The sequence below is a fragment of the Cognatilysobacter xinjiangensis genome (assembly GCF_014651995.1).
In the GTDB taxonomy this organism is placed as follows: Bacteria; Pseudomonadota; Gammaproteobacteria; order Xanthomonadales; family Xanthomonadaceae; genus Cognatilysobacter; species Cognatilysobacter xinjiangensis.
In genome coordinates this window covers 262085-348668 of record NZ_BMXY01000003.1, presented here as the reverse complement: position 1 = coordinate 348668, position 86584 = coordinate 262085, and the positions used below count along the sequence as shown (strand labels likewise).

The following is an 86584-nucleotide window of genomic DNA, read 5'->3' as shown; positions in this document are numbered from 1 at the left end:
GGCGGCGGCCGGCGGCGCCTGCGCCGGGCGCGGCGCGCGCGGGACCGGCGCGGTGGCGGGCGCGGGCCGCGCAGCGGCGGCCGGCACCACCAGCACCGCGCCCGAGGCGTCGCGCTGCGCGGTGAAGCCGCTGCCCTGCAGCAGGCGGGCGAGCCCCTGCTGCGCCGTGTAGCTGCCCTGCAGGCCGGGGCTGCGGCCGCCCTTGAGCTGGTCGGCGCGGTAGACGAGCTGCGTGCCGGACTGGCGCGCGTAGGCGTCGAGCGCGCTGGCGAGGTCGCCGGCCGGCACGTCGAGGCGGATGCCATCGGCCGCCTGCGCGGCCAGCGCGGCGGAACAGGCCAGGGACAGGAGCAGGACGCGCAACGGTCGGAACGGCTTCACGTGGATTCCCCAGTGCGCCGCGGCGACGGCGCTTCCAGCGATCAGGACGAACGAGCCGGGCAAATCCCCCGGCGGTTCAACGCGCGTGCAGCACGATGCCGTCGGCGCGATGCTCGGCGCGCACCGCGAAGGCCTGCTCCAGCAGGCGCGCGAAGCCTTCGACGTTGTCGCAGCGGAAGCTGCCGCCGATGCGCAGCGCGGCCACGGTGTCGTCGCCGATCACCAGCCGGCGCGCGCTGCAGTCGGCGAAGCGCGCTGCGGCCTCGTCGAGCGTGGCGTCTCGGAACACCAGCTGGCCGCTGTGCCAGCCGAGCATCTCCTCGGCCTCGGCGATCGGCACGGTGCGCACCAGCACGCCGTCCTCGCCCACCAGCGCGATGCTGCCCGCGGGCAGCAGCGTCACCGGGCGCACGCCGTCGCGGCCGCGCGCGGGCTCGAGCCGCACGCGCCCTTCGGTGACGACGACCTGCAGGCCGTCGGGATCACGGCGCACCGAGAAGCGCGTGCCCACCGCGACCACGCGGCCGGCGCCGGCGTCGACCACGAACGGGCGCGCGGCGTCCTTGGCGACGTCGAAGATCGCCTCGCCCGCCTGCAGCGCGATGCGGCGCTCGCGGCGCGACAGCCGGACCTCGATGCGGCTGTCGCTGGCGAGCGTGGCGCGCGAGCCGTCGGACAACGGCAGCCGACGCACCAGGCCCGGCGCGCTGTCGTAGCTCGCGGCGTCGATGACGTGGAGGTTCCACCAACTCCAGCCGGCGACGGTCGCGCCGGCCAGCGCCGCGGCGGCCAGCCAGCGGCGCAGCCGGGGACGTCGTGGCGACGCATTGCGCGCGCGCGGCGGCGGGATATCGACCGGTGCGGCATGCGGCGCCGGCGACGAGGCATAGCCGCGCGGCGGCGGGCCCGGCCGCCGCCAGCTCGCGCCCAGCGCCTGCAGGCGGCCGCTCTCGCGCCAGGCGGCGTCGAGGCGCAGGAACGCCACGCGATGGGCGACGTCCTCCGCCAGCCAGGCCTCCAGCGCCTGCGCATCGGCCTCGGCCCATGCACCGCCGCCCTCGCGGCGCGCCAGCCAGTCGGCGGCCTTGCGCTCGATCGCGATCGCGCGCCCCGGCGGCGGCTCAGTCGGCCTGCTGTCGCCCATGCGGCGCCTCCGTTTCCACGGCGGGCGCCGCGTCCACGGCGTCGCCGCCGTGCATATGACCGGCGAGCAGGCGCATGCCCTTGGCGATGTGCTTCTCCACCGTCTTCTCGCTGATGCCCAGTCGCACGGCCACCTCCTTCTGCGACAACTCCTCGACACGCCGCAGCCAGACCACCTCCCGGCACCGGTCCGGCAGGCGGTCGAAGGCGTCGGCGATGCGCGCGAGCATCTGCCGGCCGCCGCTCCAGCGCTCCGGCGAGACCTCATCGATCAGGACGTGCGAAGGCTCGAAATCACCCATCGGCTCGATCGAGACGACGCGGCCGCGGCGCAGGCGATCGGTGATCAGGTGGCGCGCGGTGGCGAACAGGAAGGCCTTGGGCTGCGTGGGCAGCGAGCGCCCCGCGGCCTCGTAGACGCGCGCGTAGACCTCCTGCCGCAGGTCGATCAGCTCGTCGCGATGGCGCCAGCAACGCGCCAGGTAGCGCGCGAGCGCGGCCTCGTGCACGAGGATCTCGCGGATGAACCAGTTGTCGAGTTCGACCGGCATCGGGACACCATAGCCGAGGGCGGCCCGAAGCGGCCGGACGGGGGAAATCGCCCGGCCGTTCGTCCTGTGCAGAACGAATCACGCCTGGAGCACCGCCCCGATGCATCGCCGAGCCGCCTGGCCGATCCTTTTCACCGCGGTGCTCGGGCTGGCGCAGGCCGGCGCCGCGTTCGCCGCCGGCTACCAGCGCCACGTCATCGGCGACCTCTCGCTGCCCACGCCGGAGCGGCCTGCCCCGGGCCTGCTGCTGATGGGCGGCGGCGACCGCAACTTCGACGCGCTGCGCTGGTTCCTCGCCAAGGCCGGCCACGGCCACGTGGTGGTGCTGCGCGCCTCGCAGGCGGGCGAGATCGGCGAGGAGTTCTACCGCGAGGTCGGCGGCGTGGCCTCGGTGGAGACGTTCGTGTTCGACGACCGCGACGCGGCCAGCGATCCGAAAATCCTGCGCGCGCTCAGGCGCGCCGACGGCATCTTCCTCGCCGGTGGCGACCAGTCGCGCTACGTGCGCTTCTGGCGCGGCACGCCCGTGGCCGCCGCGCTCGACGCGCATGTGCGCGCCGGCAAGCCGCTGGGCGGCACCAGCGCCGGGCTCGCGATGCTCGGCGAATACCTCTACGGCGCGATGGACGGCGGCAGCCTCACCAGCCCCGAGGCGCTGTCCGATCCGCTCGGCCCGGCCAACACCATCGAGACCGGCTTCCTGCACATCGACGCGCTCAAGGGCGTGGTCACCGACACGCACTTCCGCGAGCGCGGCCGCCTCGGCCGCCTCGTCGCCTTCGTCGCCAAGGCCGAATCGCTGGCCGGCCGTCCGCTGATCGGGCTCGGCGTCGACGAAGACGCGGCGGTCGCGGTGGAGGCCGACGGCAGCGCGCGCGTCTACGCGACCGCGCCGGGCGCCGGCGCCACGCTGGTGCGCGGCGGCTTCGCCGAGCGGCAGGCCGAGGACGAGCCGATGAAGCTGTCGCGCGTGGAGACGATCGGCATCGATGCGAACTCGCGGCTGCATCTGCCCGAGGGCCGCGTCGAGCGTCCGCCGTTCCAGCGCGGCTATGCGGTGCGCGACGGCGTGCTGGTCGCGCTGGACGCACCGATGCTGGTGCTGCACGGCGGCGCCGGCGTGGAACGCGCCGGCATGACGCCGGCCGACGAGGCCGCCGCGCGCGCCGCGCTCGAAGCCGCGCTGCGCGCCGGCCATGCGCGCCTGAAGGCGGGCGCGCCGGCGATGGACGCGGTGACCGCCGCGGTGACCGTGCTGGAGGACGCGCCGCAGTTCAACGCCGGCCGCGGCGCCGTGTTCACCCACGACGGCCGCAACGAGCTCGACGCCTCGGTGATGGACGGCGCGACCGGCAAGGCCGGCGCGGTCGCGGGCGTGCATCGCGTCCGCAATCCGTTGCAGCTCGCGCGCACGGTGATGGAGCGCTCGAACCACGTGATGATGGTCGGCGACGGCGCCGAGGCGTTCGCGAAGTCGCAGGGCATCGGGCTGGTCGACCCGTCGTGGTTCCGCACCGAGAAGCGCTGGCAGCAACTGCAGCAGGCGCTGAAGGAGGAAGCCAGCGCGCAGGCGGCGAACGTGCCACTGGTGCTGCCGGGCAAGGCCTACTTCGGCACCGTCGGCGCGCTCGCGCTGGACGCCGCCGGCCACCTCGCCGCGGGCACCAGCACCGGCGGCATGACCAACAAGCGCTACGGCCGCGTGGGCGACTCGCCGATCATCGGCGCCGGCACCTGGGCCGATGCGCGCTGCGCCGTATCGGGCACGGGCTGGGGCGAGTTCTACATCCGCGGCGCGTCGGCGCACGAGATCTGCGCGCGCGTGCGCCTGGCCGGCACGCCGCTGCGGCGCGCGGCCGACGCCGTGATCAACCGCGACATCCCGAAGGCCGGCGGCGACGGCGGTGCGATCGCGCTCGGCGCCGATGGCAGCGTCGCCTTCCCGTTCAACACCGAAGGCATGTATCGCGGCTGGATCGGCGCCGACGGCGTGCCGCACGTGGCGATCTACCGCGAAGACGCGCTGGCGATGCCGGTACCGTGACGACGGCTGGCCGCGTCGCAGCGGCCCGGTTGCGCGGATATATCGGCGGTTCGAAGCATCGGCGGTCGGGCGCAAGCCCGATCGCCGATCGCGTTCCGGGCACTTGAACGCAGGCGAGGATCGCGGCGCACGGCGTTACCCGTGGCGTGTCCATCGTCGTCGATGCCGTCGGCGGAACGCATCGTCGCCAGGGTGCCAGCGGCCGTACGCACGGCGATGATGCGCGTTCGGCGAAGATGCGCCGGTTTCCCGCGGATCCGCCTGCATGCTCGAACCGTCCAAGCGCCCCAGGCGCCGCACATGGCTGATCGCGGCCATCGCCGTCGTTCTCGTACTCGTGGTGCTGTTCGGCCTGATGCGCCTGCGCGGCGCTGCGCTGCCCGGCTACGAGGTACAGGCGGGCCCGCTGGTGCAGAACGTGGTGGCGACCGGGCGCATCGCGGCGGAGTCGCGCGTGCAGGTGGGCGCGGAGATCGCCGGGCTGGTGCTGGAACGCCGCGTGCGGGACGGCGACCGCGTCGCGCCGGGCGACATCCTGGTGATGCTGCGTGCACGCGACCTCGAAGCGCGGCGCGACGAGGCGCGCGCGGCACTCGCGGCGCTGCGCGAGGCCGACCGCCCCGATGCCGAGGCGCGGCTGCGCCAGGCCCGCGCGGAACTCGCGCAGGCCGAGCGCGAGGCCGCGCGTCGTCGCGAACTCGGCGCGCGGCAACTGGTCGCGCGCGAGGACGTCGAGCAGGCGCAGCAGGCGGTGGTCGCCGCGCGCGCCGCGGCCGAGCAGGCACGCGTCGCGCTGGAAGCGCTCGCGGGCGGCGCGCGCGAGGCGCAGGCGCGCCAGCAGCTCGCCGCCGCGGACGCCGAACTCGCGCGTGCGGTGATCCGCGCAACCGTGGCCGGGACCGTGCTCACGCGCGACGTCGAGCCCGGCGACACCGTGCGCGCCGGCGACGTGCTGATGGAGATCGCGCGCGACGCGCCCGGCGAGATCCTGTTGCCGCTGGACGAGAAGAACCTCTCGCGCATCGAGGTCGGCCAGAGCGCGACCTGCATCGCCGACGCGTTTCCCGACCGCCCGTTCGCCGCCACCGTGCACCACGTCGCGCCGGGCATCGATCCCTCGCGCGGCACGGTCGACGTGCGCCTGCGCATCGACCCGCGCGCGACCTTCGTGCGCCAGGACATGACGGTCACCGCGACCATCCTCACCGGTCGCCGCGAGCGCGCGCTGGCGGTGCCCAACGATGCGCTGATCGACGCGCGCGACGGCAGCGATCGTGCCACCGTGCTGGTGGTGCGCGACGGCCGCGTCCGCCGCGTCGCAGTGAAGCTGGGCCTGCGCGGGCTGGCCGCGAGCGAGGTGCTCGAGGGCCTGCGCGCGGGCGAGCAGGTCGTCGCCGCCGGCGCGCTCGCGGCCGACGCGCTGCCGAAGGACGGCGCGCGCGTGCGCATCGACGGCCAGCCGCCGCCGACGGCCGCCGAGTCCACACGCGGCGAGCCGCCGGTCAAGCTCGACTGAGCGATGTGGATCGAAGCCACCATCGCGATGCGCTTCCTGCGCCAGGGCCGCGCGCAGACGCTGCTGATCCTGTTCGGCATCGCGGTGGGCGTGTCGGTGATCGTGTTCGTCACCGCGCTGATCTCGGGGCTGCAGAACAACCTCGTGCAACGCACGCTGGGCACGCAGTCGCACGTGCGCGTGGAGGCGCCCAACGAGGCCAACCGCATCGCGCCCGCGCCGCCCGGCACGCTGCAGCTGGTGCTGGAGGACCGCCGCGCGCAGGCACTGCGTCCGATCGACAACTGGCCCGAGGTGCGCGACGTGCTCGACACGCTGCCCGGCATCACCGCGGTCTCGCCGGTGGTGTCCGGCCCCGCGTTCGGCCGCCGCGGCGAGGCGGTGCAGTCGGTCGCGCTGGTCGGCGTCGACCTGCCGCGCTACCTGCGTGTCATCCCGCTGGACGAGAACATGGTCGAAGGCCGGCTGGAGGTCGGCTCGGGCAATGCGGTGGTGGGCCGCCAGCTCGCCGAGGACCTCGGCCTGCGCACCGGCGGCAAGCTGCGCCTCGATGCGGGCGACGGCCGCGAGGCGATCGTCAACGTCGCCGGCATCTTCGAGCTCGGCGTGCGCGAGCTCGACGCGCGCTATGTCTACCTCGACCTCAAGCAGGCGCAGTCGCTGCTCGCGCTGCCCGGTGGCGTGACAGTGATCGACGTGACGGTGGAGGACCTGTTCGCCGCCGACCGCAGCGCCGCGCGCATCCGCGGGCTCACGGGGCTCAAGGCCGAGAGCTGGCAGGAAACCAATGCGCAGCTGGTCAACGCGCTGACCTCGCAGAGCATGTCCACGCGCATGATCAGCTTCTTCGTCGCGATGTCGGTCGCGCTCGGCATCGCCAGCGTGCTCGCCGTCAGCGTGGCGCAGCGCACGCGCGAGATCGGCATCCTGCGGGCGATGGGCACGCGGCGCCGGCAGATGCTGCGCGTGTTCCTGATCCAGGGCGCCGTGCTGGGCCTGGCCGGCTCGCTCATCGGCGCGCTCGCGGGATTGGCGCTGGTCGGGGCGTTCAACCGCTTCGGGCCGGGGCTCTTCTACATTCCGCTGCCGCCCACGCTGGTGCCGGCCGCGATGGCACTGGCGACCATCGCTGGCGTGATCGCGGCGGCGGTGCCGGCTTCGCGCGCGTCCCGGCTCGATCCGGTGGAGGCGATCCGCCATGCGTGATCGCCGCGAGGTGCTGCGGCTGGAAGGCCTGCGCAAGTCCTACAACATCGGCCAGCCCAACGAGGTCGAGGTGCTGCACGGCGTCGACCTGTGCGTGGACAGCGCGGATTTCGCCGCGCTGGTGGGTCCGTCAGGTTCGGGCAAGAGCACGCTGCTGAACCAGATCGGCCTGCTCGATTCGCCCACCGACGGCGAGCTCTACCTGCTCGGCAAGCCCACCCGCGAGATGGACGACGAGGCGCGCACCGCGCTGCGCGGGCGGAACATCGGCTTCGTGTTCCAGTTCCACCACCTGATCGGCGCATTCACCGCGCTCGAGAACGTGCTGATGCCGGTGATGGTGGCGCGCGGCAAGCCCGATCGCGAGACGCTCGACCGCGCGCGCGGGCTGCTCGCCGACGTCGGTTTGGAGAAGTACGCCGACCGCAAGCCCGACCAGCTCTCCGGTGGCCAGCAGCAGCGCGTGGCCATCGCGCGCGCGCTGATCACACGCCCGGCGCTGCTGCTCGCCGACGAGCCGACCGGCAACCTCGACACGAAGACCGCTGCCGACGTATTCGAGCTGCTGCGCCGCTTCAACGCGCAGTTCGGCTGCGCGGTGCTGGTGGTGACGCACGACCCGCGCCTGGCAGACACCTGCGATCGCACGATCACGCTGGTGGACGGCCGCATCGACGGCGACGAGCGCCACGACGCCGCACGCGCGGACGCGTCGTAGGACGGCGATCGCGCGCGACATCAAGCTTCCGCGGCGCCCGCCGATAACGTCCGACAGGGCGCGGGGTACGCGCCCGGCCCGGTGCTAGGCTCGGGCGGCACGGCGCGTCGGGGGGACGGCATGCGGACGATCGGCAAGGGGCTGGGCCTGGCGACGCTGCTCGCCTGCGGCGCGGCGCAGGGCGCGCAACTGGCGGTGGACCTGGCCGATCGCCAGGGCCGTCCGGTCGCCGACGCGGTGGTCAGCCTGGTGCGGGCCGACGGCGCGGGTTCGGCGCCGGCGGCAGGCGCGCCGCACGTCGTCGACCAGAAGAACCTCGCGTTCCGGCCCTACGTCGAAGTGCTGCGGCCCGGCGAGTCGGTGGTGTTCCGCAACAGCGACGCCACCCGCCACCACGTCTATTCGTTCTCGCGCGCGAAGTCGTTCGAGTACGTCGTCGCGCCGCGGCAGGAATCCGCGCCGATGACCCTGCCGCGCGCCGGCGTGGTCGCCGTGGGCTGCAACATCCACGACGGCATGATCAGCTACCTCTACGTCACCGACGCGCCGTGGTCGGCGCGCAGCGACGCGCGCGGGCACGTCGTGCTCGACGGCCTGCCGGCGGGCACCTACGAGGTGCGCGTCTGGCATCCGCGCCTGCCGCCGACGAAGCAGGAGATCGCGCAACCCGGCGTGGTGCTCGGCGCCGACGACCATCGTCGCCTCCCATTCGCACTGGCGCTGCTGCCGGACCCGCGCCGCGCGGTCGACCGCGAGCGCACGGGCTACTGAGCCGATGAGTTTCCGCGTCCGCCTGGTCACGTTCGTCGTCGCGCTGCTGGTCGCCGTGCAGGCGCTGACCGGCGTGCTGGTCTACGGCGTCACCCGGCATGCGCTGATCGGCGAGGGCCAGCGCCAGCTCGGCGTGGCCGCCGGCGCGTTCGCGCGCCAGCTCGACGACCTGTCCGAACGCGTCGCCGCGAGCGTGCAGGTGCTCTCGCTGGACTTCGCGCTGCGCTCGGCGATCGCGCAGCAGGATCGCGCCACCGTGCTCTCGGCGCTGTCCAACCACGGCCGCCGCGTGGGCGCCACGCAAATGCTGCTGGTGGGGCTCGACGGTCGCGTCGAGGCCGATACCGCCGGGCGGCTCGCCCCGGGCGCGGCGTTTCCGTACGCCGACCTCGTCGAGCACGCGCTGCAGCGCCCGGCGTCGGCCGTGGTGGCCTCGCACGATCGCGCGCACTGGATGGTGGTGGTGCCGGTGTTCGCGCCGGACCTCGTCGGTTTCATCGCCGCTGCGATCCCGGTCGACGACCGCCTGCTCGCGCGCTTGCAGGCGCAGTCGGCGCTGCCCAAGGACGTCGAGCTCGCCACCGTCGACGCCGGCCGCTGGCGCGGCATCGCGCACGGCGCCGGCAGCGGGCTGCTGGTGCGCGAGCTCGGCCCCGCGAGTTCGACGCTGCCGATGCGCGCCGAGGTGGTCGAGGCCGACGACGGCCGCGAATATGTGATGCAGGCGGTGCCGCTGGCGCGCTCGCGGCACAGCGCACCGGTGGTGGCGCTGCTGGGCTACTCGGTCGACGCGGCGCTGGCGCCGTACCGCGCGGTGGGCCTGACCTGGGCCGCGCTGCTCGGGCTCGGCCTGCTCGCGGGCGTCGCCGGCGCCTGGCTGATCGCACGCAGCGTGTCGCGTCCGGTCGAGCGGCTCGCGGCATCCGCGCGTCGCATCGAGGCCGGTGACTACGCGCCGATCGGCGCGCGCGTGCAGGGCGACGAACTCGGCGCGCTGGCCGCGGCCTTCGATTCGATGGCCGCGGCGATCCGCGAGCGCGAGGCGCGCATCCTGCACCAAGCCGCGCATGATCCCGTTACCGGCCTGCCCAACCGCAGCGCCGCCGAAAGCGCGATCCAGCGTGCGCTCGACGCGGCGCCGAACGGCGAGGCCGCGCTGCTGATGGTCGGGCTCGAGCGCGTGCCCGATATCGTCAAGACGCTGGGGCACGGTGTCGGCGATCGGCTGATGCACGACGTCGGCCGGCGCCTCGCGCTCGTCGCCGGCGCCGACGTCGCGCGCGCCACCGACAGCCGTTTCGCGGTGTTCCTGCCCGTGGCCGCGCGTGCCGATGCGGTCGCGCTGGCGACGCGGCTGGTCGATGCGCTCGCCGAGCCCTATCGCGAGGCGGACGTGAGCCTCGACCTCGCGCCCGCGGTCGGCATCGCGCTGGCGCCGCTGCACGGCCGCGACGCCGCGGGCCTGCTGCGCCGCGCCGACGTCGCGCTGCTCGCGGCCGCGGGCAGCGAGGGCGCGATCGCCGTCTATGACGAGGCCACGGATCCGCACCGCCCCGAGCGCCTCTCGCTGATGGGCGACCTGCTGCGCGCGCTGGAGCAGGACGAAGGCCTCGCGCTGCACTACCAGCCCAAGCTCGACCTGGCGACGGGGCGCATCGACAGCGTCGAGGCGCTGGTGCGCTGGCGCCATCCGCGCCTGGGCCTGCTGCCGCCGGACGCGTTCGTCGGGCTGGCCGAGCAGACCGGCCACATCCGCCGGCTCACGCGATGGGTGCTCGCGACCGGCATCGCGCAGGCCAGTCGCTGGCATGCGGCCGGGCGTGACATGCGCGTGTCGATCAACGTCTCCGCGCGCGACGTGGAAGACGCCGAGCTGCCGCGCCGCGTCGCCGCGCTGCTCGCCGCGCACGGCCTGCCCGCGGCCAGCCTGGTGCTGGAGATCACCGAGAGCGCGCTGATGCGCGATCCCGATGCCGCGCTGCCGGTGCTCGAGCGCCTCGCCGCGCAGGGCATCGCGCTGTCGATCGACGACTTCGGCGTCGGCCAGTCGTCCTTCGCCTACCTGCGCCGGCTGCCGGTGCGCGAGCTGAAGATCGACCGCGCCTTCGTCGCGCCGCTCGCGCAGTCGCCCGAGGACCGCGTGATCGTGCGCTCGATCGTCGAACTCGCGCATGCACTGGGCTGTCGCGTCACCGCCGAGGGCGTGGAGGAGCGCGCGGCGCTGGACTACCTCGCCACCGTCGGCTGCGACCACGCGCAGGGCTACCTCGTCGCGCGGCCGATGGAGGCCGTCGCGCTCGACGCGTTCGAGCCGGACCTCGAATTCGCGGTGGGCGCATGAGTCGCGCACCGCTGCTCGCGTTCGCCTTCGCATCGGTGACGCTGCCGGCGGCCGCGCAGTCCGTGCAGCTGCACGGCTTCGTCGAGACGCGCGCGATCGCCTTCGATGGCGACGATGACCGCTGGCTCGACGGCGGCCACGGCAAGGCGCGCACCGATGCACGCCACGACGGCCTCACCGCCTGCGGCGTGCTCGCCGCGCAGTGGCAGGCGACGCCGGAACTGTTCGTCTCCGCCGAGGCGCAGTACGTGCCCGAGGCGCGTCGGCCGCTCGACCTGATCGACGCGTCCGTGCGGTGGCGGCCGGTGTCGACCACGCCGTGGCGAACGTCGCTGCGCGCCGGCATGTTCTTTCCGCCGGTATCGCTGGAGAACGACGCGGTCGGCTGGACCAGCCCGTGGACGCTCACGCCGTCGGCGATCAACACCTGGGTCGGCGAGGAGCTGCGCACGCTCGGGCTCGAAGGCCGCGTCGAGCATCGCGGCGAGCGCGGCACCTTCGGCGCGGGCCTCGCGCTGTTCGTCCAGAACGACCCGGCCGGCGAGCTGCTGGCCACCCGCGGCTGGGCGATGCACGACATCGTCGCCGGGCTCGACGGCAGCCTGCGCCAGCCCGACGACATCGCCGCGAGCGTGGAGGGAACGCCGCCGGTGCGCTTCCGCCCGTTCATCGAGATGGACCATCGTCCCGGCGTGTACGCGACGGTCGACTGGCGCACGCCGGCGCAGTCGCGCGTGGTGCTCACCGCCTACGACAACCGGGCCGACGCCACGCGCGAGATCGACTACGCAGGCCGCGAGCTCTACGCCTGGCGCACGCGCTTCTGGAGCGCAGCGGGCGAGCATCGCGTCGGCGACATCGTGCTGCTCGCGCAGTTGATGCGCGGCAGCACGCTGGTCGAGCCCATGCCGGGCCTGCAGTTCGACACGCGCTTCGCCGCCGGCTACCTGCTCGCCGGCTGGGAGCACGGCGCATGGCGGCCGGCGCTGCGCGTCGACCTGTTCCAGTCGAAACAGACGCCCGGCGGCGGTGCGTTCGCGCGCGACGAGCACGGACGCGCGTTCACCGCCGCGCTCAACTGGCGCCCGAACGACCGCCTGCGCGTCACCGCCGAAGCCCTGCACATCGACAGCACGCGCCCGCAACGACGCGCGCAGGGCCTGGCGCCACGGCAGCGCGAAACCCAGCTGCAGGCCAGCGTGCGCTGGTTTTTCTGACGTGCATGCAATGCTGCGGGACGGCCCTGCATACGCCGGCGCACGGGGCCCTCGCTAGACTGTCGCGTCCCCGCCGCAGCCCCGTTCCATGTCACCGACCGACCTGATCCACGCCTATTACGACGCCTTCAACCGCGGCGACCGCGACGCCATGCTCGCGCTGCTCGCCGACGACGTCGCGCACGACCGCAACCAGGGCGGCCGCCACGTCGGCCGCGCGACGTTCGCGGAGTTCCTCGCGCGCATGGACCGCTGCTACAGCGAGCAGCTGCGCGACATCGTGGTGATGGTCGACGCCAGCGGCACGCGCGCAGCCGCCGAGTATGTCGTGCACGGCACCTACAAGGCCGACGACGACGGCCTGCCCGCCGCGACCGGGCAGACCTACGTGCTGCCCGGCGGCGCTTTCTTCGACATCCGCGGCGGCCGCATCGCGCGCGTCACCAACTACTACGACCTCGCCGACTGGATCGCCCAGGTCGAGCGCGCGTGAGCGGGCTGCGCGTCGAGACGGTGCGCGGCGCGGCCATCGGCGAGCGCCTGGCCGACGTCGCGCGCCTGCGCATCGCCGTCTTCCGCGACTGGCCATACCTCTACGACGGCGATGCCGGCTACGAGGCGCGCTACCTCGCCACCTACACGCGCAGCCCCGACAGCCTCTTCGTGCTCGCGTTCGACGGCGACCGCATCGTCGGCGCGTCCACCGGGCTGCCGCTGATGGACGAGGAACCGGCATTCCGCGCACCGTTCGAAGCGCAGAACATCGACGCGGCGCACGTCTTCTACTGCGGCGAATCGGTGCTGCTGCCCGGGTACCGCGGGCGCGGCCTCGGCCATGCGTTCTTCGATGCGCGCGAAGCGCATGCCCGCACGCTCGGCGGCTTCACGCATACCGCGTTCGCCGCTGTGCATCGGGATGCAGCCGATCCGCGCCGCCCCGCCGGCCATCGCGACAACGACGCGTTCTGGCAGCGCCGCGGTTACGTGCGCCAGCCCGCCATGACCATGCGGCTGGCGTGGAAGGAGATCGGCGAAGCGCAGGACAGCGAGAAGCCGCTGACCTTCTGGCTGCGCCCATTGGAGGCCACGCGATGAAGGTCGCCGTCGCGAAATACGTGATCGGCCGGCCGGCCGACTTCTACGCCTTCGCGGCGCGCCAGCGCGCGCTGCTCGGCGAGGCCGCACGCGCCGGTGCGCGCATCGCGGTGCTGCCCGAGTACCTCGCATTGGAACTCGCGTCGACGTTCGACGATGCCGTGCAGGCCGACCTGCTGGCCTCGCTCGCCGCCATCCAGATCCATCGCGAGGCCTGGCTCGCGCTGTTCGCGGGGCTGTCGCGCGAGTTCGATCTCGTCGTGCAGGCCGGCACGTTCCTGGTCGACGTCGGCGGGCGCTATCGCAACCGCGCGTACTGGTTCGCGCCGGACGGCCGCCACGGCTTCCAGGACAAGCTGCAGCTCACCGCGTTCGAGAAGCACACCGGCCTGATCGACGGCGGCGACGCGCTGCGCGTGCTCGATGTCGACGGCGTGCGCGCCGGCATCGCGGTCTGCTACGACAGCGAGTTCCCGCTGCCGGTGCGCGCGCAGTGCGAGGCTGGCGCGCGTCTGCTGCTGGTGCCCAGCTGCACCGATACCGAGGCCGGCGCGCGTCGCGTCGAGGTCGGCTGCCTGGCGCGCGCGCTGGAGAACCGCGCGTTCGTCGCGCAGTCGGTCACCGCGGGCGAGGCGCCGTGGAGCCCGGCGCTCGACGTCAATACCGGCGAGGCCACGCTGTACGCGCCGATGGACCGCGGCCTGCCGGCCGACGGCATCGTGGCGCGCACGCGCGGCAACGCGGCGTGGGCGATCGGCGAACTCGATTTCGATGCGCTGGAGGCGAGCCGCGTCGATGCGCAGGTGGCGAACGATCGCGACTGGCCGCGGCAGTCGTCGCCGGCGCTCACGCGCGCACGGCTGGACGACGGCCTCGGCGGCTGAGGCCGCGCCTCAGCGCAGTTCGGTCGATACGTCGAAGCGCTCGATGCGCGCGCCCAGCCAGCGCACCAGCAGCGCGACCTCCGCGGCCAGCACCGCGGTGGCGCCGACCGCGGCGACGACGATCGCGAGCGGCCACTCGGCGACGAGGCGCACGGCGAACAGCAGCGCGCCGGCGACAATCGACGCGGGCACCAGCGACACCGCGAGCGCGAGCAGGTAGACGCCGCCGAAGATCAGGCGCTGGCCCATCACGTCGATGCCGCCGCCACGCCCGCCGCTGGACCAGCCCGGGAACAGCAGCAGGCCGGCGAACGGTACGCAGAGCATCAGCGCACACACCAGCGGCGCGAGCAGGACCACGGCGACGCCCGCCGAGGCGACGAGCCCCGGCGTCAGCCAGCCGCCGCCCGGCGCGCGCCACAGCAGGCAGGCCGCGGCGAACAGCAGCAGCCACTGCGCGGCCACCAGCATCGCGATCGGCGTCAGCAACTGCCCCAGCGCGATCTGCCAGCCGCGCAGCGGCATCGCGCGCAGCACGTCGAGATGGTCGAGCGTCTGCCGCAGGCCGCCCTGCACCAGCATCGGCCCGACGAACGCGCTCCACGCCGCGATGCCCAGGAACAGGTAACCGAACGGCTGCAGCAGCGTTGCGCCGAACGGGCTTCCGGCCAGCCAGGTGCTCGCGACGAACACCAGCACCGCGGCGATCAGCGCATTGCGCGGGCGCCAGAACGGACCGGCGGCAATCAGGCCCTTCCACAGGAACGCGGTGGCGGCAGGGCCCTGGGGCGACAGCTCGAAGGCCGCGCGACGAGCACGCTTGGGCGCGCCGCGCAGGCGCATGCGGCCCTCGCGCATGGCGCCCAGCGTTTCGGCGCGCTTGCGCGCCAGCGCGATCGAGGCCTCCTCGAACGAGACCTGCGCGCGCACCACCCAGGCGTAATGCGCCACCAGCAGCGCCAGCGCGGCCGGCAGCGCGCGCAGGAACGCGGCGGTGTCGACGGCGAACAGCGGCGCGAGCAGCCAGCGCAGCGGCGCCAGCACGGCCGCCGCGGGGCCGCCGCCCAGCGTGTCGGCGACGTAGCGCGCCAGCGCCCGCCCGTCGGCCATTGCCGGCGGCGGCGCATGCGCACGCGCCCAGGCGATGCAGGCGACAGCCAGTGCGGCGACGATGGCGACGACGACGGCGCGCCTTGCCAGCGGCGGCAGGCCGAGGTCGAGCAGGCGCTCGCGCATGAACGAGGCGCCCAGGAAATGCAGGCGCAGCGTGGCGATGATCAGCCACAGCGCGGTCGCGTACTGCAGCGGCCCGATGCCGACCGCATGCCCGCGTCGCAGCAGCAGCGACAGCAGGAACACCGACACGAACAGCACCAGCTGCGCGCGCAGCACGCTGATGTGGATCAGCCCGGTGCGCGAGATCGGGGCGGGAAACAGGAACGCGGTTTCGGCTTCGGAAAAACGCAGTGCGGCGCGATCGCTCGGAAACAGCCAGGCGTAGAGCAGCACCAGCAGCAGCGCGAGCGCGGCCAGCGGCAGGATGACGCCCGTCAGCTCGGCCGGCATGGCCATGAAGCGCGCACCGGTGCGCGGCGCGGCCAGCATGTGCCGGAACACGAACCAGTACATGTAGGCAGCGCCGGCGATCGCACCGACGAGGTACTTGGGCTGGCGCAGGCGCTTGAGGCGCTGGCGCAGCATGCCGGTCAGCGAGGTCGCCTCCAGGTACAGCAGCGCGCGGACGGTGTTCATGCGCGCGGCGCGTCGACCGCGTCCTCGGTCGCAAGGAAGAACACGTCCTCCAGCGTCGCGCCGTCGCCGGCGAAGCGCGCGCGGATCTCCTCCACCGCGCCCACCGCCATCGCACGGCCGTCCTTGAGGATCAGCAGCGTGGTGCAGACCTCCTCGACCAGGCCGAGCAGGTGCGAGCTCAGGATGATCGCCGCGCCCTGCGCGGCGAGGCCGCGCATCACGTCCTTCATGCGGCGCATGCCGCGCGGGTCGAGGCCGGTGAGCGGTTCGTCGAAGATCACCGCCTTCGGGCCGTGCAGCAGGCCGCAGGCGATGGCGAGCTTCTGCTTCATGCCGCGCGAGAGCTCGGCCGGCAGCAGCTGGCGCTTGTCGGCCATTTCGAGGTCGGCCAGCAGCGACTCGCCGCGCGCCTTCCAGTCGGCCACGCCGTAGAGCCGCGCGACGAACGCGAGGTGCTGCTCGACGGTGAGGTAGTCGAACAGCCGCGGCTCGTCGGGGATGAAGGCCATCGTGCGCTTGGCGCCGACGGGATCCTTGGCGAGGTCGATGCCGCCCAGGCGCACCGTGCCCTGCGTGGCCGGGATGATCCCGGCGACGCAGCGCAGCGTGCTGGTCTTGCCGGCGCCGTTGGGGCCGACCAGGCCCATCACCTCGCCCGGCCGCACGCTGACGGAGAGCGCGTCGACGGCGGTGAAATCGCCGTAGCGCTTGGTCAGGCCTTCGACTTCGATCATGTCCCGCACTCCCCTGTGGTGGACCCATTGTGGCGCGCCGCAACGGCCCGTTGCAGCAGCGCGCGTGCGGTTGCGGACGCCGGCGTTACCCTGCCCGTCCGTCCCCGCAGGAGCCGCCGCGATGATCGAGCGCGTCATTCCCGCCCGCCGCAAGGACCTCGGCGGCTTCGAGGTCGGCCGCGTGCTGCCGGCGCCGCTGGCGCGCATGGTCGGGCCCTTCATCTTCTTCGACCACATGGGCCCGGCCGACTTCGCGCCCGGCCTGCCGCGCAGCGTGGACGTGCGCCCGCATCCGCACATCGGCCTGTCGACGGTCACCTACCTGCTCAGCGGCGAGATCATGCATCGCGACAGCGTCGGCTCCGAGCAGCCGATCCGCCCGGGCGAGGTCAACTGGATGACCGCCGGCCGCGGCATCACCCATTCCGAGCGCTTCGAGAAGGGCCGCCGCGAGGGCGACCGCCTCGACGGCCTGCAGACCTGGCTCGCGCTGCCCGAGGCCGACGAGGAGACCGACCCGGGCTTCGTGCATTTCGACGCCGCGGAGCTGCCCGCCTTCGACGAGGCCGGCGTGCGCGGGCGGCTGATCGCCGGCCGCGCGCTTGGGCTGGCCGCGCCGGTGCCGGTGCATTCGCCGCTGGCCTATCTGCACCTGGAACTCGATGCCGGCGCGCGTTTCACGGTCCCGGCCGAGTACGCCGAGCGCGGCGTCTACGTCGCCCGCGGCGACGTCGAGATCGACGGCCAGCCGGTGCCGGACACCCACATGGCGCTGCTCGGCCGCGGCCGCCCCGGCGTGCTGGCCGCCCCGCGCGGGCCGGCCACGGTGATGCTGCTGGCCGGCGAGCCGGTGGGCCCGCGCTTCATCGAGTGGAACTTCGTGTCCTCGCGCAAGGAGCGCATCGAGCAGGCCAAGGCCGACTGGCGCGCCGGCCGGATGAAGCTGCCCGACCTCGACCACGACGAGTTCATTCCGCTGCCGCCCGATCCGGTGCCGCCGCCGAACCCGATGTCCTGATCCGCCGCGCGCGTCGCGTTCCGCGGCCCCGCACAGCGCCGTCAGGCGGATGCGGGTGATAAACTGCCGTGCCCGGTGGCGCTGCGACGCAAGGTCCGTCCCACCGTCCCGACCCCAAATTCCCTCCGCGCGCGAGAGCGCGCACAAGGTGGATCGTGCGCAATTACGACCTGGTGTTCCTCAAGAAATTCTCGATGGTGATCGGCTTCCTGTCGGTGGTCACCATCGCGCTCATCCTCGCCGCGCTCTACCTCAACGGCGTGCTGCCGGCCGAGCGCGACCCGGCGATGAACCGCATCACCGAGCAGCGCATCGCGCCGCAGGGCGCGGTCTACGCGGGCCAGACCGGCGCTGCCCAGCAGGCCGCCGCCGCTGCGGCCGCCGCGGCCGCGGCCGCCTCGCAGGTCGCCTATGGCGGCACCACCGACGGCTCGGTGATCTTCGGCCAGCTCTGCGCGGGCTGCCACGGCTCGGGCGCCGGCGGCGCACCGACGCTGGACCGCGCCCACTGGGCCGCGCGCCTGCCCAAGGGCACCGATACGCTGCACAAGCACGCGATCGAGGGCTTCACCGGCACGGCGGGCGTGATGCCGGCCAAGGGCGGCAACCCGGCGCTCACCGACGAGCAGGTCATCGCCACCGTCGACTGGATGCTGGCCAACCTGAAGTAACTCCCCGCACCGCTCCGCACGACGCCGCCTCCGGGCGGCGTCGTCGTTTCCACGCCCCGCTCCGTATCCTGCCGCGCATGCCCAGCCCCGCCTTCCCCGAACTGCCGCCCGGCGGCGTCGCCCCGCTGATGCTCGACGGCCCGGCCGGCCCGATCCAGGCCGTGGTCGACACGCCCGAGCCCGGCGTCGCGGCGCGCGAGGTCGTCGCCATCGTCTGCCATCCGCTCTCCACCGAGGGCGGCAGCCTGACCAACAAGGTGGTGACGATGGCCGCGCGCGCGCTGCGCGAGCTCGGCGCCACCACCGTGCGCTTCAACTTCCGCAGCGTCGGCAAGAGCGCGGGCGACTTTGACAACGGCATCGGCGAGTCCGAGGACCTGCGTGCGGTGGTCGACTGGGTGCGCCGCGAGAAGCCCGGCCACGCGCTCTGGCTGGGCGGCTTCAGCTTCGGCAGTTTCGTCTCGCTGCGCATGGCCGCCGCGCTGCAGCCGGACCTGCTGTTCTCGATCGCCCCGCCGGCCGGCCGCGCCTGGGACTTTGACAACATGGGGCTCTACACCGGCCCCTGGTTCGTGATCCAGGGCGATGCCGACGAGATCGTGGCCGCGCAGGACGTGCACGACTGGCTCGACGGCCTCGACCGCCTGCGCGCGCCCGCCACCCGCATCCGCATGCCCGGTGCCAGCCACTTCTTCCACGGCCGGCTGATGGACCTGCGCCAGGCGGTGAAGGACGGCGTGCGCGCCGAGCTGCCCAACGCCGGCCTGGACCCGGCCGCGTGACGACACCCTCGCAGCACTACGACGAGGGCGTCGCGCGCGGCGACTGGCAGGCGGATCCGGCGCAGCGCCCCGCGCTCGCCGAACTCGACCGCCTGCATGCCGCGCTGGTCGACCCGCCGAAACAGGGCTTCCTCGACCGCCTGGCCGGCAAGCGCGCGCCCGCGCCGAAGGGCCTGTACCTCTGGGGCGGCGTCGGCCGCGGCAAGACCTTCCTGATCGACCTGTTATTCGACGGCCTGCCGTTCGCCGAAAAGCGCCGCACGCACTTCCACCGCTTCATGCGCGAAGTGCACGACGCGCTGCGCGCGCATGCCGGCGCGAGCGATCCGCTGGCGATCATCGCCAAGGAGTGGCGGCGGACCCTGCGCGTGCTGGTGCTCGACGAGTTCTTCGTCAACGACATCGGCGACGCCATGCTGCTCGGCCGCCTGCTCGAGCGCCTGTTCGCCGAGGGCGTCGCGCTGGTTACCACCTCGAACACCGAGCCGAAGAATCTCTATCGCGACGGCCTGCAGCGTGAGCGCTTCCTGCCGGCGATCGCGATGCTGGAGGCGAACACGGTGGTGCTGTATCTCGACAGCGCGACCGACTACCGCCTGCGCGCGCTGACGAAGTCACCGGTATATCGCGCGCCGCTGGATACGCAGTCCGACGACTGGCTCGCGCAGCGCTGGGCCGAACTCACCGGCCATGCGCCGAAGGAACACGGCCCGCTGCGCATCGAGGGCCGCGACATCCCCGTGCGCGCGCGCTGCGAGGGCCATGCGTGGTTCGATTTTTCCGCGCTCTGCGAAGGCCCGCGCGCGGCCAGCGACTACATCGAGATCGCCACCGAGCACCACACGATCTTCGTCGGCGGGATCCCGCGGCTGGACGACGGCCGCGCCGACCCCGCGCGCCGCTTCGTGCATCTCATCGACGAGGTCTACGACCGCCAGGTCAACCTGGTCTGCACCGCCGACGCGGCGCCGACGGGGCTGTACCGCGGCGAGAAACTCGCCGGCGCGTTCGAGCGCACGGCCTCGCGCCTGATCGAGATGCAGTCGGCCGAGTACCTCGCGCGCGAGCATCGCGGCTGAGCGCCGCGACGCTCGCGCTCAATGCACCGTGCGGCGGCGCGTGCCGCTCACGATCTCGGCGTCGACCCAGCCCAGCGCGGCATCGTCGTCGTCCCAGCCGTCGGCGTAGTGGTAGCGGCGGAACTCGTAGAGATCGTTGGCTTCCACGCGCATGCGGCGCGGCTCGCGGGTTTCGCTGGCGGTGGTGGTGGAAGAGCGGGTGTCGGTGATCGTCTGCATCGGTCCATCCCCATGTCCTGGTGGCGTCTCGACGCTAGGAATCCGCTTTTCAAGCATTCGTGAAAATGCCGGCCGCGGTTCGCGCGCAGGCAGCGGCCGTTCATGGAGCGCCCGTCACGCAGCGGCCGTTAGCCTTCGCGCGTGATCCGATTCCTTCCCCTCTGCCTGCTCGCCGGCACCGCCGCCGCGCAGGCCCAGGACGCGTCCCGCGCTGCGGTCGAACTCGACCGCGTGCAGGTGATCGCCACCCGCGCGCCGCGCGCCGTCGAAGCCACGCCCGCGGCGGTATCGGTGCTGCAGGGCGACGCGCTCGACACCGCCGGCCACGGCGCGACCCTGTCGGAAACGCTCGCCGGTGTGCCGGGCGTGCTGGCGCGGCCGCGGCAGAACTGGGCGCAGGACGAGCAGATCTCGATCCGTGGCTTCGGCACGCGCGCGAGCTTCGGCATCCGCAGCGTGCGGCTCTACGTCGATGGCATCCCCGCGACGATGCCCGACGGGCAGGGCCAGGTTTCGCACTTCCCGCTGGGCGAGGCGCAACGCATCGAGATCCTGCGCGGGCCGTTCGCCGCGCTGTACGGCAACGGCGCGGGCGGCGTGGTGCAGCTCTGGACGGAAGACGGTGGCGACCCCGAGCGCGTCGGCCTGCGCGCGTCGGCCGGCGATTTCGGCAGCCGGCGCATCGGCGCGAACCTGCGCGGCGCGGCGGGCGACGTCGATTACGCGGTCGCTGCCTCGCGCTTTTCCACCGACGGCTGGCGCGCGCATTCGCGCGCCACGCGCACCGGCGTCAACGCCAAGCTGGCGATGCCGCTGGCGGGCGGGCGGCTGACGCTGGTCGGCAACGGATTCGATTCGCCCGACGTCGAGGACCCGCAGGGCCTCACGCGCGAGCAGGCGCTGGCCGATCCGCGCCAGGCCAGCGCCGGCGCGCTGCGTTTCGACACGCGCAAGACCGCGCGCCAGCTGCAGCTCGGCGCGATCTTCGACCGTGACTTCGGCGACGACGCGCTGCGCGTGCTCGCCTACGGCGGCCGCCGTCGCGTCGAGCAGGTGCTGTCCACGCCGCCCGAGGCGCAGCGCAGCCCGTTGAGTGCGGGCGGCTGGGTCGACCTCGAATCGCCGTTCGCCGGCATCGACGCGCGCTGGACCTGGCATCGCGAACTCGGTGCGCGTCCGCTCGAGGTCGTGCTCGGCCTCGACGTCGAGCGCCAGCGCCAGTCGCGAGCAGGTTATGAGAACTTCGTCGGCGACGTCGCCGGCGTTCGCGGCGCACTGCGGCTGCGGCAGGAAGACCGCGTCGAATCGGTCGATCCCTACCTGCAGGCGACATGGGACTTCGCGTCCGCGTGGAGCCTCAGCGGCGGCCTGCGTGCCACGCGCGTGACCTTCGAATCGGACGACCGCTTCGTCACCGCGGCCAATCCCGACGACAGCGGGCGCACGCGCTATTCGGCGCTGTCGCCGGTGCTGGGCGTTACCTGGCGGCCGAACGCGATGCTGTCGCTCTATGCCTCGGCCGGGCGCGGCGTGGAGACGCCGACCTCGAACGAACTCGCGTATCGCAGCGATGGCGGCAGCGGCCCGAATTACCTGCTGCGGCCGATGCGCCTGCGCAATGCGGAAGTCGGCGCGCGCGTGGCGCGCGGCGGCCTGCGCGGCGAGCTCGCGCTGTTCCAGGCCGACGCGCGCGACGAGCTGGTGGTGAACACCAGCGTCGGCGGACGCACCTCGTTCCGCAACGCCGGGCCGACGCGGCGACGCGGCGTCGAGGGCGCACTGCGGCTGCCGCTGGGTGAGCGCTGGCGGCTGGATCTCAGCGGCACCTGGCTCGACGCCGAGTTCCGCGCGCCGTTCGCGTCCTGCACGGGTACGGGCTGCACGTCGCCCGCGATCGTCGAGGCGGGCACGACGCTGCCCGGCATCCCGCGCACGCAGGCGTATGCGGCGCTGCGCCGCGGTGGGGCGACAGGCTGGCAGGCGCAGGTCGACGCACTGCACGTCGGTGGTGTGAGCGCGACGACGGCCGGCGACGTACGCACCGACGGCTACGTGCTGCTGGGCGCGAGCGTCGCCTGGGCTTTCGACGGTGCGCACGCGCGCGGCCGTGTGTTCGCCGGCGTGGCGAACCTCGCCGACCGCCGCTACATCGGCTCGGTAATCGTCAACGACGGCAACGGGCGCTATTTCGAGCCGGGCGCAGGACGCACGTTCACGCTCGGTGTCGAGGCGCACTGGGGCGACTGAGCCTCACGCCTGCGGAACACCGCGCGTCGAACCGGCGGGTACGATGCTCGTCCCCCATTGCACGAGTCCCGCGCCGATGAAATCCCGTGCCGCCGTCGCCTTCGCTCCCGGTGAACCGCTGAAGATCGTCGAGATCGACGTCGCGCCGCCGCGCGCGGGCGAGGTGCTGGTGCACATCACGCATACCGGCGTCTGCCATACCGACGCGTTCACGCTGTCCGGCGACGACCCGGAAGGCCTGTTCCCGGTGGTGCTGGGCCACGAAGGCGCGGGCATCGTGGTCGAGGTCGGCGAGGGCGTGACCAGCGTGAAGCCGGGCGACCACGTGATTCCGCTGTACACCGCCGAATGCGGCGAATGCCTGTTCTGCAAGTCGAACAAGACCAACCTGTGCGTGGCGGTGCGCGCCACGCAGGGCCGCGGCGTGATGCCGGACGGCACCTCGCGCTTCTCCTACGAGGGCCAGCCGCTCTACCACTACATGGGCTGCAGCACCTTCAGCGAGTACACCGTCGTCGCCGAGGTTTCCTTGGCCAAGGTGAACCCGGATGCAAACCCCGAGCACGTCTGCCTGCTCGGCTGCGGCGTCACCACCGGTATCGGCGCGGTGCACAACACGGCGAAGGTGCAGGAAGGCGATTCGGTCGCGGTATTCGGCCTCGGCGGCATCGGCCTCGCGGTCATCCAGGGTGCGCGCCAGGCGAAGGCGGGCCGCATCATCGCGATCGATACCAACCCGTCGAAATTCGAGATGGCGAAGCAGTTCGGCGCCACCGACTTCGTCAATCCGAGGGACTTCGACAGGCCAATCCAGCAGGTGATCGTCGAGATGACCGGCTGGGGCGTCGACCATTCGTTCGAATGCATCGGCAACGTCAACGTCATGCGCGCGGCACTCGAATGCGCGCACCGCGGCTGGGGCCAGAGCGTGATCATCGGTGTCGCCGGCGCGGGGCAGGAGATCAGCACGCGGCCGTTCCAGCTGGTCACCGGTCGCACGTGGAAGGGCACCGCGTTCGGCGGCGTGAAGGGCCGCAGCCAGCTGCCGGGCATGGTCGAGGACGCGATGCGCGGCGACATCGAACTCGCGCCGTTCGTGACCCACACCATGCCGCTCGACGACATCAACCGCGCGTTCGACCTGATGCACGCGGGCGAGTCGATCCGCAGCGTGGTGCACTTCTGATGCAGCGCATCGAGCGCCATGCGTCCTTCGGCGGCTGGCAGGACGTCTACGAGATCGAATCGGCTACGCTCGGTGTCAAGACGCGCGTCGGCGTCTACCTGCCGCCGCAGGCGATCGAAAGGCCCTGCCCCGTCGTGTACTGGCTGTCGGGCCTGACCTGCAGCGAGCAGAACTTCATCACCAAGGCCGGCGCGCAGCAGCACGCGGCCAGGCACGGACTGATCCTCGTCGCGCCCGACACCTCGCCGCGTGGCGAGGGCGTGCCCGATGCGGACGGCTACGACCTCGGCGTGGGCGCGGGCTTCTACCTCGATGCCACGCAGGTACCGTGGAATTCGCACTACCGCATGCACGACTACGTGGTGCACGAGTTGCCGGCGTGGGTGGAGGCGAACTTCCCCGCCAGCGACGCGCGTGGCATCGCTGGTCACTCGATGGGCGGCCACGGCGCGCTGGTGCTGGCGCTGCGCAATCCGGGCCGGTACCGCAGCGTGTCGGCGTTCTCGCCGATCGTCGCGCCCACGCAGGTGCCATGGGGCGAGAAGGCGTTCTCCGCCTACCTCGGCGACGACCGCGACGCCTGGCGCGAGTGGGACGCCTGCGCGCTGATCGCGGATGCGCGCGAGCGCCTGCCGCTGCTGGTCGACCAGGGCCTGGCCGACGAATTCCTCGAGAACCAGCTGCGCCCCGAGTTGCTGCGCGAGGCCTGCGAAGCGGCCGGCCATCCGCTGGAGCTGCGCCTGCAGCCCGACTACGACCACAGCTACTACTTCATCGCCAGCTTCATCGGCGAGCACCTCGCGCACCACGCCGAGATGCTGCGCGGCTGACGCGGCGCATCGACGGCGTGGGATGCATCGCCGCCGTCGGCCTTCGCCTTACGGCGCCGGCACGTGCACGCGCCGGCGCACGGCCCGCAGCAGCGCGTAGACCAGCACCAACACGCCCAGCGAGATGGCGATCGCGCGCCATTCCTCGGCCTTCAGCGTGGTGCAGATCGCGGCCATGATCGCGAAGCCTACGATCGGCATCAGCATGCCGCCGGGCAGTCGGAACGGCGCGCCGCGCTCGGCGATGCCGCGTCGCTGCAGGCGCCATGCGGCCAGCGCCACCGACGCGTAGACGATGCAGATCGCGCCGCCGGACACGGCGGCCAGCGCGTCGAAGCTGCCGCCGACGGCGAGCAGGCAGGCCAGCCCCGCATGCGTGGCGAGGCCCAGCACGGGCACGCGATAGCGCGGGCTGGCGCGGCCGAATACCGCGGGCAGGTAGCCGTCGCGACCGAGCGCGAACAGCAGGCGCGAGGAGCCGAGCAGGTTGCCCAGCAGGAACCCGGCCATCGACACGCAGGCGGTGACCAGCAGCAGCGTGCGGCCGACGCCGAAGATCGCACCCGCGGTGTCGGCGATCGGCACCGGGCTGGTCGCCAGCGCGCTGCCGAGCACGCCCTGCCCGACGATCTGCAGCCCCAGGTACAGCGCCACCACGATCAGGATCGCGACCACCGTCGCGCGCGGCACCGTCCTGGCCGGATCGTCGAACTCGCCGGACGGCACCAGCGCGGTCTCGAGCCCCGAGTACGCGAACATCACCAGCACCAGCGAGCCGCCGAGTGCGGCGAGTGACGGCACATCGCCCGGATCGAAGCTCACCTGCCCCCAGTCCACGAACGGCAGGCCGATCAGCACCAGCAGCACCAGCGGCGCGAGCTTGATGCCGGCCAGCGCGGCGATCGCGCGCGAGCCGAGCTTCACCCCGAACGCGTTCAACGCGAACAGCGCCGCATAGGTGCCGATGATCAGCGCCGCGCGCGCGCCGCTGCTGTCGAAGGCGGGCGCGAGGCTCGCCACCTGCTGCGAGAACGAGGCCGCCACCGCGGCGCTGGACGCGACGTGGCTGATCCACATCAATGCGCCGCCGACGAAGCCCACGAACGGCCCGAACGCGACCGAGAGATACGTGTACGGCCCGCCGGTGGCATGCGTGCGGCTGCCCGCGGCGGCGAAGCACAGCGCGATCGGCACGATCGCGAACGCGCCGGCGATCAGCGCGAGCGGCGCGGCGATGCCGACCCCGCTCGCGAGCGCGCCGGGCATGCGGAAGATGCCGCCGCCCACGGTCGAATTGACGATCGCGGCGGCGAGCACGAGCGTGCCGATGGCGCGCACGAGCGCGGCGTCGCCCTGCAGCGGGCGCGGAAGCGGGGACGATGTGGACACGGGCGGGCCGGCAGTGGATTCCGTGGCGAGCGTCGCACGCTGCGTTGCGGCCTGCAGCAGGGGCCGCTGGAAAGCTGGAGTAGCATCGACGGCCACTTTCCGGAGCCGCCGCATGCGCCTCATCGTGCCGACCGCCGCCCTCGTCGCGGCCCTCGCCCTCCCCGCATCCGACGCGCACGCGGCCGCCCGCCCCGAGGTCGATGCCGCGGCGCAGGCGGTGCAGCCGCAGGTGGTCGCCTGGCGTCGCGACTTCCACCAGTTCCCCGAGCTTTCCAACCGCGAGGCGCGCACCTCGCAGAAGGTCGCCGAGGCGCTGCGGAAGATGGGCCTGAAGCCGCGCACCGGCATCGCGCACCACGGCGTGGTGGCGATCATCGAAGGCGGCAGGCCCGGGCCGAAGCTCGCCCTGCGCGCCGACATGGATGCGCTGCCGGTGACCGAGCGCGTCGACCTGCCGTTCGCCTCGAAGGTGACCACGCAGTTCAACGGCCAGACCACCGGCGTGATGCACGCCTGCGGCCACGATGCGCATACCGCGATCCTGCTGGGCATCGCGCAGTCGCTGGTGAAGATGCGCAAGGACCTGCCCGGCCAGGTGATGCTGGTGTTCCAGCCCAGCGAGGAAGGCGCGCCCACCGGCGAGAAGGGCGGCGCCTCGCTGATGCTGGAAGAAGGCGTGTTCGCCGACTTCAAGCCCGACGCCGTGTTCGGCCTGCACGTGTTCTCGTCGATCCAGGCCGGCCAGATCGGCGTGCGCCCGGGGCCCGAGATGGCCGCGTCGGACCGCTTCGAGATCGTGGTGAAGGGGCGGCAGACGCACGGCTCGCGGCCCTGGGGCGGCGTCGATCCGATCGCCGCGGCGGGCGAGATCGTCACCAGCGCGCAGTCCATCGTCGCGCGCCGCACCGACATCGCGAAGCTGCCGGTGGTGGTGAGCTTCGGCGCGATCCACGGCGGCATCCGCTACAACATCATTCCCGACGAGGTGCGCCTGATCGGCACCATCCGCACCTTCGACGAGGCCATGCGCCAGAAGGTGTTCGCCGATCTCAAGAGCGTCGCCACGCACGTGGCCGCCGCGCACGGCGCGACGGTGGAGGCGAACGTGCCGGACATCGACGGCAACCCCGTCACCTACAACGACCCCGCGCTGACCGCGCGCATGCTGCCGAGCCTGAAGGCGGTGGTCGGCGAAGCCAACGTAATCGAGCCGCCGCTGCAGATGGGTGCGGAGGACTTCTCCTATTTCGCCAAGGCCGCGCCGGGCCTGTTCTTCTTCGTCGGCGCCACTGGTGAAGGCATCGATCCGCAGACCGCGCCCAGCAACCACTCGCCCGAATTCAAGCTCGACGAGCGGTCGCTGGACATCGGCCTGCGCGCGATGCTGCAGGCCACGCTCGACTTCCTCGACACGCCGAAGGCCTGACATGACCGACGCCGCCATCCCGCTCGGTCGCCACGTCGACTATCCGACCACCTACGACGCGACGCTGCTGTTCCCGATCCCGCGCGCGCAGGGCCGCGACGCGATCGGCATCGCCGCGCCGCTGCCGTTCACCGGGCACGACCGCTGGCATGCCTACGAGCTGTCCTGGCTCGACGCGCGCGGCAAGCCGCACGTGGCCACCGCGACCATCGGCGTGCCGGCCGACACACCGAACCTGATCGAGTCGAAGTCGCTCAAGCTCTACCTCAACTCGTTCAATTCGACCGCGTTCGACAGCTACCAGGCCGTGCGCGACCGCATCGCCGCCGACCTGTCCCAGGCCGCCGGCGGCGAGGTGTCGGTGGCGTTCGGCCTGCCGCCGGTGGATCGCCCGCGCGCGGACGTGCTGCTGGATACCATCGAGACCGACATCGCGCACTACGGCCCGCCGGACGCGACGCTGCTCGCGCTCGATGCCGCGCGCGGCGAGGTCGAGGAAACGCTGACCAGCGAGCTGCTGAAGTCGAACTGCCCGGTCACAGGCCAGCCGGACTGGGCACGCGTCACCATCGCCTATCGCGGCGCGGCGCTCGACCACGCGAGCCTGCTGCGCTACATCGTCTCGTTCCGTGACCACTGCGAGTTCCACGAGCAGTGCGTGGAGCGCATCTTCGCCGACATCAGCGCGCTCGCCGCGCCGTCGCAGCTGTCGGTGGAAGCGCGCTACACGCGCCGCGGCGGGCTCGACATCAATCCCTGGCGCGCCACGCCCGGCACGCCCGCGCCGGCGGCGGCCCGCGACGAGCGGCAGTAGCGTTCACGCCCGTGTCCCGCCGCGTTAACGCGGCCGGGCGCAGAGTCGGACCCCTCTCTCCCCGCTGGGGCAAGCAGGCGCGACGCAGGTCGCGCCTTTTTTTTCGACCGCGCACGGCCGGCGCACTACCATGGCCGCCCTTGCCGTCCCCGAGTGCCGCCATGAAAGTCGCCCCGCCGCTGAACGACGACCAGATCGAACGCCTGTCCGAGCTGCTCGACACGCGCGCCGTGCCGTTCAAGGGCTTCAACCTCGAGGCGCTCGACGGCTACCTCACCGCGCTCGCGCTGTCGCCCGAGGCGGTGCCGTTCGAGGAATGGGAACCGGCCGTCTGGGGCAAGCCGCCGCGCTGGGCCGACGAGGACGAGGCCCGCGACATCCGCGCGCTGCTGGCCACCCATGCCGCCACTGCCGAGCAGCGCGTGCGCTACGGCGACGAGGACCTGCCCGACGCGCTCGCGCCGCTGCTGTGGCTGCCGGAGAACCTCGACGAGCACGACGACGACGAACTCGACGTCGGCCGTGACTGGGCGATGGGCTTCTTCACTGCTGTCGAGCTGCGCGAGCCGGCATGGGAAGGCTGGCTCAACGACAACGAGTGGATCGAGGAGATCTTCGACCTGCTCGACCGCCTCGCCAGTGGCGAGGTCGTCGGCGAGGACCCGACCCAGCCCGGCGAGCCGGTCACCTACAAGCAGCGGCTGGAGATCATCGCCAGCCTGCCGGGCATGCTCAACGACCTGCACCACCACCGCATCGAAGCGCTGACCCCGCGCGAGCCGATCCGCCGCGAAGCCACGCCCGAGCGCAACGAGCCCTGCCCCTGCGGCTCGGGAAAGAAGTACAAGAAGTGTTGTGGGGCGACGGGCAACGTATAGACGCGAAGCGTCCCGCTGTCCGTGGCGCCATCGCGACCAGCGATGCCGGATCGCTCCGATCTCACTGCATCCCAATAGCCGTCGTCCCACGGCGGCGCACGCGATTGCGAACGGAAATGATCGGACACGATCGCGTCGCCTGGAGCACGCCGCATTCCGTTGTCGTGAGCGGCATCGCAACCAGCGATTGCCGGCGTTCTCCGCATCGTGACGCTTCGATGAGGCGGCCTCACGGCTTCGAACGCCACTGCGAACGGCAATGGTGCGGCACGATCGCGCTCCATCGAACGCAGGTGTTCTGCCGCCAGCGAGCCCGATGAACGAGGGCCGGCGGGGCGGTTCGCACCTCGAACAGGCACCGCGTGTCGCCCGGCTCAGCATCGCGAACCGCGATGGCCGCGCGTCGTAGTCGGGAGATCTGCCGGGGCTCCGCCAGCAGTACCGAGACCCCTTGCAGCGATGCCCGGTCCCGACCATCGGCGTCCATGCCGCTCGCACCGACCGGACCGCCATCCAACCGGCCCGCCGCAACGCAGCGGCTGCGCGGCGCGCCCGCGCACGTCGTGACCTCGACGGCTGCCGAGGCCACGACGTCCCTTCAGCCGTTATTGCCCGTGCGTCGCGAACGGCGTGGTGCGCCCGTCCGCCTCGATGCGCTCGACCGTGTAGCGCTGCACGCGGCCGTCCGGCACCTCCATGCCCGGGGAGCCAAGCGGCATGCCGGGCAGGACAAGGCCGCGCGCATCGCCGCGCTCGGCGAGCAGGCGCTTGATGTCGGCGGCGGGCACGTGCCCTTCGATGACCAGTCCGGCGATCTCGGCGGTATGGCAGCTGCCCTTGCCCAGCGGCACTCCCAGCCGCTTCTTCACGGGCTCGAGGTCCTCGCGCTCATCGACTTGCACGGTGAACCCGGCCTTGCGCATGTGCTCGACCCAGCCGGTGCAGCAGCCGCAGGTCGGACTCTTGTGCACGAGCACCGGAGGCAGCGCGCGGGTGGCGGGCATCGCGGCGGCGGCCTTCGATACGGCCGTGCGACCGCCCGGCGTTGCGGCCGCCTTCGGCGATGCGGTGGCACGCGGCGCCGAGGCGGCGGGCACGTCGGTCGGCGCTGCGCAGGCGGTGAGGGCAGGCAGCGCCAAGCCCAGACCGATCAGCAGCAGGGCGTGGAGCGAACCGCGCCCGTCGCGCGATGGGCTCGACGCCGAGGGCGCTGACGGGGCGGCCACGGTGCACGCGGGCGCGCCGGGTGGAATCGTTCGGAACATGATCATCTCCAGTGAATGCGAATGCACGGCGGGCGATCGTTATAGCCCGCGCGGTACGGTGGCCGCTCCTTATCGACACGGCCCGGGGGATGGATGCGGCCGGCACGAACGCGATCGACCGACACGTCGCGGTACACGCCAGCGAAGGCTAGAACGACAGTCGCAGGCCGGCGACGATGCGCGTGTCGCGCACCGCCTCCCCGTCCTCGCGCCGGTAGTCGGCGGTGCCGCCGAACGCCCGATCGACCTCGAGGCCGACGTAGGGCGCGAAACCGCGCGTGATCTCGTAGCGCAGCCGCGCGCCGGCTTCGACGGTGGCGAGGTCGCTGCCGCGATGCAGGGCGGGATCGTCGCGGCCGAAGGCTTCCGCTTCCGTGCGCCACTGCAGGATCCAGCGATTGGTGAGCAGCGTGTCGTACTCGGCCTCCACGCGCATCGCGGTGCGGCCGCCGCTGCCGACATACGCGGTTGCGCGCACTTCGAACTTGTAGGGCGCCATGCCCTGCAGGCCGACCGCCGCCCAGGTGCGCGACGGGCCTTCGCCGACATCCTTACGGACGCCGCCGACCACGTCCCACCACGGCGTCACCAGCCGGCCGTACAGAAGCTCGACGCGCGCCGCTTCGAGGCCGCCGCCGTCGCCATGCGCATCGGCGCGCAGCCAGGCGCGATGGATGTCGCCGCCGTACCAGCCGGTGACCTCCGTGGCGTAGCCGTCGGCATCGTCGGCTTCGAGCCGGTCGACGCGCAGGAAGCCGTGGCGCGTGCGGTCGTGCGCGGCATGGCCGGCGACCGGCGGAAACGCCGCGGCGCGGTCGGCGTCGGTGACCGCCGGGATGGGCGTGCGCGGCTGCGTGGTGGCTTCCGCGGGTGACCACGCGGGTATCGCGTAGTGCGCGCCCGGATCGACGGATGCGGGTTGCGCGCGTGCCGCGGGGGTTACGCGATGCGCGGCATGGGGGTCGGGCGCGGTGTCGTGGCGTTCGTGTCCCGCATGCGCGTCGTGCGGCCTGCCGGCTTCGAATGCGGGGCCCGCGGGTGCGCCCGGTGCTGGCACCCCGTCGACGTGTGCATTTGATTCGGCACCCAGCGTCGTCGCATCGCCAGGTGATGGCGATGGCGACGCATCGCGGTGCGCGGCATGCCGATCCGCAGCGGCGGCATCGTGGTCTGCGTGCGCCGCATGGGCGCCCGACCGCGCAGCGGCCGGAGGCGCGTGAGCGGCATGTGCCGATGCGTCATTCGCGGGGTGCGTATCGGCATCATGCGCGGCGGCTGCGGAAACGCTCTGCGATTGCCGTGTCGCGCGATGCGCCGCATGCGGATCGGGCGCCGGCTGCGACTGCGGCGCGGCGTGCACCTGCGCATCGGCGTGGTGCTGCGCAGGCGCCGGCCACGCGATGGCGAGAACGAGCAGAGGCATGGCCTTCATTCGCGCACCTCCACGGTCCGCATCATTCCGGACTCCATGTGGTAGAGCAGGTGGCAGTGGTAGGCCCAACGGCCGAGCGCGTCGGCGGTGACGCGATAGCTGCGGCGCGAGCCCGGCGGCATGTCGACGGTGTGCTTGCGCACCATGAACGCGCCGTCGTCGTCCTCGACGTCGCTCCACATGCCGTGCAGGTGGATCGGGTGCGACATCATCGTGTCGTTCACCAGCACGATGCGCAGGCGCTCGCCGTACTTGAACGCGAGCGGCGCGCTGTCGCTGAACTTCTGGCCGTCGAACGACCAGGCGAAGCGCTCCATGTGGCCGGTGAGGTGCAGCTCGACGCTTCGGCCCGGCTCGCGGCCGTCGGGGTCGCCGGACAGGCTTTTCAGCATCGAATAGCTGAGCACGCGGCGGCCGTTGTCGCGCAGGCCGTTGCCGGGATCCTCGAGGCGCGAGGTCGGCGTCATCGCCTGCCCGTCCACCAGTGGATTGCCGCGCTCGCTGGCCGGATGCGACTGCATCGGCATGCCGCCGTGCATCGACTGATCCGTCGCCGGCATGGCGTGCGCGGAATGATCGACCGGCGCCGGCATCGCATGCGCGCCGTGGTCCATGCCCGCCATGGCGTGGCCGGCATGCGCATCGGGCGTCGCGGCCGGCATCGCAGGGGCGCCGTGCGTGCCGTGGTCCATCGCCATGTCGCGCATGGTCAGGATGGGGCGCGGATCCAGCGGCGGCACCGGCGCGCGCAGGCCCTCGCGCACCGCGAGCGTGCCGGACACGAAGCCGGTGCGCGCCGAGTCCTGCGCGAACAGCGTGTAGGCGTCCTGGCCCGAGGGCCGCACCAGAACGTCGATGGTCTCGGCCGCGGCGATGCGGAATTCGTCGACGCTCACCGGGTGCACGTACTGGCCGTCGACGGCGACCACGGTCATCTCGAGGCCGGGAATGCGCACGTCGAAATAGGTCATCGACGCGCCGTTGATGAAGCGCAGCCGCACGGTTTCGCCCGGCGCGAACAGGCCGGTCCAGTTGCCCGGGCCGGTCGTGCCGTTCATGAGGTAGGTGTAGGTGTTGGCGTTGACGTCGGAGAGGTCGCTCGGCGTCATGCGCATGCGGCCCCACATACCGCGGTCGGCGAGCGTGGCGTGCAGCCCGTCGCGCGAGGCGTCCCGCGCGAAGTCGCCGACGGTGCGCCGGTAGACGTTGTCGTGGCCCGGCATGCGCTTGAGCCGCGCGAACAGTGCCGCGGGCGTGAGGTCGGTCCAGTCCGAGAGCAGCACCACGTGCTCGCGCTGGTAGGCGAACGGCTCGGGGCCGGCGGGATCGATGATCAGCGCCCCGTACAGCCCCGCCTGCTCCTGCATCGCCGAGTGCGAGTGGTACCAGTAGGTGCCGGCCTGGCGCACGTCGAAGCGGTAGACCCAGGTCTCGCCGCGATGGATGCCGTCGAAGGAGATGCCGGGCACGCCGTCCATGTTCGCGGGCAGGAGGAGGCCATGCCAGTGGATCGAGGTGTGGTGGCCGTGCACCGAGCCCGCGGGCAGCGCATTGCGCACGCGCAGCGTCACGGTGTCGCCTTCGCGGAAGCGCAGCGCGGGCGCCGGCAGCGAGCCGTTGACGGTGACCGCGGGGCGCACGCGGCCGGTGTAGTCGACCGGCGTTTCGCCGATCACGAGGTCGAAGTCGGTGCCGCGAAGCTCGGGCACGCGCGGCGCGGCGGCGAAGGCGGGCAGTCGCGCGCCGAGCGCGAGCGCGGCGCCGCCGGCGGCCAGGCCCTGCACGAAGCGGCGACGCGACGGCGACGGAACGCCCGCGGCGCGGGCGTCCGGAAAGTCGAACAGCATGGGATTCACTCCAGAAAGGCGGAAGGGACGGCCCGGAACGGGCGACGCGTCAGCCGATGGGAGGTCGCAATGGATCGCCCAGTCGCGGCGCGCGGTGGCGCGGCGTCAAGTCCATCGATGCCTGCATGGCGTCGGGCAATGCCGCGGCCAGGCGCAGGCCGGTGAACACGGGCACGGCCGGTACCGGGCACGCGCAGGGACCGGCATCGCAGCAGTCGTCGTGGCTCGCGGGCAGCGGCTCGGCCGGCGCCGCGTCGTGGCAGTCCGGCATGTCGGCCATCGCCGTCATCGCATGCGACTCGAGCTGCATGCGCGCCTGCGCGCGCGCACCGGCCACGCCGCTCGCGACCAGCGCGAGGCAGAGCAGCAGACGCAGCAGCACCGGAAATGTCCGCATGTCGGTACTTTACCGCGCGCGCCCATCCGCCGGGCCGCCGCCGCATGAACGCGGGCGTCGCCGCTTATGCTTGGGCTTCCCCGAATGCCGGAGCCGCCATGCGCGCATCCCTTCTCGCCCTCGCCGTCACCCTCGCGCTCGCGGGCTGCCAGAGCGCGCCGCTCGCCGCGCCCGACGCGCCGCCCGCCATGGCCTCGCAGCAGACCGCGGACGCGCGCTTCAAGGCGGTCGCCGATGGCTGGCTCGACGGCTGGATGCGCCTGAACCCGGTCAGCGCGACGCAGCTGGGTGACCACCGTTTCGACGACCGCATCGACGACCTCTCCGCCGACGGCCGCGCGCGTCTGGTCGACTTCAGCCGCCGCACGCTCGCCGCGCTGGATGCGATCGACACGCAGGCGCTCAGCCGCGAGAACCAGGTCGACGCGCTGATCCTGCGCAACCAGCTCGAATCCGACATCTGGAACCTCGAGACTTTCCAGAGCTGGGCCTGGGACCCGCAGGTCTACAGCGGCCTTGCCGGCGGTGCGATCTACAACCTGATGGCGCGCGAGTTCGCGCCGATGCCGCAGCGCCTGAAGTCGGCGACCGCGCGCATGGAGCGGATTCCGACGTTGTTCGCGCAGATGCGCGCCAACCTCGACCCCGCGCGCGTGCCGAAGATCCATGCCGAGACGGTGGCCAAGCAGAACGCCGGCGTGCTGCAGCTGATCGAGCAGTTCATCGTGCCGAACGCGGACCAGCTGAGCGGTGCGGATCGCGCCCGGCTGGACGCGGCGGTGGCGGGCCTGCGCAAGGCGGTCGCCGAGCAGCAGGCGTGGCTGGACGGCACGCTGGTGCCGAACGCGCGCGGCGAATGGCGCATCGGCGCCGGGCTCTACGACCGCAAGCTGAAGTTCGCACTGATGTCCTCGCTGTCGCGCGCGGAGATCGGCCAGCGCGCGCGCACCGAACTCGCACGCGTGCGCGACGAGATGTACGGCCTGTCGAAGAAGGTGCTCGCCGGGCGCAAGGGCGCGCCGGCGACGCCCGCCACGCCCACCGACGACCAGCGCCAGAAGGCCATCGAGGCCGCGCTGGAGCTCGCGTACGCCGAGCGCCCCGCGCGCGATCGCGTGGTCGAGGACGCGCGCGCCGCGCTCGACCAGGCCACCGCCTTCGTCAAGGCGAAGGATCTCGTCACCGTGCCGCCGGACCCGGTCAAGATCATCCTGATGCCGGAGTTCCAGCAGGGCGTGGCGGTCGCCTATGCCGATTCGCCCGGCCCGCTCGACAAGGGCCTGGACACCTACTACGCGATCTCGCCGATCCCGAAGGACTGGACGGCCGCGCAGACCGACTCGTTCCTGCGCGAATACAACTCGCGGATGATCCACCTGCTCAGCATCCACGAGGCGATGCCGGGCCATTACCTCGAAGGCATGCACTCGGCGCGGCATCCGTCCACGCTGCGCGGGGTGCTGCGCTCGGGCCTGTTCGCGGAAGGCTGGGCGGTCTACACCGAGGACATGATGGCCGACGCCGGCTACATGGACAGCGACCCGCTGTTCCGCCTGGTGCAGCTGAAGTTCTACCTGCGCACCATCGCCAACGCGATCCTCGACCAGGGCGTCCACGTGGACGGCTGGAGCCGCGATCAGGCCATGCGCCTGATGATGCACGACACCTTCCAGCAGGAGCGCGAGGCCGCCGGCAAGTGGGTGCGGGCGCAGCTCTCCAGCGCCCAGCTGCCCACGTATTTCGTCGGCAGCGCCGAGCATTTCGACATGCGCCGCGCGGTGGAGGCCAAGGAGGGCGCCGCGTTCGACCTCAAGCGCTACCACGACCGCGTGCTGGGCTACGGCGCGCCGCCGGTGCGCTTCGTGCGCGAGCTCATGCTGGACCAACCCATCGAGTAAACCGCTCGAAAAGCCCTGTTCATCGAAGGGCCTGCCTGCAGACGGCCCGTCGTGCAAGTCTTGTGCGACGGGCTGCATCGCGCCAGCATGGGCCAATGGCCACTGCAATGCTGGCGCCGGACCTGCGAAGGTTCGTCGTCGCCAAGATCCATTCGGTGCCGATGCTCGAGGCGCTCCTGTTGCTGCGTTCACGCGCGGACGGCTGGACGATGCGCGAGCTCGCCGAACGTCTGTACCTGCCCGAGCCGCGCGTCGACGCCCTCGTCGCCGAGCTCTGCCGCGAGGACCTAGCGACACACGCGGACGGCGTGGCGCGGTATGCGCCGGCGAGCGGCGAACTCGCGCGGCTGGTCGACGAACTCGCGGGCACCTACAGCCGGCGCGTGGTCGCGGTGACGGAACTGATCCACTCCAGCGTCGGTCGGCAGGCCCGCGATTTCGCGGATGCATTCGTGATGAGGCGTGACGAATGAACGGCATCGTCTATCTGCTGTGCGCGGCCGCCGGGCTGCTCTGTACTGCACTGCTCACGCTCGGTGCGCGCCGCACGCGCTCGCGTATGCTGGTGTGGAGCGCGATCTGCTTCGGCCTGCTCGCCGCCTCCAACATCGTGATGGTGCTCGACGCGCTGGTGTTCCCCGGCGCGGCGCTGTGGCCGGTGCGCCACGGGCTGTCGCTGCTGGCGGTCGGCAGCCTGATCTACGGCCTGATCATGGAGGAACGCTGATGCAGATGTTCCTGCTCGGCATGGTGTCGATGGGCTCCGCGGTGGCCGCGCTGCTGTTCCTGCGCTTCTGGCGCAGTGGCCGCGACCGGCTGTTCCTGTGGTTCGCCGCCGCCTTCATGCTGGAAGCCGTCAATCGCGGGGTGTATGCCTGGTTCGGCGCCGGCAGCGAAGCCGCGCCTACCTACCTGCTCGCGCGGCTGGTGTTCTTCGGCCTGATCATCGCGGGCATCCTCGACAAGAACATGGTCGCGCGGCGGCTCGGCCGCTAGCGGCGCACGCGCTCGACGCCGATCGGCAGCGCGCCTGCCCGCGCCATCTCGCCGGCCTCGAAGGCGGCCGGGTCGCGCAGGCGGTCCTCGAACATCGCGGTCGCGTCCTCGCCCCAGTACAGCTCGCCGTCGAGCGCGAACGTGGGCACGCCGAACACGCCGTCGGCAACGGCGGCTTCGTAGTTCCGCTGCAGCCGCGCCTTCACCTCGGGATCGGCGATCGCCGTTGCCGCGTCGAGGCCGAGCCGCGCGGCCACCGGCGCGAGCGATTCGGCGTCGTCGCCGCGCAGGCCATCGCGCCAGAGGTGGTCGAAGATCGCGTCGACGGACTCGTCGGTGCAGCCGGCGGCGATACACAGGCGCAGCGCGGCCAGCGGATTGAACGGATGCGCCGGCGGAAAGCGCAGCGGGATGCCGGCGCTGCGCGCGCGCCAGACCACGTGGCGATAGGTGAAGCGCCGCTTCTGCGGCATCTCGGCCGGGCCCTTGTGGTCGAGCCGGTCGAGGAGCGCCGCGAACAGCACGGGCCGGTATTCGATCGCGTGGTGCCTGGCCAGCTCGCGCACGCGCCGGCGCTGCAGGTAGGCGAAGGGCGAGATGAAGTCGAAGTACCAGCGGATCGTCATGGCGTGGTCGCCTGCATGAAGGGAATCAACGGCGGTCAAGCCAGAGGTAACCGAGCACCACCAGCGCCGCGGCGGCGACCGCCAGCGCGATCTTGATCCAGCTGTAGGGCCGCTCGCCGGCGATCGCGCCGGTATAGCCGTTGACCAGCACCTGGAACGCGCGCCGCCCGTAGGTGTAGCTCACCAGCCACACCGGCATCAGCACGTGCTTGAAGGTGCGACCTCGGTAGGTCGAATGCACCGACAGGTTGCGGTGCGTGTCGCCCGGCACCTGCGCGGCGCACAGCCCGCGCACGTCCTGCTCCATCTGCGCGAGGTTGAGATCGGCCGCGCGGCGCAGATCGACCTGGTAGCGCTCCACCGTCCAGCCGCGCACGTACTCGGCCGCATAGGGCACGAGGTCCGTGGTGGTGGGGAACGGCTCGACCCGGGCCAGCAGCGGCGCGTGCGCGCCCTGCGTGCCGGCGATCAGAACGTCGTCGAAGAAGTGGTCGAGCTCGCCCGCGGCCGGCACCCAGCGCACGTGGCGCACCTGCCGCGTGCGCGTCTGCCCGTTCTGCGTGTAGGCCTCGGTCGTGTAGTAGTAGTGGCCGGCCTCGGCAGTCCACTCGGCGTGCACGTGGGCGTCGAAGGTCCAGTACGGCAGGTAGAGGCCGCGCAGGGTGTCGGTGAGCGCGGCGCGCTTGAGCCGGTTCGGCGCGAACCAGCGCGTGCCGTACCACGTGCGGATGGACTCGCGCACCTGCGTCTCGGCGATGCGGAAGGGCAGGAGGCTCTGCGGGGTGATCGCGTCCTTCAGCGCCTCGTAAGGCACGATCGCCGGCGAGCCGCAGAACGCGCAGCGGTCGGCAACGCGCGACGCCTCGAACACGCTGATCGCGCGGCAGCTCTCGCACTGCACCTGGCGGCGCGCCTCGCCGTAGCCGCGTCCGCCCTCGTCGGCCTTCGCGAGTGCCTGCGCGAGGTCGAGCTCGGCGATCGCGCCCGGCGCGGGGTCGCCCGGCTGCCACGGCGCGGTGGTGCCGCAGTAGGGGCAGACCAGCGCCTGTTTCGCGGCGTTCCATTGCAGGTCGCCGCCGCATTCGGGGCAGGCGCGCTTGTCGAGCGTCGCCTCGGCGACGGACGGGACGACGTCGACCACGTCAGGCGCCGCGCAGGTACTCGTCGAGCGCCGCGCGCGCGATGCGATAGGCGTTGCCGATCTTCCGCCCCTTGAGTTCGCCGGCCTCGATCGCGGCGATCACGTCCTCGGTCGAGACCGACAGCAGTTGCGCAGCCTGTTCCGGGGTGAGCACGTCGAGCGCGGGCGCCTCGCTCGGCGCGGGCTTCGCCGCCGCCGCGTTCATGCCCTGCGTCATCTGCTGCGCCATCGCCATGCCCATCGCGAGCTCGGCCGGCGCCGCGGCCACGCTGCCGCCGCCCTGGCCCATTGCGCTGGCCATCTGGAATTTCACGTAGTCGTTGAGATCGCCGACCGCCGCCATCCCCGAGCGCTTGTCGATCGCCTGCTCGACCTCCGGCGGCACCGACACGTTCTCGACCACGAACGCGGTGATCTCCAGCCCGTACTTGGCCTGCATGATCGGGTTGACCACCGGCAGCAGCGCCTCGCCCAGCTGGCTGTAGCGCGCGGCGATGTCCAGCGCCGGCACCTTGGCCATCGCCAGCGCCTCCGTGAACACGCTGACGATGCGCGAGCGCATCGTGCCTTCGAACTCGTCGAGGCGGAAGTTCTGGTCGGTGCCGGCGACCTCGCGCAGGAACTTCGGCGCGTCGACGATGCGGAAGTCGTAGGTGCCGAACGCACGCAGCCGCACGAGGCCGAAGTCGGCGTCGCGCATCATCACCGGGTTGGCGGTGCCCCACTTGTTGCCGGTGAACAGGCGCGTGTTGAGGTAGTAGACGTCGCACTTGAACGGCGACTCGAAGCCGTACTTCCAGCCGAGGATCCGCGACAGGATCGGGATGTTCTCGGTCTTGAGCGTGTGCTTGCCGGGGCCGAACAGGTCGGCGAACTGGCCGGCGGCGACGAACTGCACCATCTGGCTGTCGCGCACGATCAGCTGCGCGCCGTTCTTGATCTCCTTGTCCTCGTCCGGAAAGCGGAAGGACAGCGTGTCGCGCGAGTCGTCGGTCCATTCGATGATCTCGATCGCCTGGCCCTTGATGAAATCCAGAACGCCCATGTCCGCTCCTCGCTGGGGCGCGATCGCGCCGGTCGCCCGATTCTAGGCATGCCGCGGCCCGGCGATAATGTCCGCGTTCGACTGCCCGATCGCCACCGATGCGCCATCCCTGCCTGGCCTGCGGCGCCTGCTGCGCCCATTACCGCGTCGCCTTCCACTGGTCCGAGACCGAGCCGGATCTGGCCGGTACGCCGCCCGCGCTCACCGAGGTGCTCGATCCGCATCGGCTGGTGATGCGCGGCACCTACGGCGGCGCGGCGATCCGCTGCGTCGCGCTCGCCGGCACGATCGGCGAGGCCGCCGCCTGCTCGATCTACGCGCATCGCCCGTCGCCCTGCCGCGACCTCGTCGCGAGCTGGGAGCACGGCGCGCCCAGCCCGCAGTGCGATCGCGCGCGTGCCGCGCACGGGCTGGCCCCGTTGCAGCCGGCGGATTTCCCGCAATCGCCGCTCGAGGCCGTCGTCGCCTGACGCCGCGGCGTCCGCACGCTGCCGTACGGCCGCTTCGACACGGCCGCCGTTTTGCCGCCCCTGCGGCAAGACGCGACAATGCGCGGTCCCGCGATGCACGCATCGCCCCCGCACGCCGCGCGTGCCCGATTCCGCGAGAACCCCATGTCGACCACGCCGAAGATCCTCTACACGCTCACCGACGAAGCCCCGTACCTGGCCACGGCCTCGCTGCTGCCGATCGTGGAAGGCTTCGCGCGCGCGGCCGGCGTGGCGGTGGAAACCCGCGACATCTCGCTGGCCGCGCGCATCCTCGCGCAGTTCCCGGCCGAGCTCGGCGAGCGCGCGGTGAAGGACGACCTGGCCGAACTCGGCCAGCTCGCCACCACGCCGGACGCCAACATCATCAAGCTGCCGAACATCTCGGCCTCGGTGCCGCAGCTCAAGGCCGCGATCCGCGAGCTGCAGGCGCAGGGTTTCGCGCTGCCGGACTATCCCGAAGAGCCGTCCAACGACGCCGAGCGCGACGTCCGCGCACGTTACGGCCGCGTCATGGGCTCGGCCGTGAACCCGGTGCTGCGCGAGGGCAATTCCGACCGTCGCGCGCCGGCCTCGGTGAAGGCGTATGCGCGCAAGCATCCGCATCGCATGGGCAAGTGGTCGAGCGAGTCGAAGTCGCACGTCGCGCACATGGACGGCGGCGATTTCTACGGCAGCGAGACCTCGACCACGCTGGCGAACGCCACCACCGCACGCATCGAATTCACCGGCGCCGACGGCGCGACGCGCGTGCTCAAGGACGGCCTCAAGCTGCAGGCCGGCGAGGTGATCGATGCCGCGGTGCTGTCCACGACGAAGCTCGCACAGTTCATCGACGCGCAGCTCGAGGACGCGAAGGCGCAGGGCGTGCTGTTCTCGCTGCACCTGAAGGCCACGATGATGAAGGTCAGCGACCCGATCCTGTTCGGCGTCGCGGTCAAGCGCTTCTACCGCGAGGCGCTGGAGAAGCATGCCGACGCGCTGGCGGGCATCGGCTTCGATGCCAACAACGGCATCGGCGACCTCTACGCACGCCTGCCGCAGCTCGACGAGGCCACGCGCGCCGCGATCGAGGCCGACATCAAGGCGGTGTACGCGAACCGCCCGGCGGTGGCGATGGTCAATTCCGACAAGGGCATCACCAACCTGCATGTGCCGTCGGATGTGATCGTCGACGCCTCGATGCCGGCGATGATCCGCGACAGCGGCGGCATGTGGAATGCCGAGGGCAAGCTGCAGGACGCCAAGGCCGTCATCCCGGATCGCTCCTACGCCGGCATCTACCAGGCGGTGATCGAGGACTGCAAGGCCAACGGCGCCTTCGACCCGGCGACGATGGGCAGCGTGCCGAACGTCGGCCTGATGGCGCAGAAGGCCGAGGAATACGGCTCGCACGACAAGACCTTCCAGCTCGAGGCCGCCGGCACCGTGCGCGTGCTCGACGCCGACGGCAACGTGCTGCTGTCGCAGGCGGTTGAAGCCGGCGACATCTTCCGCATGTGCCAGACCAAGGACGCGCCGATCCGCGACTGGGTGCAGCTGGCCGTCAACCGCGCGCGCCTGTCGAACACGCCGGCGGTGTTCTGGCTGGATGCCAACCGCGCGCACGATGCGCAGCTGATCGCCAAGGTCGAGCGCTACCTGAAGGACCACGACACGGCGGGCCTCGACATCCGCATCCTGTCGCCGGTCGAGGCGATGAAGTTCTCGCTCGCGCGCCTCCGCCGCGGCGAGGACACGATCTCGGTCACCGGCAACGTGCTGCGCGACTACCTCACCGACCTGTTCCCGATCATGGAGCTCGGCACCTCGGCCAAGATGCTGTCGATCGTGCCGCTGATGGCCGGCGGCGGCCTGTTCGAGACCGGCGCCGGCGGCAGCGCGCCCAAGCACGTACAGCAGTTCACCGCCGAGAACTACCTGCGCTGGGACTCGCTCGGCGAATTCCTCGCGCTGGCCGCCTCGTTCGAGCACCTCGCCAACCGCTACGGCAACGCGCGCGCGCAGGTGCTGGCCGATGCGCTGGACGCGGCGAACGCGCGCATCCTCGACGAGAACCGCTCGCCGGCGCGCAAGGTCGGCGAGCTCGACAACCGCGGCAGCCACTTCTACCTCGCGCAGTACTGGGCGCAGGCGCTGGCGCAGCAGACCGCCGACGCCGAGCTCGCGCAGCGGTTCGCGCCGGTGGCGAAGGCGCTGGTCGAGAACGAGGCCACGATCCTGCGCGAGCTGGTCGAGGTGCAGGGCGGCCCGGTCGACATCGGCGGCTACTACAAGCCCGACACGGCCAAGCTGTCGTCGGCGATGCGCCCGAGCGCCACGCTCAACGCGGTGATCGACGGCCTACGCGGCTGACGCGCCGCCGGGCGGGACGTCCGTGTCCCGCCCGGTACCCGCCCCTCACTCGAAGAAGTACTCCTCGACGTCCTGGTCGACCGTCGCCGGCGGCAGGCCGTCGTCGTCGCAACGCGCGGCGACGTGCCGATAGGGCGTCGCGGGCATGCACGGGGCCGGATCGCGGGTCGGGTCCATGGCGGGCGTCCTGTATCGGGGATGCGGCCAGCTTCGCCGCCGCGCATGACAGACCGATGCCAGCGAGATGGCGGTTCCGCGGCGGCCGTGGCGACGCCGCCTGCCGGCCACTGCCGTTAAGCTCCGCGCACCCCTGACTGGAGCGTTGCCATGCGTCCGATCCTGCTCGCCGCCGCCCTGACCTCCACCCTGCTGCTTGGCGCCTGCGCCAGTACCGCCAACGATGCCGACACCGGCCGCCCGATGGTCACCAACGGCATGGGCGCCGCGCTCGACGCCGCCATCGCCGGCAGCTGGCGCGACCCGGCCAACGTCGCGCGCGACGTCTATCGCCATCCCAAGGAGACGCTGAGCTTCTTCGGCGTGCGCGGCGACCAGACCGTCATCGAGATCACGCCGCCGCCGGGCTGGTATGCCGAGATCCTCGCGCCCTACCTGCGCGACAACGGCCAGTACGTCGCGGCGGTGATCGACCCGGCGTCGCAGGCGGACGAGAAGAGCCGCGCCTACTACCAGAAGAACCGCGACGGGCTGCAGCAGAAGTTCGACGCCGCGCCCGCGCAGTACGACCGTGCGCGCATCGTCGGCTTCGACCCGAAGGCGCCGTCGTTCGGCCCGGCGAATTCGGCCGACGTGGTGCTGACCTTCCGCAACGTGCACAACTGGCGCATGGCCGGCACCGCCGAAGCGATGTTCCGCGGCTTCTTCGACGTGCTCAAGCCGGGCGGCGTGCTGGGCGTGGTCGAGCACCGCGCCAGGGCCGACGTGCCGGCCACCGACAAGTCGGGCTACGTCGGCCAGCAGCAGGTGATCGCGATGGCGCAGGCCGCGGGCTTCGTGCTCGACGGCTCGAGCGAGGTCAACGCCAACCCGCGCGACACCAAGGACCATCCGAACGGCGTGTGGACGCTGCCGCCGGTCAATCGCCACGACGCCGCGGACGACGCGAAATACAAGGCGATCGGCGAGAGCGATCGCATGACCCTGCGTTTCGTGAAGCGGCGTGCCTGACGGCGTACCGGCCTGGGTGGACGCCGCGCCGCTGGGCGCGGCGCGCTGGAAGCTGGTGCGCATCACCCGCCGCGGCGTCGGCATGACGCTCGCGGCGGTGCCGTTCTGGGCCGCGATGGCGGGCGTGGCCGCGTTCGCCGGGCTCGATCCCGCCACGCTCGCGCTGTTCTTCGTGATCGCCGGCGCGCTGGGCTACCCGGCCGGCTACCTGCTCAACCGCGCGCTCGGCGGCGACCTCGCCGCGCGCGGCAGCGAGTTGCGTGGCATCGTCGGCGCGATCACCGTCGGGCAACTGCTCGGCTGGCCGCTGGTTATCGCGTTGCTGGCGATGGAAGTGCGCCTCGTGGCCTTCGCGCTCGCCGCCATGCTCGGCGCGCACTTCCTGCCGTACGGTTGGCTCTATCGCGCGCCGGCCTATTACGCATCGGGTGTCGCCGGCGCGGTCGTCGGGGCGGCACTGCAGGCGCTCGCGCCAGCTGCGGCGAACGTTGCCATCCCCACCGCGATGGCGCTGCTGTACGCGGTCGCGGGCGCCTCGGTCTGGCGCCGCAACCGGCGCGAAGGCGCGTCGTGCTGATCGCCTTCAACAAGCCCTACGGCGTGCTCTGCCAGTTCACCGATCGCAGCACGCCGCCGCGTCCGACGCTCGCCGGCTTGGGCCTGCCACCCGGCGTGTACGCGGCGGGGCGGCTCGATTACGACAGCGAGGGCCTGCTGCTGCTCACCGACGACGGCGGGCTCGCGCACCGGCTCACCGATCCGCGCCACAAGCAGCCCAAGACCTACTGGGTGCAGGTCGAGGGCGAACCGCAGCCGGCGCAGCTCGACGCGCTGCGCCGTGGCGTCGAGCTCAACGACGGCCCGACACGCCCGGCGCGCGTGCAGCGCATCGACGCGCCGGCGCTGTGGCCGCGCGATCCGCCGGTGCGCTTTCGCAAGACGGTGCCAGACGCGTGGCTCGAGATCACGATCACCGAAGGCCGCAACCGCCAGGTGCGGCGCATGACCGCCGCGGTCGGCCTGCCGACGTTGCGACTGGTGCGCGTGGCCATCGGTGCGCACGCGCTGGATACCCTCGCGCCAGGCGAATGGCGCCGCCTTGCGTGACGTCGACGCGAGTGAATCGTTCACTCAACCTGAATAGGGCGCACGGCATAAAACGAGCCCGTCTGATAACGTCGGCGCTTCCTGAATGCGCCACGGATCGGCGCGCACGAGAGGACGAATGAGCAACCCCAGCGGCACCACCGCCAAGATCCTGGTCGTCGACGACCAACCGGCCAACCTGCGGGTCGTCGGCATGCTGCTGTCGCGGCAGGGCTACCAGGTGGTGACCGCCGACAGCGGTCCGAAGGCGCTGGAAATCTGCGAGACCGATCCGCCGGACCTCGTGCTGCTCGACATGATGATGCCGGGCATGGACGGCTTCCAGGTCATGGAGGAAATGCGCGCGGGCGCCGCGCCGCCGAGCCTGCCCGTGGTGTTCGTCACCGCCGCGCAGGATCGCGACCTGCTGCTGCGCGCCTTCGACGCCGGCGCGGTCGACTACGTCACCAAGCCCTTCCTGCCCGAGGAGCTGCTCGCGCGCGTGTCCGCGCACGTCGGCCTCAAGCTCACCCGCGACCGCCTCGAGCGCGTCGCCAACGAGCGCCAGGAGCTGGTCAACCTGGTCGCGCACGACCTCAAGAATCCGCTGTCCTCGGTGCTGTTCGCCAGCGAGATGCTGATCACCGGGGCCACCAAGCCCGAGCGCGTACCGCGCTACATGTCGATGATCCACGAGAGCGCGACCGACGCGCTCGGCTACATCCGCCAGTACCTCGAAAGCACGGGCCGGCGCGACGAGGGCGCGGCGCAGACCGCCTCGCTCACCGGCACCATCGACTGGCTGGTGCAGCGCTACGAGTACCAGCTCGAGGCACGCGGGCTGCAGGTCAAGGTCGAGCGCCCCGCGCAGGACGTCTCGGTGCGGATCGACGAGCGCGTGCTGCGCCAGGTCAGCGAGAACCTGATCACCAACGCGATGAAGTACGCGCCCGGCAGCGAGCTCACCATCGCCGGCCGCCCGGGTGCGCCCGGCTACTGGCAGCTCGTGGTCGCCGACCGCGGCCCGGGCATTCCGCCCGCCAAGCAGCGCGAGCTGTTCAAGCCGTTCGTGCGCCTGCACGAGGGCGACGACGGCATGTCCTCGGGCCTAGGCCTGTCGCTCGCCAAGCAGATCGTGCAGAAGGCCGGCGGCCAGCTCTGGTACGAGGACCGCAAGAGCGGCGGCGCACGCTTCGTCATCGAGTTGCCGCAGGCCTGAGCCGCGGTCGCCGCCGTGCGCGGCGCCGCGGTTCATTGACACTCCACTGCGATCGCGCGGCGGCGTGCGTGCACCGGAGCTCGGTGCATGGTGCGCGACTGCGTCGTCGGCCGGCCTCGCGGGCTTACTTCGGTAGTCGTCGCGCGGCCGATGCGTCACGGGCTGCGATCCGAATGACGGCAACCGCAACCTCGCGAAGGGTTTCGGGCTGCAGAAACGACGATGCCGCCGGAAACCGGCGGCATCGTCGGGTCGGCCCGGGCCGACCTTCCCGTCGAACTCAGTGCTGCGTGCGCGACTCGCGCGTGGCACGCGAACGGCTGCCGCTGCCGCTGCGACGCGTGGTGGTGCCGCTGCTGTTGCGACGCGACGCGCTGCGCCCGCCGCTCTTGTCGGCACTGCGCGTCTCGATGCGGCGCGCGCTGCCCTCGATGGTTTCGCCCTCGCCGTTGCCGTTCTCGGCGCGCTGGGCGCGGCGGCGCGCGGCGTACCAGAGCAGGCCGGCGCCGGCGAGCGTGGCGACCGCGATGACGGGATTGCGGCGCACCACCGCGAGGCCGGCACGCGCACCGGCGCGCGCGGCGCCGAGCTTCATGCCGCTGTTGAGCAGGGTCGACGCCTTCGGCGCGAGGCTGCGGAGCGAATCGCCCGCATGGCCGGCCAGGTCGAGAGCGCGTTCGGACAGAGAATCCAGCCTGTTCATCGTCGAAGTCCTTCGTTGATCGGCGCTCAATGTCCCGCCGCTATCGTCGATGCGGCGTGAGAGACGGCGCCGTCGGCTGAATGGCCGCTTGCTGCGCGCGAGCTCAGGTGCCGCGCGGCTTGGCGCGATGCGTGGCGGTCGCGGTCCACGGATCGTCGGGCCAGGGATGCTTGGGGTAGCGGCCCTTCATTTCCTTCTTCACTTCCGGGTACGTGCGTTCCCAGAAGCCGCGCAGGTCCTGCGTGACCTGCAGCGGGCGGCCTGCGGGCGACAGCAGGTGCAGCGTGAGCGGCACGCGCCCATCGGCGATGCGCGGCGTATCGGCGAGGCCGAACAGTTCCTGCAGCTTCACTGCGAGCACCGGGGACTGCGGCGTGCCGTCCGCATCCGTCGCATAGGCAATCGCGCGCTCCATGCCGGACGGCACGGCGATGCGCAGTGGCGCGAGCGCGTCGACGCGCTGGCGCGTGGCCCAGTCGACGTTCGACTTCAGCGCCTCGCCGAGCTCCTGCTCGCCCAGCGCATCGAGCCGCGTCTTGCCCGACAGCGCGGGCTTGAGCCAGGTATCGAGCGTCGCCAGCAGTGCACCGTCGGACAGGTCCGGCAATGCATCGGCGAGCTCGGGCATCCACGCACGCAGGCCGCGCACGCGATCGCGCCACTGGCGCAGCGAATCGGTCCAGGGCAGCGCATCGAGGCCGAGCTGGCGCACGGCATCGACGAGCGCGTCGGCATAGCGCGACGGGTCGGGCTTCGGCAGCGGCTTCGACTCCAGCACGATGCGATCGAAACGCCGCTCGCGCACCGCGCTGATCGCGCGCGCGTCCATGTCCCAGACCACGCGATCCTCGTTCACGAAGCGCTGCGGGAAGTCGCGCTCCAGCCGCGCCTCGTCGAGCGGCGCGGCCTGCAGGATGCGCGCGTCGCGCATCTCGTCGCGCAGTTCGTTGACGACCAGCCACGGCTCGCCGCGCAGCAGCGAGTCGTCGAACAGGCGCACGGTGCGACCGCTGGCGAGCTGGTAGCGCAGCGCGTCGACCGGATGGCGGCGCGCGATGCGGTCGGGGAAGGCGTGCAGCAGCACGTCGCCGAGCGCATGCGGCGGGGCGTGCGACGGCGGCGCGGCGTCGAGCCGCAGGCGTCGGCGCCACTGCTTCGCGGCCTGGTCGATCTGCGCGAGCGCGCTGCGCGAGGCCTCGGGGGGCACGCGTCCTGCGCGGAACGCGGCGAGGGCCTGCCAGCGATCGGCGAGCGCGTCGCTGCGTGGGCGGCCCGGCGCGGCGCGCAGCGGATCGCGCGCTTCGATCAGCGCGGCGAGGTCGCAGGCCAGCGCCTGCTCGCGCGCATCCGCGGGTGCGAGCAGCATCGCCGCCAGGCGTGGATGCGTGCCCAGCGCGAGCATGCGTTTGCCGAGCGACGTGACCGTCGCGCCGTCGAGCGCGCCCAGGCGTTGCAGCAGGTCGCGTGCGGCGTTGAACGCGCCCGTCGGCGGCGCGTCGGGAAAGCGCAGGTCGCTGCCGCCCCAGAGCGCGAGTTCGAGCGCGAGGCCGGACAGGTCGACCTGCGCGATCTCCGGCCTGCGCTGCGGCTCCAGCCGTTGCGACTGCGGCCACAGGCGGTACGCCCAGCCGTCGGCGACGCGGCCGGCACGACCCGCGCGCTGATCGGCCGAGGCCTGCGCGATCGGCACCACGTCCAGCCGCGAAAACCCGCTCACCGGATCGAAGCGGGGCTCGCGCGCGAGGCCGGTGTCGATCACCACGCGCACGCCGGGCAGGGTGACGCTGGATTCGGCGACGTTGGTGGCGAGCACCACGCGACGCCGCGCATCGGGCGCGGGCTGCAGCACGCGCGACTGCTGTTCGACGGGCAATTCGCCGTGCAGCGCGAGCACCTCGGCGTCGACGTGCTCGACGAGTTGCTGGACGCGGGAGATTTCGCGCTGGCCGGGCAGGAACACCAGCACGTCGCCCGGATGCGCGGCGATCGCGTGATCGATCGCGCGGCGCACCTGGTGCTCGGTCTTCTCGTCGCGACGCGCGGGGAAATGCGCGATGTCGACGGGATAGCTGCGCCCTTCGCTCGACAGACGCGGCGCGTCGAGGAACTGCGCGAGCCGTTCGCCGTCGAGCGTGGCGCTCATCACCACGATGCGCAGGTCCTCGCGCAGCTGCGCCTGCACGTCGAGCGCGAGCGCGAGGCCGAGGTCGGCGGCCATGTGGCGCTCGTGGAACTCGTCGAACAGGATCGCGCCGATGCCCTCGAGCATCGGATCGTCCTGCAGCATGCGGGTGAGGATGCCTTCGGTGACGACCTCGATGCGCGTGTCGGCGCAGACGCGGTTCTCGAAGCGGATGCGGTAGCCGACCGTGCGGCCGACCTCCTCGCCGCGGCTCTTCGCCATGAACGTGGCCGCCGCGCGCGCGGCCACGCGGCGCGGTTCCAGCATCAGGATCTTCCGTCCGTCCAGCCACGGCGCATCCAGCAGCGCCGGCGGCACCTGCGTGGTCTTGCCGGCGCCGGGCGGCGCCTCCAGCACCAGGCGCGGATGCGCGGCGAGCGACTCGCGGATGCGCGGCAGCAGGGGGTCGATGGGGAACGCGGGCCGATTCACGCGACAAGCATAGAGGGCCGCCATCGCGGCTCAACCGCGTGCGAGCGCTGCCAAGGCGGAAACGTCGACGACGATCGGCGGCGCGAGGCCGCTTGCACCCGGCGTTGCGTCGCGGCGCGTCGCTATCCTATGCGGCCCGTTCCGCGAGCCCGACCCGTGCAGCTCCTCGACATCGGCGCCAACCTCACCCACGAGTCCTTCGACCGCGATCGCGACGAGGTGCTGGCGCGCGCACGCGCGGCCGGCGTCGCGCAGATGGTGGTGACCGGCGCGAGCCGCGAGCATTCGCCGAAGGCGCTGGAACTCGCGCAGTCGCATCCGGGCGTGCTGTTCGCGACGGCGGGCGTGCATCCGCACCACGCGGTCGAGTACACCGCCGAATGCGATGCCGAGATGCGCGCGCTGCTCGCGCACGACGAAGTGGTCGCCGTCGGCGAATGCGGGCTGGACTACTTCCGCGACTTCTCGCCGCGCCCGGCGCAGCGGCGCGCGTTCGAGATGCAACTGCAGACGGCCGTCGACACCGGCAAGCCCTTGTTCCTGCACCAGCGCGATGCGCACGACGACTTCGTCGCGATCATGAAGAACTTCGAGGGCCGGCTCGGGCCGGCGGTGGTGCACTGCTTCACCGGCACGCGCGAGGAGGCCTTCGCCTACCTCGACCGCGACTGGCACATCGGCATCACCGGCTGGCTCTGCGACGAGCGCCGCGGCCAGCACCTGCGCGAGATCGTGCCGCACATCCCGGCGAACCGGCTGATGATCGAGACCGACGCGCCCTACCTGCTGCCCCGCACGCTGAAGCCGACGCCCAAGGACCGCCGCAACGAGCCCGCCTTCCTCGCGCACATCGTCGAGGAACTGGCGCGCGATCGCGGCGAGACCGTCGAGGCGGCCGCCGCGGCCAGCACGGCGACGGCGCGCGCGTTCTTCCGGCTGCCGGCGGCCGGCTGATGCGCCAGTCGATCGCGCATGTCGCACTCGTCGTGCGCGATTACGACGAGGCGCTCGAGTTCTATGTCGGCCGGCTCGGCTTCGAACTGGTCGAGGACACCTACCAGCCCGAGCAGGACAAGCGATGGGTGGTCATCGCGCCGCCGGGCGCGACCGGCGCCACGCTGCTGCTCGCCCGCGCGTCGACGCCCGAGCAGGCCGCGCGCGTCGGCGACCAGACCGGCGGCCGCGTGTTCCTGTTCCTGCAGACGGACGACTTCCGGCGCGATTACGAACGCTTCCTCGCAGCCGGCGTCGAGTTCATCCGCCCGCCCGTGGAGCAGCCCTACGGCACGGTGGCGGTGTTCGTGGATCTCTACGGCAACCGCTGGGACCTGCTGCAGTACCGGAACGGCGCGGCCTGAGGCCCCCCGACGGCCTACTGCCGCCTCGACATACCCCTCCGTATCCTTGTCGGCCATCGGGCCGGCAGGCCCCAAAGGTTCGACTGATGACCAAGCGGCACTGGATGGCGTTCGTGGTGGCCGGGCTCGCGCTCGCCGGCTGCGGGAAGAAGGACGAAGCGGCCCCCGAGGCCTCGCCGGCGATGGCGGTGACGGTGGTGCCCGCGCGCGTCGAGGAGATTCCGCGCGAGATCCGCGTGTCCGGCCCCGTGGCCGCGCGCGAGGAGATGCAGCTCGGAGTCGAGGTGACGGGGCTGCGGGTCACCGGGCTGTACGTCGACGTCGGCGACTTCGTGCGCCAGGGTCAGGTGCTGCTGGAGCTGGACGCGCGCACGCTCGACAGCGAACTGCAGCAGGCCGAGGCCAGCCATCGCGAGGCCCAGGCCGCCGCGTCGCTGGCGCAGGCCAACCTGCGCCGCGCCGAGCCGCTGCTGCGCGAGAAGTACATCTCGGCCGGGCAGGTCGACGAGCTGCGTGCCGCGCGCGACCAGGCCAATGCGCGCGTGGCCACCGCCCGCGCCTCGCTGGACGCCGCGCGCCTGCGCCGCAGCTACGCGCAGCTGCGCGCGCCGGCCGACGGCATCGTCAGCAAGCGCAACGTGCAGCCCGGGCAGATCGTCGCCGGCGGCACCGAGCTGATCGGGCTGATCCGCGACGGCCGGCTGGAATGGCGCGCCGAACTCGCCGATGCGGAGCTGTCGGCGGTGAACGTCGGCGATCCGGTGGTGATCCGGTCGCCATCCGGGGGTGATGTCGAAGGCGAGGTGCGTGCCGTGCCGCCGGGCGTCGACGCCGATACCCGCACCGCCACGGTCTATGCCGACCTGCCCGAGCCCGACGGCCTGCGCGCCGGTGCCTACCTGCCCGGCCGCATCCTGGTCGGCGCGGCGCGCGCGCTGGTGGTGCCGGCGACGTCGGTGGTTCAGCGCGACGGCAACCCGTATGTGTTCACCGTCGATGGCAAGAACGTCGCGCGCCGCCTGCGCGTGCGCACCGGCACCGAGACCGCCGGCAAGGTCGAGATCCTCGGCGGCCTGCAGGCGGGCGCGCAGGTGGTCGAGCAGGGCGCCGGCTTCCTCGGCGACGGCGACCCGGTGCGCGTGGTGCCGGCGACGGCCGCGGCCCCCGCGGTAACGGGCACGGGCGCGACCCGATGATCAACGTCTCGGCCTGGGCCATCCGCCGGCCGCTGCCGGCGCTGATGATCTTCTTCGTGCTGTGCGTGGCGGGCCTCTGGGGTTTCTGGAAGCTGCCGGTCGCGCGCTTTCCCGACGTCAGCTTCCCGATGGTGGTGGTCACCATCAGCCAGCCGGGCGCGGCGCCGAGCCAGCTGGAGACCGAGGTCACGCGGCGCGTGGAGGACCAGGTCGCCACGCTCGACGGCGTCAAGCGCGTCACCTCCTCGGTGACCGAGGGCGTGAGCACCACCGCGATCGAATTCCAGCTCGAGACCGACCTCGCCAGCGCGCTCGACGACACCCGCGCCGCGGTCAGCCGCATCCGCGCCGACCTGCCGCAGGACGTGCAGGAGCCGCTGGTCACCAAGGTCACCATCGGCGGCGCGCTGATGACCTACGCGGTGGCCTCCGACCGCATGGGCGTGGACGAGCTCTCGTGGTTCGTCGACCGCGACGTGACCCGCGCGCTGTTCGGCGTGCCGGGCGTGGCGCAGGTGTCGCGCCAGGGCGGCGTCGAGCGCATGGTGCGCATCGACCTCGATCCCGACGCGCTGCAGGCCTACGGCATCACCGCGGGCGCGGTGAACCAGCAGCTGGCGCGCACGCAGGTCGAGCGCCCGAGCGGTCGCACCGAACTCGGCAGCGGCCAGCAGGTGCTGCGCACCATCGCCACGGTGCAGGACGCGAAGCAGCTCGAGGATTTCGCGATCGCGCTGCCGGACGGCCGCGGCGTGCGCCTCGGCACGCTCGCGCGCATCACCGACGCGACCGCCGACCCCACGCAGGTCGCGCTGCTCGACGGCAAGCCGGTGGTGGCGTTCTCGATCTCGCGCACGCGCGGCTCCAGCGAGCTCGCCGTCGCCGAGGAAGTGAAGGCCGCGCTCGACACGCTGCAGAAGCAGAACCCCGGCACCGCCTTCCAGCTGGTGACCTCCACCGTCGACGAGACCGAGCGCTCGTACCACTCGTCGATGGAGATGCTGTTCGAGGGCGCGCTGCTCGCACTCGCGGTGGTCTGGCTGTTCCTGCGCGACTGGCGCGCGACGTGGATCTCCGCGATCGCGCTGCCGCTGTCGATCATCCCGACCTTCGCGGTGATGTACTGGCTGGGCTTCTCGCTCAACATGATCACGCTGCTGGCGCTGAGCGTGGTGGTGGGCATCCTGGTCGACGACGCGATCGTCGAGATCGAGAACATCGTGCGCCACCTGCGCATGGGCAAGACGCCGCTGGAAGCCGCGCGCGAAGCCGCGGACGAGATCGGCATCGCGGTGATCGCGACGTCGATGACGCTGGCCGCGGTGTTCATCCCGGTCGCGTTCATGCCCGGCATCGCCGGCAAGTTCTTCCGCGAATTCGGCTGGACGGCCGCGACCGCCGTGCTGTTCTCGCTGCTGGTCGCGCGCCTTTTGACGCCGATGATCGCGGCCTACCAGCTCAAGTCGCACGGCGAGGAGGAGAAGGAAGGCCCGCTGATGCGGCGCTACCTCGGCCTCGTCGACGCGGCGCTGCGCCATCGCTGGATGACCTTGGGCATCGCGACCGCGTTCTTCGTCGGCTCGCTCCTGCTGGTGCCGCTGATCCCGACCACCTTCATTCCGTTTACCGACATCGGCCGCAGCAACCTCAGCCTCGAGCTCGCGCCGGGCACGCGGCTGGAGGAGACCGTCGCGCTCACCGAGCAGGCGCGCGCGAAGCTGAAGTCGATCCCGGAGCTCAAGCAGGTGTATGCGACGGTGGGTTCGGTGCTGGACGTCGGCGATCCCGGCAAGACCGGCGTCGGCGAGCCGCGCAAGGCCAATCTGGTGCTCGACTGGGGCCAAGCGGGCGATCGCGACCGCGACCAGAAGCAGCTCGAGCGCGAGGTACGCACGCGCCTGGCCGACCTGCCCGGCGTGCGCCTGTCCTACATCTCCAACGAGCCGGGCGAGAACCTGATGCTGGTGCTGGCGGGCGACGATCCGCAGCAGTTGCAGACGGCCGCGGTCGCGCTGGAACGCGAGCTGCACACCATCAAGGGGCTGGGCAGCATCAGCTCGTCGGCCTCGCTGCTGCGGCCGGAAATCCAGATCCTGCCCGACCCGCAGCGCGCGGCCGACCTCGGCGTCGCCACCGCCGACATCGCCGAGGCCGCGCGCATCGCCACCAGCGGGGACTACACGCAGCGCCTTGCCAAGCTCAACCTGCCAGAGCGGCAGATCCCGATCCGCGTCGGCTTCGCGCAGCAGACGCTGCGCGATCCCGCGCTGATCGGGCAGCTGCGCGTGCCGGGGCGCAACGGGCCGGTGCCGCTCGCGGCGGTCGCCGACATCGTGCCCGGGAGCGGTCCGTCGGTGATCTCGCGCTACGAGCGCCAGCGCAACGTGACGTTCACCGCGGAGCTCAACGGGCGGCCGCTGGGCGAGGTGATGCAGCAAGTGCAGCAGCTGCCGACGGTGAAGAACCCGCCGGCCGGCCTGAGCTTCATCAATACCGGCGACGCGGAAGTGTTCGTCGAGCTGTTCACCGGCTTCGTCGTCGCGATGATCGCCGGCATCGCCTGCATCTACATGGTGCTGCTGCTGCTGTTCAACCACGCGCTGCAGCCGCTCACCATCCTCACCGCGGTGCCGCTGTGCGCGGGCGGTGCGTTCGGCGCGTTGCTGCTCACCAACAACATGCTGTCGCTGCCGGCGCTGATCGGCCTGCTGATGCTGATCGGCATCGCCACCAAGAACTCGATCCTGCTGGTCGACTACGCGGTGATCGCCGAGGACGAACAGGGCATGAGCCAGCACGATGCGCTGGTCGACGCCTGTCGCAAGCGCGCGCGGCCGGTGATCATGACCACCATCGCGATGGGCGCCGGCATGCTGCCGATCGCGCTCGGCCTGTCCGGCGATTCGAGCTTCCGCCGTCCGATGGCGATGGCGGTGATCGGCGGCCTGATCACGTCCACCGCGCTGAGCCTCGTCGTCATCCCGGCGGCGTACACCGTCGTCGACGATCTCGGCGGCTGGATGCGGCGCAAGCTGCGTCGGGACGTGAAGCCGCCGGCGGCCTGACGCGCGACGGTCCGGGAACATGCGGTGGCGCGATCGTCCGGCGCAGCCGGACGATCGCCGTCACTCGTAGCGCAACGCCTCGATCGGATCGAGCCCGGCGGCCTTCGAGGCCGGCATCAGGCCGAACACCACGCCGACCATCGCCGAGAAGCCCGCCGCGACCAGCACCACCCACAGCGGTACCGACGCCGGCGGGAAGTTGGGGATCAGCGCAGCGATGCCCGCGCCCGCCGCGTAGCCGAGCACGATGCCGACCACGCCGCCGAGAAGCGCGAGCAGCGCGGCCTCCAGCAGGAACTGCACCATGATGTCGCGGCGCGTGGCGCCGAGCGCCTTGAGGATGCCGATTTCGCGGGTGCGCTCGGTCACGCTCACCAGCATGATGTTCATGATCCCGATGCCGCCGACCAGCAGCGAGATGCCGACGATGCCGCCGAGCACCGCGGTGGCCATGCCGGTGATCTTCTCGAGCTGTTCCTTGATCGAGTTGGCCGCCTGGATCTGGAAATCGTCCTCGACGCCCGGCTTCAAGCCGCGGCTGGCGCGCAGCGCACGGCGCGCGCGCTCCTGCACGGCGTCGACCTCGTCGATGCGCTGCACGGTGAAGGACACGCCGATCATCGGCTCGATCGCGTTGCCGGTCATCGCGCGCGCGACGTCGAACGGGATCACGACGTAGTTGTCCTGGCTGAAGCCGAACACCTCGCCCTTGGGCTCCATCATGCCGACGACCTTGAACCAGTCGCCGCCGAGCTTGATGTACTGGCCGACGGGATTGGCCGGCATGTGCAGGTCGTCGCGCACCTTGCTGCCGATCACCGCGACGCGGCGGCGGCCCTCGTCGTCGGCGCGGGTCAGGAAGCGCCCGACCTGCGGATAGCGCGCGCGCACCTGCTGGAACTCGCTGGTGGTGCCGATCACCTGCGGCTGGCTGCTGCGGCCGCGCCAGCTGGCCTGGCCGGCAGCGACGCCGAGCGTGGGCGCGACCTGGTCGATGCCCGGCACGCGATGGCGCAGCGCATCGACGTCGCGCGCGGTGAGTGTGTTGATCTTGCCGGTGCGGAAGTTGTCGTTGTCGTTCTCGGCCTCGACGCTGAGCGTGCTGCCGCCGATGTCGGCGAACTGGCTGCGGATCGAGTCGGAGAAGCCCTGCACCAGCGAGACCACCGCGATCACGCTGGCGGTGCCGATCAGGATGCCGAGCGTGGTCAGGAAGCTGCGCAGCCGGTGCGCCGACAGGCTGGACAGCGCGGCGCGCAGCGCTTCGAGATAGGCCTGCATCAGTGCACCGCCGCCGTGCGGGGCACCTGCCGCACGTCTTCCACGATGCGCCCGTCGAGCACGCGCAGCACGCGATGGCAGTGCGCGGCGATGTCGGGCTCGTGGGTCACCACGATGACCGTCTGGCCCTGCGCGTGCAGCGCGTCGAACAGCGCCATGATCTCGTGCGAGGTCTGCGAGTCGAGGTTGCCGGTGGGCTCGTCGGCAAGTAGCAGCGAGGGCTCGCCGACCAGCGCACGCGCGACGGCCACGCGCTGGCGCTGGCCGCCGGAAAGCTGGTTGGGGCGATGGTCGAGGCGGTTGCCCAGGCCCACCTTGTTCAACGCCTCGGTCGCGCGGCGCACGCGTTCGGCGCGCGGGAGGCCGCGGTACACCAGGGGCTGCATCACGTTCTGCAGCACGCTCTGGCGCGGCAGCAGGTGGAAGCTCTGGAACACGAAACCGATCTCGCGGTTGCGCACGCGGGCGAGCTCGTCGTCGTCCATGCCGGCCACGTCGCGGCCGTTGAGCACGTAATGGCCTTCGGTGGGTGAGTCGAGGCAGCCGAGCAGGTTCATCAGCGTGGACTTGCCCGAACCCGACGGGCCGGTCAACGCGACGTACTCGTTGCGACCGATCGAAAGGTCGACGCCGCGCAGCGCCTGCACCACTTCCTCGCCCATCGTGTAGCGCTTCACGATGCCCGCGAGCTCGATCACGACGCGGCCCCGTCCTTGTCGTTCGCGGCCTCGAGTTCCTTCGCGGTCTTCACCGTGACCTTGTCGCCGTCGCGCAGGCGGCGCAGCGTCTTGGCCGGGCCTACGATCACGCGGTCGCCCGCCTTGATGCCGGCGGTGATCGCCTGCCAGCGGTCGTCCGAGGGCCCGGTCTTCACCGCGACCTTGCGCGCGCGGCCGTCGCGCTCGACCCACACGTAGAGCTTGGGCTCGGCGGCCTTGGCCGCTTCCTTCGGCGCATCGCCGTCGTCGGCGAGCGGCGTTTCCGCCGTCTCCTCGACGACCGCCTCGACCGGCACGGCGAGCTGCGCGCGGCCATCGCCGAGGTACACGTCGGCGCGCGCACTCATCCCCGAGCGCAGGTTGAGGCGGCCGGGATCGTCGAGCGTGACGGTGACCTTGTACGCGCGCGCCTGGCCTTCGATGGTCGGCGCCAGCGCGATCTTTTGCACGCGGCCGTGCAGCGCGGTATCGGGATACGAGGCCGGGTAGACGTCGACCGACTGGCCGATCGACACCTGGCCGATGTCGGCCTCGTCGACCTTGAGCTCGGCGATCAGCGCGGAGACGTCGGCGATCTTCATCAGCTTCGCGCCGGCCAGCGCGTTGGTCGACGGGATCGCGGTCTCGCCGACCTTGATCGGCAGGTCGACGATGCGGCCGGCGATCGGCGCACGGATCTCGGTCTTGCCGAGCTGCTCGTAGGCATCGCCCAGCACCGCCTGCGCGCGGCGCAGCGATTCGGTGCTGGTGGCGAGCTCGGCGCGCGCCTGCTCGAGCGCGAGGCGGTCCTCCTCGAGCTTGTTGCGGTCGATCAGCTGCTGCGCGGCCAGCGCCTGCGAGCGGCGGTACTGCGCCTCGCGCAGCGCGAGCGTCGCGCGCTGGCGATCGATCGCGATCTGGCCCTGGCGACGGCCCGCCGTCTCGCGGTCGATCGCGTTGCGGTAGGTCTTGGGATCCAGCGTCATCAGCAGCTGGCCCTGCTGCACGGTGTCGCCTTCCTCGACGAGGATGCGCTCGACCTTGGCCACCACTTCCGCGGTGAGGTTCACCTCGGTGCCGTAGGCCAGCGTGCCGGAGGCGAGGATGGTCGGGCGCACCGAGTGCTGCGCGGCCGGCTGCACCTGCACGTCCACGCCGCCTTCGCCATGCAGGCCGCGCAGCGCGAACGGCAGCACGAGCACGGCGACGACCAGCGCGCCGGCCAGCCACTTCTTCGTCTTGGGAGTCATCGAAAAACCTGTCAGGGAATCAGCGCGACCACGCCGTACACCACCAGCAGCGGCAGCAGCGCGACCACCAGCGCCTGCGCCCACGAGCTGCGCGCGAAGATGCGCCAGCCCAGCGCCGACAGGAACACCGTCCAGATGCTGAGCAGGTCGGCGGTCTGCGCCAGGCGGTTCCAGCGCGCGTCCGCCGGCAGCTGCACCAGCAGCGGGTCGACGTGGGTGAGCATCAGCGATTCGATGCCGGTCTGCGGGTTCATGGTGAGCGCGCCGACGAGCGCGATGATCGAGCCCAGCACCGCCGGCATCGCCGACCAGGCCGCCAGGCTCAGGCCGTGCTTGTAACCGAGGCCGCGGCCGGTGATCTTCGAGACGATCCAGTAATACAGGGCGCTGATCGCCAGCATCAGCGCCACGGTGACGACGACGCCCACCGCGCCGAACACGCCCATCACCTTCGGCGACGGCATGTTGGCCCTGGCCTGCGCCATCTGCTTGGCCGACATCTGCGAGCCGGAGGCGTCGAACATGTGGTCCGCGTACCAGGCCGGATCGACGCGGAAGAAGTACGCCAGCGTGAACGCGATCGCCAGCACGGCGAGCACCAGCGCGGGCACGAGGAAAGTGGGGCGCTCGCGCTCGGCGGCGAACACCTTCGACGGCTGCAGAAAAATATCGACGAGCTGGCTCATCGCGGTCCTCCCCCGGACGTTGCGTGTGCGGACTGTGGGCGCATGCGATCCCCCTCGCATGGGCCTGAAGTCATTCTAGCTTCGCAGGCCCACGCCGCGCTTGAGCAGCCACAGGCCGAGCGCGCCGAGCACGACGACGAACGCGAGCATCAGCCCGTAGGCGACCGCGAGCGGCACGTCGCTGCGGCCGAGCAGGCCGAAGCGGAACGCGTTGACCATGTAGAAGATCGGATTGAGGTGCGTGGCCGCCTCGGCCCAGCCCGGCAGCAGCTTCACCGAATAGAACACGCCGCCCAGATACGTGAGCGGGGTGAGGATGAAGGTCGGCACGATCGCGATGTCGTCGAACTTCTTCGCGTACACGGCGTTGACGAAGCCGGCCAGCGCGAAGATCGTCGCGCCCAGCAGCACGGTGGTGAACGTCACGAACGGATGCGGCACTTCCACGCTGGTGAACAGCATCGCGATCAGCAGCACGATCGCGCCCACCATCAGACCGCGTAGAACGGCACCGGCGACGTAGCCGGCGAGGATCACCCAGTTCGGCATCGGGCTGACCAGCAGCTCCTCGACGTGGCGGCCGAACTTGGCGCCGAAGAAGCTTGAGGAGATGTTGCCGTAGCTGTTCTGGATAACGCTCATCATGACCAGGCCCGGCACGATGAAGTCCATGTACTTGATGCCGTCCATGCTGCCCACGCGCGAGCCGATCAGCCCGCCGAAGATCAGGAAGTACAGCGTCATGGTGATCGCCGGCGGTACCAGCGTCTGGCCCCAGATTCGCAGGATGCGGTGCACCTCGCGGCGCACGATGGTGCCGAGCGCGACGAGGTGGCCGGACGGCGGGGTCTGCAGCGTGTCGGGAGAGGTGGACATCGGATTTCCGTAGACGTTGGCCGCGTTCAGACCGCGGCGGTGCCGGCGTTCTCGCCGGTCAGGCGCACGAAGAGTTCTTCGAGGCGGTTGGACTTGGTGCGCATCGAGCGCACGCGGATGCCCGCGGCGTCGAGCGCGGCGAACACGCGGTTGAGGTCCATCGCGCGCGGCATCTCGACGTCGAGCGTGTGGTCGTCGCTGGCGGCGATCGTGGTGCCTTCGATCGCGGGCAGCTGCGCCGGCAGCACGCCGTCGATGTCGAGCAGGAAGCCTTCGACGTCGAGCTTGGCCAGCAGCGCTTTCATCGAGCCCTGCTCGACGATGCGGCCTCGGTCGATGATCGCCACGTGCCGGCACAGGCTCTCGGCTTCCTCGAGGTAATGCGTGGTCAGGATGATGGTGGTGCCCTGCGCGTTGATCTCGCGCAGCGTCTTCCACATGCCGCGGCGGATCTCGATGTCCACGCCGGCGGTCGGCTCGTCGAGGATCAGCAGGCGCGGCCGCGTCATCATCGCGCGGGCGATCATCAGGCGGCGCTTCATGCCGCCCGAGAGCGTGCGGCTCATGACGTTCGCCTTCTCCCACAGCTGCGCGCGGCGCAGCTCGGCCTCGGCGCGCGCCAGTGCCTCGGCGCGCGGCACGCCGTAGAAGCCGGCGTAGTTGACCAGGATGTCGATGGGCTTTTCGAACAGGTTGAAGTTGATTTCCTGCGGCACGAGGCCGATCTGCCGCATCGCCGCTGCGCGGTCGCGCACGAGGTCGATGCCATGCACCGAAACCGTTCCCGAGGTCAGGTTCACCAGCGAGCTGACGATGCCGATTAGCGTCGACTTGCCGGCGCCGTTGGGGCCGAGCAGGGCGAAGAAGTCGCCCGGCGCTACGTCGAGCGAGACGCCCTTCAGCGCCTCGATGCGGTTGTCGTAGGTCTTGCGCAGGTCGCGCACGGACAGCGCGGGCGCGCCGGCGGAAGTCGCAGCGGGTGCGGTCATGTCGGGGGGTCGAGCCGTGATCCCGGTAGTATAGGCAGCCTTCGCGCGCACCCCGCGCGCTGCAGCGTTCCAGCGGCCGTGCCGCGGGCGCCCGATCGGATCGCAGTCTTGGCCATCGTCCAGTTCCTCCTGAAGCTCGTCTCGCGCCGCATGCTGGCGCCCAGCGTCGGCCACTACAGCTTCGTGCGCGAGGACGGCCAGCCGCTCGACTTCATCCCCGGCCAGTTCATCCAGGTGCATTTCACCTACGCCGACGGCACCGCGACCAAGCGCAGCTATTCGCTGGCCACGATCCACGACCACGCGCTCGGCCCGGGCGAGGCGGTGGAGATCGCGGTGAGCTACGTGCCCGGCGGCGCGGCCACCGCGCTGTTCGAGGGGCTGGAGATCGGCGGCACGGTGATGGCGAGCGGGCCGTTCGGCCGCTTCTGCCTGATGCCGGGCGACAGCAACCGCCGTTACCTGCTGATCGCCACCGGCACCGGCGTGACGCCCTACCGCGCGATGCTGCCCGAGCTCGAACGCCTGATCGGCGAGCGCGGCATCGAGGTGGTGCTGCTGTTCGGCGCGCGCACGCCGGCCGAGCTGCTCTACGGCGACGAGTTCCGCGCCTTCGCGACGAAGCATCCGTCGCACTTCCGCTTCGTGCCCTGCTTCTCGCGCGAGTTGCCCGAAGCGGGCTCGCCGCAGGCGCATGCCGACGTGCGCCACGGCTACGTGCAGCAGTTCCTCGACGAGTTCGCGCCCGACGCGGCCGGCGACGTCGCGTATCTCTGCGGCAATCCGAACATGGTCGACGCCTGCTTCGAGGCGCTGAAGGGTCACGGGCTGGCGGTGCAGCAGATCCGCCGCGAGAAGTACGTCAGCTCGAAGTAACGCGGGGCGGATCCCCGGCCACGCGCGCTGCGCGTGGCGCTCTCGGGCACGCGAGCCTGCGGCTCGCAAGCCGTGCCCGTTCGCCCACCGCGAGAAGTACGTCAGCTCGAAGTAACGCGGGGCGAATCCCGGCTGCGCGGTGCGCGACAGGCACATCGCCGCGAAGCAAGGGACGGACGTCTTCGGTCGCGCGTAATGCATGGCTGCGGACGCGGAGCCGGGGCGCGCAGGCCTTGCCCGTTCGCCGCTGCAAGCTGCGCATTTGCTTAAGAGACTTGGCGACGCTGCCATCGCGACGTTCGCGATGGCACGACCGTCCGTCGGGGTCTGTAAAGCGAGCTTGACAGCCCGCCCGCAGGCGGTGAGGATGCCTGTCAAGTTTACTTGACCGCCTGCCGTGAAGACCTCGAAAGTCCGCCTCTGCCTCGCCTCCGGTGTCCTGCTGCTGCTCTGCACGGCGGCCGCGCACTGGCTGGTGCCCGGCCTCGTACCGGATTTCGTACGCGGCCTGCTGGCCGGCATCGGCACCGGGCTGCTGGTCGCCGGGCTGCTCGCCCGCCACCTGCCGGATCCGGCCGACGCCAGCACGCCGGCGCTGCGGCGCCGCTACATGCGCGAGTTCGCGCCGGCCATGGCCGGCTACACGGTGGCCATCCTCGGCTCGATCTGGCTGCTCAAGCACCACGTCGACGACCCGGCGCTGCGCGCGCTGGTGGCGCTGTCGCCGATTCCGTTCGTGGGCCTCGCGATGCGCGCCATGCTGCGGCACATCCGCGACACCGACGAGATGCAACGCCGCATCGAGGTCGAGTCGATCAGCCTGGCCACCGCGCTGGTCTCGCTGGCGTATTTCGCCGCGGGCCTGCTGCAGGCGGCAAAGGTGATCGACGTGCCGTCCGCGATGGCGATGATCTGGGTCTTCCCGATGCTCTGCCTGGTGTACGGGCTGGCGAAGATCGTGATCGCGCGGCGCTACGGCTGACATGGAAAGTCGCATGCGCGAGCTGCGCGAGGCGCAGGGCTGGTCGCAGGGCGAGCTGGCCGAGCGGCTCGCGGTCTCGCGCCAGACCATCAACGCGATCGAGACCGGCAAGTACGACCCGAGCCTGCCGCTCGCTTTCCGCATCGCCCGGCTGTTCGACGAGCCGATCGAGGCCATCTTCCTGCCTGGAGACACCGTATGAATCCGCGCCTTTCGCCGGCCGCGCGCCGCAACGCGCTGCTCGCCGCCGCCACCGCGCTCACGCTGCTGCTGTCGATCGTGTTCGACCTCACCGCGTTCGCCACCGCCGTCTACTCGGCGCTGTGGATCGCGTTCCTCGGCCCGTCGCGCTGTGGCGCGGCGGCCTGAGCCCGCTACGCCATGTCCAACCCGTCACCCATGAACCTTCGGAAACACGCCATGCCTCGCACGCGCTTGCTCGCGACGGCGCTCGTACTCGCACTCGCCGGTTGTTCCGGCGCGCGCGACGCGACGCCGCAGCCGGAGGCCGAGTCCGCCAAGCGGACGGTCGGCCGCATCCAGTTCGAACCCTGCGCGCTGTCGGGCGCGCTCGCCGCGCAGACGCTCGACGGCATGTGCGGCACGCTGGCCGTGCCGGAAGATCCGGCCAAGCCCGACGGCCGCAAGATCGACCTGCGCATCGCCTGGCTGCCGCCGCGCGACAACGCCGAGCCGGTCGCCGACCCGGTGTTCTTCCTCGCCGGTGGCCCCGGGCAGGCCTCGTCCGAATACGCCGCGCAGGTGGCCGGCGCGCTGCGCGAGGTGCGCAAGGCGCGCAGCCTGTTCTTCATCGACCAGCGCGGCACCGGCGGCTCGGCGCCGCTGGACTGCCCGAAGGACCTGCTCGGGCAGTACGAGGACCGCGAGGGCCTCGAGGCGATCGCCGAGTACGCGGGCAAGTGCGCGGCGACGCTGAAGAACGATCCGCGCCTGTTCACCACGACGATCGCGGTCGAGGATCTCGACGCGGTGCGCAAGGCGCTCGGCGCGCCGACGGTGAACCTGGTCGGCGTGTCCTACGGCACCCGCGTCGCGCAGCAGTACGCGATGCGCCATCCTGGCAGCACGCGCAGCATCGTGCTCGACGGCGTGCTGCCCAACGACGTGGTCGCCGGCGGCGAGTTCGCGCGCATGTTCGAGCGCACGCTCGAGCTGCGCGGCCAGGCCTGCGCGAAGGACCCGGCCTGCGCCAGGCGCTATCCGCAGGACATGCGCACGCAGCTGGCCACGCTCAAGCAGCGCCTCGCCGCGGCGCCGGTCGAGGTCGAGTACCGCGATCCCGCCACCGGCGAGGCCAAGCGCGATAAGCTCACCGCGCAGACGGTGGTCGGCCTCACGCAGCTGTTCTCCTACGTGCCGCAGGCCGCAGCGCTGCTGCCCGTCGTCGTCGACGAGGCGGTGCAGGGCCGTTATGGCCCGCTCGCCGCGCTCGCGTCGCTGGGCGGCGAGTCCATGAGCGGCAGCATGAACCGCGGCATGCAGTGGTCGGTGATCTGCGCCGAGGACGCCGACCGCTACGTCGTCGATCCGGCCGACGCGAAGACCGCGCTCGGCACCGACATGGCCGACATGTTCTTCGCCGCCTGCCGCGCCTGGCCGCATGGCACGCGCCCGGCCGACTTCGCCAGGCCGCTCGCGAGCGACGTGCCGGTGCTGCTGATGTCGGGCGAGCTCGATCCGGTGACGCCGCCGGTCTACGCCGAACGCGTGGCGAAGGCGCTGCCCAACTCGAAGGCGGTGGTGCTGCGCGGCCAGGGCCACAACGTGATGGCGATCGGCTGCATGCCCAAGCTGATCGGCAAGTTCATCGAAACCACGGACGCGAAAGCGCTCGACACGAAATGCCTGGAGACGGTCGCGCCCGTGCCGCCGTTCACCAGCTTCAACGGATGGGAGCCGTAAGCCGGCCATGATCACTGCACGCAACCTGCACAAGTCGTTCAAGACCAAGACCGGCCTGGTCAAGGCGGTCGATGGCGTCGAGTTCGAAGCGCCCGATGGCCAGATCACGGGCCTGCTCGGCCCCAACGGCGCCGGCAAGACCACCACGCTGCGCATGCTCTACACGCTGATGCGTCCCGACACCGGCGAGGTGATGGTGGACGGCGTCGACGCCGCCAAGGATCCGATCGCGGTGCGCCGCGCGCTGGGCGTGCTGCCCGACGCGCGGGGCGTCTACAAGCGCCTGACCGCGCGCGAGAACATCGCCTACTTCGGCGAGCTGCACGGCATGTCGAAGGCGCAGATCGCCGCACGCACGCAGGTGCTCGCGCGCGAACTGCAGATGGACGACATCCTGGACCGCCAGACCGAGGGCTTCAGCCAGGGCCAGCGCACCAAGACCGCGATCGCCCGTGCGCTGGTGCACGACCCGCGCAACGTGATCCTCGACGAGCCCACCAACGGCCTCGACGTGATGACGACGCGCGCGATGCGCGGCTTCCTGCAGCAACTGAAAAGCGAAGGCCGCTGCGTGATCTTCTCCAGCCACATCATGCAGGAGGTGGCCGCGCTCTGCGATCGGATCGTGATCATCGCGAAGGGCCAGGTGGTCGCCGCCGGCACCGCCGACGAGCTGCGCGCGCGCTTCGGCGAAACGAATCTCGAAGACGCCTTCGTCAAGGCGATCGGCTCCGAAGAAGGACTGCACGCATGAAGAACTCGCTGCTCTCCACCGTGTGGTCGGTGATGCGCAAGGAGCTGCGCGACATCTCGCGCGACCGTCGCACGCTCGCGCTCGCGCTGCTGCTCGGCCCGTTGCTGTATCCGCTGATCATCATCGGCACCGGCTCGATCGCGGAAAAGCGCGCGAAGACGGAACTCGACCGCACGCTGGTCATCCCCATCGAGGGCCGCGAACGCGCGCCCAACCTCGTCGCCTTTCTCGCCACGCAGGGCATCGAGGCGAAGGCGGCGCCGAAGGATCTGGATGCGGCGATCGCGCGTCAGGACGAGGACGTCGGCCTGCATATCGACGAGGACTTCGCCGCCGACTGGCGCGCGGGCAAGCCGGCGGTCGTCGAGATCGTCGCCGACAGCACGCGCCGCAACGCGGAGATCCCGCTGGCCCGTGTGCGTGCGGCGCTGGACGGCTACCGCGAGCAGATGGGCGCGCTGCGCCTGCTCGCACGCGGCATCGATCCATCGGTGACGCGCGCGGTCAACGTCGGCAGCCGCGACGTCGCCAGCGAACAGGCCAAGAAGGGCCAGGTGCTGTCGATCCTGCTGCCGTACCTGCTGATTCTCAGCTCGTTCCTCGGCGGCGCCTACCTGATCCTCGACGCCACCGCGGGCGAGCGCGAGCGCCAGTCGCTGGAGCCGCTGCTGGCCACGCCGGCTTCGCGCGGCGGCATCGTCAGCGGCAAGATCGCGGCGGCCTGCGCGCTCGGCCTTCTGTCGCTGCTGCTGACCCTGCTGTCGTTCAAGCTCAGCGCGCAGCTGGCGACCACCGCGCGCATGCTGGACGTGAGCTTCCCGGCGATCGCGAAGATGCTGGTGGTGCTGGTGCCGATGGTGCTGATCGGCACCTCGCTGCTGACCTTCCTCGCCGCCGCGTCGAAGAGCATGAAGGAGGCGCAGAGCCACATGACCTGGCTGATGCTGCTGCCGATGATCCCGTCGATCCTGCTGATGGCCAATCCGATCAAGAGCCAGGCCTGGCAGTTCGCGGTGCCCTTCCTCGCGCAGAACCAGCTGCTGCTGAAGATCGTGCGCGGCGAGCTGATCGATGCCCGCACCTGGCTGGTCTACTTCGGTGCGAGCTTCGGCCTCGCCCTGCTGCTGTGGTTCGCCGCCGTGCGCCGCTACCACCAGGAACGCCTCGCGATCGCGGGCTGATCCGCATGCTTCGGTTGTTTGGAGGGCCGGCGCTCGCGCCGGCCCTTTCTTTTGCCTGAACACGACACGGCCGCTTTCACGCGTCACAGCCGCTGGCGGTCGGAGGCTGGGGCCCTGACAAGGAGACCGACCATGCGCAGCATCCTCGCCACCCTCAGGAAGGAACACGACCAGCTCCGCGCCCTGTTCGAGCAGGTCAACGCCACCACCGACCGCGCCGAGAAGACGCGCCTGGAGCTTCTGCAGAAGATCGAGGCGACCCTCGTGCCGCACGCGAAGTGGGAAGAGATGGTGTTCTATCCCGCGCTGAAGTCGCGCGCGAACCACGAGCAGAAGCTGCTGTGGGCCGAGGCCATGCAGGAGCATCGCGCGGTCGAGCAGAGCGTGCTGCCCGACCTCAAGGCCTGCGAGCCGGGCAGCCGCGAGTTCGCCGGCAGCGCGAAGGTGATGGGCGAGTTCATCGACCATCACGCGAAGGAGGAGGAGCGCGAGATCTTCGCGGTCATGCGCGAGCTGTTCACCGCGCAGGAACTCGCCGAGATGGACGAGCAGTACGAGGAGTGGAAGGCCTCGGGCATGGGCGAGGCGATGACGCTGCACGCGAAGATCAAGACGGGCGTGGCCTCGATCTTCCGCTCGCCGGGCGCGCCGGGCTGATCAGGCGGCACGGTTGACGACGCAAAAGCCCGGCACCCGCCGGGCTTTTTCCATCGGGGATCGTCGCTGGCCGGTTCGCGTTGCGCGCCGACGCGACACGACGCGTTCGCTGCTGATACGCAGACAGCGGATGCGGTCCGCACGGCACCGTAAGCGACTCGCGGAACCGCACACAGCCACAGCGTCGCGCGTTGCGACCCGCCAAGAAAAAGCCCGGCATCCGCCGGGCTTTTTCGTCGATCACGCTCGCGACGGTCAGGTGCCCGGATTGAACGAAATCGTGCGGCGCGTGGTCACCGGCGCATCGACCGGCTGGAAGCGCCAGCGCTTCACGCCCGCAATGGCCGCGCGATCGAACACGCGCGGCGGGTTGGCGCGCACCACGCGCGCAGCGGAGACCGAGCCGTCCGGCGCCACGGTGAACTCGACCTGCACCTCGCCCGACTGCGCCGAGCGCAGCGCTTCCGGCGGGAAGGCCGGCATCGGCGTGGACAGCGCGCGCAGCTCGGTGTTCGCGCTGGCGGCGGCCGGACGCGCCGGCGTGGCCGGCGTGTTGGCTGCGGCGGTGCGCTGCGCGGCTTCGCGTTCGGCCGCCGCGCGTTCGGCGGCGGCCCGGTCGGCCGCGGCCTTGTCGGCGGCGGCGCGGTCCGCGGCGGCCCTTTCGGCAGCGACGCGCTCGGCTGCGGTGCGGTCGGCGAGCTGCTTGGCGGCCAGCTCCTGCTGCTTCTTCTGGTCCTCGAGGCGCTTCTTCTCCAGCTCGACCTGCTTCTTGGCCTGCTCCTCGGCGGTGAGCTGCTGCTGCACGGCGCGCTGCTGCGCGATCTGCTGCTGCTCGGTGACGGAGGTCTTCAGGCGGGTCAGCGCCGGATGCTGCGGGTCGGCCTTCTCCAGCAGCGCGGTCAGGCGCTGGGCCTCGGCGAAGTCGTCGCGCGAGACGCTCTGCTCGGTCGCGATGACGGTCATCGGCAGCAGGTCGGTCAGCGCGCTGGCGACCGATGCGTCGCCCGGCGCCTTGTCGCGCAGCGCCAGGTAGTACTCGACGGCGTTGTCGCCGGCCGGCGCGTACAGGCGGTTCTCGTTGTAGGCCTTGCTGGCGGCCTCGCGCAGCTGGTCGGCGGACATCGCCGCGACGCTGCTGGAGATCACGGTGGCCGGCGTCGCCGCGGGCTTCGCCGCCGTGGCGGCGGCATCGGCCGCGGGCGTGGCGGACTCGTCCTTGCCGCAGGCGGCGAGCAGGCCGCCGAGCGCGAGCACTAGGGCGACGCGCGGCAGCATGGAAACGCGCGGCATCGGCCGGACGCGGGTATCGGAATTCATGGTCTCACTCCCCTGAGGTGCGGAAGGTACGCGCACGCGCCTAGATCGCCCGCGGCGCGGGGGTTTGTCAAGCACGACCGCGGTGTTCTGCGCAGGCCGGCCGCAAGCCGGCGCCGTGGCGCGACGGCGCCTGCCGCGGCGCGTCAGCCAGCGACGCGCGCGGGCAGGTGGACCGGCGCTCACGCGGCAGCGCCGCCGCCTGTCGATAATCCGCCGCTGCCTCCGCGAACCGACCGGCATGGCCCCGAACCTGCGTTTCCTCGATGCGCCCGGCGACGTCGCCGCCCTGATGCGTGCGCACGACTGGCACGACTCGCCGCTGGGCCCGCCGGCGCGCTGGCCGCAGTCGCTGCGCAGCGTGGTCAGCCTGATGCTGCTGTCGAAGTTCCCGATGTTCGTGGCCTGGGGGCCGTCGCTGGGCCTGCTCTACAACGATCCCTACGCGGAGATCCTCGGCATCAAGCACCCGGACGCGCTCGGCCGCCCGTTCGAGGCGGTGTGGTCGGAGATCTGGGACGACATCGAGCCGCTGGCGCAGCGCGCGCTGGCCGGCGAGGCCGTCTTCATGGAGAACCTGCCGCTGACGATGCGGCGCAAGGGCTTCGACGAGCCGACCTGGTTCACCTTCAGCTACTCGCCCGTGCTGGACGAGCACGGCGACGTGGCCGGCATGTACTGCGCCTGCACCGAGACCACCGCGACGGTGACCGCCGACCGCACGCGCCGCGCGCAGATGCAGCGGCTTACGTCCCTGTTCGAGCAGGCGCCGGGGCTGTTCGCCGTCACCCACGGCCGCGAGCACGTCTACGAGATCGCCAACCCCGCCTATCTCGAGTTCGTCGGCCGCAGCAGCAGCATCATCGGCCTCACGGTGCGCGAGGCGCTGCCGGAGCTCGACCAGCGCTTCATCGACGAGCTCACCCGTGTCTACGACACCGGCGAGCCCTTCATCGGCCGCCGCATCCCGATCGGACTGCGGCGCAGCGATGCCGGCATGGAGAACCGCATCGTCGACTTCGTGTTCCAGCCCATCGTCGACGACGCCGGCCGCGTGGACGGCATCTTCATCCAGGGCACCGACATGACCGAGCACGCGCTCGCCGAGCGCGCGGCGCAGACCGAGCGCCAGCGGCTTGAGGCGACGATCGAGTCGCTGCCCTCGGGCGTGGCGCTGGCCGATCCGGACGGCACGGTGATCCGCGTCAACGCCGCGCATCGCGAGATCTGGGGCCTGCCCGCGATGCCCGGCGCCGGCCACGAGCAGCGCGAGTGGCGCGGCTGGTGGGCCGACGGCTCGAGCCGCGACGGCGAGCGCGTGGGCGAGGGCGACTGGGCGCTCGCGCGCGCGCTGCGCGGCGAGACGGTGCGCGGCGACATCGTCGAGATCGAACCCTTCGACGACCACCCGCGGCGCACGTTGCTGCTGCAGGCGATGCCGGTGCGGCTGGACGACGGCGAGCTTGCCGGCGCGGTGGTCGCGCAGACCGACATCAGCGACCGCGTGCGCGCCGAAGCCGAGCTGCGTGCGAGCGAGGCGCGCTTTCGCACCATCGCCGACGCGATGCCGCAGATGGTCTGGTCGACGCTGCCCGACGGCTACCACGACTACTACAACCGCCAGTGGTACGCCTACACCGGCCTGCCCGAAGGCGCGACCAACGGCCACCACTGGACCGACGTGCTGCACCCCGACGACCGCGACGAGGCCTGGCGCTGCTGGCGCCGCAGCCTCGAGAGCGGCGACGACTACGAGGTGCAGTACCGCCTGCGCCATCGTTCCGGCGAATACCGCTGGGTGCTCGGGCGCGCGCTGCCGGTACGCGACGAACGCGACGCGATCATCCGCTGGATGGGCACCTGCACCGACATCCACGAGCAGCGCCTGTCGCGCGAGGCGCTGGAGCGCAGCGAACGCGCGCTGCGCGAGGCCGACCGTCGCAAGGACGAATTCCTCGCCATGCTCGCGCACGAGCTGCGCAATCCTCTGGCGCCGATCAGCACCGCCTCGCAACTGTTGCTGCTGTCCTCCGATCCCGTGCGCGTGCGCGCGGCGGGCGAGGTGATCGGCCGCCAGGTGCGGCACATGACCGAGCTCGTCGATGACCTGCTCGACGTCTCGCGCGTGACCCGCGGCCTGGTGCAGCTCGAAATGGAGACGGTCGACCTCAAGGCGGTGCTGACCGGCGCCGTCGAGCAGGTTCGTCCGCTGATCGACGCGCGCCGCCATGCGCTGCGCACGCGGCTGCCGGCCGGCTCGCTGTGGGTGCGGGGGGATCGCACGCGGCTGACGCAGATCGTCTCCAACCTGCTCAACAACGCCGCCAAGTACACGCCGGAGGGCGGCGAGATCACGCTGGATGCGCGGACCGAGGACGGGCAGGTCGTGGTGCACGTGCACGACAACGGGCAGGGCATCGAGCCCGGGCTGTTGCCGCAGATCTTCGACCTGTTCACCCAGGCCGAGCGCTCGCCGGACCGTGCGCAGGGCGGGCTCGGCATCGGGCTCGCGCTGGTGCGCAGCCTGGTCGCGCTGCACGGCGGCGCGATCAGCGCGGACAGCGCAGGACGCGGGCGCGGCGCCACGTTCACCGTGCGCCTGCCGCAGGTGGCCGCGCCTGCGGCCGCGGACAGCCCGGCCGGTCACGCGGGCTTCGTCGCCGAGGACTGCGCGCTCGACGTCGTCGTGGTGGACGACAACGTCGACGCCGCGCAGACGCTGCAGATCCTGCTCGAGGCCTACGGCCATCGCGTTCGCGTCTACCACCGCGCGCAGGACGCGCTCGACGCGCTGTGCGCGCAGCCGGCCGACGTCGCCTTCCTCGACATCGGCCTGCCCGACATGACCGGCCACGCGCTCGCGCTCGCGCTGCGCGAACGCCTCGGCGCACGCAGCGGCGTGCTCGCCGCACTGTCGGGCTACGGCCAGCCGCAGGACTTCCTGGCCTCGCGCGAGGCGGGGCTGGACTGCCACCTGGTCAAGCCGATCGATCCGCCGACGCTGCTGGGCGTGCTCGAACGCGCCTGCGCGCCGCGGGCGACCTAGCGAGCCCGGCGCGCCGGCGTGAACCGTCGCAACACACCGGGTGTGCGAGCGTCTGCGCGCTTCGACCGACCGGATCCCGCATGCCCTTCGTCCGCCTGTTCCTGCAGCTCGTGCTCGCCGCCTGTGCCGGCCTGTTCGCGTTCGATGCGCGCGCCTGCGACACCGCGTCGACCTCGGGCAGCGACACCGCCGCGCGCATCGCGCAGATCGCCTGTGACGAACACGCGCTGTGGTACGCGCCCTTCGTGGACGAGCAGGGGCGGCTGGCGAGCATGCGCGTCTCCGAGGCCGAGGGCCTGCGCCTGCGCGACGGCGCCACGCCGGCCTGGCGTCGCGTCGCGGCCTACTGGCAGGGCGGCGGCGTGCGCTGGCCGTATCCGGGCCTGCCGGCCGACGCCGACTGCAATGCCACCGGCGTCACCGCCGGCGCCGCGCTCTGCCGCACGTTCCTGATCGACACGCCGTGGTCGGCGGTGTTCGTGTCCTGGGTGATGACGCGCGCCGGCGTGCCGGGTTTCCAGGCCTCCGCGCGACACGTCGACTACGTGCGCGACGCGTACCTGCGCAGCGCGTCGGGGCCGTATCGCCTCGCCGACCCCGATGCCGACGCGCCCGCCGTCGGCGACATGCTGTGCTTCTCGCGCGCCTCGCAGGTGTTCGGCACGCAGGGCTTCCGCGACTGGCTGGGCCGCGCGTTCTCCGACACGCTGCCGATGCACTGCGACATCGTGGTGTCGACGTCGGGCAACCGCGCGCGAGTGGTGGGCGGCAACGTGCTGCAGGGCGTGACCATGCGCGTGCTGCCGCTCAATCGGCTCGGGAAGCTGTGGTCGCTGCCGCGCCGCCGCGGCGGCGAGCCCGAATGCCAGCCGTTCAATCCCGAGGCCTGCAACTTCAATCGCCAGGACTGGGTGGCGCTGCTGAAGCTCAATCCTTCCGCGAACGTGCCGGCCGTGCCGGCGACGCCGCAGGCCTGCTGCGTGATCTGCGTGCTGCCGATGGCGCCCGGCATGAAGCGCTGCCCGGCCACGCCGGCCGGGCCGAACGCCTCGCCGGTAACGCCGCCGACACCCACACCGACGCCGTAGAACACGCGAGGCTTACCGCCCCGCCGGCGGCTCCCACAGCTCGACCTTGTTGCCTTCGGGATCGATGACCCAGCCGAATTTCCCGTACTCCGAGTCCTGCATATCGCCCACGACGTTGCAGCCCTCGCTGCGCAACGCGTCCAGCAGCGCGGCGAGATCGGCGACGCGGTAGTTCAGCATGTACGGCGCGGAGCTCGGCGCGAAGTGGTCGGTATCGGCGGGAAACGCGCTCCAGATCGTGCTGGCGCCCTCCTCCTGCACGAACACCGCACCGCCCCAGTCCTGCATAGGCAGCCCGAGGTGCACGCGATACCACTCGCTCAACGCGGCGGGATCGGCCGCCTTGAAGAAGATGCCGCCGATGCCGGTCACTCGTTTCATGCGCTGCTCCGCGTCGGAAAGGCTGCACGATGGCGCGTCCGGCGGCGTGGCGCCAGTGTCGCAGTGCAAATCGCGGCCCACGTGCCGCCGGCACGTGAAGCGCCGGTGCGCAGTCACGTGCGCGCTCGCGCGCCGTCAGCCGGGCTGCTGCGGCACGGTTTCGCGGATCAGCACCTCGGACTGCTCCTCGACGAGGTCGGCGCGCAGCATGTCCTCGATGCTCGCGCGGCTCTGGCGCTCGGCGGCGCCGGCCGCGTCCTTGAGCATGTCCTCGTAGCTCGACCACGCGACGGTCAGCCGCAGGTCCCAACCGCCGTTGCCGCCGGCGAGCGCGGGCTCGGCCAGCCGCAGCCAGCGCACGCGCCCGGCCTGGCGCTCCCTGAGCAGCCGCTGCAGCTCGGTCTTCTGGAACAGCGCGCCGAACTGGCGCTCCTTGCCGGCCTTCACCCAGAACGTCTTCTCGACGACGACGGGCGTGTCCTGCGCGATGGACGAAGCGGGCCAGAGCAGGGCCACGCACAGGAGAAAGGTCGCGTGCTTCATGTCGATGCCGTTGCGTGCGGCAGTCGATTCTCGCATCCGTGCGCGGCGCGTTCGTTGCGCATGCGCGCAGAACGCGACGCGGCCCCTAACGTTTCCACTATGGGGACATCGCGCTACTTGCCGATGCAGAAGCTCGAGAAGATGTGGCCCAGCAACGCATCGGCATCGACGCGGCCGGTGATGGCGCCCAGTGCATCGTGCGCGCGGCGCAGCTGCTCGGCGGCGAGGTCGAGATGCTCGTGCGCGAGCTGCGCGCGCGCGCGCTGCAGTTCCTCGCGTGCCTGCAGCAGGGCCTGCACGTGGCGGGTGCGCGCAGTGAACGCGCCATCCACGGCATCGCTGTCGGGACCGAGCGCGAGTTCGCGCAGGCGACCGCGCACCGCATCGAGGCCCTCACCGGTCGCGGCCGATACCGCGAGCACATCGGCGGGGAGCGTGGGTGCGTCGACGAGATCGCACTTGTTCGCGAGCCAGAGCACGGCCGGCACGCCGTCGATCGCGTCGCCTATCGCCGCGCGTCCGCCCTCCACGTCACGCACGTCGACCACCGCGATCGCGAGGTCGGCACGCGCGAGTTCGCCACGCGCGCGGCGCATGCCCTCGCGCTCGATCGCATCGCCGCTCTCGCGCAGGCCGGCGGTGTCGACCAGCATGAGTTCGACGCCCTCGATGCACACGGTCTCCTGCAACACGTCGCGCGTGGTGCCGGCGATGTCGGTGACGATCGCGCGGTCGACGCCGGCGAGCGCGTTGAGCAGCGAACTCTTGCCGGCGTTCGGCGGGCCGACGATCACCGCGTGCAGGCCGTCGCGCAGGCGGCGCCCGCGTTCGGTCGCGGCGATGAGCGCGTCGAGGTCCTGCTCGATGGCGTCGAGCCGGGTGTGCAGTTCACCGCCGCCGAGCGTGTCGAGCGGCTCGTCGGCGAAGTCGATGGCGGCCTCGCAGTGCACGCGCACGTGCAGCAGCGCCTGCGCGATCGCCTCGACGCGCTCGGAGAATTCGCCGTCCAGTGCGCGGCGGGCGGCGCGGGCGGCGCGTGCGTCGCTCGCGGCAATGAGGTCGGCGACGGCTTCGGCCTGTGCTAGGTCGAGACGCCCTTCCAGGAACGCGCGCTCGGTGAACTCGCCGGGCCGCGCGGCGCGTGCGCCGTGCGCGAAGCAGGCCTCGAGCAGCTGCGCGAGCACCGCGGGGCTCCCGTGCGCCTGCAGTTCGACCACGTCCTCGCCGGTGTAGCTCGCCGGGGCGGCGAAATACAGCGCGAGGCCGTCGTCGAGCACCTCGCCGCGATGCACGAAGCGCACGTGGTGCGCATGGCGCGGCGCGAGCCTGCGGTCGGCGATCGCTTCGCCGATCGCACGTGCGCGCGGGCCCGACAGGCGCACGATGCCGACGCCCGCGCTGCCGGCGGCGGTCGCGATCGCGGCGATGGTGTCGCGCGGGCTCATCGCGTTCGAAGCTCCGATATGCGAAGCCCGCCGTGCGGCGGGCTCCGTGCGTCAGGCCTTCTTCGGCGCGTCGCCGTACTTGCGCAGGAAGTACCACTGCTGCGCGAGCGTGAGCAGGCCGTTGGTCACCCAGTACAGCACCAGGCCGGACGGGAAGAAGGCGAACATCACGCCGAACACGATCGGCATGAACTGCATCATCTTCGCCTGCATCGGGTCCATGCCGGTGGTGGGCGTGAGCTTCTGCGTCAGCCACATCACCGCCACGTTGATCGCCGGCAGCACGAAGTAGGGATCGCGCGCGGTGAGGTCGTGGATCCAGCCCATCCACGGCGCGTGGCGCAGCTCGACGGACTCCGACAGCATCCAGTACAGCGCGAGGAAGATCGGCATCTGCACCAGCAGCGGCAGGCAGCCGCCCATCGGGTTGACCTTCTCCTTGCGGTACAGCTCCATCATCGCCATCTGGAACTGCTGGCGGTCCTCGCCGTGGCGTTCCTTGAGCTGCGCGACCTTGGGCTGCAGGCGGCGCATCTTCGCCATCGAGCGGTACTGCACGTTGGCCAGCGGGATCATCAGCGTCTTGATGATCACCACCAGGCCGATGATCGACCAGCCCCAGTTGCCGATGAAGCCGTGCAACCAGGCGAGGATGGCGTACAGCCAGCCGGCAAGGGTGGCGAACAGGCTGTAGCTCGAGAAGTCGACGGCGCGTTCGAGGCCCTGCACGTTCTGCGCGGCGATCTGCTCGACGCTCTTGGGGCCGACCCACAGCGAGGCCTGCGTCGAGGCCTGCTGGCCCGGCGCGACAGCCAGCGTCGGGCCAACGCTGCGGATCACGTAATTGGTGCCGCCGACGCCGCGCGGCGTGGCGGTCTCGAAGGTCGAGCTGTCGCCGCGCTGCGGGATCCATGCGGTGAAGAAATGGTGCTGCAGCAGCGCGACCCAGCCGCCCTGCACCTTCTTGGACAGCGCGCCGTCGTCCTCGAAGTCCTTGTAGGCACGCTTCTCGTACTTGTCCTGCGGGCTGTACCAGGCCGCGCCCTGGAAGGCGAACACCTGGCCGGACATGAAGCCGCCCTTGGGCTCCGGCGGCATCACGCGGCTCAGCTGGCGGTACACCGTGCCCTGCCACGGCGCCGCACCGGTGTTGGCGACCACGTCGCGCACCTGCACGGCATAGCTGCCACGGGCGAACACGTAGGTGCGGCGCACGCTCACGCCGTTCGGGCCCTGCCAGACGAAGGGGACCTCGAGCGTGCTGGCGCCCTGCGCGAGCTGGTAGCTGCGCGCCGGGCCGGCGGGCACGAAGCCGGCGAGATGCGTCGGCGACGGCGCGCCGCCGGCGGCGACCCAGCCGCTCTGGGCGACGAAGTAATGCTGCGGATCGGTGGAGAACAGGCGGACCGGGCGCGCATCGGCATCGAGGTTCGGGTACGCCGGCAGGTCGGCCTGCAGCATCTGGCCGCCGTCGAGGACGGCGTCGAGCACGTCGGTATGCACGGTCACCGCACTTGGCGATGCCGCTGCGGACGCGGCGGCAGGCGCCTGGCCCGGCGCGGTCGGTACGGCGCCCGGAGCGGCGGCGGTCGGCACCGCGCCTGTCGTGGCGACCGCAGCGGTCGGCGCCACCGGCGGCGCGGCCTTCTCGCGCGCCCATTCCATCCACAGCAGCGACGCCACCATCAGCCAGGCGAACAGGAGGAACAGGCGGGTCTGGTTCATCGGCAGGCGTGCTCAGGCCGGGCGCATGTCGGATGCGCCGGCGGATGGAGGAGTGGGCGGCGGCATTGTGCCGGCGGGGGCCTGTGCCGGCAACGCGCGGGCACGACGCAGGAGATCGTGGAAGGCGGCGCGCAATTCAAGGCCGGAACGCGCGGCCGCGCCGGGACGCGCGACCAGCACGTAGTCACCAGGCGGCAGTTCGGCGCGCAGGTGGCGGAAGGCGTCGCGCAGCTGGCGCTTGATGCGGTTGCGGCCGACCGCGTGCGGATCGACCTTGCGCGATACAGCCAGGCCGAGGCGCGCCTCGCCGCTGTCGTCGGCGCGCCAGTGCAGCGCGAGCACGGGCAGGCCCGTGCGGCGGCCGTCCTTGAACACGCGATCGAAATCGGCACGCGTTCGCACGCGCGCCGATCGGGGAAAACGCAGCGGAGTCATGATGCGTCGATGACGCAGGCGTCCGCGGCGGTCATGCGCAACGCGGACGCCACCCGGCGGAAAGGCCGGGCACGGACGTCAGGCCGTGAGGCGCTTGCGGCCCTTGGCGCGGCGACGGGCCAGGATCTTGCGGCCGTCGGCCGTGGCCATGCGGGCACGGAAGCCGTGGTCGCGCTTGCGCTTGAGGTTGCTGGGCTGGTAGGTGCGCTTGGTGGCCATGGTCGGCTCGCGAAAAGGACGGCAATAGAGAACCCGGAAGTCTAGCGGGGCAGCCGAACCCGGGTCAAGCCGGCGTGACGGCGCGGACGCGGATACCCGACCCGGGGCATGTGGACAAGTCTGTCCCCGGGCTGTGGATAAATGCTAGTCTGCCGGACCCCCGAACCGATGGACGCGGCCTCGCCCGAGGCTTCCGCGTCGCCTTTCCGTCGGTCCTGTCCCACTGATTTTCCACGGGTTTTCGCCTTGACCTCGACGATGGACGCCTGGCCCCGCTGCCTCGAACGCCTGGAAGCCGAACTGCCGGCGGAGGATGTGCATACCTGGCTGCGTCCGCTGCAGGCCGACCTGCAGGACGGCCGCGCCGTGCTGTACGCGCCGAACGCCTTCGTGGTCGACCAGGTGCGCGAGCGCTACCTGCCGCGCATCCGCGAGCTGCTGAACTATTTCGCTGGCGCCGAGGACGTGCGCCTGGAAGTCGGCGCGCTGCCCAAGGCGCGCACCGCGAGCCCGGCGACGGCCGCCACGGGCAGCGCCCCGGCCGCGCAACCCGCGCCGCCGATGCCGTTCAACGGCAACCTCGACAACCACTACACCTTCGAGAACTTCGTCGAAGGCCGCAGCAACCAGCTCGGCCGCGCCGCGGCGATGCAGGCCGCGCTCAAGCCCGGCGACCGCGCGCACAACCCGCTGCTGCTCTACGGCGGCACGGGCCTGGGCAAGACCCACCTGATGTTCGCCGCCGGCAACGCGATGCGCACCAACGATCCGTCGATGCGCGTGATGTACCTGCGCAGCGAGCAGTTCTTCAGCGCGATGATGCGCGCGCTGCAGGAAAAGACCATGGACGCTTTCAAGCGGCAGTTCCAGCAGGTCGACGCGCTGCTGATCGACGACATCCAGTTCTTCGCCGGCAAGGACCGCACGCAGGAGGAGTTCTTCCACACCTTCAACGCGCTGTTCGACGGCCGCCAGCAGATCATCCTGACCTGCGACCGCTATCCGCGCGAAGTCGAAGGGCTGGAGCCGCGCCTGAAGTCCCGCCTGGCCTGGGGCCTGTCGGTGGCGATCGAGCCGCCGGATTTCGAGACCCGCGCGCAGATCGTGCTTTCCAAGGCGCGCGAGCGCGGCGTCGAGATCCCCGAGGACGTCGCCTTCCTGCTGGCCAAGAAGATGCGCAGCAACGTGCGCGACCTCGAGGGCGCGCTCAACACGCTCTCGGCCCGCGCCAACTTCACCGGCCGCGCGATCACCGTCGAGTTCGCCCAGGAGACGCTGCGCGACCTGCTGCGCGCTCAGCAGCAGGCGATCGGCATCCCGAACATCCAGAAGACGGTGGCCGACTACTACGGCCTGCAGATGAAGGACCTGCTCAGCAAGCGCCGCACGCGCTCGCTGGCGCGGCCTCGGCAGATGGCCATGGCGCTGGCCAAGGAACTGACCGAGCACTCCCTGCCGGAGATCGGCGACGCCTTCGCCGGCCGCGACCACACCACGGTGCTGCACGCCTGCCGCCAGATCCGCACGCTGATGGAGACGGACGGCAAGCTCCGGGAAGACTGGGACAAGCTCATCCGCAAGCTGAGCGAGTAAGGTGTGCACGGCGGCTGTGCAGGCGCTGGGCAAGCTGTGGACAATCCGGAGGCGCGCCGACGACCGCCGCTTTGTCCACAGGTTGGCCACCTGACCGGGGACGGTTCCCAACAGGGTCCGGGGTCGAAGAAACGCTATAGAATTCAATGGCTTGAGAGGGTTTTCCCGCGTTTCGGCGCCCTCCACCGCCACCATGCTTTTGATTTAATCCACTTCTTAGAAACGGTACGGGGATCGGGGTCCAGATGCGCTTTTCCCTTCAACGCGAAGTCTTCCTGAAGCCGCTCGCGCAGGTCGTCAATGTCGTCGAACGACGCCAGACGCTGCCGGTGCTGGCCAATCTCCTCGTCCAGGTGCAGGGCGGGCTGCTCTCGTTGACCGGTACCGACCTCGAGGTCGAGATGGTCAGCCGCGTCGCCGTCGACGACGCCGAGGACGGCGAAACCACGATTCCGGCGCGCAAGCTGTTCGAGATCGTGCGCGCGCTGCCCGACGGCAGCCGCATCACCATCAGCCAGTCCGGTGAGCGCATCAGCCTGCAGGCGGGGCGTTCGCGCTTCACGCTGTCGAGCCTGCCGTCGACCGATTTCCCGTCGCTGGACGACGTCGATGCCACCGAGCGCGTGCAGGTGCCGGAAGCGGCGCTCAAGGAGCTGATCGAGCGCACCGCGTTCGCGATGGCGCAGCAGGACGTGCGCTATTACCTCAATGGCCTGCTGTTCGACCTGCGCGAAAGCTCGCTGCGCTGCGTCGCCACCGACGGCCATCGCCTCGCGCTCTGCGAATCGGGTCTGGAAGGCACCGGCGCGCAGACCAAGCGCCAGCTGATCGTGCCGCGCAAGGGCGTCACCGAGCTGCAGCGCCTGCTGGAAGGCGGCGACCGCATCCTCGAGCTGGAAATGGGCCGCGGCCACCTGCGTGTGAAGCGTGACGATGTGACCTTTACCAGCAAGCTCATCGACGGCCGCTTCCCGGATTACGAGGCCGTGGTGCCGATCGGCGCCGACAAGGAAGTGCGCATCGACCGTGACGTGCTGCGCGCGGCGCTGCAGCGCGCGGCGATCCTGTCGAACGAGAAGTACCGCGGCGTGCGCATGGAAGTCTCGCCGGGGCAGCTGAAGATCTCCGCGCACAACCCCGAACAGGAGGAGGCGCAGGAGGAGATCGAGGCCGAGACTCGCGTGGATGACATTGCGGTCGGCTTCAACGTTGGCTATGTGCTGGACGCGCTTGGCGCGCTCAAGGACGAGGTCGTGGTGCTGCAGCTGCGCGACGCGAACTCGTCCGCCCTGCTCCGCGAGGCGTCCAACGAGCGCTGTCGCCACGTGATCATGCCGCTGCGTCTCTGACGGCCGCGTTCCACGTGGAACATTCGACGCCCGGCCAAAGCCGGGCGTCGTCGTTTCGGGCTTCAGCCGGGCGCAGGAGGCGCGCACGACGGTGTGGAGCCCCCGGGTCACACCGCCCGCGCCTATCCTCCTCTACCCTGTGCGGCCCCACCCGCCCTACCGAGCCCCGTGCAGGTCACCCGCCTCGACATTCGCCGCCTGCGGCGCTTCGACGACGTCAGCCTCGAGCCGGCCGCCGGGCTGAACTTGCTGGTTGGCGACAACGGCGCGGGCAAGACCAGCGTGATCGAGGCCCTGCACCTCATGGCCTACGGCCGCAGCTTCCGTGGGCGCGTCCGGGAGGGTCTGGTGCAGGCGGGCGCGGACGCGCTCGAGGTCTTCGTGCAGTGGGACGAGCCGGCGGCCGATAGCGTCCGGCATCGCAAGGCCGGGTTGCGGCATTCGGGCAGCGACTGGACCGGCCGTCTCGACGGCGAAGCCGTCGGCCAGATCGGCGAGCTCTGCGCGGCGCTGGCGGTGGTGACCTTCGAGCCGGGCAGCCACGAGATGATCCATGGTGGCAACGAAGTCCGCCGGCGCTTCATGGATTGGGGGCTGTTCCACGTGGAACATGGGTTCCTGCGCCCGTGGCGCCGCTACGCGCGGGCGCTCAAGCAGCGCAACATGCTGTTGAAGCAGCGGGTGCGCGATGCGCAGTTGGACGCCTGGGATGCGGAACTGGCGGAGACCGGCGAGGAACTCACCGAGCAGCGCCGCCGCTACATCGAATCACTGGCGCCGCGCTTTGCTGGAATCATTGACGAGCTCGCGCCGGCGCTGGGCGAGGCCATGCTTGCCTACCAGCCCGGCTGGAAGCGCGACGAGCTGTCGCTCGCCGATGCCCTGCTGCTGGCCCGCGATCGCGACCTTACGAGCGGCCATACCAGTGTCGGCCCGCATCGCGCCGACTGGCGCCCGGCCTTTACGCGGATTCCGGGTCGCGACGCGCTCTCGCGTGGCCAGGCCAAGCTCGCCGCGCTGGCCGCATTGCTGGCGCAGGCCGACCTGCATGCGGCCGTGACCGGGCAACAGCCGGTGTTCGCGCTCGACGACTTGGCCTCCGAGCTCGACCGCCACCATCAAAAGCGCGTGCTGGAGCGCCTTCAGGCCCGCGGCAGCCAAGTCTTCATCTCCGGTACCGATCTACCGGCGGCCGTGGCAGAACTGGGGCTCGAGCAGCGTGTGTTCCACGTGGAACAGGGTGAGATCCGGCCCGCCTGAGACGCCCGTTCATCCGCCGTCCGCCGACCCGCTGAGACGCGCTGCTATACTTCGCGCACGTATAGCTAATGTGTCGCGTCGCCGTCCACAGCCGTGGCACGGCCTCGCCGGAGGCTCCTGCCTGATGTCCCAGATGCCCGAAGACGCCGCGACCGCGCCGTCCACCACCTACGACTCTTCCAAGATCACCGTGCTGCGCGGCCTCGAGGCCGTGCGCAAGCGTCCCGGTATGTACATCGGCGACGTCCACGACGGCACCGGCCTGCACCACATGGTGTTCGAGGTGGTCGACAACGGCATCGACGAGGCCCTGGCCGGCCACGCGAACGAAGTGCAGGTCACCCTGCATGCCGACGGCTCCTGCTCGGTGTACGACAACGGGCGCGGCATCCCCGTCGACATCCACAAGGAAGAGGGCGTGTCGGCGGCGGAGGTGATCCTCACCGTGCTGCATGCCGGCGGCAAGTTCGACGACAACTCGTACAAGGTCTCCGGCGGCCTGCACGGGGTGGGCGTGTCGGTGGTGAACGCGCTGAGCGAGAAGCTCTGGCTCGAGGTCTGGCGCGACGGCTACCACTGGCGCCAGGAATACGCGCTGGGCGAGCCGGTGTATCCGCTGGAGCGCCTGGAGGCTTCCGATCGCCGCGGCACGCTGCTGCGCTTCAAGCCGGCCGCGGAGATCTTCACCGACGTCGAATTCCACTACGAGATCCTCGCGCGCCGCCTGCGCGAGCTGTCCTTCCTCAACTCGGGCGTGCGCATCGTGCTCAGTGATGAGCGCGGCGAGGGCAAGCGCGACGTGTTCGAGTACGAGGGCGGCATCCGCTCCTTCGTCGAGCACCTGGCGCAGCTGAAGAACCCGCTGCACCCGAACGTCATCTCGGTGACGGGCGAGCAGAACGGCATCACCGTGGACGTCGCCCTGCAGTGGACCGACGCCTACCAGGAAACGATGTTCTGCTTCACCAACAACATCCCGCAGAAGGACGGCGGCACCCACCTGCAGGGCTTCCGTGCCGCGCTGACGCGCACGCTGACCAACTACATCGAGCAGAACGGGCTGGCCAAGCAGGCCAAGGTCGCGCTCTCGGGCGACGACATGCGCGAAGGCCTGATCGCCGTGCTGTCGGTGAAGGTGCCCGACCCGTCGTTCTCCTCGCAGACCAAGGAAAAGCTGGTCAGCTCCGAGGTCCGTCCGGTCGTTGAGAGCACGTTCGGTGCACGTTTGGAGGAGTTCCTGCAGGAACACCCCCACGAGGCGCGTGCCATCGCCGGCAAGATCGTCGACGCTGCCCGTGCGCGCGAGGCCGCGCGCAAGGCGCGCGACCTGACCCGCCGCAAGGGCGCGCTCGACATCGCGGGCCTGCCCGGCAAGCTCGCCGACTGCCAGGAGAAGGATCCGGCGCTGTCGGAGCTCTTCATCGTCGAGGGCGACTCGGCGGGCGGCTCCGCCAAGCAGGGCCGCAACCGCAAGACGCAGGCGATCCTTCCGCTCAAGGGCAAGATCCTCAACGTCGAGCGCGCACGCTTCGACCGCATGCTCGGCAGCGCCGAAGTCGGCACGCTGATCACCGCGCTCGGCACCGGCATCGGCAAGGACGAGTACAACCCGGACAAGCTGCGCTACCACCGCATCATCCTGATGACCGACGCGGACGTGGACGGCTCGCACATCCGCACGCTGCTGCTGACGTTCTTCTACCGCCAGATGCCGGAGCTGATCGAGCGCGGCCACGTCTACATCGGCCTGCCGCCGCTGTACAAGATCAAGCAGGGCAAGACCGAGCTCTACCTCAAGGACGACGCGGCGCTCGACGCCTACCTCGCCGGCAACGCGGTCGACGGCGCTTCGATGATCCCAGCCACCGACGAGCCGCCGATCGGCGGCGAAGCGCTGGAGAAGCTGCTGCTCGCGTATGCGAACGCGCGTGACGCGATCCGTCGCCATGCGCACCGCTTCGACGCGCAGGTGCTGGAGGCGCTGCTGGACATCGCCCCGTTCGACGCCGGCACCGTGACGCTCGATGCGGCCGCGCTGCAGGCCATCGAGGCGCGCATCAACGACGGCCTGCTCGGCAAGCCGCGTTATCGCCTGGAATGGAACGCCGCCGACGAAGCGCGCCCGGCCGCGCTCGTGGTGCGTCGCGCGCACATGGGCGAGGAGACTGTGCAGGTGCTGCCGATGACCGCGTTCGAGACCGGCGAGCTGCGCGCGATCCGCGAGGCGGCCACGCAGCTCCACGGTCTGGTGCGCGAGGGCGCGCAGATCGTGCGCGGCAACCGCGCGCAGCCGATCGCGCGCTTCGCCGAGGCCTACGACTGGCTGATGGAGGAAGCCAAGAAGGGTCGCCAGATCCAGCGCTTCAAGGGCCTGGGCGAGATGAACCCGGAACAGCTGTGGGACACCACGGTGAACCCGGAAACGCGTCGCCTGCTGCAGGTGCGCATCGAGGACGCGGTCGCCGCCGACCAGATCTTCTCCACGCTGATGGGCGACGTGGTCGAGCCGCGCCGCGAGTTCATCGAGGAGAACGCGCTGAAGGTGGCCAACCTCGACGTCTGACGCCCACGTCGACATCGCCAAACGACGGAAGGAGCCCGGGAAACCGGGCTCTTTCCGTTCGTGCAGGCGCGTCGCACCCCGCCTGCGCCGTCGATGCAGGGCATCCTGCGCGTTCGTCGGCGATTGACGGCCCCTTGATCGCCGGCCGCCTACAACCGGAAGCCCCATTGCCGGATGCCGCCATGAAGCCTGTCCTGCTCGCGTTGACGATCACCCTCGCCGTCGCGGCCTGCGCGACCACCACGACCTCGCCGACCGGTCGCCGACAGGTCGTGGGCGCCGTCTCCGAACAGGAACTCAACCAGCTCGGCGCCGAGGCGTTCGCGCAGGCCAAGGCGCAGACGCCGCAGAGCAGCAACGCGCAGCAGACCGCCTACGTGCGCTGCGTCGTCGACTCGATCACCCGCCAGCTTCCGGCCGGGTCGCAGGCCGGCTGGGAAGTCGCGCTGTTCCAGAAGGACGAGCCCAACGCGTTCGCGCTGCCCGGCGGCAAGGTCGGCGTGTACACCGGCATCTTCCGCGTCGCGCAGAACCAGGACCAGCTGGCCGCGGTGATTGCGCACGAGATCGGCCATGTGATCTCGAACCACCACAACGAGCGCATCACGCGCCAGGCCAATGCGCAGACCGGCCTGGGGATCATCGGCGCGTTGATCGGCGCACGCTACGGCGAGGGCGCGGCCAATACCGTCAGCCAATACGGCGGCATCGCGGCGCAGGGCCTGATCCTGCTGCCCAACAACCGCACGCAGGAAGGCGAGGCCGACGTGGTCGGCCAGCAGCTGATGGCCCGCGCCGGCTTCGATCCGCGCCAGGCGGTGAACCTCTGGCAGAACATGATCGCGACCAGCCAGAGCCGCGCGCCCGAGTTCCTTTCCACCCACCCCGACCCGGCCTCGCGCCTGAGTGAACTCGAGCGCCGCGCCAGCGGTCTGATGAGCGAATACCAGCAGGCGCAGGCCGCCGGACGCCGTCCACGCTGCGGCTGAAACGTCGAACACGTTCATCCAGCGCTTCGTTCCGCGTCCCACCGCCGCTCGGGATTCTGCTAGCGTGACCGCCCCCGCGGCTCCTCGCCGTCCCCACGCCGCGTTTTCGCGGTCAAACGAGGTCCTCCGATGAACCTGTCCGATCGCCGCCAGCACGTGCTGGCCGCCGCCGTCGCCGCGCTGGCCGGCATCGCCACGCTCGCGCCCGTCGCGCATGCGCAGGAAAGCACCGACACCTCCTCGACGAGCGTCGCCGGCCGCCGCGCCGCGCGTCAGGCCAAGCAGGCCAACGAGCAGAACGCCACGAAGGGCAGCGAGTCGCAGGCCGAAGCGCGCTATCCGAACGCCACGCGCAAGAATCCGGGCGCGAAGGCGTCGGCGAAGGGCGCCAAGCGCCTGCAGGGCCTGGTCGAGCTGTTCAACGACAAGAAGGACGCCGAGACCCGTACCACCGCCGACACGATCATCGCCGACGCCGATGCCTCGGCGTACGAGAAGGCGTTCGCGGCGCAGCTCGCCGCGCAAATGGCGATCGGCGCGCAGGACTACGACGCCGCGCTGCGCTACATCGGCATCGCCGTCGATGCCGACATCCTCGACAACGACCAGCACTACACGCTGCTGCTGCAGCGCGCGCAGCTGCAGATCCAGGCCAAGGACTACGCCGCCGCGCTCGCCAGCGCCGATCGTTTCCTCAACGAAACCAAGTCCAACGATCCGCAGGCGCTCGCCACCAAGGGCAATGCGCTGTACCGCCTCGAGCGCTATGCCGAGGCCGCCGATGCGCTGCGTCCGGCCGTTGCCGCGCAGCCCGACCGCGGCGACCTGCAGCAGCTGCTCGCCGATTCGCTCGCGCGCAGCGGCAAGGGCGACGAAGCCCTGCGCATCGCCGAGCAGGCCGCGGGCGGCAACCCCGGCGACAAGCAGGCGCAGTTCAACCTCGCGCAGAACTACATCCAGAGCAAGCAGAACGCCAAGGCGATCGAGGTGCTCGAGCGCATGCGCAAGGCCGGGCAGCTGACCGAGGACACGGACTACCGCCAGCTGTTCACGCTCTACGCCAACATGGAAGGCAAGGAGCAGCAGACGATCGACGCGATCAACGAAGGCCTGTCCAAGGGCGTGCTGAAGCCCGACTACAACGTCTACGTCGCGCTCGCGCAGTCGTACTACTTCAGCGAGCAGGTCGAGAAGGCGATCGAGAACTACACGAAGGCCGGCCCGCTGGGCAAGGACGGCAGCGCGTACCTCAACCTCGCCAACCTGCTGCGCAACGAACAACGTATTCCCGAAGCGAAAGCGGCCGCGCAGAAAGCGCTCGACAAGGGCCTGAAGAACCCCGAAGCCGCGAAGAAGATTCTTGCGCTTCCCGGCAAGTAAACCGAGCACGGTAGTGCTCACGAGTGCACAAAATGCGCTTGGAACCCCTACCGCTGTTTGGTATATGCTTGGAAATTCCCACGGCGTGAAGGCGCCGTGGCTGATCCGCCCGCGGCGCCATGGCGTCCGGAAATTCCTCCTGAGCAATGGCGCATGACGCAAGACCTCTCCCACGCCACTCGTCGAGATGATGAAGGACTGAACTGGGCTCGTATTGCCGGTGTCTCCTCTGCCATCGCCGTGCACGTCGCGGCACTTCTTCTCCTTCTCGTCCCGGCGACCGCGCCGAA

80 protein-coding genes and 2 pseudogenes are annotated in these 86584 nt (G+C 71.3%); 52 read left to right on the top strand and 30 right to left on the bottom strand.

The genetic code is table 11. The features are described 5' to 3' along the window. The 3 genes from IE066_RS12425 to IE066_RS12415 all read right to left on the bottom strand — a co-directional run. Nucleotides 1–381 (bottom strand): STN domain-containing protein (locus tag IE066_RS12425; RefSeq protein ID WP_189450353.1); only part of this gene is annotated, 381 nt, incomplete at its 3' end. Between the two features lie 76 nt (nucleotides 382–457). Further along, a complete protein-coding gene (locus IE066_RS12420) occupies nucleotides 458–1525 on the bottom strand; it encodes a FecR family protein (RefSeq protein ID WP_189450351.1) in 1068 nt (355 codons plus the stop codon). Further along, on the bottom strand, nucleotides 1503–2075 hold the full coding sequence (locus IE066_RS12415) for an RNA polymerase sigma factor (RefSeq protein WP_189450349.1): 573 nt from the start codon (nucleotides 2073–2075) through the stop codon (nucleotides 1503–1505). Before IE066_RS12415 ends, IE066_RS12420 begins: the two co-directional genes overlap by 23 nt. 100 nt (nucleotides 2076–2175) lie before the next feature. On the opposite strand from IE066_RS12415, the pseudogene IE066_RS14825 reads away from it, so the two are divergent. The 11 genes and pseudogenes from IE066_RS14825 to IE066_RS12365 form a co-directional block, all read left to right on the top strand. After that, a pseudogene (locus IE066_RS14825) lies at nucleotides 2176–2676 on the top strand (cyanophycinase); the annotation flags it as partial. A gap of 492 nt (nucleotides 2677–3168) precedes the next feature. After that, nucleotides 3169–4119, top strand: coding sequence for an isoaspartyl peptidase/L-asparaginase family protein (locus tag IE066_RS14820; protein ID WP_229790810.1), 951 nt, complete (start codon nucleotides 3169–3171; stop codon nucleotides 4117–4119). Nucleotides 4120–4384: 265 nt separating this feature from the next. Then, entirely contained in the window at nucleotides 4385–5635 is a 1251-nt protein-coding gene (locus IE066_RS12405; RefSeq protein WP_189450344.1) for an efflux RND transporter periplasmic adaptor subunit, read from the top strand. Nucleotides 5636–5638: 3 nt separating this feature from the next. Then, nucleotides 5639–6841 (top strand): ABC transporter permease, encoded by a 1203-nt coding sequence (locus IE066_RS12400; protein WP_189450342.1) that lies wholly within the window; start codon nucleotides 5639–5641, stop codon nucleotides 6839–6841. Continuing rightward, nucleotides 6834–7559, top strand: coding sequence for an ABC transporter ATP-binding protein (locus IE066_RS12395; protein ID WP_189450339.1), 726 nt, complete (start codon nucleotides 6834–6836; stop codon nucleotides 7557–7559). Before IE066_RS12400 ends, IE066_RS12395 begins: the two co-directional genes overlap by 8 nt. A gap of 120 nt (nucleotides 7560–7679) precedes the next feature. Further along, entirely contained in the window at nucleotides 7680–8330 is a 651-nt protein-coding gene (locus IE066_RS12390) for a carboxypeptidase regulatory-like domain-containing protein (RefSeq protein ID WP_189450337.1), read from the top strand. 4 nt (nucleotides 8331–8334) lie between these two features. Continuing rightward, nucleotides 8335–10671: a putative bifunctional diguanylate cyclase/phosphodiesterase gene (locus IE066_RS12385; RefSeq protein WP_189450335.1), complete on the top strand. Its 2337-nt coding sequence runs from the start codon at nucleotides 8335–8337 to the stop codon at nucleotides 10669–10671. Beyond that, a complete protein-coding gene (locus IE066_RS12380) occupies nucleotides 10668–11888 on the top strand; it encodes a hypothetical protein (protein WP_189450333.1) in 1221 nt (406 codons plus the stop codon). The genes IE066_RS12385 and IE066_RS12380 overlap by 4 nt, the downstream gene beginning before the upstream one ends. A gap of 88 nt (nucleotides 11889–11976) precedes the next feature. Continuing rightward, nucleotides 11977–12381, top strand: coding sequence for a ketosteroid isomerase-related protein (locus IE066_RS12375; protein WP_189450331.1), 405 nt, complete (start codon nucleotides 11977–11979; stop codon nucleotides 12379–12381). Then, complete coding sequence (locus IE066_RS12370; protein ID WP_189450330.1) at nucleotides 12378–12983, top strand: GNAT family N-acetyltransferase; 606 nt, start codon at nucleotides 12378–12380, stop codon at nucleotides 12981–12983. Before IE066_RS12375 ends, IE066_RS12370 begins: the two co-directional genes overlap by 4 nt. Next, on the top strand, nucleotides 12980–13867 hold the full coding sequence (locus IE066_RS12365) for a carbon-nitrogen hydrolase family protein (protein WP_189450328.1): 888 nt from the start codon (nucleotides 12980–12982) through the stop codon (nucleotides 13865–13867). Before IE066_RS12370 ends, IE066_RS12365 begins: the two co-directional genes overlap by 4 nt. A gap of 9 nt (nucleotides 13868–13876) precedes the next feature. On the opposite strand, the gene IE066_RS12360 is transcribed toward IE066_RS12365, so the two are convergent. Together IE066_RS12360 and IE066_RS12355 are read right to left on the bottom strand one after the other, a co-directional pair. Continuing rightward, nucleotides 13877–15619 carry a hypothetical protein gene (locus IE066_RS12360; RefSeq protein WP_189450326.1) on the bottom strand — a complete coding sequence of 581 codons (1743 nt, stop codon included), beginning with the start codon at nucleotides 15617–15619 and terminating at the stop codon, nucleotides 13877–13879. Continuing rightward, nucleotides 15616–16353 (bottom strand): ABC transporter ATP-binding protein, encoded by a 738-nt coding sequence (locus tag IE066_RS12355; RefSeq protein WP_189450324.1) that lies wholly within the window; start codon nucleotides 16351–16353, stop codon nucleotides 15616–15618. Before IE066_RS12355 ends, IE066_RS12360 begins: the two co-directional genes overlap by 4 nt. A gap of 124 nt (nucleotides 16354–16477) precedes the next feature. Here IE066_RS12355 and IE066_RS12350 point away from each other — a divergent pair, with 124 nt between their 5' ends. The 4 genes from IE066_RS12350 (at nucleotide 16478) to zapE (ending at nucleotide 19903) form a co-directional block, all read left to right on the top strand. After that, nucleotides 16478–17371: a pirin family protein gene (locus IE066_RS12350; protein ID WP_425488942.1), complete on the top strand. Its 894-nt coding sequence runs from the start codon at nucleotides 16478–16480 to the stop codon at nucleotides 17369–17371. A 155-nt stretch (nucleotides 17372–17526) separates the two neighbouring features. Then, entirely contained in the window at nucleotides 17527–18042 is a 516-nt protein-coding gene (locus tag IE066_RS12345) for a c-type cytochrome (RefSeq protein WP_189450320.1), read from the top strand. A 77-nt stretch (nucleotides 18043–18119) separates the two neighbouring features. Next, the gene (locus IE066_RS12340; protein ID WP_189450318.1) at nucleotides 18120–18824 is read left to right on the top strand and encodes an alpha/beta hydrolase; all 705 of its coding nucleotides are present in this window, start codon (nucleotides 18120–18122) and stop codon (nucleotides 18822–18824) included. After that, on the top strand, nucleotides 18821–19903 hold the full coding sequence (zapE, locus tag IE066_RS12335; protein ID WP_189450316.1) for a cell division protein ZapE: 1083 nt from the start codon (nucleotides 18821–18823) through the stop codon (nucleotides 19901–19903). The genes IE066_RS12340 and zapE overlap by 4 nt, the downstream gene beginning before the upstream one ends. An 18-nt stretch (nucleotides 19904–19921) precedes the next feature. On the opposite strand, the gene IE066_RS12330 is transcribed toward zapE, so the two are convergent. After that, the gene (locus IE066_RS12330) at nucleotides 19922–20122 is read right to left on the bottom strand and encodes a hypothetical protein (RefSeq protein WP_189450314.1); all 201 of its coding nucleotides are present in this window, start codon (nucleotides 20120–20122) and stop codon (nucleotides 19922–19924) included. A 141-nt stretch (nucleotides 20123–20263) separates the two neighbouring features. On the opposite strand from IE066_RS12330, the gene IE066_RS12325 reads away from it, so the two are divergent. From IE066_RS12325 to fghA, 3 genes are all read left to right on the top strand, one after another. Next, complete coding sequence (locus tag IE066_RS12325; protein WP_189450312.1) at nucleotides 20264–22369, top strand: TonB-dependent receptor family protein; 2106 nt, start codon at nucleotides 20264–20266, stop codon at nucleotides 22367–22369. Nucleotides 22370–22445: 76 nt separating this feature from the next. Further along, complete coding sequence (locus IE066_RS12320) at nucleotides 22446–23555, top strand: S-(hydroxymethyl)glutathione dehydrogenase/class III alcohol dehydrogenase (protein WP_189450310.1); 1110 nt, start codon at nucleotides 22446–22448, stop codon at nucleotides 23553–23555. After that, nucleotides 23555–24385, top strand: a complete 831-nt coding sequence (gene fghA, locus IE066_RS12315; protein ID WP_189450307.1) for an S-formylglutathione hydrolase — start codon at nucleotides 23555–23557, stop codon at nucleotides 24383–24385. The genes IE066_RS12320 and fghA overlap by 1 nt, the downstream gene beginning before the upstream one ends. Nucleotides 24386–24433: 48 nt before the next feature. Here fghA and IE066_RS12310 read toward each other — a convergent pair whose 3' ends face one another. Beyond that, entirely contained in the window at nucleotides 24434–25774 is a 1341-nt protein-coding gene (locus tag IE066_RS12310) for an APC family permease (RefSeq protein ID WP_189450305.1), read from the bottom strand. Between the two features lie 112 nt (nucleotides 25775–25886). Between IE066_RS12310 and IE066_RS12305 the strand changes: the two genes are divergently transcribed. The 3 genes from IE066_RS12305 (at nucleotide 25887) to IE066_RS12295 (ending at nucleotide 28892) form a co-directional block, all read left to right on the top strand. Beyond that, nucleotides 25887–27200 (top strand): amidohydrolase, encoded by a 1314-nt coding sequence (locus tag IE066_RS12305; protein WP_189450303.1) that lies wholly within the window; start codon nucleotides 25887–25889, stop codon nucleotides 27198–27200. 1 nt (nucleotide 27201) lies between these two features. Continuing rightward, a complete protein-coding gene (gene queF / locus IE066_RS12300; RefSeq protein ID WP_189450301.1) occupies nucleotides 27202–28014 on the top strand; it encodes an NADPH-dependent 7-cyano-7-deazaguanine reductase QueF in 813 nt (270 codons plus the stop codon). A 161-nt stretch (nucleotides 28015–28175) separates the two neighbouring features. Continuing rightward, complete coding sequence (locus IE066_RS12295) at nucleotides 28176–28892, top strand: UPF0149 family protein (protein WP_189450299.1); 717 nt, start codon at nucleotides 28176–28178, stop codon at nucleotides 28890–28892. A gap of 605 nt (nucleotides 28893–29497) precedes the next feature. Here IE066_RS12295 and IE066_RS12290 read toward each other — a convergent pair. Together IE066_RS12290 and IE066_RS12285 are read right to left on the bottom strand one after the other, a co-directional pair. Next, nucleotides 29498–30157: a DUF411 domain-containing protein gene (locus IE066_RS12290; protein WP_189450296.1), complete on the bottom strand. Its 660-nt coding sequence runs from the start codon at nucleotides 30155–30157 to the stop codon at nucleotides 29498–29500. A 148-nt stretch (nucleotides 30158–30305) separates the two neighbouring features. After that, nucleotides 30306–31214, bottom strand: a complete 909-nt coding sequence (locus IE066_RS12285; RefSeq protein ID WP_189450295.1) for a copper resistance protein B — start codon at nucleotides 31212–31214, stop codon at nucleotides 30306–30308. An 84-nt stretch (nucleotides 31215–31298) separates the two neighbouring features. Here IE066_RS12285 and IE066_RS12280 point away from each other — a divergent pair, with 84 nt between their 5' ends. After that, nucleotides 31299–31634, top strand: coding sequence for a hypothetical protein (locus IE066_RS12280; protein WP_189450293.1), 336 nt, complete (start codon nucleotides 31299–31301; stop codon nucleotides 31632–31634). Here IE066_RS12280 and IE066_RS12275 read toward each other — a convergent pair. Both IE066_RS12275 and IE066_RS12270 read right to left on the bottom strand, forming a co-directional pair. Continuing rightward, nucleotides 31586–33436: a copper resistance system multicopper oxidase gene (locus IE066_RS12275; RefSeq protein ID WP_189450291.1), complete on the bottom strand. Its 1851-nt coding sequence runs from the start codon at nucleotides 33434–33436 to the stop codon at nucleotides 31586–31588. The two genes, IE066_RS12280 and IE066_RS12275, sit on opposite strands and share 49 nt — an antisense overlap. A gap of 49 nt (nucleotides 33437–33485) precedes the next feature. Continuing rightward, complete coding sequence (locus tag IE066_RS12270; protein ID WP_189450289.1) at nucleotides 33486–33818, bottom strand: CopL family metal-binding regulatory protein; 333 nt, start codon at nucleotides 33816–33818, stop codon at nucleotides 33486–33488. Nucleotides 33819–33931: 113 nt separating this feature from the next. On the opposite strand from IE066_RS12270, the gene IE066_RS12265 reads away from it, so the two are divergent. The 4 genes from IE066_RS12265 (at nucleotide 33932) to IE066_RS12250 (ending at nucleotide 36727) form a co-directional block, all read left to right on the top strand. Then, nucleotides 33932–35731, top strand: a complete 1800-nt coding sequence (locus IE066_RS12265) for a DUF885 domain-containing protein (protein WP_189450287.1) — start codon at nucleotides 33932–33934, stop codon at nucleotides 35729–35731. A gap of 95 nt (nucleotides 35732–35826) precedes the next feature. Continuing rightward, the gene (locus IE066_RS12260; protein ID WP_189450285.1) at nucleotides 35827–36204 is read left to right on the top strand and encodes a hypothetical protein; all 378 of its coding nucleotides are present in this window, start codon (nucleotides 35827–35829) and stop codon (nucleotides 36202–36204) included. After that, nucleotides 36201–36458 carry a DUF5985 family protein gene (locus IE066_RS12255; protein WP_189450283.1) on the top strand — a complete coding sequence of 86 codons (258 nt, stop codon included), beginning with the start codon at nucleotides 36201–36203 and terminating at the stop codon, nucleotides 36456–36458. Before IE066_RS12260 ends, IE066_RS12255 begins: the two co-directional genes overlap by 4 nt. After that, nucleotides 36458–36727 (top strand): DUF5985 family protein, encoded by a 270-nt coding sequence (locus IE066_RS12250; protein ID WP_189450281.1) that lies wholly within the window; start codon nucleotides 36458–36460, stop codon nucleotides 36725–36727. The genes IE066_RS12255 and IE066_RS12250 overlap by 1 nt, the downstream gene beginning before the upstream one ends. Here IE066_RS12250 and IE066_RS12245 read toward each other — a convergent pair. From IE066_RS12245 to IE066_RS12235, 3 genes are read right to left on the bottom strand one after another with little or no spacing between them, the layout of a single operon-like run. After that, nucleotides 36724–37353 carry a 2-hydroxychromene-2-carboxylate isomerase gene (locus tag IE066_RS12245; RefSeq protein ID WP_189450278.1) on the bottom strand — a complete coding sequence of 210 codons (630 nt, stop codon included), beginning with the start codon at nucleotides 37351–37353 and terminating at the stop codon, nucleotides 36724–36726. The two genes, IE066_RS12250 and IE066_RS12245, sit on opposite strands and share 4 nt — an antisense overlap. Nucleotides 37354–37378: 25 nt before the next feature. After that, on the bottom strand, nucleotides 37379–38494 hold the full coding sequence (locus IE066_RS12240) for a zinc ribbon domain-containing protein (RefSeq protein ID WP_189450276.1): 1116 nt from the start codon (nucleotides 38492–38494) through the stop codon (nucleotides 37379–37381). 1 nt (nucleotide 38495) lies between these two features. Further along, nucleotides 38496–39539: an SPFH and helix-turn-helix domain-containing protein gene (locus tag IE066_RS12235; RefSeq protein ID WP_189450274.1), complete on the bottom strand. Its 1044-nt coding sequence runs from the start codon at nucleotides 39537–39539 to the stop codon at nucleotides 38496–38498. A gap of 98 nt (nucleotides 39540–39637) precedes the next feature. Between IE066_RS12235 and IE066_RS12230 the strand changes: the two genes are divergently transcribed. Together IE066_RS12230 and IE066_RS12225 are read left to right on the top strand one after the other, a co-directional pair. After that, nucleotides 39638–40009, top strand: coding sequence for a YkgJ family cysteine cluster protein (locus IE066_RS12230; protein ID WP_189450272.1), 372 nt, complete (start codon nucleotides 39638–39640; stop codon nucleotides 40007–40009). Nucleotides 40010–40153: 144 nt separating this feature from the next. Next, nucleotides 40154–42382, top strand: coding sequence for an NADP-dependent isocitrate dehydrogenase (locus tag IE066_RS12225; protein ID WP_189450270.1), 2229 nt, complete (start codon nucleotides 40154–40156; stop codon nucleotides 42380–42382). Nucleotides 42383–42427: 45 nt separating this feature from the next. Here IE066_RS12225 and IE066_RS14895 read toward each other — a convergent pair whose 3' ends face one another. Beyond that, entirely contained in the window at nucleotides 42428–42559 is a 132-nt protein-coding gene (locus tag IE066_RS14895; protein ID WP_268244885.1) for a hypothetical protein, read from the bottom strand. Between the two features lie 264 nt (nucleotides 42560–42823). Between IE066_RS14895 and IE066_RS12220 the strand changes: the two are divergent. The 4 genes and pseudogenes from IE066_RS12220 to IE066_RS12205 all read left to right on the top strand — a co-directional run. Then, nucleotides 42824–43570, top strand: a pseudogene (locus IE066_RS12220) (class I SAM-dependent methyltransferase); the annotation flags it as partial. Then, nucleotides 43563–44147 (top strand): DUF7010 family protein, encoded by a 585-nt coding sequence (locus IE066_RS12215; protein WP_189450268.1) that lies wholly within the window; start codon nucleotides 43563–43565, stop codon nucleotides 44145–44147. The pseudogene IE066_RS12220 and the gene IE066_RS12215, both read left to right, overlap by 8 nt. Further along, nucleotides 44141–44677 (top strand): pseudouridine synthase, encoded by a 537-nt coding sequence (locus IE066_RS12210; RefSeq protein ID WP_189450266.1) that lies wholly within the window; start codon nucleotides 44141–44143, stop codon nucleotides 44675–44677. Before IE066_RS12215 ends, IE066_RS12210 begins: the two co-directional genes overlap by 7 nt. A 118-nt stretch (nucleotides 44678–44795) precedes the next feature. After that, on the top strand, nucleotides 44796–45875 hold the full coding sequence (locus tag IE066_RS12205) for a hybrid sensor histidine kinase/response regulator (RefSeq protein WP_189450264.1): 1080 nt from the start codon (nucleotides 44796–44798) through the stop codon (nucleotides 45873–45875). A gap of 280 nt (nucleotides 45876–46155) precedes the next feature. Here IE066_RS12205 and IE066_RS12200 read toward each other — a convergent pair whose 3' ends face one another. Together IE066_RS12200 and hrpB are read right to left on the bottom strand one after the other, a co-directional pair. Then, nucleotides 46156–46578, bottom strand: a complete 423-nt coding sequence (locus IE066_RS12200) for a hypothetical protein (RefSeq protein WP_189450263.1) — start codon at nucleotides 46576–46578, stop codon at nucleotides 46156–46158. 103 nt (nucleotides 46579–46681) lie between these two features. Beyond that, nucleotides 46682–49192: an ATP-dependent helicase HrpB gene (gene hrpB / locus IE066_RS12195; RefSeq protein WP_189450261.1), complete on the bottom strand. Its 2511-nt coding sequence runs from the start codon at nucleotides 49190–49192 to the stop codon at nucleotides 46682–46684. A 156-nt stretch (nucleotides 49193–49348) separates the two neighbouring features. On the opposite strand from hrpB, the gene IE066_RS12190 reads away from it, so the two are divergent. The 4 genes from IE066_RS12190 (at nucleotide 49349) to IE066_RS12175 (ending at nucleotide 54811) form a co-directional block, all read left to right on the top strand. Next, complete coding sequence (locus tag IE066_RS12190; RefSeq protein ID WP_189450259.1) at nucleotides 49349–50146, top strand: TatD family hydrolase; 798 nt, start codon at nucleotides 49349–49351, stop codon at nucleotides 50144–50146. Further along, nucleotides 50146–50550, top strand: a complete 405-nt coding sequence (locus IE066_RS12185) for a VOC family protein (RefSeq protein ID WP_189450257.1) — start codon at nucleotides 50146–50148, stop codon at nucleotides 50548–50550. Before IE066_RS12190 ends, IE066_RS12185 begins: the two co-directional genes overlap by 1 nt. Nucleotides 50551–50636: 86 nt before the next feature. Next, nucleotides 50637–51746: an efflux RND transporter periplasmic adaptor subunit gene (locus tag IE066_RS12180; RefSeq protein ID WP_229790803.1), complete on the top strand. Its 1110-nt coding sequence runs from the start codon at nucleotides 50637–50639 to the stop codon at nucleotides 51744–51746. Further along, entirely contained in the window at nucleotides 51743–54811 is a 3069-nt protein-coding gene (locus IE066_RS12175; RefSeq protein WP_229790802.1) for an efflux RND transporter permease subunit, read from the top strand. The genes IE066_RS12180 and IE066_RS12175 overlap by 4 nt, the downstream gene beginning before the upstream one ends. Nucleotides 54812–54871: 60 nt before the next feature. Here the strand turns inward: IE066_RS12175 and IE066_RS12170 are convergent, their stop codons facing one another. The 6 genes from IE066_RS12170 to IE066_RS12145 form a co-directional block, all read right to left on the bottom strand. Continuing rightward, nucleotides 54872–56092 (bottom strand): ABC transporter permease, encoded by a 1221-nt coding sequence (locus IE066_RS12170; RefSeq protein WP_189450256.1) that lies wholly within the window; start codon nucleotides 56090–56092, stop codon nucleotides 54872–54874. After that, nucleotides 56092–56790, bottom strand: a complete 699-nt coding sequence (locus IE066_RS12165) for an ABC transporter ATP-binding protein (protein ID WP_189450253.1) — start codon at nucleotides 56788–56790, stop codon at nucleotides 56092–56094. Before IE066_RS12165 ends, IE066_RS12170 begins: the two co-directional genes overlap by 1 nt. Further along, nucleotides 56787–58040, bottom strand: a complete 1254-nt coding sequence (locus IE066_RS12160) for an efflux RND transporter periplasmic adaptor subunit (RefSeq protein ID WP_189450250.1) — start codon at nucleotides 58038–58040, stop codon at nucleotides 56787–56789. Before IE066_RS12160 ends, IE066_RS12165 begins: the two co-directional genes overlap by 4 nt. 11 nt (nucleotides 58041–58051) lie before the next feature. Next, nucleotides 58052–58726, bottom strand: a complete 675-nt coding sequence (locus tag IE066_RS12155; RefSeq protein ID WP_189450248.1) for a YIP1 family protein — start codon at nucleotides 58724–58726, stop codon at nucleotides 58052–58054. Between the two features lie 75 nt (nucleotides 58727–58801). Continuing rightward, nucleotides 58802–59602, bottom strand: coding sequence for an ABC transporter permease (locus tag IE066_RS12150; protein WP_189450247.1), 801 nt, complete (start codon nucleotides 59600–59602; stop codon nucleotides 58802–58804). Between the two features lie 26 nt (nucleotides 59603–59628). Beyond that, nucleotides 59629–60591 carry an ABC transporter ATP-binding protein gene (locus tag IE066_RS12145; RefSeq protein ID WP_189450245.1) on the bottom strand — a complete coding sequence of 321 codons (963 nt, stop codon included), beginning with the start codon at nucleotides 60589–60591 and terminating at the stop codon, nucleotides 59629–59631. Between the two features lie 108 nt (nucleotides 60592–60699). On the opposite strand from IE066_RS12145, the gene IE066_RS12140 reads away from it, so the two are divergent. The 8 genes from IE066_RS12140 to IE066_RS12105 all read left to right on the top strand — a co-directional run bounded on the left by IE066_RS12140 (nucleotide 60700) and on the right by IE066_RS12105 (nucleotide 66964). Next, nucleotides 60700–61467, top strand: coding sequence for a ferredoxin--NADP reductase (locus tag IE066_RS12140; RefSeq protein ID WP_268244884.1), 768 nt, complete (start codon nucleotides 60700–60702; stop codon nucleotides 61465–61467). 397 nt (nucleotides 61468–61864) lie between these two features. Continuing rightward, nucleotides 61865–62449 carry a hypothetical protein gene (locus IE066_RS12135; protein ID WP_189450243.1) on the top strand — a complete coding sequence of 195 codons (585 nt, stop codon included), beginning with the start codon at nucleotides 61865–61867 and terminating at the stop codon, nucleotides 62447–62449. Nucleotide 62450: 1 nt separating this feature from the next. Continuing rightward, the gene (locus tag IE066_RS12130; protein WP_189450241.1) at nucleotides 62451–62651 is read left to right on the top strand and encodes a helix-turn-helix transcriptional regulator; all 201 of its coding nucleotides are present in this window, start codon (nucleotides 62451–62453) and stop codon (nucleotides 62649–62651) included. Then, complete coding sequence (locus tag IE066_RS12125) at nucleotides 62648–62818, top strand: hypothetical protein (RefSeq protein WP_189450239.1); 171 nt, start codon at nucleotides 62648–62650, stop codon at nucleotides 62816–62818. Before IE066_RS12130 ends, IE066_RS12125 begins: the two co-directional genes overlap by 4 nt. A gap of 51 nt (nucleotides 62819–62869) precedes the next feature. Then, entirely contained in the window at nucleotides 62870–64372 is a 1503-nt protein-coding gene (locus tag IE066_RS12120; RefSeq protein ID WP_189450237.1) for an alpha/beta hydrolase, read from the top strand. Nucleotides 64373–64379: 7 nt separating this feature from the next. Continuing rightward, nucleotides 64380–65126: an ABC transporter ATP-binding protein gene (locus IE066_RS12115; protein ID WP_189450234.1), complete on the top strand. Its 747-nt coding sequence runs from the start codon at nucleotides 64380–64382 to the stop codon at nucleotides 65124–65126. Beyond that, nucleotides 65123–66307: an ABC transporter permease gene (locus IE066_RS12110; protein ID WP_189450232.1), complete on the top strand. Its 1185-nt coding sequence runs from the start codon at nucleotides 65123–65125 to the stop codon at nucleotides 66305–66307. The genes IE066_RS12115 and IE066_RS12110 overlap by 4 nt, the downstream gene beginning before the upstream one ends. 132 nt (nucleotides 66308–66439) lie before the next feature. After that, nucleotides 66440–66964: a hemerythrin domain-containing protein gene (locus tag IE066_RS12105; RefSeq protein WP_189450230.1), complete on the top strand. Its 525-nt coding sequence runs from the start codon at nucleotides 66440–66442 to the stop codon at nucleotides 66962–66964. A gap of 255 nt (nucleotides 66965–67219) precedes the next feature. Here IE066_RS12105 and IE066_RS12100 read toward each other — a convergent pair whose 3' ends face one another. Continuing rightward, a complete protein-coding gene (locus tag IE066_RS12100) occupies nucleotides 67220–68281 on the bottom strand; it encodes an energy transducer TonB (protein ID WP_229790801.1) in 1062 nt (353 codons plus the stop codon). Nucleotides 68282–68519: 238 nt separating this feature from the next. On the opposite strand from IE066_RS12100, the gene IE066_RS12095 reads away from it, so the two are divergent. Further along, nucleotides 68520–71324 carry a hybrid sensor histidine kinase/response regulator gene (locus IE066_RS12095; protein WP_189450228.1) on the top strand — a complete coding sequence of 935 codons (2805 nt, stop codon included), beginning with the start codon at nucleotides 68520–68522 and terminating at the stop codon, nucleotides 71322–71324. Nucleotides 71325–71404: 80 nt separating this feature from the next. Further along, entirely contained in the window at nucleotides 71405–72412 is a 1008-nt protein-coding gene (locus tag IE066_RS12090) for a DUF2272 domain-containing protein (protein ID WP_189450226.1), read from the top strand. 12 nt (nucleotides 72413–72424) lie between these two features. On the opposite strand, the gene IE066_RS12085 is transcribed toward IE066_RS12090, so the two are convergent. The 6 genes from IE066_RS12085 to rpmH all read right to left on the bottom strand — a co-directional run bounded on the left by IE066_RS12085 (nucleotide 72425) and on the right by rpmH (nucleotide 77160). After that, a complete protein-coding gene (locus IE066_RS12085; RefSeq protein WP_189450224.1) occupies nucleotides 72425–72793 on the bottom strand; it encodes a VOC family protein in 369 nt (122 codons plus the stop codon). Between the two features lie 135 nt (nucleotides 72794–72928). Further along, the gene (locus tag IE066_RS12080) at nucleotides 72929–73336 is read right to left on the bottom strand and encodes a hypothetical protein (RefSeq protein ID WP_189450222.1); all 408 of its coding nucleotides are present in this window, start codon (nucleotides 73334–73336) and stop codon (nucleotides 72929–72931) included. A 113-nt stretch (nucleotides 73337–73449) separates the two neighbouring features. Further along, complete coding sequence (gene mnmE / locus IE066_RS12075) at nucleotides 73450–74781, bottom strand: tRNA uridine-5-carboxymethylaminomethyl(34) synthesis GTPase MnmE (protein WP_189450220.1); 1332 nt, start codon at nucleotides 74779–74781, stop codon at nucleotides 73450–73452. A gap of 51 nt (nucleotides 74782–74832) precedes the next feature. Further along, a complete protein-coding gene (gene yidC / locus IE066_RS12070) occupies nucleotides 74833–76506 on the bottom strand; it encodes a membrane protein insertase YidC (protein WP_189450218.1) in 1674 nt (557 codons plus the stop codon). Between the two features lie 12 nt (nucleotides 76507–76518). Beyond that, entirely contained in the window at nucleotides 76519–76941 is a 423-nt protein-coding gene (gene rnpA / locus IE066_RS12065; RefSeq protein ID WP_189450216.1) for a ribonuclease P protein component, read from the bottom strand. A 78-nt stretch (nucleotides 76942–77019) separates the two neighbouring features. Beyond that, nucleotides 77020–77160, bottom strand: a complete 141-nt coding sequence (rpmH, locus tag IE066_RS12060; RefSeq protein WP_027083663.1) for a 50S ribosomal protein L34 — start codon at nucleotides 77158–77160, stop codon at nucleotides 77020–77022. A gap of 258 nt (nucleotides 77161–77418) precedes the next feature. Here rpmH and dnaA point away from each other — a divergent pair, with 258 nt between their 5' ends. From dnaA to IE066_RS12030, 6 genes are all read left to right on the top strand, one after another. Beyond that, a complete protein-coding gene (gene dnaA, locus IE066_RS12055; protein ID WP_189450214.1) occupies nucleotides 77419–78753 on the top strand; it encodes a chromosomal replication initiator protein DnaA in 1335 nt (444 codons plus the stop codon). A 245-nt stretch (nucleotides 78754–78998) separates the two neighbouring features. Next, on the top strand, nucleotides 78999–80102 hold the full coding sequence (dnaN, locus tag IE066_RS12050; RefSeq protein WP_189450212.1) for a DNA polymerase III subunit beta: 1104 nt from the start codon (nucleotides 78999–79001) through the stop codon (nucleotides 80100–80102). Between the two features lie 168 nt (nucleotides 80103–80270). After that, nucleotides 80271–81362, top strand: a complete 1092-nt coding sequence (gene recF, locus IE066_RS12045; protein ID WP_189450210.1) for a DNA replication/repair protein RecF — start codon at nucleotides 80271–80273, stop codon at nucleotides 81360–81362. A 133-nt stretch (nucleotides 81363–81495) separates the two neighbouring features. After that, nucleotides 81496–83925 carry a DNA topoisomerase (ATP-hydrolyzing) subunit B gene (gene gyrB, locus IE066_RS12040; RefSeq protein WP_189450392.1) on the top strand — a complete coding sequence of 810 codons (2430 nt, stop codon included), beginning with the start codon at nucleotides 81496–81498 and terminating at the stop codon, nucleotides 83923–83925. A 182-nt stretch (nucleotides 83926–84107) separates the two neighbouring features. Beyond that, nucleotides 84108–84914, top strand: a complete 807-nt coding sequence (locus IE066_RS12035) for a M48 family metallopeptidase (protein ID WP_189450208.1) — start codon at nucleotides 84108–84110, stop codon at nucleotides 84912–84914. 129 nt (nucleotides 84915–85043) lie between these two features. Beyond that, a complete protein-coding gene (locus IE066_RS12030) occupies nucleotides 85044–86294 on the top strand; it encodes a tetratricopeptide repeat protein (RefSeq protein ID WP_189450206.1) in 1251 nt (416 codons plus the stop codon). The last annotated feature ends 290 nt before the right edge of the window (nucleotides 86295–86584 follow it).

Bases quoted from the DNA above. Each gene is read 5' to 3' on its own strand.
- IE066_RS12420 (WP_189450351.1), bottom strand. From the start codon at position 1,525: ATGGGCGACAGCAGGCCGACTGAGCCGCCGCCGGGGCGCGCGATCGCG.
- IE066_RS12415 (WP_189450349.1), bottom strand. From the start codon at position 2,075: ATGCCGGTCGAACTCGACAACTGGTTCATCCGCGAGATCCTCGTGCAC.
- IE066_RS14820 (WP_229790810.1), top strand. From the start codon at position 3,169: ATGCTGGTGCTGCACGGCGGCGCCGGCGTGGAACGCGCCGGCATGACG.
- IE066_RS12405 (WP_189450344.1), top strand. From the start codon at position 4,385: ATGCTCGAACCGTCCAAGCGCCCCAGGCGCCGCACATGGCTGATCGCG.
- IE066_RS12400 (WP_189450342.1), top strand. From the start codon at position 5,639: ATGTGGATCGAAGCCACCATCGCGATGCGCTTCCTGCGCCAGGGCCGC.
- IE066_RS12395 (WP_189450339.1), top strand. From the start codon at position 6,834: ATGCGTGATCGCCGCGAGGTGCTGCGGCTGGAAGGCCTGCGCAAGTCC.
- IE066_RS12390 (WP_189450337.1), top strand. From the start codon at position 7,680: ATGCGGACGATCGGCAAGGGGCTGGGCCTGGCGACGCTGCTCGCCTGC.
- IE066_RS12385 (WP_189450335.1), top strand. From the start codon at position 8,335: ATGAGTTTCCGCGTCCGCCTGGTCACGTTCGTCGTCGCGCTGCTGGTC.
- IE066_RS12380 (WP_189450333.1), top strand. From the start codon at position 10,668: ATGAGTCGCGCACCGCTGCTCGCGTTCGCCTTCGCATCGGTGACGCTG.
- IE066_RS12375 (WP_189450331.1), top strand. From the start codon at position 11,977: ATGTCACCGACCGACCTGATCCACGCCTATTACGACGCCTTCAACCGC.
- IE066_RS12365 (WP_189450328.1), top strand. From the start codon at position 12,980: ATGAAGGTCGCCGTCGCGAAATACGTGATCGGCCGGCCGGCCGACTTC.
- IE066_RS12360 (WP_189450326.1), bottom strand. From the start codon at position 15,619: ATGAACACCGTCCGCGCGCTGCTGTACCTGGAGGCGACCTCGCTGACC.
- IE066_RS12355 (WP_189450324.1), bottom strand. From the start codon at position 16,353: ATGATCGAAGTCGAAGGCCTGACCAAGCGCTACGGCGATTTCACCGCC.
- IE066_RS12340 (WP_189450318.1), top strand. From the start codon at position 18,120: ATGCCCAGCCCCGCCTTCCCCGAACTGCCGCCCGGCGGCGTCGCCCCG.
- IE066_RS12330 (WP_189450314.1), bottom strand. From the start codon at position 20,122: ATGCAGACGATCACCGACACCCGCTCTTCCACCACCACCGCCAGCGAA.
- IE066_RS12320 (WP_189450310.1), top strand. From the start codon at position 22,446: ATGAAATCCCGTGCCGCCGTCGCCTTCGCTCCCGGTGAACCGCTGAAG.
- fghA (WP_189450307.1), top strand. From the start codon at position 23,555: ATGCAGCGCATCGAGCGCCATGCGTCCTTCGGCGGCTGGCAGGACGTC.
- IE066_RS12305 (WP_189450303.1), top strand. From the start codon at position 25,887: ATGCGCCTCATCGTGCCGACCGCCGCCCTCGTCGCGGCCCTCGCCCTC.
- queF (WP_189450301.1), top strand. From the start codon at position 27,202: ATGACCGACGCCGCCATCCCGCTCGGTCGCCACGTCGACTATCCGACC.
- IE066_RS12295 (WP_189450299.1), top strand. From the start codon at position 28,176: ATGAAAGTCGCCCCGCCGCTGAACGACGACCAGATCGAACGCCTGTCC.
- IE066_RS12290 (WP_189450296.1), bottom strand. From the start codon at position 30,157: ATGTTCCGAACGATTCCACCCGGCGCGCCCGCGTGCACCGTGGCCGCC.
- IE066_RS12280 (WP_189450293.1), top strand. From the start codon at position 31,299: ATGCCGATCCGCAGCGGCGGCATCGTGGTCTGCGTGCGCCGCATGGGC.
- IE066_RS12275 (WP_189450291.1), bottom strand. From the start codon at position 33,436: ATGCTGTTCGACTTTCCGGACGCCCGCGCCGCGGGCGTTCCGTCGCCG.
- IE066_RS12265 (WP_189450287.1), top strand. From the start codon at position 33,932: ATGCGCGCATCCCTTCTCGCCCTCGCCGTCACCCTCGCGCTCGCGGGC.
- IE066_RS12260 (WP_189450285.1), top strand. From the start codon at position 35,827: ATGGCCACTGCAATGCTGGCGCCGGACCTGCGAAGGTTCGTCGTCGCC.
- IE066_RS12255 (WP_189450283.1), top strand. From the start codon at position 36,201: ATGAACGGCATCGTCTATCTGCTGTGCGCGGCCGCCGGGCTGCTCTGT.
- IE066_RS12250 (WP_189450281.1), top strand. From the start codon at position 36,458: ATGCAGATGTTCCTGCTCGGCATGGTGTCGATGGGCTCCGCGGTGGCC.
- IE066_RS12245 (WP_189450278.1), bottom strand. From the start codon at position 37,353: ATGACGATCCGCTGGTACTTCGACTTCATCTCGCCCTTCGCCTACCTG.
- IE066_RS12235 (WP_189450274.1), bottom strand. From the start codon at position 39,539: ATGGGCGTTCTGGATTTCATCAAGGGCCAGGCGATCGAGATCATCGAA.
- IE066_RS12230 (WP_189450272.1), top strand. From the start codon at position 39,638: ATGCGCCATCCCTGCCTGGCCTGCGGCGCCTGCTGCGCCCATTACCGC.
- IE066_RS12225 (WP_189450270.1), top strand. From the start codon at position 40,154: ATGTCGACCACGCCGAAGATCCTCTACACGCTCACCGACGAAGCCCCG.
- IE066_RS14895 (WP_268244885.1), bottom strand. From the start codon at position 42,559: ATGGACCCGACCCGCGATCCGGCCCCGTGCATGCCCGCGACGCCCTAT.
- IE066_RS12205 (WP_189450264.1), top strand. From the start codon at position 44,796: ATGAGCAACCCCAGCGGCACCACCGCCAAGATCCTGGTCGTCGACGAC.
- IE066_RS12200 (WP_189450263.1), bottom strand. From the start codon at position 46,578: ATGAACAGGCTGGATTCTCTGTCCGAACGCGCTCTCGACCTGGCCGGC.
- IE066_RS12185 (WP_189450257.1), top strand. From the start codon at position 50,146: ATGCGCCAGTCGATCGCGCATGTCGCACTCGTCGTGCGCGATTACGAC.
- IE066_RS12180 (WP_229790803.1), top strand. From the start codon at position 50,637: ATGACCAAGCGGCACTGGATGGCGTTCGTGGTGGCCGGGCTCGCGCTC.
- IE066_RS12175 (WP_229790802.1), top strand. From the start codon at position 51,743: ATGATCAACGTCTCGGCCTGGGCCATCCGCCGGCCGCTGCCGGCGCTG.
- IE066_RS12170 (WP_189450256.1), bottom strand. From the start codon at position 56,092: ATGCAGGCCTATCTCGAAGCGCTGCGCGCCGCGCTGTCCAGCCTGTCG.
- IE066_RS12160 (WP_189450250.1), bottom strand. From the start codon at position 58,040: ATGACTCCCAAGACGAAGAAGTGGCTGGCCGGCGCGCTGGTCGTCGCC.
- IE066_RS12155 (WP_189450248.1), bottom strand. From the start codon at position 58,726: ATGAGCCAGCTCGTCGATATTTTTCTGCAGCCGTCGAAGGTGTTCGCC.
- IE066_RS12150 (WP_189450247.1), bottom strand. From the start codon at position 59,602: ATGTCCACCTCTCCCGACACGCTGCAGACCCCGCCGTCCGGCCACCTC.
- IE066_RS12145 (WP_189450245.1), bottom strand. From the start codon at position 60,591: ATGACCGCACCCGCTGCGACTTCCGCCGGCGCGCCCGCGCTGTCCGTG.
- IE066_RS12130 (WP_189450241.1), top strand. From the start codon at position 62,451: ATGGAAAGTCGCATGCGCGAGCTGCGCGAGGCGCAGGGCTGGTCGCAG.
- IE066_RS12125 (WP_189450239.1), top strand. From the start codon at position 62,648: ATGAATCCGCGCCTTTCGCCGGCCGCGCGCCGCAACGCGCTGCTCGCC.
- IE066_RS12120 (WP_189450237.1), top strand. From the start codon at position 62,870: ATGCCTCGCACGCGCTTGCTCGCGACGGCGCTCGTACTCGCACTCGCC.
- IE066_RS12115 (WP_189450234.1), top strand. From the start codon at position 64,380: ATGATCACTGCACGCAACCTGCACAAGTCGTTCAAGACCAAGACCGGC.
- IE066_RS12110 (WP_189450232.1), top strand. From the start codon at position 65,123: ATGAAGAACTCGCTGCTCTCCACCGTGTGGTCGGTGATGCGCAAGGAG.
- IE066_RS12105 (WP_189450230.1), top strand. From the start codon at position 66,440: ATGCGCAGCATCCTCGCCACCCTCAGGAAGGAACACGACCAGCTCCGC.
- IE066_RS12100 (WP_229790801.1), bottom strand. From the start codon at position 68,281: ATGAATTCCGATACCCGCGTCCGGCCGATGCCGCGCGTTTCCATGCTG.
- IE066_RS12095 (WP_189450228.1), top strand. From the start codon at position 68,520: ATGGCCCCGAACCTGCGTTTCCTCGATGCGCCCGGCGACGTCGCCGCC.
- IE066_RS12090 (WP_189450226.1), top strand. From the start codon at position 71,405: ATGCCCTTCGTCCGCCTGTTCCTGCAGCTCGTGCTCGCCGCCTGTGCC.
- IE066_RS12085 (WP_189450224.1), bottom strand. From the start codon at position 72,793: ATGAAACGAGTGACCGGCATCGGCGGCATCTTCTTCAAGGCGGCCGAT.
- IE066_RS12080 (WP_189450222.1), bottom strand. From the start codon at position 73,336: ATGAAGCACGCGACCTTTCTCCTGTGCGTGGCCCTGCTCTGGCCCGCT.
- mnmE (WP_189450220.1), bottom strand. From the start codon at position 74,781: ATGAGCCCGCGCGACACCATCGCCGCGATCGCGACCGCCGCCGGCAGC.
- yidC (WP_189450218.1), bottom strand. From the start codon at position 76,506: ATGAACCAGACCCGCCTGTTCCTCCTGTTCGCCTGGCTGATGGTGGCG.
- rnpA (WP_189450216.1), bottom strand. From the start codon at position 76,941: ATGACTCCGCTGCGTTTTCCCCGATCGGCGCGCGTGCGAACGCGTGCC.
- rpmH (WP_027083663.1), bottom strand. From the start codon at position 77,160: ATGGCCACCAAGCGCACCTACCAGCCCAGCAACCTCAAGCGCAAGCGC.
- dnaA (WP_189450214.1), top strand. From the start codon at position 77,419: ATGGACGCCTGGCCCCGCTGCCTCGAACGCCTGGAAGCCGAACTGCCG.
- dnaN (WP_189450212.1), top strand. From the start codon at position 78,999: ATGCGCTTTTCCCTTCAACGCGAAGTCTTCCTGAAGCCGCTCGCGCAG.
- gyrB (WP_189450392.1), top strand. From the start codon at position 81,496: ATGCCCGAAGACGCCGCGACCGCGCCGTCCACCACCTACGACTCTTCC.
- IE066_RS12035 (WP_189450208.1), top strand. From the start codon at position 84,108: ATGAAGCCTGTCCTGCTCGCGTTGACGATCACCCTCGCCGTCGCGGCC.
- IE066_RS12030 (WP_189450206.1), top strand. From the start codon at position 85,044: ATGAACCTGTCCGATCGCCGCCAGCACGTGCTGGCCGCCGCCGTCGCC.